The following is a 109,747-nucleotide window of genomic DNA, read 5'->3' as shown; positions in this document are numbered from 1 at the left end:
CACGAAGCCCGGCGTCCCCGACGGCACGATGATCGTGGAGATCTCCGGCCGGCCGTCCTCGCGGGTCCCGGTGCGAGCGGTGACGGTGACGACCGAGGTGATCTCGGAGCCGGAGTTGGTGATGAACTGCTTGCCGCCGTTGACGACCCACTCGCCGTTGTCGAGCTCGGCCTTGGTCTTGGTCGCCCCCGCGTCGGAGCCCGCGCCCGGCTCGGTCAGGCCGAAGCCCGCCAGCCGCTGGCCGGCGACCAGGTCCGGCAGCCACGTCTTCTTCTGCTCGTCGGTGCCGTAGGTCAGGATCGGGTTGATGCCGAGGCCGACGCCGGCCTCCAGGGTCACCCCGAGCGACTGGTCGACCCGGCCCAGCTCCTCGATCGCCAGGCACAGCGACGTGAACGGACCGTCCTCGGCGTCGAGCCCGGCGCCGCCGAACTCCTCGGGGGCGGTCAGCCCGAACAGGCCGAGCTCCCCCATCTTCTGGACGACGTCGGTCGGGAAGTGGTGCGCCTTGTCCCACTCCGCCACGTGGGGACGGATGGTGGCGTCGGCGAAGTCCCGGACGGTACGACGGAACTCCTCGTGCTCACGCGACAGCTCGAACTGGGTCATGGGTCCATCGTAGAGCAAGAGGTTAATGGTTGTTAACCACCGATCCTGGGGAAATCCGCGTCCCCAGGACCGGTGGCCCGGCCCGTCAGCGGATCAGCTCGTCAGCGGGTCAGCTGATCGCCTTCTGGCAGGTGACCTGCGCGTCGGTGAACAGCGTGGCGTCCGCCGGGTCGATCTTGGTGGCGTCGCCGTCGGCCAGCGCCTGGAGCGTGGTCGGCGAGGCGTCGTCGTAGACGGCGTCCACGAAGCAGCCGACGACCTTGTTCACGATGCCGTCGGGCATCGGGATGCCGGTGTCCTCGCCGTTCTTCTTCACGATCTTCGCGTAGCCGGCGACGACGTCGTCGCGCGCGGGCTTGCCGGCGGCGTCCTCGGCCTCGGGGACGGCGTCCGACTCGCCCCCGGCGTCGGTGGCCTCGGTCTCGTCGGTGGTCTCGGCCTGCGAGGCGTTCTCCTCGGACGACTTGTCGGCCTTGCCGCCGTCGTCGTCACCGCACGCGGTCAGCAGGCCGGACAGCCCGATGGTCGCGGCCAGGAGCAGCCCGGGAATTCGTACGCGCATGATGGGGATTCGCCCTTCGTCGGATGATGGTGGCCCTCGCCTCCCCGGCGCCGGGCACGGCAAACAAACGCCGCGGATTCCGCGGGTGGGGCCGGCCGGGTCCACGCAGCCCTCGTGCCCGGCCACCGGATGCCCCTGAGGAACGTCGTGGCCCACGCCCTAGACTGCGCGAGGTTTCACGAACGACGTGAGGAGAAATCGGTGCCCGACATCAAGCCGCTGCGCAAGGTGCTCATCGCCAACCGTGGAGAGATCGCGGTCCGCGTGATCCGTGCCGCGAAGGACGCCGGCATCGCCAGCGTCGCGATCTACGCCGAGCCCGACGCGGACGCGCTGTTCGTGCGGCTCGCCGACGAGGCGTACGCACTCGGGGGCGCCACGCCCGCCGACTCGTACCTCTCGATCGAGAAGATCCTCGACGTCGCCGCCAAGTCCGGCGCCGACAGCGTGCACCCCGGCTACGGCTTCCTGGCCGAGAACGCCCAGTTCGCCCAGGCCGTCCTCGACGCCGGGCTGATCTGGATCGGCCCCTCCCCCGAGGCCATCGACGGCCTCGGCGACAAGGCCAAGGCCAAGCAGATCGCCCTCGCCGCCGGCGCGCCCCTGGCCCCCGGCCTCAAGGACGCGGTCAAGGACGCCGACGAGATCATCGGCTTCGCCAAGGAGCACGGCCTCCCGGTCGCCATCAAGGCGGTCTTCGGCGGCGGCGGCCGCGGCCTCAAGGTCGCCCGCACCCTCGAGGAGATCCCCGAGCTCTACGAGTCCGCCGTGCGCGAGGCGATCTCCGCCTTCGGCCGCGGCGAGTGCCTGGTCGAGAAGTTCCTCGACCGCCCCCGCCACGTCGAGACCCAGTGCCTGGCCGACCAGCACGGCAATGTCGTCGTCGTCTCGACCCGCGACTGCTCGCTGCAGCGCCGCCACCAGAAGCTGGTCGAGGAGGCGCCCGCGCCGTTCCTCACCGACGAGCAGAACGCCCGCCTGTACGAGTCGTCCAAGGCGATCCTGCGCGAGGCCAACTACGTCGGCGCCGGCACCTGCGAGTTCCTCGTCGCCGCCGACGGCACGATCTCCTTCCTCGAGGTCAACACCCGCCTCCAGGTCGAGCACTGCGTGTCCGAGGAGGTCACCGGCATCGACCTGGTCCGCGAGATGTTCCGCATCGCCGCCGGCGAGGAGCTCGGCTACGGCGACCCGGAGATCCGCGGCCACTCGATCGAGTACCGGATCAACGCCGAGGACGGCGGCAACAACTTCATGCCCGCCCCCGGCACGCTCACCGCGTGGAACCCGCCGCAGGGTCCGGGCGTCCGCGTCGACGGCGGCTACGAGAAGGGCGAGACCGTCCCCGGCGCCTTCGACTCCCTCGTCGCCAAGCTGATCATCACCGGCCAGAACCGCACCCAGGCCATCGAGCGCTCGCGCCGCGCGCTGTCGGAGTTCGAGGTCGACGGCATGCCGACCGCGATCACCTTCCACGAGGTCATCACCCGCGACCCGGCCTGGGTCGCGTCGTCCAACCCCACGGGCGAGGGCTCCTTCGACGTCTACACGACGTGGATCGAGACCGACTTCGACAACCAGATCCAGCCCTACGGCGGCACGCCCGGCGAGGCCGACGAGCAGGGCGAGAAGCAGAAGGTCGTCGTCGAGGTCGGCGGCAAGCGCATCGAGGTCGTCCTCCCGGCCGGTCTCGGCGGCATCGCGACCGGCGGCGGCGCGGCGGCCAAGAAGCCCAAGCGCGCGGCCGGCAAGAAGGCCGGCGCCGCGGCGTCCGGCGACTCCGTCACCTCCCCGATGCAGGGCACGATCGTCAAGGTCGCGGTCGAGGAGGGCCAGCAGGTCGAGGAGGGTGACGTCGTCATCGTCCTCGAGGCGATGAAGATGGAGCAGCCGCTCAAGGCCCACAAGGCCGGCACCGTCACCGGCCTCACGGCCGAGGTCGGCGCCACCATCGGCAACGGCGAGGTCGTCTGCGAGCTCAAGGACTGACCCAGCTACCCGATCGCGCCCGTGGTGAGTACCCCTACTCACCACGGGCGCCGTCGTCTCCCGGCAGGATGCTCGGCATGCGCAACCGCCCCCCTGCCCTCGTCCGTCTCGCCGCCGGCCTCGCCGGCGCCACCGCCCTCGTCGCGGTGACCCCCGCCCTCGCCTCGGCCGCCGACTACCGCCACACCGACCGCGCCCGCGACGTCCGGTCGGCCGACATCCAGTCGACCAGCGACGTGATCCGTCGTCCCGCGCCCCGCGAGCGCGCCGTCGACATCCGCACGGTCCGGGTCAGCCACACGGCCGACCACGTCGTCGTGAAGATCCGCACCCGAGGCCCGATCCCCACGAAGAAGTTCTTCGTCGGCGCGGTGCTCCGCACCTCCGGCGGCAGCTTCGAGGCCGGGACCTACAAGTTCTTCGGGTACACCGGCAACGAGCTCACGTCCGGGTCCGACGCCGTCGAGTGCGCGGGCTACCGCACCGACATCGACCGCGCGCGCCGGCTCACCACCATCGTGGTGCCGACGACCTGCATCGGCTCGCCGGCCTGGGTGCGGGTCGGGGCCGGCGCCTCCCGCATCGTCGGCAAGCGGATCTACGCCGACGACGGCCTGCGCAGCGGTCCCCTCGGCGAGGACGCCGGCCTCAGCCCGCGCATCGCCCGCGGCTGACCCGACCCTCCGACGACAGCGACGACGGCGACCGTCCGGCCCCGTGCCGGGCGGTCGCCGTCGCACGTGACAGGATGCGCCCCATGCTCGTCACCGCTCGTGCCCGCTGGGCCGCCGTCCTGATGGCGGCCGGCGCCGCCGTCACCACCGTCGTCGCCACGCCGGCCCTGGCCTCGGCCGCCGACTACACCCACGTCGACGCCTCCCGCGACGCCCGCTCGGGCCGCCTCGACAGCGCGAGCGACTCCCCGGGACGGCTCGACCGCCGCGAGGCGTCGGTCGACATCCGCAAGATCCGGATCGCGCACACCGCCGACCACGTCGTCGTCAAGATCCGCACCCGGGCCGCCCTCCCCACGCGCGCCTTCTTCGTCGGCGTCAGCCTGCGCACCCCGGGCGGCGGCTCGTACGACGCCGGATACTTCAAGATGTTCGGCTCGACCCGCCACGAGCTCACCCAGGGCAACGACACCGTCGAGTGCGCGGGCCTGCGCACCGACATCGACCGCCAGCGCCGGCTCGCCACCATCGTCGTGCCGACGACCTGCATCGGCTCGCCCGCCTGGGTGCGCGCCGGCGTCGGCGCCGCGCGCTTCGATCGCAACCGGATGTGGTCCGACGACGGCCTCCGTGACCGCCAGGTGCGCGACGACCTCCGCTACTCGCCGCGCATCGCGCGCGGCTGACGCCGGGCCCTCAGGCCGAGCGACGCCCGTCGAGCCCGCCCGCCGACCCGTCGTCGTGCCGGACGGCGCGGGCCCGGCCGCCGTCCTTGGCCTCGTAGAGCGCCTGGTCGGCACGGGCCAGGGCGAGGGCCACGTCGTCGTGCGGGAGGACGGCGGCGATGCCGAAGCTGGCCGTCGGCGGATCGGTCTCGCCGGCACCGGCGCTGTAGCGGGCGGCGATCTCGGCGACGATCTCCTCGGCCGGACCGCCGAGGGTGAGCAGGCCGAACTCGTCGCCGCCGAGGCGGCTGACGATGCCCTGCTGACCGACGACGGAGCGGCAGGCGTCGGCGAAGGCGACCAGGGCACGGTCGCCTGCGGCGTGCCCTGAGCCGTCGTTGATGCTCTTGAAGCGGTCGAGGTCCGCGACGAGGATCGCGGCGTGCCGGGTCACCCGGGCCTGGTCGAGCTGGCGCTCGGCGACCTCGAGGAAGGCGCGGCGGTTGAGCAGGCCGGTGAGGCCGTCGCGGGTGGCCTGGCGGCGCAGCTCGGTGGTCTGCTGCTCGTGGCTCAGCGCGGACATGCTGAACGTGACGACGACGAGCAGCAGCATCGTCAGCAGCGTGGTCACCTGGCTGCCGAAGCCGATCCGGAAGACGGCGCTGTCGGGGCCGGCCGCGACGAAGACGACGTCGCGCGCGAGGTAGAAGCCGCCGATCACGCCCGACACGATCGCCATCGACGAGACCGCGAACCGGAACTGCTCGCGAGCCCCGCCGGCCGGGCGCTGGGTCCGGAGCAGGCGGACCAGCTCCCAGGCCGAGCCGCCGATCAGCGCGGCCATGGCGAAGAGGTAAGCCACGCCGCCCGCCCAGACGTCGTGGCCGGGGTCGTCGAGCAGCGAGACGACGAGCACGACGGCGGGCAGCAGCGCGAGCTGCCACCACCGGACCTCGCGCTCGCGCAGGCTGCGGGCGCCGGCCCACACGCAGGCGGCACCGAGGGTGCCCGCGGTGTTGCCGAGCGGGTTGGCGACCACCTGGAAGGCGGTGCCGTTGAGCAGGAAGAGCGAGGCGCTCACGACGAAGAACGCCAGCGAGCCGCACCACCAGCCGCTGTAGGCCGAGCGGGTCGAGCGGTAGGTGACGCCGTAGAACAGCACGAGGACGCCGACGGCGACGAGACCGAAGGCCACGCGGAGTGTCACGACGTCCAGCACACGCCCAGGCTAGGTGCGCACCGGGTACGACGGGCACCGCTCGCGCCCGATGTGGCCGACGGAACTCCGGCCGTGGTCAATTCGGGCCGTCCAGGACGGACGGCACCGGGACGATGGTCCCACTGCCGTCCCGGGACCACCCCGGCCCGTAGGCTCGCGAGCGTGACACAGCTGCGCGAACCCGCCCACCGGGTCAGCCCCCGCGCCCGCCTGATGTGGCACGTCGAGACGGCGATCTCGGCGACGGTCGTCGCGGTCGGCCTCGGTGTCGGCGCCTACTTCGCGACGCCCGACGGGCTGCGGTGGTGGCTGACCGGACTGGCCGTCGTCGTGTGCGCGGTGGTCGCGGTCGTCGTCCCCCAGTGGCGCTACCGGGTGCACCGCTGGGAGGTCTCCCCCACCGCCGTCTACACCCAGCGCGGCTGGTGGGCGCGCGAGCGCCGGATCGCCCCCATGTCGCGGGTGCAGACCGTCGACTTCGCCCAGGGACCCCTCGCCCGGCTCTTCGGGCTCGCCTCGGTGACGGTGACCACGGCGTCGGCCGCCGGTCCGCTGCAGATCGAGGGCCTCGACCGGGACGTCGCGCTCGCGCTCACCGACGAGCTGACCCGCAAGGCCGACCTCGTCGCGGGCGACGCGACGTGACCGTCGTCCCGCCGCCACCGCCGCCACCGCCGCCGCCACCTCCGCCTCCGCTCCCCGCGCCCGACTGGCAGCGGCTCGACCCGCGGATGCTCCTGGTGCACCCGATCCGCGAGGTCGGGAAGTTCTTCCCCGTCCTGATCGGCCTCGTGGTCGCCGGCGGCGCCTCGGGGATCGGCCCGTGGGCACTGCTGGGCGTCGGCGTCCCGGTGGCGCTCGGTGTCGTGCGCTACCTGACGACGACCTACCGGATCGCCGGCGGCCGGGTCGAGCTGCGCCGTGGGCTGCTCCAGCGGCACACGCTGGCGACGCCGGTCGACCGGGTCCGGGCGGTCGACCTGACCGCCTCGCCCATCCACCGGATCCTCGGCCTGGCCACCGTCGTGATCGGCACCGGCAGCGTGGCCAGCGGCGCCGACGAGCGGCTCGAGCTCGACGCGCTGCCGCGCGAGGAGGCCGCCCGGCTGCGCTCCGAGCTGCTCCACGCCCGTCCCGCGGCGACGCCCGACCAGGCCGCCGCCGGCGGCGCGGTGCCCGACGAGGAGCACGTGGTGGCGAGGTTCTCGCCGCGCTGGCTCTGGTACGCGCCGTTCAGCGGCACCGTCCTCGTCGCCTTCGGTGCGCTCGCGGGCGCCACCTTCCAGATCGCCGAGAGCGTGCACCTGCGGGTCTCCGAGGCGGACCTCGCGGGGATCGGCACGACCTTCGTGCTCAGCGCGGTCGTCGGCGTCCTCCTCGTGGCGGTGCTGGTCGTCGTGGGCGGCTACCTCGTCGTCAACGGCGGCTTCGTGCTCGCCCGCTACCGGACGGCGTGGCACGTCCGCCGCGGCCTGCTCACCCACCGCGAGATCTCCATCGACATGGCCCGGCTGGCCGGCGTCTCGCTCGGCGAGCCCGCGCTGCTCCGGCTCGCGCACGGCCGGCGGGTCAACGCGATCGTCACGGGCCTGAGCGGCGAGGGGCAGTCGACGTCGTCGATGCTGCTGCCGCCCGCCCCCGCCGCCACCGGGTACGACGTCGCGTCGGCCGTGCTGGGCGACCCGACCCCGGTGACGGCTCCCCTCCGGAGCCACGGGCGCGCCGCGGCCACCCGCCGGTTCAGCCGGGCGCTGCTCGGCTCGCTGCCGTTCGTCGCGCTCGTCGTGGCCGGCGTGGTGGCCGGCGGACCGGTCGCGCTCCTCGCCCTCGCGGTCGTCCCGGTCGTGCTCGCGCTGGCGCTCGCCGTCGACCGGGTCCGGACGCTCGGGCACGGCTTCGTCGCGGGCCACGTGGTGATGCGCTCCGGCTCGGTGCTGCGCAGCCGGGACGTGCTGGCTGCGGACCACGTGATCGGCTGGAACCTGCGCGCGACCTGGTTCCAGCGCCGGGCCGGCCTGGTCTCCCTGACCGCGACGACGGCCGGCGGCAAGGGTCGGGTGCACGTGCCCGACGTGAGCACGGACGACGCGATCGCGCTCGCCGAGGAGGCCACGCCGGACCTGCTCGGGCAGTTCCTGGTGCCCTAGACCGCGAGCGGCGTGAGCAGCCGGTGCGGCTGCTCGAGCGCGCGGGCGACCCGGTCGTCGCGGCGCAGCGGGTTGTCGCCCGCGCCCGGCCGCACGACGAGGTCCTCGGGCCCCGGCACCGTGCCGCAGCCCGGACAGCGGCCGAGCGCGTCGATGTCGGTGCCGCAGTCGGCATGGCTGAACACCCGGGCGGGATGACGCCCCACGACGTGCTGCTCGCCCCACTTCGAGAGCGAGAAGACCACCGGCCACAGGTCCCGGCCGGCCTCGGTGAGGACGTACTCCGGGTGACCGTCGACCAGCTCACGGGTCAGCACGCCGTCGGCGACCAGGCGGTCGAGGCGGGCGGTGAGCACGGCGCGGGAGATGTCGAGGTGGTCGCGCAGGTCGGTGAACCGGCGGACGCCGTAGAAGCAGTCGCGCAGGATCAGCAGGGTCCAGCGCTCCCCCACGACCTCGAGGGCGCGCGCGAGGTAGCACCCCTGCTGGTCGTATCCGGTGCCGAGCGCCACACCTCCAGCGTAGCGCAAAGTCTGTTCACCAGACCGACGATCTGCCACCATGGTCCGGTGAACAGACCGGGCACCGCCGCCCTCGCCCTGACCTCGATCAGCACCTTCGTGGCGATGGTCGCCTACGCCGGACCGCTCGGGAACGCGACCACCCTCAGCGCCGCGTTCGCGGCATCGCCCGCGGCGACGACGTGGCTGCTCAGCTCGATGAGCGTCGGCCTCGCGGTGGGCCTGCTCCCGGCAGGGGCGCTCGCCGACCTGACCGGGCGCCGGCGGGTGTTCACCGGAGGCGCGCTCGTCCTGGCGGCCGGCTCGGTGCTCTGCGCCGTGGCCGGCGACGCCCGCACGTTCGTGGTCGGCCGGGTGGTCGAGGGGCTCGGCGCCGCCGGCGTGATCGCGACCGGGCTCGGCCTGGTCGCCGCCGTCACGACCGACCCCGCCCACCGCGCCCGCGCCGCGGCCTGGTGGGGCAGCAGCATGGGCCTGGGCATCGCGGGCGGCCCGCTGCTCACCGGGCTCTTCGACCTCGGCGACCTGTGGCCGGCGAGCTACTGGCTGATCGCGGGAGCGAGCCTCGCCATCGCCGCCCTCGCACCGCGCTGCTTCACCGAGTCCGCCGTCGACCCCGGCCGGCGGATGGACCTCGCCGGGGCCGCCCTGATGGCCATCGGCCTGACCGCCCTGCTCATCACGCTCGTCGAGGCCCGCCGCGGCGACGCCGGGATCGCGCTCACCGGGGCCGTGGTCGCGGCAGTGGCGCTCGCCGGCTTCGCCGTCGCCCAGGTGCGGCGCCGGCACCCGATGCTCGAGCCGGCCCTGCTGCGCCACCGCGGGTTCACCGCGGCCGCGCTCGCCGCCGTCGGCACGGGCGCGGGCGTGATCGCCCTGATGTCGTTCTCGGGCACGTTCGCGACGGGCGCGATGGGGCTGAGCAGCCTCCAGGCCGGCGCGCTCCTGGCGCTCTGGTCGGCGACGAGCGCGGCGGCGGCGCTCCTGCTGCGCCCGCTGGCCCTGCGGATGACCGGCACCACCCAGCTCGCCGCGGGACTGATCGGCGCCGGCGTCGGGCTGCTCATGCTGTCCGGGCTCGGCGGTCCGCCGTCGGCCTGGCGCCTGGCGCCCGGCCTGATCGTGGCCGGCGTCGCCAGCGGCCTGCTCAACGGCGGCCTCGGCCGCCAGGCCATCGCGACCGTGCCCGCCGACCGCGCCGCGGTCGGCACCGGCGTCAACAACACCGCCCGGTACGTCGGCGCGGCCGTCGGCACCACGCTCGTCAGCGTCCTCGCCGCCACGCCGCACGCCTCGCCGGCCGCGCAGGTGGCAGGCTGGAACCACGTCACCCTGCTCGCCGGCGCCATCTCGCTCGTGACCGCCGTCGCTATCGTCGCGATCGACAGGGACCGGCACGCCGAGGAGGCCCGATGACCCACGCACCCGACCAGCCCGACGGCACCTACGCGCCCGTCGCCGACGGACGCCCCGACCCGGGCGAGGTCGTCTGGGCCTGGGTCCCCTACGAGGACGACCCGGCCCAGGGCAAGGACCGCCCCGTGCTCGTCATCGGGACGAGCACCGACGAGCGAGGCACTCACCTCGTGCACTGCCTGGTGATGACGAGCAAGGACCACGACCGCGACGCCGCCCAGGAGGCCGCCGCCGGCCGGCTCTGGATGGACGTCGGCAGCGGCGGCTGGGACCCGCGCGGACGCCCGAGCGAGGTCCGGCTCAACCGCCTCCTCGTCCTCGACGCCGCCGATGTGCGACGCGAGGGCGCGGCGCTCGACGCCGCGACCTATGCCGCGGTGGTCGCCGCGCGCGAGGCACTCAGCCGCTGACGGCGAGCCCGAGGGCGTCGCCCAGCAGCACCAGGTGGCGGGTGAAGAGCTCCGCGCCGTCGTCGCCGAGGCCCTCGGGCCCGTACTGGCCGAACACCTCGAAGCTGACGCACCCGAACAGCCCGGCCCAGACCAGCATCCCGGCGACCAGGACGTCGTCGGGCAGCGCGATCCCGAACTGCTCGCGCACGCCCTCGAAGACGGCCGCGAGCCCCGGCGGCGCCGGGGCCGATGGCGCGGGGACGCGCAGCGCGTCGTCGGCGAGCGCCGCGGCGGCGAGCTCGAGCAGCATCCGGACCACCCGGGTGCCCGGACCCGTCGTCTGCTCGGCGGGCGCGTGGTACCCGGGCACCGGCGCGCCGTAGAGCAGCGCGTAGGTCGCCGGCTCGGCGCGCGCCCAGTCCCGGATCGCGTGCCCGAAGACGAGGAAGCGCTCGCCGTGCGGAGCGCCGGGCGCGGCAGCGAGGGCGCGGGCGACGGCATCGCCGAGGTCGTCGTACCCGTCGACGAGGAGGAGGGTGAGCAGCTCGTCGCGGCTCTTGACGTAGCGGTAGACCGCGGACGAGACCACCCCGAGGTCGCGGGCGACCGCGCGCAGCGAGAGCGCCGCGGCGCCGTACTCGGCCAGGTGCTGGCGGCCGATCCGGGTGATGTCGGCCATCGTCTGCGCCCGGGCGCGCTCTCGCGGGGTCGTCGCCATGGCCTCATCCTGCCGAATGGCGAGCAGGTGACGCAAATGTGAGCAGTGCTCTTGCTTTTCAGGTCGAAGGGGTGCATGCTCGAACCACGAACCGAGAGCAGTGCTCTCGAAATCCGAAGCCTTCGAGAGGAACCCACCATGCGTCACCACGTCGTCACCGGAGCCGGCCCCGTCGGCAGCACCGTCGCCCTCCAGCTCGCCGACGCCGGCGAGCGCGTCACGCTCATCACCCGTTCCGGCAGCGGCCCCGAGCACCCGCTCGTCGAGCGCCGCCCGGCGGACGTGTCGCGACCCGAGCAGCTCGCCGCCGTCCTCGACGGCGCGGTCGCGGTGCACCACTGCATCCACGCCTCCCGGTACGACGCCGCGACCTGGCGAGCCGAGCTGATCCCGGCCGAGCAGGCGCTGCTCGCCGCGGCGGGCGCCGCCGGCGCGGTCGTCGTCTTCCCCGAGAGCCTCTACGCGTACGGCGCCGTGACCGGACCGATCACCGAGGACCTCCCCCGCACCGCGACCCGCGGCAAGCCCGGCGTCCGCACCGAGCTGCTGCGCGCCCGCGCCGCGTCGGCGACGCCGACCGTGAGCGTGGCGGCGTCCGACTTCCTCGGCCCGCGGGTGCGCACGTCGCACGCCGGCGAGCGGATGGCCGCGGCCGTCCTGGGCGGTCGCACCCTGCGCGTGGTCGGCAGCCTCGACCAGCCGCACTCGTGGACCTACGTGCCCGACCTCGCCGCGGCGATGATCCGGGCGGCGGCCGACGAGTCGCTGTGGAACAGCGTGCTGCACGCGCCGACCGGCCCGCCGGTGACCCAGCGCGAGCTCGCCACGGCGTTCGCGGCCGCGGCCGGCGTCCCGGTGCCGCGGCTGGGCGTCATCCCGACCGGGCTGCTGCGCGCGGTCGGGCTGGTGCACCGCGACACCCGCGAGCTGGCCGAGATGGCCTTCCAGTTCACGGCGCCGTTCGTCCTCGACTCGACCGCCAGCGAGGAGCGGCTCGGCCTGAAGCCGACGCCCTACGACGACGCGATCCGGGAGACCGCCGCCTGGTGGCGGCTCAGCGCATGAGGAAGGACGCGCGCCAGGTCTTGTGCTGGGCCCGGCCGACCATGCCGGCCTCGTCGAGCACCGGCATGACCTTCTCGCCCATCCAGGCGATGGTCTCGCGGTAGTGCTCGTTGCCGAGGGCCTGGCGGCGCGCCTCGGCGGGGTCGAGCCCGACGGCGGCGTAGACGTCGGGGTGCACCAGCGAGCGCATCGTCACGTAGCCCACCTGGGCGGTGAGCGCCTGGTGCCAGGCGCGCTGCGCGCGGGTCAGGCCGCGGACCGCCTGGGTCAGCTCGTCGCGGGCGAAGGTGACGTGCCGGGCCTCCTCGACCACGTGGATGCGGGCGACCATCCGGGTCAGCGGCTGGACCCGCTCGTCGCGCATCAGCTCGCGCTGCCAGCGGTCGACGGGCTCCTCGCCGATGAGGATCGAGGCGTACGCGCTCGGACCGTGCAGCGCGAGCTGGCCGACCCGGCCGATCCGCTTGATCCGCGGCCGCGGCCCGTACGCCGGGACGCCCATCGCCGCGATCGCACGGCCGAACATCACGGTGTGCCGGGTCTCGTCGCCGACCTCGGTGAGCGCGAACTGGGTGCGGGGGTCACGCGGGTCGGCGGTGTAGACGTCGCGCAGCAGGAGCTGCATCAGCACCACCTCGAACCAGATGCCGACGCTCGCGATGCTGGCGATCTCGTGCGCGGACAGCGTGATCCGCTGCTCCTCGCTCAGCCGCCGCCACAGCGGCGTGCCGTAGAGCGACATCCGCTCGGGCTGCATCCACCACAGGCCCGGCACCGGCGGCGCGGACCAGTCGAGGTCGACCTCGGGGTCGTACGACTGGCGCGCGGTCGAGCGGAGCAGGCGGTCGGCGACGGGCGCCGCACCGGGGACATCGACGAGCGTCATCGCGCTGCGACCTCCTGGTTCGAGAGGGACGAAATAGGTATTACCGGCGGTAACGCCTAACACTGTAGCCTGGTCCCCATGAGTGCAGGCAAGAACGATGGACGGACCACCCGCTGGGACCAGCACCGGGTCGCCCGGCGGGCCGAGTTCGTGCAGGCCGCCGTCCGCGCGATCGACACGCTCGGGCCCGACGCGTCGATCGCCGACATCGCGGCCGAGGCCGGAGTCAGCAAGCCGGTCCTCTACCGCTACTTCGCCGACAAGGGCGAGCTGCACGCCGCCGTCGGCTCCTGGGGCGCCGAGCTGATCCTCGAGCGCGTGGTGGTCGGCGTCCTGGCCCCCGCCACGGCCCGCGAGCGGGTCACCGCCGGCGTGGCGGCCTACCTCGACACGCTGGCCGAGCACCCCCAGGCCTTCCTCCTCCTCGCCCGCCACCACGCCGGCGGCGACGACCCGCTCGCGCACGGCAAGAACGTCATCGCCGCCCAGCTCGCCCGGATGCTCGGCGACGCGCTGCGCCGCCTCGGCGGCGACGCCGGCGCGGCCGAGCCCTGGGCCCACGCGGTGGTCGGGCTCGGCGCCTCGGTCGGCCAGTGGTGGCTCGAGCGGCGCACGATGTCGCGCGCCGCCATCGCCGACTACCTGGGCGACTTCATCTGGCACGCGCTCTCCGGCACGGCCGCCGAGCAGGGCATCGACCTCTCCTCGCTCGACCTGCCCGCCGACGTCACCCCGATCCGCTCCGGGCGGCAGGCATGAGCGCCACCTCCCACGAGCCCCGCGAGGCGTACGACGGCCCCGCCGTGGTCCAGGTCGACGACATCGCGCACGACGTGCAGGTGACCCTGCGCGGACACTTCCAGCCGCTCGACGGGCACTTCCACTGGTACGGCCGGATCGCCACCTCCCCCGCCCTCGACGCCGTCCGCAGCGGCGCCGCGGTCGAGCTCCGCACCCCCCACGGCACCGCAGCCGGCAAGGTCTCCGACCTCGACCCGTGGGGGCGGTTCCGGGTGGCGGGGACCGGCACCCCGCCGTTCTGAGGGCGCGGGAGTTTCGCCGGTCGACCGGCGAAACTCGCACTGGACCGATGAAGTTCCGTCGGTCAAGCGTGAGTTTCAGCGGTCAAGTTGCCCCGAGGACGGCGTGACGATGACGTTCACCGCCTCCAGCTCGCCGTCCGGCCCGGCCTCGTACGCGTGCGGGCGGTCTGCGGCGAACCGGACGTGGTCGCCGGGAGCCAGGGCGACCGTGCGGTCGTCGTACCGGACGAGTCCGTGGCCGGCGACGACGATCAGCTGCTCCTCGACGCCGGCCGCGTGCGCCGGCGACGTCCGCACCGCGCCGGGGGCGAGGCGCAGCAGGTAGACCTCGGTGGTCCGGTCCGTCTCGCGCAGGACCCGAACGCGGGTCGCGACCACGCCCCCGCCGCCGATCACGGCGCCGTCGTGGTCGTCGAGCAGGGCCGCCAGCGGGACGCCGAGCGGCGTCGCGACGGCGTACAGCGTGTCGAGGGTGGGGTTGCGCCGGCCGGTCTCGAGCTCGGAGAGCGAGCCCTTGCCGATGCCCGCCTCGGCCGCGAGCGCCGAGAGGCTGAGCCCGCGCGCCTCGCGCAGCGCCCGGATGCGCGCGCCGACCTCTCGCGTCATCGTCGCTCACCCCCTACAGTGTTCTGTAAACAGAACGCCGCACCGGTGTTCACGAGGAGGCGGCGTGTCCGAGGAGAGTACCCACGGCCCCGTGGTGGCGGGGATCGTCACCGCGGTCGTCGGCTTCAGCAGCTCGTTCGTCGTCTGCCTGGCCGGCCTGACCGCGGTCGGCGCGACCGGGCGGCAGGCGGCCTCCGGGCTGCTGACGCTGCTGGTCACCCAGGCGCTCGGCATGCTCTGGCTCGCCGTCCGCTACCGGATGCCGATCACCCTCGCCTGGTCGACGCCCGGCGCGGCCCTCCTCGCCACGACGACGGGCGTCACCGGCGGCTGGTCCGCCGCGGTCGGCGCGTTCGTCGCGACCGGCGTCCTCATCGTGCTCACCGCGCTCGTCCCGAAGGTCGGCGACGTCGTCGCCGCCATCCCCCACAGCCTGGCCCGGGCGATGCTGGCCGGCGTCCTGCTCCCCCTCTGTCTGGCGCCGGTGACCGCCCTGGTCGACGCGCCCGCGGCCGTCGCGCCCGTCGTCCTCACCTGGCTGGTGCTGCTCCGGCTCGCCCCGCGCTGGGCCGTCCCCGGCGCCCTCCTCGTCGCCCTGGGCGCCGTCGTCGCGACCGCCCGGATCGAGGCCTCCGCTCTCGTCCCCCACCTGGCCTGGACGACGCCCTCGTGGTCGCTGTCCGCGCTGGTCGGCATCGCGCTCCCCCTGTACGTCGTCACGATGGCCTCGCAGAACGTCCCCGGCGTCGCGGTGATGAGCGGCTTCGGCTACCGCGTCCCGTGGCGCGCCTCGCTCGCCGTCACCGGGATCGGCACCATCGCCGGCGCCCCCACCGGCGGCCACGCCATCAACCTCGCCGCCATCAGTGCCGCCCTCGCCGCCGGACCCGCCGCCGGCCCGGCCCGGAACCGCCGCTGGATCGCCTCCGTCTCGGCGTCGGTGACCTACCTCGTCCTCGCCGTGGGCAGCACCGCTCTCGCCGCGCTCGTCGTCGCCGCTGCCGACGGCGTCATGCAGGCCGCGGCCGGTCTCGCCCTCCTCGGCACCCTCGGCGCCGCCCTGGGCGAGGCCCTCGCGGACCCCCGCGAGCGCGAGGCCGCCGCGGCCACGCTGGTGGTGGCCGCCTCGGGCGTCACCGTGCTCGGGATCGGCGCGGCGTTCTGGGCGCTGCTGGTCGGCCTGCTGCTGCGGACGTTCCTGCGGGTGGGGCGACCCGCCCCTACGGACGCACCTCGAACAGAGTCGAGCGCAGACCCAGCCAGGACCTGAAGTTCTCGCCGCTGGCCGTGGCGACCCCCTTGGTTCCCGTCACCTTGACGAGCGTGGCCCGGCCGCCGAAGCTGCCCTTGCCGTCGCGCTGGGTGACCGCCACCGAAGTGATGTCACCGATGCCCGGGAACACCTTCTTCAGCGTCGCGGCGCTGATCGTCTGGCTCCACTGCGTCTTCGGGTCGTAGGGGTCGGCCTTCGCGACGAGGTACGGCTGGCTGCCGGCGACCGTGTACCCGCCGTTGCTCGACGAGAACTGCGTGAAGGCCGGCTTGCCGCCGTACGTCCGGATCTGGCCCGCCGTCGCCTTGATCGCCGCGTCGGAGAGCGGGTGCTCGCCGGCCACGCCGCGGTAGACCTGGGAGCGGGTGGTGTCCCAGACGTCGAAGTGACCGCGGTTGGTGGTGTCGCGGTCGAAGATCGCGTAGGTCCGGGCGGCCACGGCCTGTGCCTGGACGGCGGCCCGGGACCAGCTCGCCGGCATCTCGGCGGCGACGACGCCCCGCAGGTACTGCTCCACGCTGACGATGTTGACCGTGTCCCGCGCCGAGCCCGCGCCGGCCACCGCCGAGCGGAGCTTGCCGCGGTAGACCGCCGACCCGCCCGGGACGTAGAGCCGGATCGCGCCGCCCTTGAACTCCGCCTGCCCCGGGATGTCGCGGACGACGTGCCAGCCCTTGGTCTTGACCGAGAGCCGGGTCTTGGTGGTGCCGACCGGGGTCAGCCGCCAGCGCTTGGCGCCCTTCTTGCCCAGCTTCCAGACCTTGCCGGTCTGGGCACTGCGGACCTTGAGCCCGGACTTGTGCTGGACGACCACGTTGTTGGACGTCGCGGCCGTCAGCAGCACCGCGATCGAGCCGCCGGAGCGCCCCGCCGCGGTGCCCGGGTAGTAGAAGGAGAGGATCTGGGCGGCCGTGCTCCCGCGCTCGGCGGCGACCTTGGCGCCGTACTGCGACATGCCCTTGCCGTGCCCGTAGCCGCTGCCGACCAGGGTCACGGAGTCGAGGGCGCGAGCCGGGCTCGCGGCGGTCGCGGGGGTCACCGCGGCCCCTCCGACGAGGCCGGTGACGGCGACCAGGGCGAGCGCAGCGACAGATCCCGGGAACAGGCGCATCGTCCGAGACTAGCCCGCGGTTAAAGCCCGGACAGCGTGTCGCCCTAGGATTTGGTCCATGACCGAGCTCGACAGCAGCACCCAGGCACCGGACGCGACCGACCCGGAGGGCACGCCCGCGGTCGTCGTACCGGACAAGCCGGCGCTGGAGGGCCTGGAGCAGAAGTGGGCCGAGCGGTGGAAGGCCGACGACACCTACGGCTTCGACCGCACCCAGCCGCGCGAGAACGTCTACTCGATCGACACCCCGCCGCCCACCGTGAGCGGCAGCCTGCACGTCGGGCACGTCTTCTCCTACACGCACACCGACCTGGTCGCCCGCTTCCAGCGGATGCAGGGCAAGTCCGTCTTCTACCCGATGGGCTGGGACGACAACGGGCTCCCGACCGAGCGCCGGGTGCAGAACTACTACGGCGTGCGCTGCGACCCGTCGCTGCCCTACGACGCCGACTTCACCCCGCCCGAGAAGCCGGACCCGAAGCGGCAGGTCCCGATCAGCCGCCCCAACTTCATCGCCCTGTGCGAGCAGCTCGTCGAGCAGGACGAGAAGGTCTTCGAGGACCTCTGGCGCACGCTCGGCCTCAGCGTCGACTGGAACACGACGTACACGACGATCGGCAAGAACGCCCAGACCGTCAGCCAGCGCGCGTTCCTGCGCAACCTCAGCCGCGGTGAGGCCTACCTCCAGGAGGCGCCGACCCTCTGGGACGTCACCTTCCAGACGGCGGTCGCCCAGGCCGAGCTCGAGGCCCGTGACTACGCCGGCGCCTACCACCGCGTCGCCTTCCACAAGCCCGACGGCTCGCCGGTGCACATCGAGACGACGCGTCCCGAGCTGATCCCGTCGGTCGTCGCGCTCATCGCGCACCCCGACGACGAGCGCTACGCCGACCTCTTCGGCACGACGGTCACCTCGCCCGTCTTCGGTGTCGAGATCCCGGTCCTGGCCCACCCGGCCGCCGAGAAGGACAAGGGCGCCGGCATCGCGATGTGCTGCACCTTCGGCGACCTCACCGACGTCCAGTGGTGGCGTGAGCTCCAGCTGCCGGTGCGCACCGTGATCGGCCGCGACGGCCGGTTCACCCGCGAGACCCCCGAGTGGCTCGCGAGCGAGACCGCGTCGGCCGCGTACGAGGACCTCAAGGGCAAGACCGTCCACTCCGCGCGCGAGGCGGTCGTCGCCAAGCTCAAGGAGACCGGCGACCTCGACGGCGACCCGAAGCCGACCCAGCGGATGGCGAACTTCTACGAGAAGGGCGACAAGCCGCTCGAGATCGTCTCCACCCGCCAGTGGTACATCCGCAACGGCGGGCGCGACGCGGGCATCCGCGAGCAGATGCTGGCCCGCGGCGCCGAGATCGACTGGCTGCCGCCCCACATGAAGCACCGCTTCGACAACTGGGTCGGCGGCCTCAACGGCGACTGGCTCGTCTCGCGGCAGCGCTTCTTCGGCATCCCCTTCCCGGTCTGGTACCCCCTCGACGCCGAGGGCGAGCCCGACTACTCGCGGCTGCTGCTGCCCAGCGAGGCCGAGCTGCCCATCGACCCGTCGACGCAGGCCCCGGCCGGCTACACCGAGGAGCAGCGCGGCGCGCCGGGCGGCTTCATCGGCGACCCCGACGTCATGGACACCTGGGCGACGTCGTCCCTGACCCCGCACATCGCGGGCGGCTGGGAGTCCGACCCCGACCTGTGGTCGCGGGTGTTCCCGATGGACCTGGCGACCCACGCCCACGACATCATCCGCACCTGGCTGTTCAGCCGCGTGGTGCGTGCCCACTTCGAGAACGGCGCGACGCCGTGGTCGCACGCGATGATCTCCGGCTTCATCGTCGACCCCGACCGCAAGAAGATGTCCAAGTCCAAGGGCAATGTCGTGGTCCCCAACGAGATCCTCGACAAGTACGGCGCCGACGCCGTCCGCTGGCGCGCCGCGATCGCCCGCCCCGGCCTCGACTCCCCCTTCGACGAGACCCAGATGAAGGTCGGCCGCCGGCTGGCCATGAAGGTCCTCAACGCCTCGAAGTTCGTCCTCGGCAGCGTCGGCGCGACCACCTTCAGCGCCGCCGCCGTCAGCCAGCCGGTCGACACCGCGCTGCTCGGCCGCCTGGCCGGCGTCGTCAGCCGGGCCACCGAGGCGTTCGAGGCCTACGACTACACGACCGCGCTCGAGGTCACCGAGAAGTTCTTCTGGGAGTTCTGCGACGACTACCTCGAGCTCGTCAAGGAGCGCGCCTACGCCGACGACGGCGACGCCTCCGTCTCGGCCCGGGCCACCCTGGCGTTCGCGCTCCAGGTCCAGCTCCGCCTGCTCGCCCCCTTCCTCCCCTACGTGACCGAGGAGGTCTGGTCGTGGTGGCAGGAGGGCTCCGTGCACCGCGCCTCCTGGCCGGCCACCACCGAGCTCGGCTCGGCCGCCGCCTCCGACGGCGCCGTGATCGACTCCGTCGCGGCCGCCCTGGCCGGCATCCGCGGCGCCAAGTCGCAGGCCAAGGTCAACATGAAGACGCCGCTCGCGCGTGTCGAGATCACCGGCCCCGAGAAGGCGGTCAAGGCCACCGAGTCGGCGGCCGCCGACCTCGTGGCGGCGGGCAAGATCACCGGCGAGCTGGTCTTCACGGTCGACGCCGACGCGACCGAGCTCAAGGTCACCGCCGAGATCGCCGAGCAGCCCGAGAGCTGAGTCAGCCGAGCCCGCGCAGCCGGGAGCGGAGCCAGGCGCCGTCCTTCGCCAGGTCGGCGGTGTACGACGCCTGGTAGGCCTCGGCCGAGAACCCCACCTCGGGCAGCGCGACGTCCGAGGGGCACCACACGATGCTCAGCCGGTGCCCCTGGACGGCGGCCATGAGGTACTCGTTCTCGGCCGTGTAGGACTCCGGGACGAGCAGCACGACGTCCTTGGGCGCGTCGGTCCAGCACAGGTTGAACATCGCCGCGCCGGCGTACCCGGCGACCACGTCGGCGGCCCGGAACAGCGCCGCCTGCTCGGCGAGCGCGAGCTCCTCGGGGTGGACGACGGCGAAGCCCTCGTCGGCGAACAGCGCCTCGACCTCGGCCGCATTGCGGCAGGCCCGCTTGTCGCCGCGCCGCGCGCAGAAGATCCTCCGCGGCCACTCGCGCTCGGCCGCCCCGGCAGCGAGCGCGGCCCCGGTAGGGCGCCAGGCGTCGGCGATGCCGGGGTGGACCCAGCCCGGCTGGGCCAGCATCGGCGTCGCCGACAGCAGCCGCTCGACGCGGACCGGCCGGTCGATGATCACGACGTCGTCCTCGGCCACACCGAACGCGCCGAGGACGTCGCGCTCGAACGCGTGCAGCGCCGTGCGGGGCGTCCGGGTGCTCAGCAGCACCCGGGGCCGCGGCTCCTCCTCGAGGATCCGCGGCCAGGCCCACATCCGGGAGAGCTGCTCGGTGAGCAGGTGACCGAAGTGACCGGGGTACTCCGAGTCGAGGTGGACCCACGTGCCGGCGAGCGGCGCGGGGTCGTCGAGGGCGGCGCGCACCGAGGCGAAGTCCGGCGCGAGGTCGACCAGCGCCGTGCTGCGCAGCCGGTGGCGGTGCGAGCGGCGGAAGGTGTCGGGGAGCAGCACGTCGTCGTGGACGACGACCTGGCGCGGCGCGCACACGACGTCGTCGTAGGCACGCAGGGCCATCGCCGGCGCGGTGATCTCGCGGACCTCGGCGTGCCGCACCGCGGAGTCGGTCTGGGCCACCGAGCACCGGGCCGTGAACGTCGCGCCCGGCACGCTCGCCAGCACCTGCCCGCGCAGCCGGCCCGCTGCGAGGAGCCGGTCGGTCTGCTCCTCGCGGAGCTTGGCCAGCGCCCGGACCGTGCTCGTCACCACGAGGTGCGGCCCGGCCTCGCGCCAGCCGCCGATCGCCGCGGCCAGCGCCCGGACGTCGTCGCCCTTGCGGCGGGTCGCCCGGGGTGCGCGCTCCCCCGCGCGGATCGCGTCGAGGGTGCGCAGCCGCTGCACCAGCGGGTCGGCGGTGCGTCCCTCGCCACCCCGGAAGACGAGCGCGCCGCCCGGCCGCACGTGCCAGAGCAGCCGGGCCAGGAGCCCGGGCCACTCCCGTGCCGCGACGTCGACCACGAGGACGCCGCAGGGCGCCCCGGTGGCGAGGTCGAGGAAGAGCTCGTCGGCCGGCTGGGAGCCGTCGACGACGACCGAGCGGCCGCCGACGTCGGCGAGGTGGCGACGCACCTCGCGGTCGAGCAGCCGGCGCTCGCGCCGACGCCGTCCCAGCACGGCCGAAGGGCCTAGGCGGACTTCTTCTTCGGCTTCGACTCGCGCAGCACCAGCGTGGGCGCCACGTCGTCGAGCACGACCTCCTCGGTCACCACGACCTTCTCGACGTCACCACGGCTCGGCACGTCGTACATCACGTGGAGGAGGACCTCCTCGATGATCGCGCGCAGGCCCCGGGCGCCGGTGCCGCGCTCGAGCGCCTTGTCGGCGATCGCGGCGACGGCGCCGTCGGAGAACTCGAGCTCGACGCCGTCGAGGTCGAAGAGCTTCTTGTACTGCTTGACCAGGGCGTTGCGGGGCTCGGTGAGGATCTGGATGAGCGCGTCCTGGTCGAGCGGGCTGACGCTCGCGATCAGGGGGAGCCGGCCGATGAACTCGGGGATCAGGCCGAACTTGGTGAGGTCCTCGGGGCGCACCTGGGCGAGCAGGTCGTCGGCGGCCCGCTCGGCCTCGCCGCGCGGCTCGGCGGTGAAGCCCAGGGACTTCTTGCCGACGCGCTGCTCGATGATGTGCTCCAGGCCGGCGAAGGCACCGCCGACGACGAACAGGATGTTCGTCGTGTCGATCTGGATGAACTCCTGGTGCGGGTGCTTGCGGCCGCCCTGCGGCGGCACCGAGGCGGTGGTGCCCTCGATGATCTTCAGCAGCGCCTGCTGCACGCCCTCGCCGGAGACGTCGCGCGTGATCGACGGGTTCTCGGCCTTGCGGGCCACCTTGTCGATCTCGTCGATGTAGATGATGCCGGTCTCGGCCTTCTTGACGTCGTAGTCAGCGGCCTGGATCAGCTTGAGGAGGATGTTCTCGACGTCCTCGCCGACGTAGCCGGCCTCGGTCAGCGCCGTGGCGTCGGCGATCGCGAACGGGACGTTGAGCATCCGGGCCAGGGTCTGGGCGAGGTAGGTCTTGCCGCAGCCGGTGGGGCCGATGACGAGGATGTTGGACTTGGCGACCTCGACCACCTCGTCCTTGCTGTGCTTGCCCGAGATCGGCTGGACGCCGGCCTGCACCCGCTTGTAGTGGTTGTAGACCGCGACCGCGAGGGACTTCTTCGCCTGCTCCTGCCCGATGACGTAGGAGTTCAGGAACTCGAAGATCTCCTTGGGCTTGGGCAGGTCGGCGAGCTCGACCTCGGAGCCCTCGGCGAGCTCCTCCTCGATGATCTCGTTGCAGAGATCGATGCACTCGTCGCAGATGTAGACACCCGGACCAGCGATGAGCTTCTTGACCTGCTTCTGGCTCTTGCCGCAGAACGAGCACTTCAGCAGGTCGCCACCGTCACCGATGCGTGCCACGGGTCCTCCTCACATGTGAACTCCCCGACGGTACTCCCTGTGGCGCCCCGGAGGGGGCGGGACACGAGGAGCACGTCGAGGAGGTCATCGGGTTCGTTAGGTCGGGCCTGCGTCTCAGACGAGGGCGGGGGTCTTGAGGGACTCGAGCACGGAGTCGATCAGGCCGTAGTCGATCGCTCCCTGCGCGGTGAGGATCTTGTCGCGCTCGATGTCGCGGCTGACCTCGTCGATCGACTTGCCCGAGTGGTCGCTGATCATCTTCTCGAGCAGCTCGCGCATGCGCAGGATCTCGTTGGCCTGGATCTCGATGTCGGAGGTCTGGCCGAAGGTGCCCTCGGTGTAGGGCTGGTGGATCAGGATCCGGCTGTTGGGCAGCGCGAGCCGCTTGCCCTTGGCGCCGGCTGCGAGCAGGATCGCCGCCGCCGAGGCCGCCTGGCCGATGCACACGGTCTGCACGTCGGGCTTGATGAACTGGATCGTGTCGTAGATCGCGGTCAGCGCGGTGAACGAGCCACCGGGGCTGTTGATGTAGATGCTGATGTCCTGGTCGGGGTTCATCGACTGCAGGCACAGCAGCTGGGCGATGACGGCGTTGGCGACGTCGTCGGAGATCGGCGAGCCGAGGTAGATGATGCGGTCCTCGAACAGCTTGGCGTAGGGGTCGATCCGGCGGAAGCCGTATGACGTGCGCTCTTCCCACTGCGGGATGTAGTAGTTCATGCTCAGTCCTTCTTGTGGGCCGGACGACCCTCGTCGACGGCTTCCTTGGCACTCTTGACGACCTTGTCGACCAGGCCGTACTCGAGCGCCTCGTTGGCGGTGAACCAGCGGTCGCGGTCGGCGTCCTCGGTGACCTGCTCGACCGTCTGGCCGGTGTGCTCGGCGATCAGGTCCAGGAGGACCTTCTTGATGTGCAGCGACTGCTGCGCCTGGATCTTGATGTCGGAGGCCGAGCCGCCCATGCCGGACGACGGCTGGTGCATCATGATCCGCGCGTGCGGGAGCGCGTAGCGCTTGCCCTTGGCACCCGCGCAGAGCAGGAACTGCCCCATCGAGGCCGCCAGGCCCATGCCCACGGTCGCGACGTCGTTGGGGATGTAGTTCATGGTGTCGTAGATCGCCATGCCGGCGTCGACGGAGCCACCGGGGCTGTTGATGTGGAGGAAGATGTCCGCCTCGGGGTCCTCGGCCGACAGCAACAGCAGCTGGGCGCAGATCGCGTTGGCGTTCTGGTCGCGAACCTCGGAACCGAGGAAGACGATCCGCTCACGCAGCAGTCGGCTGTAGATGTTGTCGTCGAGCAGGTTGAGACCGGCTCCACCGTTCATCTGCGGCCCACCCTCGGGGCCGGCGGAAATCTGAGTCACGCGGGTGACACTAGCCGGACCGGGAGACAGAACCACGCGATAACCCGCCCTGTTCGCCGACAGCGGATTCCCGGGCACGGTCAGGGACGCGGCTCCCGTTCGAGGACGAGGATCGCCAGCTGGACCCGGTTGTCCAGGCCGAGCTTGGCGAACAGGCTGCCGAGGTGCGTCTTCACGGTGGCCAGGCTGAGGTGGAGACCGACGGAGATGTCGGCGTTCGAGCGGCCCTCGGCGACCAGCCGGGCGACGTCCCACTCGCGGTCGCTGACCCCGGCGGGCGGGCCGGCCGGGGCGGTGCGCGGCGCGGCCAGCCCCACGAGGCGGCGCAGCACGGGCGCCGAGACCGTCGCCGCGCCCTCGCCGGCCCCCAGCACGGCGCGCTCGATGAGCTCGGGGTCCTCGGCCTTGAGCAGGAAGCCGTCCGCGCCCGCGCGCAGCGCACCGAGGACGAACTCGTCGGTGTCGAAGGCGGTCAGCATCAGGATGCGGCAGCCGAGCCCGGCCGCGCGGATGCCGGTGACCGCCGCGATGCCGTCACCCCCGGGCATCCGGACGTCCATGAGGACGACGTCCGGGTCGAGCTCCCGCGCCGCGCGGACGGCGGCGACGCCGTCCCCGGCCTCGCCGACGATCTCGATCCCGCGGGCCGGGTCGAGGACCAGGCGCAGGCCGGCCCGGACCAGCGGCTCGTCGTCCACGACGAGGACCCTCACCACGGGACCGCCACCTCGACGACGAACTGCCCGTCGGCCGCACCGGCTCGCGCGGTGCCGCCGGCCAGGCGGACCCGCTCGGCGACGCCGGCGAGGCCCGTCCCGGTCGCGGCCGGGGCGCTCCCCCGGGCGGAGCCCGCCACGGGGTTGCGGCAGACGACGTCCACCCCGTTCCCGTCCCCGCGCCCCGCGACGACGAGGTCGACCGGCGCGCCCGGCGCGTGCCGTGCGGCGTTGGCGAGCAGCTCGCGCACGACCCGGTGCAGCAGCCGCGAGGTGCTCTCCCCCACCCGCTCGGGCACGGCGGGATCGAGGTCGGCGTGGACCACGGCCCCGGCCGACCGGTGCTGCTCGACGAGATGGGGCAGGCGCTCCGCTCCCGGCGGCGGCTCGGACGCCTGCGGCCCCTGGTGCAGGACCCCCAGGACGTCGCGCAGCTCGGCATGCGCGGTCCGGGACAGGTCCGCGACCAGCCGGCTGCTCGAGCGGACGGTCTCGGGTGGGAGGTCCGCGCGCCGGCCGAGCGCTCCGGCGTGCAGCGCGATGAGGCTGAGGTGGTGGCTGAGGCTGTCGTGCATCTCGCCGGCGATCCGGGCGCGCTCCTCGGTCCGCGCGCGCTCGACGACGACCGCCCGCTCCCGTCGTTCCTGCTCGCGCAGGGCGCGCCGGCCGCCCACCACCGTGCCGGCGAGGACCAGGACCACAGCGACGACGGCCAGGACCGCGAGCAGCCCGAGCGCCTGGTCCGGCTCCAGCACGACGACGGCGAGCGCGGTCGGCACGACGAACGCGGTGACCGCCCACGTCGTCGTCCGCCGCACGCGCAGGGAGACCAGCAGCACGAGCGCCACCACCGCCGCCGGGGTCGCGGCGCTCAGCGGCGCCAGGGCGGCGAGGACCAGTCCGGCCGGCACCGAGCCGCGGCCGAGGAGGCGCAGGAGCAGCGGCACCGAGATCACCACGGCTGCCGCCTCGGCCAGCAGCCACAGCGCGACCAGGTCGTCGCGCGGCGGGCTCGGGCGGCCCACCGCCTCGCCGATCGTGACCATCGCGGCCAGCGCCCCCAGCACGGTGCACGTCACGACGACGGCGACCCGGCTGCGGCGGCGGGCGACCAGCGCGAACATGGAGGGGAGCCTAGGCGAGCGCGCGAGCCCACGGATCAGCCGAAGGGATGAACCGGGACCCGACCTTCGACGGGGTCGTCCCGCACCTCCGTCCGATGTGCACGTGCGCCCCGGGACACCAGGGTGGTGCCATGACGTCCTGCGCGCCCCCCGACCCGCTTCCGTACCACCGGCTGGCGCTGCGCGCCGACCGGCCGCGGTGGTGGCGGCCGATCGTGGTGCTGGCCCTCGGCGTCGTCCTCTTCGTCGCCGGGGCGATCCTGCTGGCCGGGCCGCTGGTGCTCCTCGGCGAGGCGGTCCCGGACCTGCAGGGCCGCATCGACGACGTCCTCGGGGACGGCGACCCGTCCGACCCGCTCGCCGCCACCTACCTGCTGCTCGCGGTCGCGCTGATGCTGCCGGCCGCCCTGCTGGCGGTCCGCCTCGCCGGCCGCCGCTCGCCCGGCACGCTGTCGTCGGTCACCGGCCGGCTCCGCTGGCCGCTGCTGGCGCGCTGCCTGGGCGCGGCGCTGGTGCTCATGCTCTCCGCGATGCTCGTGATGCTCACGGTCGAGGACGGCTGGAGCGACGCCGCCGTCACCGACCGGACCCTGCCGTTCCTCGCACTGGCCGTGCTCGTCGTACCGCTCCAGGCAGCAGCCGAGGAGTACTTCTTCCGCGGCGTCCTCATGCAGACCGTCGGTGCCTGGCTGCGGCACCCGGCGTTCGCGATCGTGCTCCCCGTCGCGCTGTTCACCCTCGGTCACGACTACGACGTCCTCGGGCTGATCGACGTCACCGCCTTCGGCCTCGCCGCCGGCTGGCTGGTCTGGCGCACGGGCGGCCTGGAGGCCGCGATCGGGCTGCACGTCGCCACGAACGCCCTGATCTTCGCCTTCGGCGGGCTCGGCCTGGTCGACCTCGCCGCCACCGAGGGCACCCCCGGCGGCCTGGCCGCCTCGCTCACCGTGACGGGCCTCTTCACGTGGCTGGTCCGCGACTGGGCGGACGCGCCGTCGTACGTCAGCGCTCAGCGGCTGCCTTGAGCCCGGCGACCGTCGTCGCCATGCCCTCCTCGAGCTCGTCGGCGTGCGCCTCGTTGCCTCCGAGGAGCAGCGGCGCCACGATCCGGCTGCCCAGGCTCAGCGCGCCGGGCACCGGACGCCGGTGCACCACCTGCGTGCGCCCCGCGTCCCCGGCGTCGGGCGTCAGCTCCCACACCCACTGCGCCCCGCTGGACGGGGTGTCCCAGACCAGCCGGCGCTCCGGTACGACGTCCGCGACGACGGACCGGGTCGGCCAGACGACCGCCTTGCGCCGGTTGATCCCGAGGTACCACTGACCGACCCGCAGGCCGCCGCGCTTGAGCGGGATCATCCGGACCGTCTCGGGACTCCAGTCGGAGAGCTGGCCGAAGTCGGTCAGCAGCGCCCAGACGTGGGCGGCGGGCGCGTCGATCACGGTCTCGGCCCGCAGCTCGCGCGCGGCCTTCGTCGTCGTCATGGCGCCATGGTGGCAAGTTCCGGGCCTCAGAGCCAGGGCAACCACGCCGACAGCCACAGCACGACGGGACCGGCCGCGATGGTCACCCCGAGGATGGCCAGGGGCAGGCCGGCCACGCGCCGGGCGACCGCGAGCCCGATCACGCCGAGCACCAGCGCGCAACCGCCGGGGATGCCGACGAGCAGCGCCACGACGAAGCCCACTGCCGCGGTCGAGGACTCACCGGAGTAGTTCGCGGTCTCGACCCACGCCCACACGGCGAGGCCGGTCTCGGCGACGCCGAGGACGATGGCGATCCAGGCGGTGATCCGGGTGCCGAGGGGCGCGGGCGCCGCGGTCGAGGTGGGGGTCGTGGTCACCCGAGCAGTCTGGCGGCCGCCGTCCCCGGGCGCGTGAGTAGACGTGCTCAGCCGGCGTCGAGCCAGCAGGCGAGGGCGGTGTGCACGTCGGGGTGGTTGAGCAGGCCGAAGTGGTCGGTGCGCCCGACGTGGAGGACCTCGGCGCCAGGGAAGAGATCGGTGCCCCGGCGGTCGCGCCCCGCCGCCGAGTACGGCGTGACCAGCAGGTCGCCCAGGACGTGGGCGACCGGGTGCCGGGGCGAGGCCGACAGCGTCGCGGACACCAGACGGTAGCGCGCCCGCGGCAGGACCGGTACGTCGGCCGCGACGCCGAGCTCGAGGTCGCGGATGCCGAGCGAGCGGCGGTCGATGATCGTCCCGATCCCGGCCGACTCGGGCAGCCGGGCGAGCAGCCGGGTGCCGCGGTCGGCGGTGCGGGCCAGGGGCGCGCCGAGGTGAGGGGTGCCGAGGGTGACGATGTCGGTGACGAGGTCGGTCCAGGCGCCGTGCCCCGGTCCGGCCTGGGCCTGGACGGCGGTCGCGGTCCGGATCACGAGGCCGCCCATGGAGTGGCCCACGAGCGCGATCCGCTCGACGCGGCCGGGCCAGGCCTCGACCAGGCGCTGGAGGAGCGCGGCGAGCGCGACGCCGTTCTCGCGGACGCCGAGGCCGGTGTTGGCGCGGACGTACACGGGAGTCCAACCGCCCGCGACCAGGCTCTCGCCGTACGTCGTGCCGAGCCGGTCGCGGTGCCGGCGCCAGTAGTCCTCGTTCTCGCACAGCCCGTGCATGAAGATGACGAGCCGCCCGGTCGCCGCCGGGAAGGCCGCGGCGACGCCGTCGGGCGTGAGGGGGACGTCGCGGCCGCCGCTGCGCACGCCCATCTCGATCGCCAACCGGGGCCGCTCTCTGCGCAGCTCCTCGCCGATGAGGCCGTTGACGGCAGCACTGACGAAGCGGCCGCGGGGCCCGGCCTCGAGCCCGGGCCCGGCGCCCGTCTCAGCGAGCCGGGCCAGACCTGCGCCAGCACCACGCACCGACACCCCCACGGCGCCGTAGACGAGGGCGGCGATGCCGCGGTGGAGCGCCTCGGCCGGCACGCCGGCCGGACCCATCCCCCGCCGTACGACGCCATGGGCGCGGCGCGAGACGGCGGCATGGGTGTCACGGGCGGTCGTGACGATCAGCTCGTCGACGACGGCGGTGGCCAGCGCGAGCGCGTCGACGACGGTGGCGTCCTGCTTCATGGGCAGTGAGTGTACAGGTGTTCACTCACGGGCGGACCACTCGGCGGAGCCCGCTCGGCTCTTGTAACTAAGTGTTCAGACCACTACCCGGGTGTTCGGTGCACTACCCGGGCGGTCGACACCCCTGGTAGTGCACTGAACACGTAGTTACAAGAGCGCCGTGACGCCGACGCGCGGGTGCGGGGACGGCCGCGGCCCCCGACTCGACGAGTCGGGGGCCGCGGCGGGGTGCGGGGAGGATCAGGCCTCGGTGTCGGCCTCGGCCTCGGTGTCGCCCTCGGCCTCCGGCGCGCCGATGGTGCCGTCGGCCTGGAGGTTCTTGAGCTCGACCTCGTTGCCGGCGGCGTCCTTGACGGTGGCGCCCTCGACGAGGATCTGCAGCGCCTTGCCGCGGCGGATCTCCTGGACCAGGTCGGGCACGTGGTTGTGCTCGAACATGTGGTTCACGAACTCCTGCGGGTCCTGACCGGACTGCTGGGCGCGGCGGATCATGTGCTGGGTGAGCTCGCCCTGGTCGACGCCGATCTCTTCCTTGTCGGCGATCTCGTCGAGGATGAACTGCGCGGCGACGGCGTCGCGGACCCGGCGCTCGAGGTCGGCCTCGAACTCCTCCTGGGTCTGCTTCTCGTCCTCGAGGTACTTCTCGAGGGTCATGCCGGCGTACTGCAGCTGCTGCTCGAGGTTGGCGCGACGAGCGTTGAGCTCCTCGGTGACCATCGACTCGGGGAGCGGGATCTCGACCTTCTCGAGGAGGGCCTCGAGGACGGCGTCCCGGGCGGCCGCGGCCTGCTCGAGGCGCTTGCCGCGGGTGAGGCGCTCGCGGACGTCGTCACGCAGCTCGTCGAGGGAGTCGAACTCGGACGCCTCCTGGGCGAAGTCGTCGTCGAGCTCGGGGAGCTCCTGCTCCTGGACCTGGGTGACCTTGACGGCCACCTCGACGTCCTGGCCCACCAGGTCGCCGCTGACGAGCTGGGTGGTGAAGGTCTTCTCCTCGCCGGCGGCGACGCCGACCAGGGCCTCGTCGAGGCCGTCGATCATGCCGCCGTTGCCGACCTTGTAGGAGAAGCCGGAGATCTCGGCGCCCTCGACGGTCTCGCCGTCCTGGGTCGCGACGAGGTCGATGACGACGAAGTCGCCGTCCTGGGCCGGGCGCTCGACGTCGCTGAGGGTGCCGAAGCGCTCGCGGAGGGCGTCGACCTGCTCGGCCACGTCGTCGTCGCTGACCGCGAGGTCGTCGACGGAGGCCTCGAGGCCGTCGTAGGCGGGGAGGTCGATCTCGGGCTTGACGTCGACCTCGGCGGTGAACTCGAGCGCGTCGTTGTCCTCGAACTTGGTGACCTCGATCTCCGGCTGCGCCAGCGGGGTCAGGTTGTTCTCCTCCAGCGCCTCGACGTACGCCTTCGGGAGCACGTCGTTGACGGCCTCGTCGAGGACGACGCCGCGGCCGACCTGGCGGTCGATCACCTGCGGCGGGACCTTGCCGCGGCGGAAGCCGGGGACGTTGATCTGCTTCGCGATCTTCTGGTACGCCGCGTCGAGGCTCGGCTTGAGCTCCTCGAAGGGCACCTCGACGGTCAGCTTGGCCCGGGTCGGGCTCAAGGTCTCGACGGCGCTCTTCACAGGTGTTCTCCTACTGGTCTGGGTTTGGTGCACGGGCCAGGGGGGCCCGCCGATCGGGGCGATCTGTCGGGGCGACAGGACTCGAACCTGCGGTCTCCTGCTCCCAAAGCAGGCGCGCTAGCCACTACGCTACGCCCCGCGGAACGGCCCGGGTGGGCCGCACTTCGAGGGGATGACGGGAATCGAACCCGCGTAATCAGTTTGGAAGACTGAGGCTCTACCATTGAGCTACATCCCCGCGCGGCCCCGGGCCAGGCTCACGCCTGGCCGAGAGCCACGGGCAATCGTGCCACACGGCCGGCTGCCTCCCCCAACTCAGGGCCGCCGGTGGACGACGAGCAGGGCCCGGTCGTCGTCCGGCGAGCCCACGGCGGCGACGAGCCGGTCGGCGAGGCCGTCCCACGAGTGGCGCAGCAGCGACTCAGCCGCCCCCATCATGTGGTCGATGCCGAGGTCGATGTCGCGGCGCGGCTCCTCGACCATCCCGTCGGTGTAGAGCAGCAGGCTGTCGCCGGGGTCGAGGCGGCCGCGGTAGCAGGTGTACTCGACGTCCTCGACGATGCCGAGGACCGGTCCCTCGGCGGGGAGCAGCTGCCAGCGGCCGGAGCCGGCGTGCCGCTGGAGGGCGGGCGGGTGCCCGGCCGAGCGCAGCTCGTACACCCCGGTGACCAGGTCGACCGAGACGTGGACGGCGGTCGCGAAGCCCTCCTCCCAGGCGCGCTTGAGGAGGTAGTCGTTGGCCGCGGGCAGGAAGCGGTCCGGGGGCAGCGCGGTGACCAGGCCGCCCATCGCACCGGAGAGCTGGAGCGCGCGGGTGCCGGCGGCCTCGCCCTTGCCGGACACGTCGACGACGACGAGCTCGATGCGGTGGTTGCGCTCGCCGCTGGTGGCGACGACGAAGTCGCCGGCGAACGGGGAGCCGCCGGCCGACGACAGGGCGGACTCGACGAGCCAGGTCGGCGGCAGCGCGGGGATCTCGCCCTGGGCGAGGATCCGGTCGCGCAGGTCGACGAGCATCGACTGGCCCCGCAGGGGGCCGACGTTGCCGATCTGGCCCCGCCGCAGGGACATCAGGATGACGAGCACCGAGACCCCCGCCATCACGCCGAGGGCGGCCACGATGCGGGCGGTGAACTCCTCCTGGAGGAGGGCGGCGCAACCGAGCGCGATGAGCACGTAGCCGGCGAACCACGGCAGCACCCGGTTGCTGAGGAACAGGATGCCGAGCACGAGCGGCAGGAAGATCAGGTTGATCGGCACGTCCTCGGGGCGGTACGCGATGCCCGCGACCATGCCGGCGGCGACCAGGGCGAGCACCGAGGCCGTCCCGACGTCGGTCAGCGCCCAGCGCCGCGCGTTCATCATCGCGCCGCCCGGGACCGGAAGGTCGGCTGGCACCGGGGGCACCAGAACAGGTTGCGGCCGCCGAGCACCTCGGTGCGGACGGCGCCCCCGCACACGTGGCAGGGCTGCCCGGTGCGCCGGTAGACGTAGACCTCGCCGCCGTGGTCGTCGACCCGCGGCGCACGGCCCATCGCCTCGGGCGTGTGCTCGGGCCGGACGGTGTCGATCCGTCCGCTGCGCACCCCCTCGGCCATCAGCACGACCAGATCGTCCCAGATCGCGCGCCACTGCGAGACCCGAAGCGTGCGACCGGGTCGCAACGGGTGGATCCGGTGCCGGAACAGCACCTCGGCGCGGTAGACGTTGCCGACCCCCGCCAGCACCGTCTGGTCCATGAGCAGGGTGCCGATCGGCGCGCTGCTGCGGCTGATCCGGGCCCACGCCCGGTCGGGATCGGCGTCGGCCCGCAGCGGGTCGGGACCGGCCTTGGCGACCACCGCGGCGCGCTCGGCCGCGGTCACCAGGGCGCAGGTGGTCGCGCCGCGCAGGTCGCCGTACGCACCGGGGCGGGCCAGGCGCAGCCGCACCTGCCCGATCGGCAGCGGGATCTCGGGGACGTCGGCGCGGACCTCGAACGTGCCGTACAGCCCGAGGTGGACGTGCACGAACCGCTCCCCCTCGAAGCGGACGAAGAGCTGCTTGCCCCACGCCTCGGCGTCGAGCAGGCGGGTGCCGTCGAGGTGCGCGGCGGAGTCGGCGAAGCGTCCCTGCGGACTGCCGACCTGGACCTGGTGGCCGCCGAAGACCGTGGTGAGCTCGCCGGCGAGCCGGTGGAGGGTATGGCCCTCGGGCATCAGGCCTCGCCGTGCCCGAGCGCGGACTCGGGCAGGGGCGGGAGGTCGCCGGTGGTCTCGTAGGCGGAGAGCTGGGCGATGCGGCGCGCGTGGCGCTCCTCGCCGGTGTAGGGCGTGGTGAGGAAGACCTCGACCAGGCGGGTCATCTCGTCGAGCGAGTGCATTCGGCCACCGACCGCGACGACCCAGGCGTCGTTGTGCTCGCGGGCCAGGCTCGCGGTCTGCTCCGACCAGGCCAGCGCCGCGCGGACGCCCTGGACCTTGTTGGCCGCGATCTGCTCGCCGTTGCCCGAGCCGCCGATGACGACGCCGAGGCTGTCGAGACCCTGCTCCCGGTCGGCGCGGACACCCTCGGCCGCCCGCAGGCAGAACACCGGGTAGTCGTCGAGCGCGTCGTACACGAACGGGCCGTGGTCGACGGGCTCGTAGCCGTGCTCGGTGAGCCAGCCGATGAGGTGGGACTTGAGCTCGAGACCGGCGTGGTCGCAGCCGAGGTGGACGCGCATGGGGCAATCCTCGCAGGTGGCCCGGCGGCGTCCTACATCTGGTGCAGGCGCCGGGCGGCCTCGGCGACGGAGCCGCTGATCGACGGGTAGACCGTGAACGTCTGGGCGAGCTGGTCGGCGGTGAGTCGCTCGGTCACGGCGAGCGCGACCGGGTGGATCAGCTCGGACGCCCGCGGCCCCACGACGACGCCCCCGAGCAGGCTGCGCGAGCCCGGGGCGACGAAGAGCTTGACGAAGCCGTCGACGATGCCCTGCATCTTGGCGCGGGGGTTGGTCGCGAGCGGCTGCATGACGACCTCGGCGAGGACCTCGCCGGCGTCGACCTGCTGCTGGGTGACGCCGACGGTGGCGATCTCGGGCGAGGTGAAGACGTTGGAGGCGACCACGCCGAGGTCGAGCGGCTGGACGGCGTCGCCCAGCACGTGGGCCATCGCGATCCGGCCCTGCATGGCCGCGACGGAGGCGAGCATGAAGACGCCGGTGCAGTCGCCGGCCGCGTAGACGCCGGGGGCGGAGGTGCGCGAGACCCGGTCGACGGTGACGAAGCCGCCCTCGCCGAGCGCGACGCCGGCCGACTCGAGGCCGATCCCCGCGGTGTTGGGGACCGAGCCGAGCGCCAGGATGCAGTGCGAGCCGGTGACCTCGCGGCCGTCCTGGAGGGTCACGGTGACGACGTCGCCGTCGCGCGTGACGGACTGCATGCGCGAGCGGGACAGGACGGTCATGCCGCGGCGGGTGAGGACGTCCTCGAGCACCTGGGCGGCGTCCTGGTCCTCACCGGGCAGCACCCGGTCGCGCGAGGACACGAGGGTGACCGGGATGCCGAGCGACTGGTAGGCGCTCGCGAACTCCGCACCGGTGACGCCGGAGCCGACGACGATCACGTGCTCGGGCAGCTCGTCGAGGTCGTAGACCTGCTCCCAGGTGAGGATCCGCTCGCCGTCGGGCTGCGCGGTGTCGAGCACCCGGGGCGTCGCGCCCGTCGCGACGAGCACCGCGTCGGCGTCGTACGTCGTCTCGGTGCCGTCGTCGTGCGTGGCGACCACGCGGGAGGGACCGTCGAGCCGGCCGCGCCCGTGGACGACGGTGACACCCTCGCGGGCCAGCCGTCCCGCGATGTCGGCGGACTGGGCCAGCGCCAGCGCCTTGACCCGCTCGTTGATGCGCGCCAGGTCGACCCGCGGCTCGTCGACGACGATGCCGAGCTCACCGGCGGCGCCGAAGTCGGTCATCACCTCGGCCGTCGCGATCAGCGTCTTGCTCGGCACGCAGTCGGTGAGGACGGCGGACCCGCCGACGCCGTCGGAGTCGACGACCACGACCTCCGCCCCGAGCTGTGCCGCCACCAGGGCCGACTCGTAGCCGCCCGGTCCGCCTCCGACGATCACCACGCGTGCCATGGGCGCCATTCTTGCAGCGGAACCGGGCGCCGTACGATTCGCGCCATGCGTGTCAACCGCCTCCTCACCCCCCTCGCCGCCGCTCTCCTCGTGTCCGCCCTGGCCGCGTGCGCCCCGGCGGAGGACAAGGCCGAGCAGACCGGCAAGACGGCGGACGCCGACAAGTGCGCCGTCGCCGACCTGCCGCTGGTGACGAAGGGCGTGCTGTCGGTCGGCACCGACTCCCCGGCGTACGAGCCGTGGTTCGTCGACAACGACCCCAGCAACGGCAAGGGCTACGAGTCCGCGGTCGCCTACGCGATCGCCGAGCAGCTCGGCTTCACCGAGGACCAGGTGACCTGGGTGACGGTGCCGTTCAACAACTCCTACAAGCCGGGCCCGAAGAACTTCGACTTCGACATCAACCAGATCTCGATCGACCCCGAGCGCGAGAAGGCCGTCGACTTCTCGAACGGCTACTACTCCGCGGCCCAGGCGGTCATCGTCCTCAAGGACAGCCCCGCCGCGAAGATCACCGACATCGCCGACCTGGCCGACTTCAAGATCGGCGCCCAGACCGGGACGACGTCGCTGACCGCGATCCGCGACGTCATCAAGCCGGCGAAGGACCCGCTGGTGTTCCAGAACACCAACAACGCCAAGCAGGCGATGCTCAACGGCCAGGTCGACGCGATCATCGCCGACCTCCCGACCGCGTTCTACATCAGCTCGGTCGAGATCCCGGACAGCAAGCTGCTCGGCCAGTTCCAGTTCGACTCGGGCACGCCCGAGGAGTTCGGCCTGCTGTTCGAGCAGGGCAACGAGCTGCTCCCCTGCGTCAACGGCGCGCTCGACGCCCTCGAGAAGGACGGCACGCTCGCCGAACTCCAGAAGAAGTGGCTGTCCGACGTCGTGAGCGTGCCCGAGCTCAAGTGAGCACGCCGACCTCCGAACCCTCCGGCACCACGGACTGGGCGCCCAGCGAGCGCGAGCTCGCCCGGCGTCGTACCCGCGAGCGGCAGCGTAACCAGCGCGTCGTCATCGCGAGCCTCGCCACGATCGTCGTGCTCGGCGCTCTCGTCGCTGCCGTCGTCCTCTCGCCGGGGTGGCCGCGGGTGCGGGCGACCTTCCTCGACCCGCACCACGCCAAGGAGTCGCTGCCCGCGATCGCCAAGGGCTTCTGGATCAACGTCAAGATGTTCCTCATCGCGGAGCCGCTGATCCTGGTCCTCGGCCTCGCGCTGGCGCTGGTCCGCCAGGCCCGCTCGGCCTGGCTCGTGCCGCTGCGCGGGCTCGCTGTCGTCTACACCGACGTGGTGCGCGGCATCCCGACGCTGCTCCTCGTCTTCCTGTTCGTCTTCGGCATGCCCGCGCTGGGACTGGCCGGGCTGCCGACGAGCATCTTCTTCTGGGCGACCGTCGCCCTCGTCGTGTCCTACTCGGCCTACGTCGCCGAGGTGTTCCGCTCCGGAATCGAGGGCGTCCACCCCTCCCAGGTCGCCAGCGCCGAGGCGCTGGCCCTCTCCCGGGCCCAGACCATGCGCCACGTCGTCGTCCCGCAGGCCGTGCGCCGGGTCGTGCCGCCGCTGCTCAACGACTTCGTCTCGCTGCAGAAGGACACCGCGCTGGTCGCGTCGGTCTCGCTCTTCGACGCGCTCTTCGCCGCCACGGACTACGCGAGCTTCCACTTCAACTTCACCTCGATCGTCGTCGCCGCGGCCTTCTTCGTCGTCATGACCGTGCCGCTGGCACGGCTGTGCGACGCGCTGGCCCGCCGGGTCGCGCGGCGCGAGCGGGCAGGAGCGCTCTGATGGCTGCCGGCACTCCCCTGCTGGAGGTGCGCAACCTCCGCAAGACCTACGCCCGGCACGGCGAGGCCGGCCGGCGCGTCGTCCTGGACGACGTGTCGCTGACGATCTCGCCCGGTGACGTCGTGTGCCTGATCGGGTCGTCGGGCTCGGGGAAGTCGACGCTGCTGCGCTGCCTCGACCTGCTCGAGCCGATCGACGACGGCGTGATCGAGTTCCAGGGGCGCGAGATCTCCGACCCGCTCGTGCGTCCGCAGGAGGTGCGCCGCGACATCGGGATGGTGTTCCAGGCCTACAACCTGTTCCCCCACCTGAGCGTCCTCGACAACTGCACGCTCGCCCCGCGCAAGGTGCACGGCGTGCCGGCCGCGGCGGCCAAGGAGCGCGCGCACGAGCTGCTCGACCGGTTCGGGCTCGGCGAGCACGTCGCCAAGCACCCCGACCAGCTCTCCGGCGGCCAGCAGCAGCGGGTCGCTCTCGTCCGCGCGCTGTGCACCGACCCCGCGCTGCTCCTGCTCGACGAGATCACCGCGGCGCTCGACCCGGAGCTCGTCGGCGAGGTGCTCGACATCGTGCGCAGCCTCGCGGAGGCCGGGACGACGATGGTGCTGGCCACCCACGAGATGAGCTTCGCGCGCGAGGTCGCCTCGCACGTCTGCTTCCTCGACGCCGGCCGGATCGCCGAGGAGGGCCCACCCGCCCAGGTGCTCGGCGCACCGACCCAGGCCCGGACCCGGGAGTTCCTGCGCCGGGTGCTCCCCCAGTGAGCGCCGCCGCCACTGCCGCAGCCGCGCCCCCGAGCCGGTTCGTCCGGCTCGCCGCCATCCCGGCGATGCTCGGCGCGGGCGCCATGATCGCCGTCCAGGCGCAGATCAACGGCCGGCTCGCGACCGACCTCGGCGGTACGGCGTCCGCAGGGCTCACCGCCGCCGTCCTCGCGTTCGGCAGCGGACTCCTGCTCGTCGCCGTCATCACCCTCTCGACGCGGGCGCGGCGCGCCGGGATCGCCGGGCTCCGCACCGCCGTGCGCGCCGGCACGGTGCCGAAGGTCGCCCTCCTCGGCGGTCTCGCCGGCGCCTCCCTCGTCGCCGCCCAGGGCCTGACCGTCGCGACGATCGGCGTCGCCCTCTTCAGCGTCGCCGTCACCGCGGGCCAGTCGTCGAGCAGCCTCGCCGTCGACCACGCGGGGCTCGGTCCCGGCGGCCGGGTGCCCTGGAGCCCGCCGCGCGCCCTCGCCGCCGCCTGCGCCGTCGCCGCGGTCGGGCTGACCGCGGGCGAGCGGCTCGTCGAGTCCTTCTCGCTCACCACCGCCGGGCTCGCCCTGCTGCCCCTGATCGCCGGCGCCGGGATGGCCGTCCAGGCCGCCTTCAACGGTCGCGTCTCCGCGGTCGCCGGGCCCTGGGTGTCGAGCCTCAACAACTTCGTCGTCGGGTTCATCGGCCTGGTCGCCGTCTGGGCCGTCGCCTTCGTGATCGACCACGACCTCGACCCGCTGCCGCACCAGTGGTACCTCTACCTCGGCGGCGTCCTCGGCCTCGGCTTCATCTGGCTCTCCGCGGCGCTCGTGCGGGTGCACGGCGTCCTCGTTCTCGGGCTGTGCGTGATCGCCGGCCAGGTGCTCGGTGCCCTCGTCATCGAGCTGGTGATCAGCGACGACCCCCACGTCGGGCCGGTGGGCGTCGCGGCGGGCGGGCTGACCGTGGTCGGCGTCCTGGTGGCGCTGTGGCAGTCGAGCCACGCCTCACAGGACGCCGGCTAGCCACAGGACCAGCACCACGAGGCCGCCGATCACCAGGCCGCCGACGGCGAGACCCGCCATCGCCAGGGCGATCCTCTGCTCCAGCGGCATCGCCTGGCGCAGGCCGAGCTCGGCGGCGGCGTCCTCGATGAGACGCCGGCCGGTCTCGGAGCTGAAGCTGTGGTCGACGACCTTCTGCGGGCGCAGGTCGTCGCCGAGGGCGTAGGTCCTCTGGAACCCCACGCGCTTGATCCGGCCGCGCTCGACGGCGGCCGACGCGGCGATCCGCGGGCTCCCGGCGACCCACTCGACCGTCCGGGCGACGTCGGTGATGACGAAGCGGTCGCCGTGCACGCGCACCTCGTGGGTGAACGACGTGCGCAGCCCCGCCCGGTTGAAGGCGCCCCACCACTGCGCGTCGGCGAGGTCGAGCCGGAGGTCGAAGCCGTCGTCGGTCGGGACGACGGTGTAGGGCGTGCCCGCGCTCGACCGGCGCACGGCGTCCTCGAGGCGGGAGGTCATGGGGCCTTGCCTACCCCGCCGGCCGCGGCGCACACCACGCACGTCCGCGCCGCGGGCCGTACCTCCAGCCGCTCCCCCGCGATCGCCCGCCCGCACACCTCGCACAGGCCGTAGGTGCCGGCATCGAGTCGTCCCAGCGCCGCCTCGACGTCGGCCAGGTGCGCCCGGACCTGCCGGACCAGTGCGGCGAGCTGCGAGCGCTCGAACGCGATCGTCGCGCCCTCGGGATCGTGCTCGTCGTCGGCGTTGGTGTCCCGGGAGGCGGCGACGACCTCGTCGAAATCACCGGTCAGGCCGGCCAGGCGCCGCAGCGCCTCGTCGCGCTCGGCGACGAGGCGGTCGCGTGCGTCGGGGGGCTCGGCCATCCGTCGATGCTCGCAGGCTGCACCGACAGCCGGTGCCCGCCGGCCACGCAGACTGGGACCATGACGACGTCCGCAGCGGCTCCGCACCCCGCCCGCCCCTGGCTCGCGCTCCTGCCGTTCCTGGCAGCCGTGGCGGTGGTCGCCGTGGTGGGCGGGCTGGCGGCCGGGTCGTCGTCGGCGACCTACCGGGCGCTCGACCTGCCGCCGTTCGCGCCACCGTCGTGGGTGTTCGGGCCGGTGTGGACGGTGCTCTACGTGATGATCGCCGTCGCCGGCTGGCTCGCGTGGCGGGCCGGCACAGGGCCGGTCGGGGTCGGGGCGTGGGTCGTGCAGCTGGCGCTCAACCTGGCCTGGACGCCGCTGTTCTTCGCGGCGGACCGCTACGGGTGGGCGCTCGTGGACATCGTGGCGCTGCTGGCCGCGATCGTCGCGACGGTCGTGCTGTTCGCGCGGGTGTCGCGGGCGGCGGCGTGGCTGCTGGCGCCGTACCTGCTGTGGGTGGGCTTCGCGACCGCGCTCAACGCGGCGATCGTCGTCCTCAACTGAGACGACCGACCGGCCGGCCCCGAGGGGGCCGGCCGGTCGGTCGTCGCCGAGCGGGTGCGCTCAGAGGTTGATCATGTGCCCGGCGATCCCGTGGATCGCCTCCTTGACCGCCTCGGACAGGGTGGGGTGCGCGAAGACGTTGCGCCCGACCTCGTCGGCGGTGAGGTCCCACTTCTGCGCGAGGGTCAGCGCGGGGAGCAGCTCGGTCACGTCGGGGCCGATCATGTGGGCGCCGAGGATCTCGTTGTACTCCGCGTCGGCGACGATCTTGACGAAGCCCACGGCCTCGCCCAGGCCCATCGCCTTGCCGTTGGCGGTGAAGGGGAAGGACGCCGTCTTGACGTCGTAGCCCTTGTCCTTGGCCTGCTGCTCGGTGTAGCCGAAGGAGCCGATCTGGGGCTGGCAGTAGGTCGCGCGCGGGACGAAGTCGTACTCGACCGGCATCGTCTCGGCACCGGCGATGGTCTCGGCCGCGACGATGCCCATGGCCTCGGCGACGTGGGCGAGCATCATCTTGCCGGTGACGTCGCCGATGGCGTAGACGCCCTCGACGTTGGTGCGGCAGTACTCGTCGATCGCGATGGCGCCGCGGTCGGTGAGGGCGACGCCGGCGGCCTCGAGGCCGTAGCCCTCGACGCGGGGGGCGAAGCCGAAGGCGGCGAGGAACTTGTCGGCCTCGAGCACCTGCTCGTCACCGCCGGCGGCGGGCGCGATCCGGACCTTGACGCCCGAGCCGGTGTCCTCGACGCCCTTGACCGCGGTGGAGGTGAGCACCTTCACGCCGAGCTTCTTGTAGTGCTTGGCCAGCTCCTTGGACACGTCGGCGTCCTCGGTCGGGACCATCCGGTCGAGGAACTCGACGATGGTGACGTCGACGCCGAAGTTCTTCATGACGTAGGCGAACTCGACGCCGATCGCGCCCGAGCCGCCGATGATCATCGACGACGGGACGTTCTCGTCGAGGATCTGCTCCTCGTACGACACGATGTTCTTGCCGTTGACCTCGACGCCCGGCACGGTGCGGACGGTGGCGCCGCCGGCCAGGATCAGGCTGTCGCACGTGTAGTCGGCGGTGGAGCCGTCGTTGAGCGCGACGGAGACCGACTTGGGGCCGGTCAGCGTGCCCCACCCGTCGATCTCGGTGATCTTGTTCTTCTTCATCAGGAAGTGGACGCCCTTGACGATGCCCGCGGAGACCTGGCGCGAGCGCTGGTGCGTCGGGCCGTAGGACATCGTGGCGTCGCCCTCGATGCCGAACTTGGCCTTCTCGTGGGTCAGCGTGTGCGCGAGCTCGGCGTTCTTGAGCAGCGCCTTGGAGGGGATGCAGCCGACGTTGAGGCAGACGCCGCCCCAGTACTTCTTCTCGATCACGGCAACGGACTTGCCGAGCTGGGCGGCGCGGATCGCGGCGACGTACCCACCGGGGCCGGCACCGAGGACGAGGACATCGAAGTGGGTCACGGGTGCCAGCGTAGTGCGCCCCCTCTTGTGTCCTGCATCACGTTCAGGAGAGGGTGCTTCCTACTCCCCGGTACGGCGGCATGGGGCCACCGGCCACGATCAAGGAGCAGCTCCATGTCTCGGATCCTCGGACTCGTCCTCGCCTGCGCGCTCGGCCTCGCCGGCCTCGTCGCACTCCCCCAGCCGGCCGCGACCGCGCGGCCCGCCGGCGTCCTCGACGTCATCGTCACGCTCAAGCCCGGCGCCGACGCGGCGGCCACCGCGAGCTCCCTCGTCACCCGCAAGGGCGGCGCGGTCACCCACGTCTACGAGCACGCGCTCAACGGGTTCGCGGCGACCCTGACCGACGCGCTGCTCACCCTCCTGCGCGGCGACGCGCGGGTGCAGTCGATCGAGCTCGACCGCACGGTGCGCGCCTCCGACACCCAGCGCCCGACGGCGAGCTGGGGCCAGGACCGCGTCGACCAGCGCAACCTCCCGCTCGACAACGGCTACAGCTACACCTCGACCGGCTCCGGCGTCGACGTGTACGTCGTCGACACCGGCCTCCAGCTCGCCCACCCGGACTTCGGCGGGCGCGCGGTCTCCGGCACCGACACCGTCGACGGCGACACCGACGCCAGCGACTGCAACGGCCACGGCACGCACGTCGCCGGCACCATCGGCGGGACGAAGCACGGACTGGCCAAGCAGGCCCGGCTGATCGGCGTCCGGGTGCTCGACTGCAAGGGCTCCGGAGCGACGTCCGGCGTCATCGCGGGCCTCGACTGGGTCGCCGCGAACCACCAGGCCGGGCGGCCCGCGGTGGCCAACATGAGCCTCGGCGGGGGCGCCTCCAGCACGCTCGACGCCGCCGTCCAGCGGGTCATCGCCGACGGCGTCACCATGGCCGTCGCCGCCGGCAACGAGGGCGCCGACGCCTGCGGCTCCTCGCCGGCCCGGGTCCCCGACGCTCTCACCGTCGCGGCCAGCGACCGCAACGACGCCCGGGCGAGCTTCTCCAACCGCGGCACCTGCGTCGACCTGTTCGCGCCCGGCGTCGACATCACCTCGGACTGGCTCGACGGTGGCACCAACACCATCAGCGGCACCTCGATGGCGAGCCCGCACGTCGCCGGTGCCGCGGCGCTCTACCTCTCCGCCCACCCGACGGCGACGCCGAGCGCGGTCAGCTCCGCGATCCTCGCGAGCACCACGAAGAACAAGATCAGCGGGACCGCCCGCAGCTGCGTCCTGCTGATCATCTGCTCGCCGGCCACGCCCGCCAACCACCTGCTCTACACGGGGTCCTGAGCAGGGGGCGCCCGGTGGGAGGATGACCGCCGTGAGCGTCACGACCCGCACCGCGACCGAGGCGGACCTGGACTTCCTCGGCGGAGCCGACCGGCACGTGTCGCCGGAGGTCCGGGCCGAGCTCGTGTCCCTCGGGCGCGTGCTGGTGGCCGAGACCGACGGTGGCCCGGCCGGTTTCCTGCGGTGGGGCCTGTTCTGGGACGAGATCCCCTTCATGAACCTGCTCTGGGTCGCCCCGGAGCAGCGCGGTCGCGGCGTCGGCACCACGCTGGTCGCCGCCTGGGAGCAGGCCCAGGCGGCGGCCGGCCACCACCAGGTGCTGACGTCGACGCTCGCGTCCGAGCGGGCGCAGCACCTCTACCGGCGCCTCGGGTACGTCGACAGCGGCGCCTTGCTCCTGCCCGGCGAGGCCACCGAGATCATCCTCCGCAAGCCCCTCGGCCGGAGCGTCCCCGCGGCGCCGGGCGCGACGCACTAGCCTGGCCTGCGTGACGTCGTACGCCGCCTACGGGACCAACCTCGACCCGGCCCGCATGGGCGAGCGGTGCCCGCACTCCCCCATGCGGACGACCGGCTGGCTGACCGGGTGGCGGCTGACGTTCGGAGGCGAGGAGCACGGCTGGGACGGCGCGCTCGCCACGATCGTCCAGGACCCCATCGAGCAGGTCTTCGTCGCCGTCTACGACATGAGCCCCCTCGACGGCGCGCAGCTGGACAAGTGGGAGTCGGCCGACTCGGGCCTCTACCGCCGCACCAAGGTGCGCGTCTCGACGATGGTCGGCGAGATCGTGGCCTGGACCTACGTGCTCGACGCGTACGAGGGCGGGCTGCCGTCGGCGTCGTACCTGGGAGTGATCGCGGCGGCCGCCGAGGCCGCCGACGCGCCGGCCGACTACGTGACGCGACTGCGCGGGCGCGCCTGCCGCTCGACCGGGCTCTAGGGGCGTGACGGAGCCCCTCGGCCGGCTCAGCCGAGGATGCGGGTCAGCAGGAGGTTGAGCACCAGGCCGGCGGCGAGGTCCGTCGTGCTGTAGTCGGACGACGTCGCCTTGAGCTCGTCGCCCATCCGGTCGGCCGCCGGTGCGAGGTGGCGCAGGTCGGAGCGGACCGTGGCGAGCGCCGAGTCGACGGCCGTGCTCAGCTCGTCGGCACCGGCCACCTCCCCCAGCAGCGTCGTGGGGAGGTGCAGCCCGGTGAGCCGGGTCCGGACGCCGTCGAGCCCGTCGGCGGCGCCGTACGCCTGGAGGGCGCCCTGCTCCAGGGTCACCGGCTCGACATGGAAACCGTCGCCGTCGAGGGCGCCGAGCGGCAGGTCGAACAGGTGGGTGCGGGCCCAGAAGTCCGCCAGGTCGGTGCCCTCGGAGCCGCCGGTGTCGCCGATGCCGTCGTCCTCGCCGCCGTGGTCGCCGTCCCGGTCCCGGCCGTCGGTGTCCCACGGGGCGTAGTCGGAGGCGCCGGACTCGTTGATCCCGACCAACCGGCCGTCGGGGGTGACGATCAGCTCCTCGGGGAGGTTCGCGACCGGGATCGAGCCGGTGCCGTGCAGCTCGCCGTCGCGCACCTCGTAGGACTCGAGCTCGCCGGCCTCGCCCCGCCCGTGGTTGACCGAGAACACCAGCCGGTCGCCGGGCAGCACCGCGACGCCGTTGGAGCCCGCCGGCGCGTCGTACCGGCTGCCCGTGCTCAGGTCGGGCCGGCCGTCGGAGCCGATGTCGTAGACCCAGATCTCGTCGTCCTTGCCCTCCTTGTCCCACTTGCCGAGGTAGACCTTGCCCCCTGCCACCGTCACGTACGACGTCGCGGGCGGCTCGATCACCGCAGACGGGTGCACGGTCGCGCCGGGCGCCGCGGACCGGATCTCGCCGAGGTCGTAGTCGTAGAGCTTGCCGCCACCGACGACGTAGACGTGGTCGCCGTTGACGGCGACGCCGCCTGCGTGGCTGGGCCCGAGGCTGACGTTGCCGGGGCCGCCCAGGCGCACCTGGTTGACGACGTCGCCGGTGCCCGGGTCGACGACGGTGAGCTGGCTGTCGTCGTAGTCGTCGCCCTTGTCGTCGGGATCGCCGACGTTGGTGCGGTAGGACGTCGTGACGTACTGCCCGGTCGCGGGGTCGTAGCCGAGGCCCTGCGGCGTCCAGCCGCCGTCGTCGCCGTTGGCCGCGACGTCGGGGACCCGGGGACCCCGGCCGCCGCCGTAGGCGAGCGCCCAGCGGTAGTCGTCGGAGGCGCCGTCCTTCAGCCAGTCGGCCAGCTCGTCGTCGCTGCTCGTGATGTCGCTGCGCGCCTGGCCGAGGAGCGCACCGTAGACGAGGATCCCCTGCACGAGCACGAAGCTCACGCCCTGGCGCAGGCTGTCGACCTGCGCGGGGTCGAGCGCAGGATCGCGCTGGCGCCAGACACCGATGGTGGTGCGCGCCCACTCCTCGATGGCGTCGACCTGGTCGGCGAGCCGGTCGAGCACCCGGCCGGTCCGGTAGAGCCGCCACGACGTCAGGCAGCTGGCCACGAAGACCCGCTGTCCCGCGCCCAGGCAGGCGAGGACGGCGAGCCCGCCGTTCCACCGCACCCCGGCGAGCCCGGCCGTGAGCTGGTCGACGGCCTCGGTGACCCGGGTGTCCTCGAGCACGAGCTCGGCGCCGATCTCGCGGATCCGGGCCGGGCGGCCGGCCACGAGGCGCGCGAACAGCGTCTCGGGGTCGGTCACGGCCTCGTCGTTCCCCTTCCGGGCGCGCCCGAAACGGGACGACACATGGATCCGGGCCGGATGGGGTAGGCAGGGGCCATGTCCTGCCGCCGGCCCCTGCCGCTCCTCGCGCTCGCACTCGCGCTGGCGCTGGCCGTCCTCGCCGGCTGCCGCTCCGAGGACGACGGGCCGGAGCGCCCCGACGGTGGGGGTGGTGTACTCGCCGGGCTGGCCGGTGTCCGCGACACCCGCTCGGGCCTGGAGGAGATCGAGGACGGCGTCCGCGGTCTCGTCATCGTGGCCGACCTCGACGAGGACATCACCGTGGCGCAGCTGACCACCGTGCTCGAGACGCTGGCTGCCGAGCGGCCCGACTTCGCGACGCTCTCACTGGGCTGGGGCAAGCTGCCCGACGACACCAGCTCCCTCGGCGGCAAGGACCTCGTCGACCTCGCCTACGCCACCCTGCCGGCGACGGCGACCGAGCGCGCCGAGCAGTTCCTGACGGCGGCCCGCACCTTCGACGGCTCCGTCACGCTCGGGCCGCGCGGCACGGAGGTGGTGCTGGCCGACGAGTCGCCCGACGCGGTCACGGCCGCGATCCGGACCACGCTCGCCGACCCGGTGCTGCGGCAGGTCCCGGACCTCTCGATCCGCACCGGGCAGCGCCAGCCCCGTGACTCGTCGGGGCTGGCCGCGCACGCGCCGGTGACGGCCGCCACTCTCGCCCGGTGGCAGGCGCTGCGCGGCACCCTCGACCGGGCCCCGGCCGGCGCCACCGCGCAGACCTGGATCGGCGAGGCCGGGGCCGTCGGCGACCCGGCCGCACCCACGCGGGTCCGCCTCGACCTCGTGCTGCCCGGCGTCGACCGGAAGGGCGTCGTCACGCCGACGGCCTGGGGTGACCGGCTCTGGCCCCTGCTGCGCGCCCAGCTGGACGTCGTCGCGACGCTGCCGCGCGGGACGACGTACGACGTGCGCGTCGACGTCTCCGGGGGCGGGCTGCCCGCCACCGACGACCTGGTCGCGCTCACCCTCGGCGCCGGCCCCACCCCGGGCAGGCCGCCGACCGCGTGGGACCGGCGGGCGGCGTCCTACCTGGAGAGCGTGACGTCCGGCTAACCTGAACCGTTGTCAGGTTATGCGGACTCCCTCCCCCCTCCGTCGCCTGTCCCTCGCGGCCACGGCGACCAGCGTCGCCGCGCTCGCGCTGCTGCTCCCGGACCCGGCCCCGGCCACGGTCGCCGAGGACGCCCAGGTCGCCGCGCGTCCGAGCACGGCCGCGCCGACGTCCCTCCCCGAGCGCGCGCCGGGGCTGCGCGACGTCATGTGGGTCGGCAACAACTGGGCGGGGACGGCGAGCGTGGTCGACGCGCACACCTTCGAGGTGCTCAAGCGCGGGGTGGACCTGATCCCGGACAAGGCCCAGGAGCTCGCCGAGATCCGCCGCAACCCGGTCTCGCTCGCCTACTTCCTGCTCATCCGCTACGGCCCGGGCGAGGGCCACGACCAGTTCGTCGACGACATGTTCACCACGCTCGACGGGCGCTACCTCGCCGTCTCGCGGCCGAGCTTCGCCGACGTCGTGTGGATCGACATCGAGAAGGCCGCCGCGGGCCGGACCGACTCGATCGTGCGCGAGCAGGCGATGGACGGCCACCGCAGCGACCACATGGCGCTCTCCCGCGACGGGCGGCGGCTGCTCGTGTCGGACTCGACCGAGCGCCAGGTCATCGAGTACTCGATGGTCGACGAGACGCTGACCGACGGTACCGTGATCAAGCTGGGCGACCGGCTGCGGACGTTCGCGTCGGGCGAGACTCCCCACGAGAGCAACTACACGCGCGACGGCGAGCAGATCTTCCACGCGTCGATCGGCCTCGTCTACACGCCCGGCGACTCGCCGCTGCTCGACGGGCTCAAGGGCGACCGCTGGTTCCAGGTCGTGCGCAACGCCGACTTCGGCATCGAGCGGCGCTGGGGCATCGGCCGCGAGCTCGCCGAGGCGGGCTACCCCCAGATGAGCAGCGCCGTGCGGCCGATGGCGGTCTCTCCCGACGAGCGCTTCGTCTACTTCCAGGTCTCCTTCTTCCACGGGTACGTCGAGTTCGACACCCAGGCGCCCGACCTCAACGGCAAGGTCGACTACACGCTCGGCGGCATCCCCGAGCCGCGCGTCGGCGCGGTCACCCGCCTGGTCCCGCTGCCCAACCGGGTGCCGAACATGCTGCGCGAGAAGTACGTCAACGACTCGGCCCACCACGGCCTCTCCATCGACGAGGACGGCGACACGCTCTGCGTGGCCGGCACCATGGACGACTACGCGGCGCTCGTGGACCGCGAGTCCGGCCGCTACCGGATCTTCGACGAGAAGACCACCGGCCACACGTACCTCAAGCCCTACTGGACCACCGAGGGGCTCGGCGGCACCTGCTGGATCTCGCTGTCGGGCAGCGACGCGGTCGCCGTCCTCGACAGCGAGACCGGCGAGGAGCTCGCCTACCGCGCGGTCGGCGACCACCCCCAGCGGGTCCGGCACGGGTATGTCCCCGAGGCCGTCCTCGCCGCGTGGTGATCCTCTAGAGTCGCTCCGTGACCGAGTCCCCCACGCCGTACGCCCTGGCCGAAGAGGCCGCCGTCCGTCTCACCGAGCTCACCGGTGTCGCCCGCCACGACGTGGCGCTCGTCCTCGGCTCGGGCTGGCTGCCGGCCGCCGACGCGCTCGACGGCGCCGGGGGCGCGAACACCACCGAGATCGACGTGACCTCGCTGCCGGGCTTCGCGGCGTCGGCGGTCCAGGGGCACTCCGGCAAGATCCGCTCGATCCGGCTGCCCGGCGAGAACGGCGCGGCCGACCGGCACCTGCTGCTCTTCCTCAGCCGCACCCACTACTACGAGGGCCGCGGCGTCGCGGCCGTCGTCCACGGGGTGCGCACGGCGGCCGCAGCGGGCTGCCGCGCCATCGTGCTGACCAACGGCTGCGGTGGTCTCAAGCCGACCTGGACCCCCGGCACCCCGGTGCTCATCAGCGACCACATCAACCTGACCGGCCAGTCGCCCATCGTCGGCGCCAACTTCGTCGACCTCACCGACCTCTACTCCGCGCGGCTGCGCGAGCTGTGCCGCGAGGTCGAGCCGAGCCTCGACGAGGGCGTCTACGTGCAGTTCACCGGGCCGCACTACGAGACCCCGGCCGAGGTACGGATGGCCAGCATCCTCGGCGGTCACCTCGTCGGCATGAGCACGACGCTCGAGGCGATCGCGGCCCGCGAGGCCGGCATGGAGATCCTCGGCATCAGCCTCGTCACCAACCTCGCCGCGGGCCTGAGCGGCGAGCCGCTCAACCACGCCGAGGTGCTCGAGGCCGGCCGCCAGGCCGCCACCCGGATGGGCGCCCTGCTCGGCGAGATCGTCCCCCGCATCTGACAGGCTCAGGGCATGGAGCCCTACGCCGAGGTCGAGGAGTCCTACCGCCGCTTCGCCGCCGAGGCGGCCGACTCCCCCACGTTCACGGCCTGGGCGCTCGGGGTCGCCGGCGACCCCGAGGTCCAGGCGTGGATCCGCACGCTGCCCGACCTCAAGCAGCAGCCCAACCTGGTCTTCGCGGCGGCCCGGCACCACGGCGTACCGGCACCGGGACCGTACGACGGCCTGCGCGCCGCCCTCCTCGCCGACGGCCCCGGCGGCCCGATCCGGGCCACCGTCCTGGCCCGGGCCACGCAGACCAACGAGGTCGGCCGGCTCGCCACCCTGGTCCCCGCGTTCGCCGGCTTCGACGGACCGCTCGCGCTGCTCGAGGTCGGCGCGTCCGCGGGGCTCTGCCTCTACCCCGACCGCTGGGGCTACGCCTGGTCGACGGCGTCCGGTGACGTCCTTCTCGGCGACGAGCCCCGCCTCCCCTGCCGGGTCAGCGGCCCGGCCCCGCTGCCCACCCACCTGCCCGAGGTGGCCTGGCGCGGCGGCATCGACCTCAACCCGCTCGACGTCACCGACCCCGACGCGACCGGCTGGCTCGAGACCCTGGTCTGGCCCGAGCAGGACGAGCGCCGGGCCCGGCTCCGCCAGGCCGTCGCCGTCGCTCGGGCAGACCCGCCGTCGATCGTGCGGGGCGACCTGCTCACCGAGCTGCCGGGGCTGGTGGCGCGCGCGTCGTCGTACGGGACGGTGGTGGTGTTCCACAGCGCGGTCATCGCCTACCTGCCGCCGGACCTGCGGCTCGACTTCGACCGGATGGTCCGCGGCCTCGTCGCCGACGGCGCCTGTCACTGGGTGAGCAACGAGGGCCCGCAGGTGCTGCCGTCGGTCACCCGCACCGGCCCGCCGATCCCGGAAGGTCATCCGACCTTCGTGCTCGGGATCGACGGGCAGATGGTCGCGCAGACGCACGGGCACGGGCGGGCGTTGCGCTGGGTGGGCTGACGCCCACAGGCCTGTGGATGACGCCGGCGGCGACGCGCGGAGTCGTGCACGCTGGTCGCCATGGACCGCAGGAGGCACCATGGGAGTCATGACAGTCGTCCGTCCGCCCACGTTGACGATCGAGCCGGGCGACGTGCTCGTGCGGCCCGGGCCGTACACGCTCGAGGACCTCGACGCGCTGCCCGAGAACGGCTGTCGCCATGAGCTGCTCAACGGGGTGCTGCTGATCATGGGCGCGCCGGCCACCCGGCACCAGCTGATCGTCGGCTCGCTGTACGCCCTGCTGCGAGCAGCTCGCACGGACGACCTGCAGGTCGTGCTCTCGCCCTTCGACGTCCGGATCGGCGTCGACACCTGCCTGCAGCCCGACCTGGTCGTGACCCGGCGCTCCGACCCGGCGGAGGACGCGCTCTACATCGCGCCCCTGCTCGCCGTCGAGGTCCACTCCCCCTCGACCCGGGCGTTCGACCTCGGGCCCAAGATGGAGATCCTCGCGGCGGCGGGGTGCCCGTCGTACTGGACGATCGACCCACGAGAGCCCACGCTGACCGTGTGGTCCCTGCACGAGGGCCGCTATGTGGAGACGGTCCGCGTGGCCGCCCAGGAGACCTGGACGGCCACGGAGCCGTTCGCGGTGGCGATCACACCGGTCGAGCTGCTCGACCTCTAGCTCGCGCGGTTCATCCGCCGCACGCCGACCCACAGCCCGAGCACCCCGACGACGAGCGACGCGATCGCCCCGTAGAGCACCGTCTCGCCCGGGAACGAGCCGGCGAACAGCGCTCGCTCGGCCTCGACGATGTGCGTGAGCGGGTTGACGTCCGAGGCGGTGCGGAGCCAGCCGGGCGCGCCGTCGAGGGGCAGCAGGACGCCGGCCAGGAGCAGGAGCGGGAAGATCACCGTCTGCTGCACGGTCCAGAACACCCAGGCCTGCTCCTTCGCCGCGACGGCGAGGGCGAGGCTGAGGGCACCGAGGCCGACGCTGAACGGCACCAGCAGGGCCATGCCGACCAGGATGCCGCCGACGTGCAGGTCGAAGCCGAACGGCGTCGCGACCGCGACGATGATGATCGTCTGCAGCACGAGCGGCACCATCTCGCGCAGCGCCTTGCCGATCATCAGCGACGAGCGGCGCACCGGCGAGACGAGGAGGCGCTCGAAGGACCCGCTGACGATCTCCTCCGAGAGGTTGGCGCCGGTGAACGAGGCGCTCATCAGGGCGGTCATCGCGACGATGCCGGGCACGAACCACTGGAGCGCCGAGCCGTCGCCGGTGTCGGGCAGGAGCGGCGCGAAGAGGCCGAGGAAGACGAGCGGCTGGACCATCGCGAAGAGGACGGACGCCGGCTGGCGCAGCACCGGCTGCAGCTCGCGGACGAGGACGTTGCCGATGTCGGCGAGGACGCCGACCGGCCGCGCCACGACAGGGGTACGACGGGCCGCGGCCGCCGGGGCCGCCGGGGTGGTCAGGGAGATGCTCATGCTGCTGCTCCTTCGGTGGTCGTGCTCTGGTTCTCGCGCAGGCTGCGTCCGGTCAGGTTGAGGAAGACGTCGTCGAGGGTCGGGCCGACGACCTCGATCCGGGTCACCGGCGTACCGGCGGCGGCGAGGTCGGTGACCAGGCCGGGTGCGGTGTCGCGGCCGTGGGCGGCGCGCAGCTCGACCCGGGCGCCGTCCACCACCACCTGGGCGCCGGGCACCCGGTCGGCGCGGGCGGCTGCGGCGACGGCGGCGTCCGGCGAGGCGAACGACAGGGCGACCAGGTCGCCGAGGGCCGACTTGAGGGCGGCGGCCGAGTCGTCGGCGATGACCTCGCCGTGGTCGATCACGATCACCCGGCCGGCCAGGGCGTCGGCCTCCTCGAGGTAGTGCGTGGTGAGCACGATGGTGGTGCCGAGGTCGGCGTTGAGCCGGCGGACCTGCTCCTGCAGGTTGACCCGGTTCTGCGGGTCGAGGCCGGTCGAGGGCTCGTCGAGGAAGAGGATCGGCGGCTCCTGGACCAGACCGATCGCGACGTCGAGACGGCGCCGCTGCCCGCCGGAGAGCTGGGCGACGGGGCGGTCGGCGTGCTCGGCGAGGTCGAAGGCCTCGAGCAGCTCGTCGGTGCGACGACGCGCGTCGCTCCGCGAGAGCCCGTGCGCGCGGGCCTGGCACATGATCTCGTCGCGCCCGCGGAACTGGTGCCCCGCGGCGTTGCCCTGCCCGACGTACCCGATCGACCGGCGGACCGCCGCCCGCTCCCGGACGACGTCGTGACCGGCGACGGTGGCGCTGCCGGAGGTGGGGGCGATGAGGGTGGTCAGCATCCGCAAGGTGGTCGACTTGCCGGCGCCGTTGGGACCGAGGAAGGCGACCAGCTCGCCGGCCGCCACCTCCAGGTCGAGGCCGCGCACGGCCTCGATCGTCTGCTTGCCGCGCGTGAAGTGCCGGGTGAGTCCGACGGTGCGGATCACCGGGCCGTGGGTCGTGTTGTTCTCCATGACCACCACGCTAGGAACGAATCCGGTCAGGTTCTGTCCTGATTCTGATCTAATCTCGGGAACATGAGCACGAGCGCCCGGATGCTGCGACTTCTCTCCCTCCTCCAGACCCACCGGTTCTGGACCGGCGGCGAGCTCGCCGACCGGCTCGAGGTCAGCGACCGCACGCTGCGCCGCGACGTCGACCGCCTCCGCGACCTCGGGTACGACGTCGACGCCGTCCGCGGTGCTGCCGGCGGCTACCAGCTCCGCGCGGGCGGCGCGCTGCCCCCGCTGCTGCTCGAGGACGAGGAGGCGGTGGCGATCGCCGTCGGCCTGCGCGCCGCGGCCAACGGCGGCGTGCCCGGCTTCGAGGAGACCACCCTGCAGGCGCTCACCAAGGTGATCGCCCTGATGCCACCGCGGCTGCGCCGCCGGATGGGCGCGCTGCAGACCCAGACCGAGAGCCTGCCCGGCCGCGGCGGCCCGGGCCTCGACCCGACCGTGCTCACCACGCTCGCCCAGGCCTGCCGCGACGACGAGCTGCTCACCTTCGACTACACCGCCGCCGACGGTACGACGACCGCCCGGCGGGTCGAGCCGCACCGGCTCGTCAACCTCGGCCGCCGCTGGTACCTCGCGGCCTACGACCGCGACCGCCAGGACTGGCGCTCCTTCCGGGTCGACCGGGTGGCCGGCGAGCCGGCCACGACCGGCCAGCGGTTCCGGCCGCGCGAGATCCCGGGCGGGGACGCGGTGACCTACGTGCGCCAGGGGATGCGCACGATCCCCCGCCAGCACGAGGTGGTCGTCACCGTCGACCGGCCGGCGGCCGAGGTCGAGACGGTCGTCGGCCGCTGGGCCGACGTCGAGCCGCTCGGCGACCAGCGCTGCCGGATGGTGATGAAGACCGACACCCTCGACTGGCCGGTGCTCGTGCTCGCCAACCTCGACTGCGACTTCGCGGTCGAGCAGCCGGCCGAGCTGGAGAGCCTGCTCGGCCGGCTGGCCGCACGCGTCAGCCGGTAGCCCGCAGGAACCGCCCCGTCCGCCGCACCCCGACGACGTCCGCGGCCGGCGTCCCGTGCTCGACGACGACCTCGCCCCCGACCAGCACCGCGACGACGGTGGCGTCGTTGCGGTTGACCATCCGGGACAGGTTGCCGTAGGCGCGCACCGGGGACTCGGCGTACGCGTCGAGGGAGGCGTCCAACCGCGCCGGGTCGATGACGACGACGTCGGCCCGGTCGCCGACGCGCAGGTGACCGGTGTCGAGGCCGTACCAGTCGGCGAGCTCGCCGGTGATCCGGTGCACCGCGTGCTCAACGGTCATGAAGGGGGCACCGGCGGCCTCGGCGTCGCGGACCCGGCGCAGCAGCCGGAGCCCGAAGTTGTAGAAGGCCATGTTGCGCAGGTGCGCGCCCGCGTCGGAGAAGCCGAGCTGGACGCCGGGGTCGGCGGTGAGCTTGTCGAGCACCTTCGGGCGGTGGTTGGAGATCGTCGTGCGCCAGCGCACCTTGTCGCCGTGCTCGACCACGAGGTCGAGGAAGGCGTCGACCGGGTGCACGCCGCCACGGTCGACGCCGACCTGGCCGAAGGTCCTGCCCACGACGGAGGCGTCGGGGCACTCGGTGATCTCGGCGTCGAAGAAGTCGCGGTGCCACACGCGCGGGCCGTACTTCTTGTCGTAGTCCTTGCGGAACCAGCGGCGGTAGTCCTCGTCGGCGAGCAGGGCGCGCTGCTCCTCGATCTGGTTCGCGAGGTGCAGGGCGGCGGCGCCCGAGCCGAACTCCTCGAACACCGGCAGCGCGATGCCGTCGGAGTAGACCTCGAAGGGCACCGGCAGGTGCTGGAAGCGGAGGTCGCCGCCGAACCTGTTCACCGTCCGCGCCAGGAGGGGGAACAGGTGGGCCACCATGGGGATCGCCTTGATGTCGGCGGCCGAGAGCAGGCTGACCTTGAGGGCGGGCCGGCGGCCCCAGCCGCAGCTGCTGAACGCCATCCGGACCAGGCTCTGCGGCCTCGCGACGTCCGGGCCGCCCTGGAGGGCCCGGCCGCGGGCGCGCAGCAGCCGGTTGAGGCGGCGCCGCTCCCTGCCCTTGGCGTACGTCGACGGCAGGGTCCGCGAGCGGCAGGTCTCGCCGTCGAGCTTGTCGAACATCAGCTCCTGCGACGACATCCCGACGAAGCCCTCGTCGAGGGCGTCGACCAGGTCGGCCGCCATGGTCGCGAGCTCGGCCGCGCTGGGACGCACGTCCGGGTCGGTGGCGCGAGCGAGGCCCATCCGCGCGGCACGGATGTCGGAGTGGCCGATGAACGCGGCGACGTTGGGCCCGAGCGGGAGCCGCTCCAGGGCGGCGACGTACTCCCCCGCGGCGGTCCAGGTCTTCTGCTCCTCGAGCGCGCCGACGACATAGGGGCGCGGGATGGCCTCGACCCGGCCGAACAGGTCGCCCGCGTCGCCGGGTGCGGCGTGCACGGTCGAGAGCGAGCAGGAGCCGAGGAGGATCGTGGTGATGCCGTGGCGCAGGGACTCCAGCAGCGCCGGCTGCACGAGCACCTCGACGTCGTAGTGGGTGTGGATGTCGACCATGCCGGGGATCACCCAGTGCCCGGTCGCGTCGATCACGCGCGAGCAGCCGGTCTCGTCGAGCGGCTCCACGCTGACGGCGGCGACCCGGCCGTCCCGGATGCCCAGGTGGCGCACGGCGGAGGGAGCGCCGGTGCCGTCGAACCACCGGCCGTCGCGGACGATCAGGTCGTAGGTCATGCGCGCTCCCGGACGGTCTCGGCGTAGACGTGGTCGCGCTCGCCGCGTGACCACAGCAGGTCGCTGGTGGCGAGGCCCTCGGCGCGCAGCTCGCGCTTGAGGACCTTGTTGGTGGCGGTGCTGGGCAGCGCGTCGGCGATCCGGACGTGCCGGGGCCACGCCTTCGGTGAGAGATCGGGCTGCTCGGCGAGGAAGCCCGCGAGATCGGCAGGCGTCAGGACCGCACCGGAGCGCAGCACGAGCGCGCACATCACCTGGTCGCCCACGCGCTCGTCCGTGACCGCGTAGACCGCCGCCTGCGAGATCGCGTCGTGGCGCAGCAGCAGCTGCTCGAGTGGCGCGGCGGCGAGGTTCTCACCGTCCACGCGCAGCCAGTCGTCGGTGCGGCCGGCGAGGTAGACGAAGCCGTCGGCATCGCGGTAGGCGAGGTCGCCGGACCAGTACATGCCGCCGTCGAGCCGCTCGGCCGTGGCGCGCTCGTCGTTGTAGTAGCCGGCGAAGAAGCCGGCGCCCTGCGTGTTCACCAGCTCGCCGACGGCCTCGTCGAGGTTGACCACCCGGCCGGACTCGTCGCGCACGGCCCGGGGGCACTCGGTGCGCGCCACCCGGTCGTAGACGGCGACACCGTCGAACGGGACGCCGATCGAGCCGAGCGGCGTGTCCTCGGTCCGGGTGATGATGACGGCCGACTCGGTCGAGCCGAACCCGTCCCAGACCGAGCAGCCGAACCGCTGCGCGAACTCGCGGATGTCGCGGTCGGAGGCCTCGTTGCCGAACGCGAACCGGAGCGGGTTGTCGGCGTCGTCGGGCCGTGCCGGGGTGGCGAGGACATAGGCGAGCGGCTTGCCCACGTAGTTGAGGTACGTCGCCCCGTAGCGCCGGACGTCGTCGAGGAAGCTGCTGGCCGAGAACTCCGCGAGCGCCAGCGCCGCACCGGAGGCGGCGCTGACCGCGTAGCCGGCCATCACGGCGTTGCTGTGGAACAGCGGCATCGAGCAGTAGGCGACGTCGCCGGGCCCGAGCCCGTACTTGTCGACGAGCACCGTTCCGGCCATCACCACCATGAAGTGGGCGACCTGGACGGCCTTCGGCTCGCCGCTCGTGCCCGAGGTGAAGATGAGCATGAACGTGTCCATGGTCTGCGCGACCGGGAAGCCGTCGGTGGTCGTGGGTGCCGCCGCGACTGCATCCCCCCAGGACGCGGCATCGGTGTCGACGACGACAGCCCCGCCGAGGTCGAGGCCGTCGAGCAGCGGCAGGTGCGCCGCGTCGGTGAGCAGGACCTGGCAGTCGGCCCGCCGTACGTCGGCCGCGAGCGCCGCACCGCGCCGCGTCGCGTTGATGCCGACCGTGATGTGCCCGCCGATCGCGCCGGCGGTGATCGCCAGTGCCATCTCGGGGCTGTTGGGCAGCAGCACCCCCACGTGGAGCGGCTTCCCGGGCCGGGCGAGGTCGCGCACGACGTGCGCCCGGGCGGCGCCACCGGCCACGACCTCGCGCCAGGTCCAGGTGTCGTCGCCGTGCTTGAGGCCGACCGTGTCGCGCTCGGCGTGGGCCAGCAGCAGGCCCTGGACGGTGTCAGCCACGGACCACCTCCGGCACGGGCGTCGCGGCACCGACGTGGCGCCGCAGGAAGTGAACGGCGTGCTCGACGGCCGGCTCGTGGAACGGCTTGCCGGCGAACAGGTCGAAGTGGTCGCCCGGGTAGTGCCGGACCTCGGCCCGGCCGGCGAACGCGGCCTTCATGGTCGCGTGCGGCGGCGCGCTGCGGTCGAAGTCGGCGACCTGCACGAGCCACGGGACCTCCAGGGCCGACGCGGCCTTGGCCGGTGCCCGGGTGCCGAGCTCGAGGACGACGTCCGCGGCGATCTCGTTGCGCCAGGTGGGTCCGGCGATCGCGTGGTAGTCCTCGTAGGCGCCGGCCAGGGTGAGCGCGCCGGGCTCCCCCGGGTGCGCCACGACGGGGATCATCGACGGACCGCGGCCCGCCTTGCGTCGTACGGCGCTCGCGAGGCCGCGTCCGGTCGACGCGAGCAGCTGGCCGGCGCTGTGGTGCCGGGTCGCGAGCCGGGCGGCGGCGAGCCCGTCGACCATCGGCACCACCGAGACGACGGCCGCGACGTCGGAGCGCTCGACCGCGACCGAGACGACGTGCCCGCCGCCGAGCGAGACACCCCACAGGACCACGCGGTCGGCGTCGACGCCCGGGAGCCGCTTCGCCGCGTCGGCGGCGGCGTGCAGGTCGGCGACCTGGCCGGCCAGCGAGACGACCTGGCGCGGGGTGCCGTCGCTGGCGCCGAAGCCGCGGTAGTCGAAGGTGACCGCGTGCAGCCCGGCCGCGGCGAACGCCTCGGCGAACGGGAACATGCCCGCGTCCTGGGTGCCGGCCAGGCCGTGCGCGAGGATGACGACAGGCGCCCCGTCGGCGCCCGCGAAGTGCGTCGCCGCGCAGCGCACGCCGTCGGAGGGGAACGAGAAGGTGGTGCTCATGCCGGGCTCCCGTAGATGCTCTGGATCCAGATGTGGGTGATCGCGTCGATGTGCGCCTCCCGCTCGGGCGCGACCCCGAGGACATGGCGCTCGACGGCGTGGTCGTTGAGGTCGAGCAGGACGGCGGCGAGCACGTGCGCGTCGACGCCCGCCGGTGCGCGACCCGACGTCCGCTCCCGCTCGATCATCTCGGCGGTCATCTCGGCGAACTCGGCGCGGCCCGCGTCCCACAGCTCGCGGACGGCGGCGCTGGCGGCGCGCGCCTCGAGCAGCGCGCGGTAGGTGTGCGGCGTCCGGTCGACGGAGTCGAACAGCGTCGCCACCACCTGGTGGATCCGGTCGCGCGGCTCTCCCTCGGCCTTGACCAGCAGGTCGGTCGCGTCGGACGCGTCGTCGTACAGCTCGGCCATCAGCGCCAGGACGGCGGTCGCCTTGCTCTCGAAGTAGAAGTAGAAGGCCGAGCGGGTGACCCCCGCGCGGCGCGAGATCTCGGCGACGTTGATCTCCTCGAGCGTCTGCTCGCGGAGCAGCTCGTCGAGCGCGTCGAGCAGGGCGGCCCGGCGCTGGTCGCCGCGGTTGACGCTGCGGCGGTCGACCATCCGCGCCCAGAGCCGCTCCTCGTCGCTCATCGCGCCGCTCCCGTCGCGGCCCGGGCCGCGCCGGCCGGGATCTCCTTGACCCGCAGGTCGTGCTCGTACAGGAAGTAGTCGAGCTGCTGGGTGTGCCGCGGCCGCTGCACCATGTGGGCGGTGTACTTCTGCTGGTCCTCGTCGATCACGCGCTCCATCTCCGCCTCGCTCGGCGGGGCGTAGCGGCCCACCAGCCAGGCGGCGACGAGCCGGGTCTGGCACTCGACGAACGGGAAGAGCGTCGGCGTGGACTGGGCGAAGCCGATGAAGGCGAGGTCGTCCGTGCCGGGCTTGAAGATCCGCTTGTAGAGCCGGATGTGGTTCTCCGGGGCGCTGACGAGGTCCTCGTCGAAGAACGGGAACGTGATGTTGTACCCCGTCGCGTGGATGACGACGTCGAAGTCCTCGGCCGTGCCGTCGGCGAAGTGGACGGTGCTGCCGTCCCAGCGCTCGATGTCGCCCTTGGCCCGCAGGTCGCCGGACCCCAGCCGCAGCGGTAGCTCGACGGACTGGGTCGGGTGCGCCTCGAAGAACTTGTGGTTGGGCGTGGGCAGGCCGTAGTCCTCGGGGCGCCCTGCCGTCATCGGCTGCATCACCTGGACGAACTTGCGCTGCCAGGCGAACGGGATGTGCGGCGAGGTCTTGTAGTACTTGTCGGCCGGCTTGCCCGCGAAGTACTTCGGCACGATCCACGCGCTCGACCGGGTCGAGATGACGACCTCGTTGTCGAGGGTCTTGCTCGACAGCTCGACCGCGATGTCGGCGGCACTGTTGCCGAGCCCGATGATGAGGATCCGCTTGCCCGTCAGGTCGTGCGGCGTGCGCGGGTCGATGTAGGCGTGCGAGTGCATCGTCGTCCCGGTGAACTCGCCGGGCTTGTCGGCGAACCGCGGGTCCCAGTGGTGGCCGTTGGCGACGAGCAGGACGTCGAAGCGGCGGGTGCCGGTGCGCTGGGTCTCCAGCTCCCACCCGCCCTCGGGGTGCCGCCGCGCGTGCACGACGCCGTTCTCGAACTCGATGTGCCGGCGCAGGTCGAAGGCGTCGGTGTAGCTGTCGAGGTAGTCCTTGACCTGCGTGTGGTGCGGGAAGTCCGGGTACTCGGCCGGCATCGGGAAGTCCTTGAAGGACAGCTGGTGCTTCGAGGTGTCGATGTGCAGCGAGCGGTAGGCGCTGCTGTGGCCGTTGGGGTTGCCGAACGCCCAGTTGCCGCCGACCCGGTCCGACGACTCGAAGGTCGCGAACTCCAGGCCGTAGTCGGCGAGCATCTTGCTCATCGTGAGGCCGCTGATGCCGGCTCCGATGACGGCGACGGTGGGTCGGCGCATCCGACTTCCTCCTTGACAGAACGGGGTGACGGGCGTCACGTTAGGCGCACGATTTGACACGTGTCAACCAAAACAGACGAACGTCAGGAGACAGCCCATGAAGGTCACCGTCGTCATCGGAGGCGCCTCCGGCATCGGTGCCGCCACGGCCCGGCTGCTGGCCGCCTCCGGGCACCAGGTGGTGGTCGCCGACCTGCCCGGGACGAGCGCCGACGCGCACGTCGACGTCACCGACGAGGTGTCCGTCGCGGCCCTGCTCGACGGGGTCGTCGCCGAGCACGGCGCGCTGCACGGCGTGGTCAACTGCGCCGGCGTCAGCACGCTGGCCCGAGTGGTCGACCACGACGCGGCCGAGTGGCGCCGGGTCGTCGACGTCTGCCTGACCGGCGCCTTCCTCGTGCTCAAGCACGCCGGGCAGCGGGTCGCCGACGGCGGCGCGCTCGTCTCGCTGTCGTCGCTCAACGCCCGGCAGCCCGGCACCGGACTGGCGGCGTACTGCGCGGCCAAGGCGGGGCTCGTCGCCCTCACCGAGGTCACCGCGCTCGAGCTCGGGGCCCGGGGCGTGCGGGTCAACGCGGTCGCACCCGGTCTGGTCGTCACGCCGCTCACCGCGCCGGCGATGGACATCCCCGGCGTCCGCGACGACTACGTCGACAACACCGCGCTCGGCCGCTCCGGCGAGCCCGACGAGATCGCGGCAGCGATCCGCTTCCTGCTCTCCGACGACGCCGCCTGGATCACCGGCGAGACGCTCGACATCAACGGCGGCGCGCACCTGCGGCGCTATCCCGACCTCGTCGGCCTGGTCGAGAAGGCGTTCGGATGAGCGCGCGGACCGCGATCGTCACCGGCGGCGGGTCGGGCATCGGCGCGGCCCTGGTCCGGGCGCTCGTCGCGGAGGGGGCGCACGTCGTCGTCGCGGACGTCGACCTGCCTGCCGCCGAGGCGCTCGTCGCCGGGCTCACCGGCCCCGGCACGGCGGTCGCGCGCGCCGTCGACGTCACGTCCGCCGCGGCCGTGCAGGACGCGGTGGACGCCGTCGTCGCCGCGCACGGCCGGCTCGACCTCATGTTCAACAACGCCGGGATCACCTTCCTCGGCAACACCGAGGACCTCACCCTCGACCAGTGGAACGCGATCATCGACGTCAACGTCCGCGGCGTGGTGCACGGCGTCCACGCGGCGTACCCGCAGATGATCCGGCAGCGCGCCGGGCACATCGTCAACACCGCGTCGATGGGCGGGCTGATGGCGGCGGGCCTGATGACGTCGTACGTCACGACGAAGCACGCGGTCGTCGGGATGTCGCTCGCGCTGCGCACCGAGGCCGCCGCGCACGGCGTCGGCGTCACCGCGGTCTGCCCGGCAGCCGTCGACACCCCGATCCTCGACAAGGGCGAGATCGGGCGGTTCAAGGGCCGCGACTTCTACCTGGAGGGGCAGGGCATCAAGGAGCCGGTCGACCCGGACCTGCTCGCCCGCCGGGTGCTCGCCGCGGTCGCGGCGAACCGGCCGATCGTGATCGAGCCGCGCCAGGCGCGGATCGCGTGGCGGATCGGCCGGCTCGCCCCGGGGCTCGTCAACCGCATGGCGACCCGGTTCGTGGCCCAGCAGCGGGCGGGGGTGCTCGACCCGCCTACCGCCTGACCCGCACCGCGCGGAGCGGGGTGGCGACCCGCTTCGTGCCGGGCGAGGCGGTGGCGACCACGGACCAGTAGTGACGCCCGGCCCGCAGGCTGCGCACGACCGAGCGGGGCACGGTGACGACGACGGTGCCGCGCAGGCTCCGGACGCTGCGCACGGCGAGCACCCGGCCGCCGTCGCGGACGACGAGCTGGCCGGTGTAGCCGACGCGGCCGTCCCCGGGCAGCGACACGCTCACCCGGAGCTTGACGGCCTTGGCGCGCTTGCCCGCCGGCACCTTCGCGGGCAGTCTCGCGCCCACCGCAGGAGCGGCCTTGGCGACGGTCAGCGCCGCCCGCGCGGTCGCGCCGGCGTAGGTCGCGACGACCGGGTGGCGTCCGGCGCCGAGGTCGGCGGGCAGCACGACCTGCGCGGCGCCGGAGGCCAGCGTCCCGCGCAGCGTCCGGCCGGCGACGCGCACCTCGACCGGGCCGGAGGGCGCCGGCGCACCCGGTGCGCCGACGGCGACGGTCGCGACCGGACGGGTGCCGTGGACGACGCGGTCGTCGTCGAGCGTGAGCCGCACCGTCGGGGCGGCCGGCTCGCGGTCGGCCTCCTCGGCGTCGGTGAGGTCGACGGTGACGGGCGCGGGCGCCTTGTGCCCGTCGGCAGCCCCACCCGAGGAGTACCAGTACGACGCCAGCCCGGTCGCCAGGTGGAAGTCCACGAACGCCTGCGGCCAGGAACCCCAGCCCGCTCCGGCGCGGTGCTGCGGGGTCGCGCTCGCCGGCAGGTCGACCTCGACGCCCCCGTACGCGGGCGTGACGACGACCGCGCCCGCCGGGTCGAGCTCGACGCCCTCGAAGCTCGCGACCCGGACGCCGGCGACCTCGTCGAGCGGCGTCCGCTGGTTCGGGTCGGCCTGGCTCGAGCCGTAGCCGTCGAGGTCGGCGCGCAGCGTGCCGGTCCCGTCGGCGTCGACCTCCAGCACGGGGTCGGTGAACCAGAAGGGCACCAGACCGCCGTAGAAGTTGACCGAGAACGTGCCGTCCCAGCGGACCGTCGCCGAGCCGTCGGCGGCGAGCTCGGCCCGGCCCTCCGAGAGCCGCACGAGCTGGTCGACCCCGCCGCCCACCATGGCCGCGCGGGTCGCCCAGGTGGCGGGCACCTCGGTGCCGTCGGCCGCGCGGTGCACGACCGCGACATCGCCGTCGGTGGCCCGGTAGGTCGCCTCGTCGCCGTCGGAGACTCCCGCCGACAGGTAGCTCGAGCCACCGAACGGCGGCGCGACCTGCAGCTCGTCGCTGCCCGACCACTCCAGCACGACGCCGTCGAGCGTGAGGCCCTCGGCCGGGACCGCCCGCCGCGGCGTGACCGTCAGCCGCGCGGCGGCCGAGTACGTCGTACCGGCAGCGTTGACGGCCTTGGCCCGGAACAGCGAGCCGGACTGGTCGAGGTTGGTGCCGACGACGGTGAGCGACGAGACGCCGCCGGCGCTGTCGACGACCACGTTGTCGTCGTCGGCGGGGATCGGCTGCCAGTAGCCGCCGACCCGGCGCTGCCAGACCAGCGAGGTGAGGGCCGGGCCGGCCTGGACGTCGACGACGAAGGTCGCGTCCGCGCCCTCGGTCACCGTCCGGTGCCGCGCGTCGAGCGTGAAGCGCGGCGCGTAGGCGACCGCGAGGACCGCCTCGTCGGAGACCACCGTGCCCGCGTCGTTGGCGACCTTGAGCCGGTAGGTCGTGCCGCCGGCGGCCGGCGTCGCGTCGACCCGCAGCGTGGCGGCGTCGGCGCCGGGCACGTCCTGGAACCGGGTCTCCCCCGGCCGGCGGGCCTGCCACTGCAGGCGGCCACCGAGGGCGGCGTCGATCGCGGCGGTGAACGTTGCGGGACGGCCGGCCTCGCCGGCCGCGAGCTCGACCGTCACGTCGTCGGGCTGGGTGGTGACGCGCGGCGCGATGCCGTCGAGGACCATCCGGCGGTAGCCGAGCTCGCGCGGAGCGGTCGCCGACTGCACCGGCACGTAGACCGAGCCGTCGACACCGGTCTTCAGCACCATCTGGGTGCCGCCGTTCTGGGCGTACTCCGCGACCCGGTAGCCGGCCAGGGTGCCGGCGTCGTCGACCAGCTTGAGCGTGCGGCCCTGCGCGTCGGAGTCGTCGGTGGCCCAGAGCAGGCCCCGCTCGGCGTCGTACGCCATCTGCCAGGCGGCGCGGGAGGTGTCGAAGCCGAGCTCGTGGTACTGCGCGATCGGCTCACCCTCGACCGCAGGCCGGGCCACGGCCCGGTCGCCGTCGAGGTCGACGCGCTGGTAGTCGGCGAGCCGCTGGTTGTTGCCGTGCAGGTAGACCGAGCCGTCCGGCCCGGCGACCGCCGCGGTCCAGCCGTAGAAGACGCCGCTGCCCTCGTAGAAGAGCCGGGCCTCGGTGCCCGGGATGCCGGTGGCCGTCACGGTGGCGTCACCGGTCGGCGCCAGCCGGTAGGCCGGCGCGTAGTGGTCGGTGCCGTTCGCGACGACCCGGGCGGCGCCCAGCGCCAGCACGTAGGAGCCGTCGCCGAGGGCGGCCAGGCTCGGGTCCGCGGCATTGCCGGGCGGAGCCGGCGTGCCACCGGTCAGCGCCCAGCCACCCGGGAAGTCACCGCTGGGGGCCCACGCGACGGGAGCCCGGCGCACCGTCCACCCGCCCTCGCCGTCGGGGCTCACCCGCACCAAGCGGTAGGGGTTCTGCTCGCTCGCGACCGACCCGTCGAGGACGACCACGCCGAGCTCGCCCGCCACCCGGTTCCAGGTCAGGGCGCTCACCCCGGGCGCCGACGAGGTGAGCAGCACGCCGGCCACCCCGGCCGTGAACGTGCCGCCGGAGCGGTCGAAGCGCAGCGTGCGCAGGGTGACCTCGTTCTGCGCGGCACCGTCCTTTGCGGTGACGAGGAAGAGGGTGTCGGTGACCGGGTCGAGCGCGGTGCGCAGGAAGCGCCCGCTGCCGCCGGTGGCCACCATCGTGTGCGTGTACGGCGTCCCGACCGGCGTCAGGTCCTGCGCGTCGAGCGCGGTGACGATGAGCTTCTGGGCGCCGTGCGCGGCGTCGAACTGGGTCGCGTAGACGACGTCGCCCCGGGCCGAGACCTCCAGCGAGCGCTGCGCGTTGGCGCCACCGGAGACGGTGCTGCCGCTGAGCCACCGCGCTCCCTCGCTGAGCACCGGGGCGCCCGGCTGGTCGAAGCGCTCGGCCAGGTCGGGGATGCCGCCCGGACCGTCGTAGGCGATGGTGACGGGGTCGAACGCCGTCCCCGGTGCGTAGAGGCGCTGCCCCTCGCCACCCTGGCTGGGGATCGCGTCCCAGCGGGTGTGGCCGTCGGCGAAGGCCGTGCCCTCGGCGCCGGCCACGTCGAGCGTCGCGAGCACCACGTCGACGTCCTCGTGCAGCGCGCCGCCCGGGTCGTCGCGGCTGTAGCCGACGTAGGTGCCGCGGATCTCCTGGGCGTCCGGCCCGATCCGCACCTCGAGGTCCTTGAACGTCGAGTCGAGCGCGTAGCGGCCCGAGTCCTCGGGGTACACCTGAAAGCGGACCCACCCACCGAGCCGCAGCGTGGTGGTGCGGGTCGCGTCGTCATAGGCGCCCGAGGTGACCGGGAAGTCGAAGCCGTCGGCCACGCCGTTGGGCGCGCGCCGGACGACGGCGCCGTCGCCGCCCGTCGTCCCGGCGGCGCCGATGTAGCTGCGCCAGGAGGCCTTGATCCCCCAGCTCACCGTGCCGGAGGAGAGGTCGGTCGTCGCGGCGTGCGCGACGGGCGCAGGCGCGACGAGGCCGAGGCCGGCGAGCGGCAGGACGAGGGCGAGCAGGGCGAGGGCGAGGCGTTTCATGCGGGCGACCTTCGGGAGTCGGGAGCGGCGACGAACACCGGACGGCGCGCGGGCCCGAGTCCGCGCACCGTCCGGTCAGGCGTCAGGAGACGTTGAACTCGGCGCTGTCGCCGGCGTAGGTGCCGCTGCCGCCGCCGCCGTGGGTCGGGGTGATGACGACCTCGCACAGCTTGGTGCTGCAGTTGATGTTGCCCGGCTGGCCGAGCAGGTTGGCGTGGGCGTTGGTGTCGTTCGCGAGGAGCTGGAAGCCGGTCACGGTGACGACGCCCGACGCGCTGGAGGTGGTGTCGACCTGGTTGCTCTCGCCGCAGGCCGGGATCTTGACCAGCGGCAGGAAGGTGTAGGTCGCGTACTCGCAGACGCTCACCGTGTAGTCGGTGCTCGCGCTCAGCCCGGTCTTCGTGACGGTGACCGTCGCGAGGTCGGCGTAGCTGCTCGACGCCGGCGAGAGCGTGACGTTGTCGGCGTCGCTGGTGTCGGAGGCGTGGGCCGCCGGCGCCGACACGCTCAGCGCCGTCGCCGCGGCACCCGCGGCGAGGAGGGAGAGGGCGCGCGCCGTCGTACGGCGGTTCGGGGTGGACCTCATGGGTTCTTCTCCATCTCTAGGATCGGAACCAGCCCTGGGGCCGATTCCTCGTCAGGCCGCGCACTGCGCGCGGCCGTGGGAGGCCGCAGGGTCGGCCGGGGCGCTGTTCCCTGCGAAAGTTCGGCGCCCCGGTCATCCCTCGCGACACACGTGCCGCGCGGCCTCGTCCTCGCCGGCCCGGTGCCGCGAGTGGCTTCACCAGAACCTGCGAGGTAAGGTAAGCCTTACCGAATTGCTCACGGCCGTCAAGCAAGTCCCTGACGTTCCGTCAGATCCGTTCGGGCGTCCGTCGTGCCGCACACCTGCAGCACGACCTGCGCGTTCTCGGGCTGTAATTAGGTGAGCCTAAGCTTGTGTTAGGGTCACCTTTGCCCGAGATGTTGACACTCTGACAGCAAAGAGCAGCGCATGGTTCCCCCGACGACCCGCCCCTTCCGCACGCTGGCCGCCGTCGCTGCCGCCGCCCTCGCGCTCAGCGCCTGCGGTCCCGTGCTCGACGGGAAGCAGAGCGGGTCCGGGAAGGAGTCACCGGGCACCGAGGTCCCCTCGATCGCCGACGTGACCGCGCTGGCGGACCCGAAGGCCTACCAGGGCCCGGTCGACATCAACCTGCCCGACCCGGAGATCCGCCCGGTCGAGGACGACCCGACGCCGCAGCTGCCGGTCACCGTGACCGACGCGCAGGGCACCAAGGTCACCGTCGAGGACACCAGCCGGATCCTCGCCCTCGACGTCTACGGCACGCTCTCGCAGACCGTCTTCGAGCTGGGCCTCGGCGACCGGATCGTGGGCCGCGACGTCTCGTCGGCGTACTCCGAGATCGAGGACCGGCCGCTGGTCACCCAGAACGGCCACGAGCTCAACGCCGAGGCGATCCTCGGCCTCGACCCGACCGTGCTCATCACCGACACCTCGCTCGGCCCGTGGGACGTCGTCCTCCAGGTCCGCGACGCGGGCATCCCCGTGGTCGTGGTCGATGCCGAGCGGAGCCTCGCCAACCTCGCCGAGCTGACCGAGCAGGTGGCCGGCGCGCTCGGCGTCCCCGAGCAGGGCAAGCAGCTCGGCCAGCGGATCGTCCAGGAGGCCGACGCCGTCGAGGCGCAGATCGCCAAGGTCGCGCCGCAGGACGTCACCGGCCAGATGCGGATGATCTTCCTCTACGTCCGGGGTCAGGCGAACGTCTACTACATGTTCGGCCGGGGCTCCGGTGCGGACGCGCTGATCACCGCCGTCGGCGGCTACGACGTCAGCAGCGAGATCGGCTGGAACGGCATGAAGCCGGTCAACGACGAGGGCCTGATCAAGGCCCAGCCCGACGTCGTGGTGATGATGAGCAAGGGCCTCGACTCCGTCGGCGGCGTCGAGGGCCTGCTCGACCAGTTCCCCGCCCTCGCCCAGACGCCGGCCGGCGAGAACCGCCGCGTGATCGCGATGGACGACGCGCAGATCCTCAGCTACGGACCGCGCACCGCCGACGTCCTCAACGCGCTGGCCGTAGCCCTCTACGCGCCCGAGAGCCTGCCCGCCGAGGACCGTTCGTGACCGCGACCGTGCCCGGCCCGGCGCTGCGCGCCGAGGCCGGCGCCGGCCGCGTCGCCGACGGCACCGCCGCGCTCGACCGGCACCGCCGGCGCCGGATCGCCACGCTGTACGCCGGCCTGGTCGGCGCGCTCGTCGTCGCGGTCCTGGTGGCGGGCGGCTCCGGCCAGCTCACCATCCCCCTCAGCGAGATCCTCGGCTCCATCGCGCACCGTCTCGGGATCGACGCCGGGCCGATGCCCAGCCACCCCAACGGCGAGTACACGCTGTGGAACGTCCGCTTCTCGCGCATCGCCATGGCCGTGATCGTCGGCGGCTCGCTCGCCGTCGCGGGCGCCGCGATGCAGGGCGTCTTCGGCAACCCGCTCGCCGAGCCGAGCGTCGTCGGCGTCTCGTCGGGCGCCGCCGTCGCCGCCGGCTTCGCGATCGTCTTCGGCCTGCGCTTCGCCGGCGACTGGTCGATCCCGGTGTGCGCCTTCGTCGGTGGGCTCGTCACGACGCTCCTGGTCTACGCGCTCTCCCGCTCCGACGGGCGGACCGAGGTCGTCACGCTCGTGCTCACCGGCATCGCGGTCAACGCCGTGGCGGGTGCGCTCCTCGCGCTGCTGATGTTCCTCGGCGACACCCAGGCCCGCGAGTCCATCGTCTTCTGGCAGCTCGGCAGCCTCAACGGCAGCCGCTGGACCTATGTCGTCGTGGTCGCGCCGCTCGCCGTCGCCGGCGTCGTCATCGCCCTGGCCTGCGCGCGCAGCCTCGACCTGCTCGCGCTCGGCGAGCGCTCGGCCCGCCACCTCGGCGTCAACGTCGAGGCGCTGCGGATCGTGCTCATCGTCGTCGTCGCGCTGCTCACCGCCGCGGCGGTCAGCTTCTGCGGCATCGTCGCCTTCGTCGGCCTCATCGTCCCGCACCTCGTGCGGATGGTGACCGGCCCCGGCCACCGCACGCTGCTCGTCGCCTCGTTCCTGGCCGGCGCGCTCGTGCTCATCTGCGCCGACACCGTCGCGCGCACCGCCGTCGCCTACACCGACCTGCCGCTCGGCATGCTCACCTCGCTCGTCGGCGGGCCGTTCTTCTTCTGGCTGCTGCGCCGGACCCGTCGCACCTCCGGAGGCTGGGCATGAGCCGCCCCGACACCGCCGTCCTGTCCGCGCACGGGGTCTCCCTCAGCTACGGGCGCCGGCCGATCCTCGAGTCGGTCGACCTCGCCGTACGACGACGCGAGGTGCTCGCCCTGGTCGGCCCCAACGGCGCCGGCAAGTCCACCCTGCTCTCGGTGCTCGCCGGCGACCTGGCGCCCGACGAGGGCGAGGTCCGCCTCGACGGCACGCCGCTGGCGCAGTGGAAGCTGCGCGACCTGGCGCGCACCCGCGCGGTGCTCACCCAGGAGCACAAGATCTCCTTCCCGTTCCCGGCGATCGACGTCGTCCGGATGGGCCGCTCCCCCTGGCGCGGCCGTCCCGAGGAGGACCACGACGAGCGCGTGGTCGCCGAGGCGTTGGCGACCGCCGACGTCGAGCGGCTCGCCGCGCAGCCCTTCGGCCTGCTCTCCGGCGGCGAGAAGGGGCGCACGTCGTTCGCCCGGATCCTCGCCCAGCGCACCGGCGTCCTGCTCCTCGACGAGCCGACCGCCGCGCTCGACATCGGGCACCAGGAGGCCGTCCTCGCCGAGGCCCGCACCCAGGCCGCGGCGGGCGCAGCCGTGGTCGTCGTCCTGCACGACCTGACGCTCGCCGCGGCGTGGTCCGACCGGGTCGCCCTGCTGCACCGCGGCCGGGTGGCCGCCGAGGGCCCGCCCGCCGACGTCTTCACCGCACCGCTGCTGAGCCTCGTCTACGACCATCCCATCGACGTCCTGCCGCACCCGGCGACCGGCGAGCTCCTCGTGCTCCCCGACCGGCGTGCCCTCATCGCGCGGGAGGAGACCGCATGACCCGCCTCTCGGCGGCCGCCGCCCGGCTGCTCACCCTCACCCTGCTCGCCGCCGGCCTCGCCGTCGGCGTGACCGGCACCACCGCCGCCCCCGCCGCGGCCGCCGGCCGGACCACCGTCACCAACGACCGTGGCAGCGCCGCCGCCGACTCCCGCTACCGCACGCCGCTGACCATCCGCGGCAGCGGCTTCCAGGTCGTCAAGGGCGGCTTCGGCGGCGTCTACGTGATGTTCGGCTGGGTCGACGACGCGCGCGGCGGCTCCTGGAAGCCCTCGCGCGGCGGCGTCGTCGGCAAGGACTACCGCTACATCCCCGATGCCGAGAACGCCGCCGCCAACCAGGGCTACCTGCGCTTCATCGCCTTCCCCGGCAGCTCCACCGCCGGTGAGGCCAACGGCACGCTCGCCGCCAACGGCAGCTTCCGGACCACGATCACCGTGCCCGGCCCGACCTTCCAGAGCGTCGACCGCAACGGCAAGGTCGCCACCGTCGACTGCCTCAAGGTCACCTGCGGCGTCATCACCATCGGCGCGCACGGCGTCAAGAACCGCGCCAACGAGAGCTTCACGCCGGTCCGGTTCACCGACGTCTACGACAGCGCGCCGCCTTCGTCCTCGGGCTCGGAGCCGGACGCGCAGACGGGCGCGCAGCCGGGTTCGCCGTCGGGCTCGGCGCCCGAGGACGGCGCAGCGAACCCCGCGACGACCCCCACCGCCGGCGCCGCCACCGGCAAGGTCGCCCCCAAGCTCACCACCGACCGGCTCACCGCCAAGGTCGGCAACACCCTCGCCTTCACCGCGACCGGCTTCCGCCCGGGCGAGCAGGTCCTCGGCGTCCTCGACGACGGCGTCGCCGGGATCGGCCCGATGGTCGCCGGCCCCTCCGGCGAGGTGGCCGGCATCCTGCCCCTGCCCCGGACCCTCACCGCCGGCACCCACGAGCTCCGGCTCACCGGCGCCGCCTCCGGCGGGAGCACGACCGAGCGGTTCGCCGTACGGCCGGCCGACGACGCGCCCGCCCCCGCCGCGGCCGGCACCGCCGACGACGCGGACGACGACCAGGCCCTCGGCGCCGGCCGGATCTTCCTGCTCGTGGCCGCCGCCGTCTTCGTCCTCGCCCTGCTCGGCCTGGCGCTGCGCCTGCTCCTGCGCCGCCGCGCAGGTCAGCACCGCCCGGAGGTGACCGCATGATCCGCCGCCTGCTCCTCGGCCTGGTCGCCGCGCTCCTGCTCCTCGTCGCCGGGCTCGGCCTGCCCGCCGTCGCCGACGACGAGCCCACTGAGCAGCCCACTGAGCAGCCCACCGAGGAACCCACCGAGCAGCCCACCGAGCAGCCCACGGACGACACCGCGTTCGCCGTCTCCGACGCGGTCTTCCGCTGGGGCGTCAACGACGAGAGCAACAACCGCGCCCACGCACCGGGCACCTTCAACTTCCTGTCCGCCGGCAAGGCCCCCGACCCGGGCCGCGGCGGCCAGACCCTCGACGCCGCCGGCCGCTGGCCGACCACCAAGGCGACCGCCTGGCTGGCCCGCTCGGGCAACGTCCGGATCGAGAAGAACACCAGCCGCGGCACCCGCCTGGCCGACTACGCCGGCCTCAAGACCGGCTCCGACGACACCACGCCCCTGGGCAGCCCGACCGCCGGCACCTTCAGCAACCACCAGGTCGTGATCTCCGGCGGCAAGGGCCAGGTCGACCCCGCCGCCGGCACCGCCCGGATCGCCTGGACCGGCTCCTTCACGCTCTTCTACTACTCCGGGATGACCTTCTTCACGGTCAGCGACCCGGTCCTCACCGTCGACCTGGCCAAGGGCACCGCGGCGATCACCGCGACGGCGTCCGGCTTCGCCAGCTCGATGGAGGACATGACCAAGTGGTCGCCGGTCCCCAGCACGCCGATCACCCTGGTCGAGCTCGACGGCGTCGGCGCCTCCCAGCTGGCCGCCGAGAAGGGCTTCACCGGCGTCGCCAAGTACCTCAAGGTGCCCCACAAGCCGGCCGACGGCTCACAGCAGTCGACCAGCGGCGACAGCTGGGGCGCCTTCCCCGCCAGCTTCCTGCGCTTCCTCGAGAAGACCGGCTCCGCGGCGTACTGGTACTCCTCCGGCGGCGCCACCGACGCCTTCAAGGTCGCCAAGCCGGTCCTCGTCAGCTGGGACGCGAAGACCGCCATCACGCCCGAGAAGCCGCCGGTCACCCCCCAGAAGCCCGGCAAGCAGCCCACCAACGAGCCCGGCCAGGTCCCCCCGACGGTCCAGCCCCCGGGCCCGTCCCTGCCGACGACCACCCAGCCCAGCCCGCCGGCCCTGCCGGGCAACGCGTTCGGCACCGGCGCCACCACCCCCGACGCGGGCACGAGCGTCCCGGCTGCCTACGAGCCGCCGGTCGCCTACGCCCTCACCTCCGCCCCCACCTCGACCGACGACCGGCCCGCACGGACCGGCGCGGCCTGGGAGTGGGCTCTCGGAATCCTCCTGCTCGCCGGAGCAGCGGGGATCACCCTGTCCACCCCCCTCATGCACCGCCTGAAAGGAACCCGATGAAGACCGTCCGTAGAGGCATCGCCGGGATCGCCGCCGCTGCCCTCACCGCCGCCGGGCTCAGTGTCCTCGGCGTCGCCACCGCGCCGTCCGCCCATGCGGCGGGCAGCGAGCTCGTCGAGAACGCCACCCTCCGCTGGGGAGTGTCCAACGAGTCCAACAACGCCGGCTTCGCGCCGGGCACCTGGAACCTCTTCTCGGCCGGCAAGCTGGGCGACCCCACCGCCGGTGGCGCGACGCTCAAGACCGCCGACGAGGGCGCGACCTGGAGCAACGGCAAGGCCGCCGGCTGGACCAACCACGCCGGCAACGTCACCGTCGAGGACCTCCAGGCCGGCGGCGGCTACGCCCCGACCACCTTCGACGGCACCCGCCAGAACTCCGCGGGCGCCTCGACCTCGCCGGCGGGCAGCAACGTCTTCGCCGAGACCCAGCTGGTCTTCCGCAACGGCACCGGCCGTGTCGACGCCGCCGCCAACACCGCCAACGTCCAGTGGGACGGCGACGCCACGGTCATCTACTACTCGGGCATGACGTTCTTCTACGTCTCCGACCCCGAGCTCACGGTCAACGCCGACGGCTCGGGCGAGGTCACCGCGACGCTCGACGGCTACGGCACCGACATGGACGACCAGAGCCAGTGGATCGACCTCCCGGCGCAGGAGGTCACCCTCGCCACGCTGACCGGTGTCGACGTCGAGGACCTCGGCCTCACCACCACGCCCGCCTACCGTGGCGTCGAGTACGACGCCCCGGCCGGCGGCACCGCGCAGGTCCGCACCGGCGCCGACTGGGGCTCCTTCCCGCAGTCGTTCGTCGACTTCGTGCAGACCACCGGTGGCGGGCCCTACTGGTACTCGACCGGCGGCTCGGCCGACGGCAAGAAGCCGACCCTCCCGCTCGAGATCAGCTGGACGAAGGTCGGCCCGCCGGCCGTCCAGGTCTCCAAGACCGCGCTGCTCCCCTCGGGCGCCTACCAGGTGACGGTCACCGGCACCGGCTTCGACCCGGCCCTGTCGACCGCCACCCGTCCGCCGCTGGCCGGCAAGCCCGGCGGCACGTACGTCGTGTTCGGCAAGTTCGCGCCGACCTGGCGCCCGTCGCAGGGCGCGCCCTCCAGCGCGCGCAAGGTCGGCAACCAGAAGTGGGCCGTGCTCGCCGCCGACATGGCGACCATCGGCGGTCCGGCCGCCGGCGCCGTCGAGCTGACGCCGCAGGGCACCTTCACCGCGACGCTGACGATCGACAAGGCCGCCATGGACGCCGCGGCGACCGACCCGTCGCTGGTCAACTACGGCGTCTACACCTACCCGGGCGGCGGCGGCAACGCGCCGACGCACGAGACCTACACGCCGATCACCTTCGCGGCCGCACCGGGCACCGCCACCGCGACCGTCACCACCGCACCCACCCGCACCACCGACGGCACCGCCGAGGTCACCGTCGCCGACGCCGAGGGTGGCGCGGGCACGGGCAGCATCGACGTCAAGGTCGAGGACGGCAGCGGCGCCGAGATCGTGTCCGCACCCGCCGCGCTGACGGACGGCAAGGCCACGGTCACCCTCCCCAAGGGCACGCCGGGCGACTACACGCTGAAGGTCCTCTACACGGGCAACGCCAACATCACCGACGCGACCGCCAGCGCCACCTACGCGATCGGCAAGGCGACCGGCTCGGTCAGCACCACGGTGACCAAGAAGCCGACCCCGGCCGCGACCGGCACCGCGACCCTCGAGGTCACCTCCGACGAGACCGCCACCGGCGACGTCCAGCTCCAGGTCAAGCGCGCCAACGGCAGTGTCGTCGCGACCACCTCGGCCCAGCTCCAGAACGGCGCCGCCGCCGTGACGCTGCCCCGGCTGGCCCCCGGCCGGTACTCGCTGGTCGCGAGCTACGCCGGTGACGGCGTCGTCGCCGGCGCGACCTCGACCACGACGCTCGACGTCGCCAAGGTCGCGGCGCGGGTCACCGCCGCGTGGGCCAAGAAGCCGACGGCGCGCAAGGCCGGCAAGCTCAAGGTCACCGTCTCCGCGACCGGCGTCACGGCGACGGGCAAGGTCACCGTGGTGATCAAGAACGCCAAGGGCAAGAAGGTCAAGACCGTGGCCGGCACCCTGAGCAAGGGAGTCGTCACGATCAAGGTGCCGAAGCTCAAGGCCGGCAAGTACAAGCTGAGCGTCGCCTACGCGGGCGACAGCCAGCTGAACGGCGCGAGCAGCTCCGCGAAGGTCACCGCCAAGCGCCGCTGAACGCCCGCTGACGACCTGGCCGGCGGTCCCGACCGGACCGCCGGCCAGGTCGTGTCCCCGCACCGTCCCTGCTCCTGGAAGCCTAGAATCTGACCGTGCCGAAGATCGCCGCCGAGACCCTCCCCGCCCACCGCGACCTGGTGCGCCGCCGGATCTTCGACGCCTTCGGGGCCCTGATGGACGAGCGCAGCTTCGACGCGATCACGATGGCCCAGATCGCCGCCCGGGCGGGGATCGGGCGCACGGCGATCTACCACCACTTCCGCGACAAGGAGGCGGTCGTGGTCGCGTTCGCGACCGAGGAGACCGTCCACTACCTCGCCGACCTGCGCCGGGACCTCGACCTGGTCCCCGACCCGGTGGCCAAGATCCGGGTCTACCTGCGCCACCAGCTCCAGGCCGGGCAGCAGTTCCACACCGGGATGGGCGGGATCCTCTACCACCTCCTCTCCGAGGAGGCGATGGAGCAGATCCACGACCACGTCGCCGCGGTCGAGGAGGTGCTCGAGGAGATCCTCGACGACGGCATCGCCCAGGGCGCCTTCCAGGTGAGCGACCGCAAGGCCGCGATGTCGCTGCTCCACGCGGCGCTGGCGACCCGCCAGCTGCCGCTCGCCGCGGTCGAGGAGTTCGTGCTCCGCGGCCTCGGTCACCGCGACTGACCTCCGGCCCACGCACACTCAGTTAGGGTTACCTAAGAAAAAGTGCGTCCGAGGTATTGACAAGATGTCGACATGTTTCTGACACTTGGTCAAGAAGCATTTCTCTCACCCCGATCTCCGAGGAGCCCGTGCCATGTCCGTGGCCACCACCGTCCGCGACGAGGACCTCACCCTCTCGACCGCCATGCGCGAGGGCTCGCGGTCCGAGCACGAGGCGGCCGAGGGCTCGACCTACATGGCCGAGCTGCTCGAGGGCCGCCTGACCACCGAGGCCTACGCCGCCCTCCTGCTGCGCCTGCGCCGCGTCTACGCCGCGATGGAGGACGCCGTCCGCGAGCGCGCCGACGCTCCCGCCGTCGCCGCCGTCCACGACGCCGCGCTCGAGCGCCTGGCCGCCATCGACGCCGACCTCGCCCACTGGGCGCCCGGCACCGACCCCGCGAGCGTCGTCTCCCCCGCCACCGACGCGTACGTCGCCCGGCTGCGCGCCGCGGCCGCTCGCGACGACCTCGGCGGTGCGCTGCTGGCCCACCACTACACCCGCTACCTGGGCGACCTCTCCGGCGGCCAGGCCATCGGCCGGATCCTCAGCCGCACCTACGGCCTGCCCGAGGGCGTCGGCGTCGCGTTCTACGACTTCGCCGAGATCCCGAAGCCCAAGCCCTACAAGGACGCCTACCGCGCCCGCCTCGACGCCCTGGGCCTCTCCCCGGAGCAAGTCGCCGCGGTCGTCGACGAGGTCAAGGCCGCGTTCGCGCTCAACCAGGCCGTCTTCGACGAGCTCGGTCGCGACATCGAGCACTACCGCGCGGCGTAGTCGGCGCTGAGCCGGGCGGTCAGCCCCGCCCGGCACCCGGCCATCATCCGCCGGTGGTTCCACACCAGCACCGCCCGCCCGACGTACGACGCCGCGGCGAGCGCGCCACGGACGCGCACCTCCTGCCGGAAGTCGAGCCGGGTCCCGCCCGCCACGGGCACCAGCGTGAACCGCGCGAAGCCGTCGAGGTCGCCGCTGACGGCGACCTCGACCACCGGCGGCGTCCGGCTCACCGCGTCGAGCACGAGGTCGAGCGTGTAGGGCAGCGTCGAGCGGCAGCACACCCACGCGGTGTCGGGGCCGAGCCGGGCGACCGCCCGGACCTGCGGCCACCAGCGCGGGTAGTGCTCCAGGTCGGTGAGCACCTCGGCGACGGCGGCCGCCGGCGCGGGCACCACCCACGTCTCGGTGAACTCGAACGAGCGGAGCATCCTTCCATCATGACGTCCCACGAGCAGGTCGTGCGCACGGCCGCCGGCGTCGTCCGGGTGCGGTGCGAGCCGCGGGGCGCCGAGCTCCGCGACCTGACCGCCCACGGGAGCGTGCGGTGGGTCCAGTGGTTCAGCGCCGTCCCCGGCGTCCTCAGCCTGGTCGGCCTGGTCCTCCACCACACCCGCTACCGCCGCGGCTGGCGCGTCGTCGGCCAGGAGGACGGACCCGGCGGCCACCGGCTCGTCCTGGACCGGCCCAGCGAGCAGACCGCCGCCGCCGACGCCGCGCGGCTCGTCACCTGGCTCGCCGACGGCCGCCGGCTGCGCGACTTCCCCCTCACGGCTCACCAGCGCCCCTAGCGCTCACGAGCGCTCAGGGCCGGCGCGCCACACTGGGGGCATGCCGAGCACCGGACTCCCCATCGCCGAGGCCGCCACGACCCTGGGGCTCACCACCGACACGCTGCGCTACTACGAGAAGGACGGGCTGCTCCTGCGCCCGGTCCCCCGCGCCTCCGGCGGCCACCGCCGCTACGAGAACGCCGACCTGCGCTGGATCGAGCTCGTCACCCGGCTGCGCTCGACCGGGATGCCGATCCGCGACGTCCGCCGCTACGCCGACCTGGTGCGTTCCGGCGAGGGCAACGAGGAGGACCGGCTGGCGCTGCTCCAGGCGCACCGCGAGCAGGTGCTGCGCCAGCTCGCCGAGGTGACCCAGCACCTGGCCGCCATCGAGCACAAGATCGGCCTCTACACCGACTGCGTCCTGGAGCGCAGCGCCGACCTGGAGCGCAGCGCTTGACCTGGAGCGCGCTCCAAGGAGTTGGCTGGTGGTCATGACGAACTCGACCCGCACCCTCGGTACGACGTCCTCCCTCACGGTCTCCGCCCTCGGCCTCGGCTGCATGGGCATGTCCGACTTCTACGGCACCCCCGACGAGGCCGGCGGCATCGCGACCATCCACCGCGCGCTCGACCTCGGGATCACCTTCCTCGACACGGCCGACATGTACGGCCCCTTCACCAACGAGCAGCTCGTCGGCAAGGCGATCGCCGGACGCCGCGACGAGGTCCAGCTCGCCACCAAGTTCGGCGTCGAGCGCGCCCCCGACGGCGAGCGGCGCGGCATCAACGGCAGCCCGGAGTACGTCCGCGCCGCCTGCGACGCCTCGCTGCAGCGGCTCGGCGTCGACCACATCGACCTCTACTACCAGCACCGCGTCGACCAGAACGTCCCGATCGAGGAGACCGTCGGCGCGATGAAGGAGCTCGTCGAGGCCGGCAAGGTCCGCCACCTCGGGCTGTCCGAGGCGTCGGCCGACACCATCCGCCGTGCCCACGCCGTGCACCCCATCACCGCGCTCCAGACCGAGTACTCGCTCTTCACCCGCGACCTCGAGGACGAGATCCTCCCGACGGTCCGCGAGCTCGGCATCGGCCTGGTCCCCTACTCCCCGCTCGGCCGCGGCATCCTCACCGGCGCCGTCGGCGCCGAGGGCTTCGGAGCCGGCGACAGCCGCTCGTCGGCGTACTTCCCGCGGTTCCAGGGCGACAACCTCGCCACCAACCTCGGCCTCGTCGACCAGGTCCGCCGCCTCGCCACCGAGCACGGCTGCACGCCGGGCCAGCTCGCGCTCGCCTGGGTGCTCGCCCAGGGCGACGACGTCGCGCCGATCCCCGGCACCAAGCGGGTCGCCTACCTCGAGGAGAACGCCGGCGCCCGCGACGTCGTGCTCACGGCCGACGACCTCGCGGCGCTCGACGCGGCGGTCCCGCGCGACGCCGTCGCGGGCGAGCGCTACGGCGACATGAGCACCATCGACGCCTGAGCGACCGCACATGCCCTAGCGTGCGGGTCATGACCACGCCCGACGTCGACGTCCTCATCACCCGCGCCCGCGGCTGGCTCGCCGAGGACCCTGACGAGCAGACCCGCAGCGAGCTCACCGGCATCATCGAGGCCGCCGAGGCTGGCGACGCGGACGCTGGGGCCGACCTCGCCGACCGCTTCCGCGGCACCCTGGAGTTCGGCACGGCAGGCCTGCGCGGCGCGCTGGGGGCCGGGCCCAACCGGATGAACCGGGTCGTGGTGATCCGGGCGGCGGCCGGCCTGGCGTCGTACCTCCTCGCGGAGGGGACGGCGCCGGGCTCGCCCGTCGTCATCGGGTACGACGCCCGGCACAACTCCGACGTCTTCGCGCGCGACACCGCCGAGGTGATGGCCGGCGCGGGGCTGGTGCCGCTGCTCCTCCCCCGGCCGCTGCCGACGCCGCTGCTGGCGTTCGCGATCCGCGAGCTCGGCTGTGCCGCCGGGGTGATGGTGACCGCGAGCCACAACCCGCCGCAGGACAACGGCTACAAGGTCTACCTCGGCGACGGCAGCCAGATCGTGCCGCCTGCCGACACCGGCATCGCCGCCGCGATCGCGGCCGTCGGCCCGCTCGCGTCAGTGCCCCGGCCCGCGCTGTCGACGACCTCCGGGCGGGTGCTCGACGACAGCATCGTCGACGCCTACCTCGACACCGTCGCGAGCGTCGCCGCCGACGGTCCGCGCGACCTCGCCGTCGTCTACACGCCGCTGCACGGCGTCGGCGGCAGCGTGCTGCCCCTCGTCCTCGAGACGGCCGGCTTCGCCGCGCCCGCCGTGGTCACCGAGCAGGAGCAGCCCGACCCCGACTTCCCGACGGTCGCCTTCCCCAACCCCGAGGAGCCGGGCGCGATCGACCGCGCCGTCGCGCTGGCCGAGAAGGTCGGCGCCGACCTGGTCGTCGCCAACGACCCCGACGCCGACCGCTGCGCGGCGGCCGTCCCGGGGGCCGACGGCTGGCGGATGCTGCGCGGCGACGAGGTCGGTGCCCTGCTCGCCGACCACCTGCTGCGCACCGGCCGCACCGGCGTCTACGCCACGTCGATCGTGTCGTCGTCCCTGCTCGGCACGATGGCCGCCGCGCACGGTCAGCCCTACGCCGAGACGCTCACCGGCTTCAAGTGGATCGGCCGCCTGCCCGACCTGGCGTTCGGGTACGAGGAGGCGCTCGGCTACTGCGTCGACCCCGAGCACGTCGCCGACAAGGACGGCGTCTCCGCGGCGCTCCTGCTCTGCGAGGTGGCTGCGCAGGCGAAGGCCGACGGGCGCTCGCTGCTCGACCTGCTCGACGACATCGCGATCGCCTACGGCCTCCACGCCACCGACCAGCTCTCGGTCCGGGTCACCGACCTCGCCGAGATCGGTGCCGCCATGGGCCGGCTGCGCGACGCTCCGCCCACCACGCTCGGCGGCTCCGCGGTCACCGGCGCCGACGACCTCACCGCCGGCTCGGCCGAGCTGCCCCCCACCGACGGGCTGCGCTACCGCACGGCCGACGGCAGCCGGGTCGTCGTCCGGCCGAGCGGCACCGAGCCCAAGCTCAAGTGCTACCTCGAGGTCGTCGTCCCCGTGGTCGACGGCGACGTCGCCACCGCCCGCGCCGAGGCCGCGACCCGGCTCACCGCGCTGCGCACCGACATCGCGGCCGCCGCGGGGATCTAGCTGATCGAGACCGCGTCGACGACGAAGACCAGCGTCTCGTTGGGCGCGACGCCGTTGCCGCCCTGGCCGTAGCCCAGGTCCGGCGGGACGACGAGCAGCCGGCGGGTGCCCTTCTGGACGCCGATCAGGCCCTGGTTCCAGCCGTCGATGACCGGCGCACTGCCCAGGTTCTCGAGCGGGAAGGTCTGGCCGCGGTCGAAGGAGCTGTCGAGCACCTGCTTGTTCGACCAGGTCACCAGGTGGTAGTTCGTCTCGACCGTGTCGCCCGCCTTCGCCTCCGGACCGGTGCCGGTGACCAGGTCCTTGCTCAGCAGCGTGGTCGGCGCGGTGCAGTCGTCGGGCACGGTGATCGTCGGCTTCGCGCCGAACTCGCCCTCGACCTCGATGTCGTCGACCGTGCACTCCTCGCCCGCGGCGGCGGGGGCGTCGTCGGACGGGCTGGCGGACGACGTGTCGGACGCCTTGTCGTCACCTGAGTCCCCACAGGCACTCGTGGCGAGCACGGACAGGGACACGAGGGCGGCGGCGACGAGCCGGGCACGGGTCTGCATGGGGTGCAGCCTACGAACAGCGCGCAACGCTCAGCCGACGAAGGCCAGCACGATCGTCGCGAGGGCGAGCACGGCGAGCGCCACGATCTCGGGCCAGGCCCAGGCCTGGCGCACCGGTGCCTGCTCGGCGCCGCGCTCCTTCGACTCCGCCGCGCGGCGGCGCAGCTTGTCCTCGATGAGCCAGCCCATGGAGTGACGCTCGTGGGCGGCGCCGTCGGGGAGGCGCTGGTCGCGGGCCTGGATGCGCCGCGAGCGACCGAAGCCGCTGCCGACGTACTTGGCCTCGTCGGTCTGGACCACCGTCACCTGGGCGACCTGGACCGACGTGATCCGGCCGTAGGGGACCCAGTGCGTCCGGAGGATGTTGCGCAGCTCGACGACGTCCCCGTGCAGGCGCACGGCCGGTCGGATCATCACCGCCCAGATCAGGACGGCGACGAGCCCGAGGAGCGCGAACCCCCACGGGGCGAAGCCCGACTCGCGATCGACGGCGCCGTAGACGATCGCCCCCACCGTCAGGACCAGGCCGACCACACCGATGGCCAGCCCACCCGAGCTGTAGCGCTCGACCTTCTCGACACCTTCGTTCCGCACAGCTACCAACCCTATGCTGGGCAGATGCCGACCACCGCCCCCACCGGTCCCGCACCGGGACTCGCGGCGTACGCCGACGTCACCACGAGCGACGCGACGCTGCGCCGGTTCCTCCACGGCCTGCCCGGCGTCGACCAGGTCGGCGCCGAGGCGCGGGCCGCCGCGCTCGGGACCCGCTCGATCAAGACCACGGCGAAGGCGTGGGCGCTCGACCTCGCGATCCGGATGGTCGACCTCACCACGCTCGAGGGCCAGGACACCCCCGGCAAGGTCCGCGCGCTCGCCAGCAAGGCGCTGCGCCCCGACCCGGCCGACCCGTCGTGCCCCTCGGTGGCGGCGGTCTGCGTCTACGGCGACCTGGTCGGCGACGTCAAGGCGATCGTCGGCGACGCCGTCAACGTGGCCGCCGTCGCGACGGCCTTCCCCAGCGGGCGGGCCTCGATGGAGGTCAAGCTCGCCGACACCCGCGACGCAGTGGCCAACGGTGCCGACGAGATCGACATGGTGATCGACCGCGGCGCCTTCCTGGCCGGTCGCTACCTGCAGGTCTTCGACGAGATCGTCGCGACGCGTGAGGCCTGCGCCCGCGCCGACGGCTCGCACGCCCACCTCAAGGTGATCTTCGAGACCGGCGAGCTGCAGACCTACGACAACGTACGACGCGCCTCCTGGCTGGCGATGCTGGCCGGCGCCGACTTCATCAAGACCTCCACCGGCAAGGTGCAGCCGGCCGCGACGCTGCCGGTGACCCTGGTGATGCTCGAGGCCGTGCGCGACTTCCGCGAGGCGACCGGCGTCCAGATCGGCGTCAAGCCCGCAGGCGGCATCCGCACCACCAAGGACGCGATCAAGTACCTCGTCATGGTCAACGAGATCGCCGGCGACGACTGGCTCGACCCGGACTGGTTCCGGTTCGGCGCGTCCACGCTGCTCAACGACCTGCTCATGCAGCGCACGAAGATGACCACCGGCCGCTACAGCGGTCCCGACTACTTCACCCTGGACTGAGGGCTCAGACAATGGCGTTCGAGTACGCACCGGCTCCGGAGTCGCGGAGCATCGTCGACATCAAGCCGTCCTACGGCCTCTTCATCGACGGCGAGTTCGTCGACGGCCGCGGCACGTCCTTCAAGACGATCAACCCCGCCACCGAGGAGACCCTCGCCGAGGTCGCCGAGGCCTCCGAGGCCGACGTCGACCTGGCCGTCAAGGCCGCCCGCCGCGCGTTCCGCGGCTGGTCGCGGATGTCGGGCAAGGAGCGGGCCAAGTACCTCTTCCGGATCGCCCGGATCCTCCAGGAGCGCGGCCGCGAGCTCGCCGTCCTCGAGTCGATCGACAACGGCAAGCCGATCAAGGAGAGCCGCGACGTCGACGTCCCGATCGTCGCCGCGCACTTCTTCTACTACGCCGGCTGGGCCGACAAGCTCGACTACGCCGGACTCGGCCCCAACCCGCAGCCTCTCGGCGTCGCGGGTCAGGTGATCCCGTGGAACTTCCCGCTGCTCATGCTGGCCTGGAAGATCGCGCCGGCGCTGGCGTGCGGCAACACCGTCGTCCTCAAGCCGGCCGAGACCACCCCGCTGACCGCCCTGCTGTTCGCGGAGATCTGCCAGCAGGCCGACCTGCCGCCGGGCGTCGTCAACATCGTGACCGGCGCGGGCAGCACCGGCCAGGCGGTCGTGGGCCACCCCGACGTCGACAAGGTCGCGTTCACCGGCTCGACCGACGTCGGCAAGGCGATCGCCCGCGCGGTCGCCGGCACCGACAAGAAGGTCACCCTCGAGCTGGGCGGCAAGGCCGCCAACATCGTGTTCGACGACGCCCCCATCGACCAGGCGGTCGAGGGCATCGTGGGCGGCATCTTCTTCAACCAGGGGCACGTCTGCTGCGCCGGCTCGCGCCTGCTCGTGCAGGAGTCCGTCGCCGACGAGGTGCTGTCCCGCCTCAAGCGGCGGATGGGCACCCTGCGCGTGGGCGACCCGCTCGACAAGAACACCGACATCGGCGCGATCAACTCGGCCGAGCAGCTGGCCCGCATCCGCGAGCTGTCCGACATCGGCGAGTCCGAGGGCGCCGAGCGCTGGGCGCCGCCGTGCGACCTGCCGTCGTCCGGCTTCTGGTTCCCGCCGACGATCTTCACCGGCGTCACCCAGGCCCACCGGATCGCCCGCGAGGAGGTCTTCGGACCGGTCCTCTCGGTGCTGACCTTCCGCACCCCGGCCGAGGCCGTCGAGAAGGCCAACAACACGCCGTACGGCCTGTCGGCGGGCGTGTGGACCGAGAAGGGCTCGCGGATCCTGCACATGGCCTCGCAGCTGCGCGCCGGCGTGGTGTGGGCCAACACGTTCAACAAGTTCGACCCGGCCAGCCCGTTCGGTGGCTACAAGGAGTCCGGCTACGGCCGCGAGGGCGGACGCCAGGGTCTCGCCGCGTACCTCAAGGGAGCTGACCTCTGATGGCCCGCATCGACGTGCGCAAGACCTACAAGCTCTACATCGGCGGGGCCTTCCCCCGCTCCGAGTCGGGCCACTCCTACGAGGTCACCGACAGCAAGGGGAAGTTCGTGGCCAACGCCGCCCTCGCCTCCCGCAAGGACGTCCGCGACGCCGTCGTCGCCGCCCGCAAGGCGGCCGCGGGCTGGGCCGGCCGCACGGCGTACAACCGCGGGCAGATCCTCTACCGGATCGCCGAGGTCATGGAGGACCGCCGTCCCCAGTTCGAGGAGGCGGTGCGCCAGTCCGAGGGCGTCACCGCGGCCGTCGCGCGCGGCCAGGTCGACGCCGCCGTCGACCGCCTCGTCTGGTACGCCGGCTGGGCCGACAAGCTCGCCCAGGTGATCGGCAACGCCAACCCGGTCGCGGGCCCGTTCTTCAACCACACCGCCCCCGAGCCGACCGGCGTGGTCGGCGTCCTGGCCCCCCAGGAGTCGTCGCTGCTCGGCCTCGTCTCGGTCGTCGCGCCGGTCGTCGTGACCGGCAACGTCGCGGTGGTCGTGTCGTCGTACGAGCGGCCGCTGCCGGCGGTCACCTTCTCCGAGGTGCTCGCGACCTCCGACGTCCCCGGTGGCGTGGTCAACATCCTCACCGGCGACGCCGCCACCCTCGGCCCGTGGCTCGCCGCCCACATGGACGTCAACGCCATCGACCTCGGCGGCGTGGCCGGCGACACCGAGCTCGCCACCTCCCTCGAGGTCGCGGCGGCCGACAACCTCAAGCGGGTCCGCCGGGCCCCGGCTGCCGAGCCCGACTGGGCCGCCGAGCCGGACCTGTCCGCGATGACCGCGTTCGTCGAGGCGAAGACGGTGTGGCACCCGATCGGGATCTGAGCCAGGCCCGGCGCCGGCGCGTCTACTTCTGGATGATGGGGACCTGCGCGGTCCTCATCGTCCTGGCCTGGAACGTCGTCCGGCTCTTCTCGACGCCGCTCGCGGTGGCGATGAGCGTGGTCGCCGCCGTGATCCCGCCGGTCGCGGTGATCCTGGCGAACCGGGGCGCACTCGGCGGCGACGGGGACGACGGGGACGGCAGGGACGATGACGAGCGGCGGTGACCTCGAGCTGACGCTCGACGAGCTCCGCGCCGTGGCCCGCTACGCCGCGGACGCGGCGGCCGAGGTGCTGCCGGTCTTCGAGGCCGCGTGCCCCGACGACCCGCGTCCGCGCGCCGCCCTCGACGCCGCCCGGGTCTTCGTCGGCGGCGCGCCCCGCACCCGGCTCCAGCGGGTCACCTCGATGGACGCCCACCGGGCCGCCGCCGACGCCCCCACCGAGACCGCCCGGCTCGCCGCCCAGGCCGCGGGCGACGCCGCCTCGGCGGCGTACCTGCACCCGATCGCGAAGGCGCACCAGGTCGCGCACCTGCTCCGCGCCTCGGCCAACGCCGCCCGGATCGCCGAGCTCGCCGCCGGCGACGACCCGGCCGCCGGTCTCGCCGCCGTCGAGCGGGCGCGCGCGCTCGCGACGCCCACGGTGGTCGAGGTGCTGCGCCGCTATCCCCCGGCGCCCGCGGGCCGGAGCCGCCCGGCGGTGCTGATGGCCGCGCTCGACGCCGCGCTGCGCCGCTGAGGGCCCGGCCGCGTCCCGCTACTCCGGCAGCGTCGCCTGCAGCACCCGCAGCGTGTTGCCGCCCATGATCGCGGCGACCTGGTCGTCGTCGTACCCGCGGTCGACGAGCTCCTGGGTGATCGCGGCGAGGTGCGAGGTGTCCCAGCCGACGGTGGTCGCGCCGTCGTAGTCGCTGCCGAGCGCGGCGGTCTCGATGCCGCCGACCTCGACGACGTGGTCGATGGCGTCGACGACGGCCTTCGTCGTCAGGTCGCAGACGGCGGCGTCCCAGTAGCCGACGCCGACGACGCCGCCGGTGGCCGCGACGCCGCGGATCTCGTCGTCGGTGAGGTTGCGGTTGACCTTGCAGGTGGCCTGCACGCCGCCGTGGCTGAGGACGACGGGCTTGGTGGCGAGCTCGAGCATCTCGGCGACGGCGTCGTGGCTGGCGTGGGCGATGTCGACGATGATGCCGCGACGCTCCATCTCGGTGAGCACGCGGCGGCCGAGGTCGGTCAGCCCGCCCTTCTCGACGCCGTGCATGGAGCCGGCGACCTCGTTGTCGAAGAAGTGGGTGAAGCCGGCCATCCGCATGCCGGCGTCGTAGAGCTTGTCGAGGTTGTCGAAGTCGCCCTCGAGGTTCTGCAGGCCCTCGACCGAGAAGAGCGCGCCGGTGACCTTCGTGCCGGCCTCGCGGTCACTGATGAGCTTCGCGACGTCGCCACGGGTGCGGATGAGGCGCAGCGTGCCGTCGGAGTCCTTGGCCGCGTCGCGCAGCTTGGACGCGTGGTAGAGCGAGCGCTCCAGGAGCGAGCGCCAGGTGCGCGGCGGCTGCAGCTGGGCGATGGTGAGCAGCGTGATGTTGTCGGTCTCGTCGGTGTTGCTGTCGTAGTTCTGCCCCTTGGGCGACTTCGACACCGACGAGAACACCTGCAGCGCGACGTTGCCGTCCTCGAGCCGGGGCAGGTCCATGTGCCCGCGGTCGGAGCGGTCGAGGATGTCGCGGTCCCACATCAGGGTGTCGGAGTGCATGTCGACGATCTCGAGCGAGTCGTGGAGCTCCTGGGTCGACGCGCTCACCTCGGGCAGCTTCGCCGGCTCGATCCGGTTCTGGCCGTTCTCGACGATGCGCGGCGCGAACGTGAAGAAGCCGGTCGCGCCGACCACCACCAGTCCGAGCAGCGACAGCAACATGATCTTGATCCAGCGGCGCTTCGGCCGCGCTCCCTCACCCATGCGGGGCAGGGTACGGCAGACTCGACCCCCATGACCGCTCGCGTGATCGTTCTCGCCGGCCCGTCCGGGTCGGGCAAGTCCCGGCTCGCCGGACGCCTGGCGAAGGCGTTCGGGTGGCCGACGCTGCGGCTCGACGACTTCTACCGCGACGGCGACGCGCCCGGCCTGCCCCTCATCGAGGACGGCGCCAACGCCGGCCTCGTCGACTGGGACCACCCCGGCACGTGGAGCCACGAGGACGCCCTCGCCGCGCTCCGCTCCCTGTGCGCGACCGGCACGGCCGACGTCCCGGTCTACTCGATCTCCGAGAGCCGGCGCACCGGCAGCCAGCGGCTCGACCTCGGCGGCGCGCGGCGGTTCTGCGCGGAGGGGATCTTCGCTGCCGAGATCGTCGAGGAGTGCCGCCAGGCGGGGATCCTCGCGGCGGCGTACTGCGTCACCCAGCACCCCGTCGTCACCTTCTGGCGCCGGCTGACCCGCGACCTGCGCGAGCACCGCAAGCCGCCGCTGGTCCTGGTCCGCCGCGGCCTCGCACTGGCCCGCGTCCAGCGCCAGATCGTGCGGCGGGCGGCCGCCGTCGGCTGCCGGGTGACGACAGGTGACCGCGCGTTCGCCGAGCTCAGCGACGGCGCCGCGGAGGGCGACCATGCGCTGGCCGGCTGACCTCGACCCGGGCGCGCTGCGCCAGCCCGACCGGCGCAGCTGCGGCGCGGCCAGCGTCCTCGCCGCACGCGCCCTGCTGACCGACTGGCGGCCCCGCGACGGCAAGGCCGAGATCACCGAGGAGCACCGCCTCCTCACGTCGTCGCGCAGCCCCCGCGACCGGCTGCAGATGCCGTGGCCGCGCGCGTTCGGCACACCGCCGTGGGCGGTCGCCAACGCGCTGCGCACGCTGACCGGCGACCACCTGGCCACCGTCATGGTCCGGCCCCGCCCGGCCGTCGGGTGCGACGTCCTGCGCGAGCAGCTGCGCAGCCGCCCGGTCGCCGTCTACGTCGGCAGCCGGCTGCTCCCCCGGCACGTCGTGCTCGCGGTCGGCGAGACCGGCGACGGCATCGAGGTCTTCGACCCGTCCCGGGGGCGGACGGACCGCGTCCCGCACGAGAACTGGGCGGGCCACCGGATCGGCGTGGCCGGCTGGAACTACTTCTGGTTCGTCATCTGACCTGAGCCGCGTACCAGGGCTTGATGGTCTCGGTGATGAGCCGGTAGCGCTCGTCGTAGGGGATGAACGCGGACTTCATGGCGTTGACGGTCAGCCACTCCATCTCGGCCCAGCCGTAGCCGAACGCCTCGGTGAGCAGGCCGAACTCCTGGCTCAGCGAGGTCCGGCTCATCAGCCGGTTGTCGGTGTTGACGGTCACCCGGAAGCGCAGCGACGCGAGCAGCTTGAGCGGGTGCTCGGCGATCGACGGCGCGGCCCCCGTCTGGACGTTGGACGACGGGCACATCTCGAGCGGGATGCGCTTGTCGCGCACGTACGACGCGAGGCGGCCCAGCTGGGCGACCCCGGCGTCGTCGACCTTGATGTCGTCGACGATCCGGACGCCGTGCCCGAGCCGGTCGGCGCCGCACCACTGCACGGCCTCCCAGATCGACGGCAGGCCGAAGCCCTCGCCGGCGTGGATGGTGAAGTGCGAGTTCTCGCGCTGGAGGTACTCGAAGGCGTCGATGAACCGGGTGGGCGGGTAGCCCGCCTCGGGGCCGGCGATGTCGAAGCCGGCGACTCCGCGGTCGCGCCAGGCGATCGCGAGCTCGGCGATCTCCATGGCGCGCGCGGCCTGGCGCATCGCGGTGAGCAGGTGGCGCACGATGATCCGGTCGCCGGCGGCCGCCATGCCCTCGGCGAAGCCCTGCTGGACCGCGGCCACGACCTCCTCGAGCTCGAGACCGGACTCGACGTGCAGCTCGGGGGCGTAGCGGATCTCGGCGTAGACGACGCCGTCGGCGGCGAGGTCCTCGACGCACTCGCGGGCCACCCGGGTCAGCGCCGAGGCGGTCTGCATGACGCCGACCGTGTGCGCGAACGTCTCGAGGTAGCGCTCCAGCGAGCCCGAGTCGGCCGCCTCGGCGAACCAGGTCGCGAGCGCGTCGGCGTCGGTCTCGGGGAGCTCATGCCCGATCTCGGCCGCGAGGTCGACGATCGTCGCCGGCCGCAGCCCGCCGTCGAGGTGGTCGTGCAGCAGGACCTTGGGGGCCGCCCGCAGCAGGTCGTCCGGCAGGCCGCGTGTAGGTTCCATGACCGCCAACTTAGCCGGGCCTCACGACATCAGGAGCAGAACATGCGGGTGTTCACCACCTTCGACGAGCTGATCGCCGCCACCGGGGAGACCCTGGGCACGAGCGACTGGGTCGAGATCACCCAGGAGCGGGTGAACCAGTTCGCCGAGGCGACCGGTGACCACCAGTGGATCCACGTCGACGTCGAGCGCGCCAAGGAGGGTCCGTTCGGCGGCACCATCGCCCACGGCTACCTCACCCTGTCCCTGGTCCCGTGGCTCGGCGAGTCGATCTTCAGCCTCGAGACGCCCGGCGCGAAGCTCAACTACGGCGTCAACAAGGTCCGGTTCCCGAACCCGGTCCTGGTCGGCAAGCGGATCCGCCTCACCGTCGCCGTCGGCGAGGTCACCGAGCTCGCCAGCGGCTACCAGGTCACGCTGCGGCACACGATCGAGATCGAGGACGAGGCCAAGCCGGCCGCGGTCGCCGAGACCGTCGTCCTGCTGCTTCCCTGAGGCAGACGAGGGTCCCGTCGGGGCCGGGCGCCTTTGGCAAGTACTGCCATGACCCGGCCCTCCGACGGGCATCTAGTGTGGCCGCATGTCTGCCCCGCTCTCCGATGTCCTCGTCCTCGACCTGACGCGCGCACTCGCCGGCCCCCATGCGGCGATGATGCTCGGCGACCTCGGGGCGCGGGTGATCAAGGTCGAGAGCCCCACCGGCGACGACACCCGCAGCTGGGGCCCGCCGTTCGTCGACCCCACCGAGGGTGACCGGGAGTCGACGTACTTCCTCTCGGCCAACCGCAACAAGGAGTCGATCACCCTCAACCTCAAGGACGCCGCCGACCAGGAGGTGCTCGCGCGCCTGGTCCAGCAGGCCGACGTCCTGATGGAGAACTTCCGGGTCGGCGTCCTCGACCGGCTCGGCTTCCCGGTCGAGCGGCTCCACGAGCTCAACCCGCGCCTGATCGTCCTGCAGATCACCGGCTTCGGCCACGACGGCCCCGAGGCCCAGCGCTCCGGCTTCGACCAGATCGCCCAGGGCGAGGGCGGCCTGATGTCGCTGACCGGCCTCACCGAGCCGACCAAGGTCGGCGTCCCGATCGCCGACCTGCTCGCCGGCATGAACGGCGCGTACGGCGTCGTCTCGGCCCTCTACGAGCGCGAGCGGACCGGCCGCGGCCGCGTCGTCCACACCTCGCTGCTGGCCGGCATGGTCGGCGTCCACGCCTTCCAGGGCACCAAGTGGACGGTCGCCAAGGAGGTCCCCGGCCTGGCCGGCGGCCACCACCCCTCGATCGCGCCCTACGGCATGTTCGCGACGAAGTCCGCCCCCGTGCAGATCGCCTGCGGCTCCGAGAAGCTCTGGCAGACCTTCGCCACCGCCTTCGGCATCGACCCGGCCCTCGACGGCTTCGCCACCAACCCCGAGCGAGTCACCCGCCGCGACGAGACCATCGCCCTGGTCGAGGACGTGCTCGCCGACCTCACCGCCGAGGAGGCCCTCGCCAAGCTCGACGCCGCCGGCGTCCCGGCCGGCAAGGTGCGCACCCTCGACGACGTCTACAGCTGGGACCAGACCCTCTCCCAGGGCCTGCTCATCGACGTCGAGCACGCCACCCTCGGCACCGTCCAGCTGCCCGGCCCGGCCCTGCGCTTCGACGACAACGCCTACGCCGGCGGCCGCGCGGAGCACATCGCTCCCCCGACCCTCGGCCAGCACAACGACTCCGTGCGGGAGTGGCTGGACGAGCTCGACAGCCGCGGCTGACCTCGTCGGGGCCGGGGCCGGGGCCGGGGCGGCGGTCGCGGTCGCGGAGGTTGGGCGCGGGGGTTGTGTCGGACCCTCCTGATCTAATACGGGTATGACTTCGACCGCCCTTCTCGCCGGCCTCCGCGCGGGGGTGCGCGGGCGCGAGGAGTCGGTGGTGCGCGAGTGGGCGGGCATCGTGGAGTGGGCCGCGGGTAACGTGGTTCTGGGCTCAGAGGGCGCCGCGACGATCCGGGACGGCTTCGTCGACACCGGGCTCCCGATCGCCGGCGAGGGTGCCCCGTTGGTCTCGGAGTTCGCGCTCATGGAGCTGGTGGCCGTCCTAGGCCGCTCACCGGATGGCGGCCGGGTCTATGTCGGCCGGGTACTCGAATGTGCGTGGCGGCTCCCGCAGGTCTACGCGTCGGTCGTGGCGGGACGGTTGGCTCCGTGGCGAGCCGAGCGGATCGCCGAAGCCACCCGCCCCCTGTGCCCCGATGCCGCCGCCTTCGTCGACCGGCAGCTGTTCAACGCCACCGGCGTGGGTTGGGCCCAGCTCGAGCGGCTGATCGCGGAGGCGGTCATCCGGTTCGACCCCGAGCAGTACGAGGCCGAGCGGGCGGCGGCGAGCGACCACCGCTATGTCGAGGTCGGGGCACCGGACGCCAACGGGCTGGTGAGCATCGACGGACTCCTCGACGCGGCCGACGGCCGTGACCTCGACCAGGCGATCAGCCGCCGAGCCACGCTGCTCGGCCGGCTCGGCAACGAGGCGAGCCTGGACGTGCGCCGCTCCCAAGCGCTGGGCGATCTCGCCCGGAACGACCTGACGCTCGATCTTGAGGGTGCGCCCGGCCGCAAGGCCGTGCTCAACGTCCACATCACTGATGCGACGCTGGTTGGTGCCAACCCAGTGGGCCGATGGGACCAGCAGCCGGTCAGCGCCGAGCAGATCCGTGAGTGGCTCTCGCAGCCCGGGATGTCGGTGACGGTCCGGCCGGTGATCGACCTGGCTGACCATGTGCCGGTCACGGCCTACGAGATCCCGGACCGCCACCGCCAGCAGATCGAGCTCCGCGACCACACCTGCCGCTTCCCCTACTGCACCCGAGCAGCCATGCGCTGCGACCTCGACCACGCCACGCCCCACGGCCAAGGCGGACCGACCTGCCCCTGCAACCTCGTCCCACTGTGCCGACGCCACCACCGGGCCAAGACCCACAGCCAGTGGCGCTATCAGGTCACCAAGATCGGCACCTACGTCTGGCGAAGCCCGGCGGGCTTCCGGTTCGAGGTGAGCCACCGCGGCACACATCCCCAAGAGCACGCAGACTCCGACGACGACCCCGAGCCAGGGGTGTACCGGCAACCACCCGACACCCACTGACGAACCGCAACCAGGTACCTCAACCACTGCGGCGCGCCACCACGCCATCAGTAAATAAGACCCCGGCCCACGAAGCGCCGAAGCCGACCCCCACCGACCCCACCTCCCCGGCCGCCCACGTCAACACCAGGTTGACAACCCACCCGCGTCAACAGATGATTGACACATGCACTCCCCCGTCAACGTCGCCACCCTCGGCCCCGTCATCGCCGGCCTCGCGCTGGTCACCATCAGCCGCAGCCTCGACGGCTTTGCCCAAGGGCTGTGCGTCGGCGCCGGGATCGCGCTGATCCTGGCCGGCGTGGCGCTGCTGTCCGCGCACCAGCGCCGTCGCCGGCCGGACGCCGCCAACCAGGACGGCGACAGGAGCGGGCGCGGGGACGGCATGTGGCTCCCCAGCCGCGACGAGGACGAGCGGCCGTGAGCGACCTCGGCGACACCCTGGGCCGGGCGATCCTCGACGGCGCCGATCCCGCCGACCACCTCGACCTCGTACGGCGGACCGCCGAGGCCGACCGGGCCACCGGCGAGCTCCTCCAGCAGGCGGTCCACGCCGCCCGGGCCGGTGGGCACAGCTGGTCGGCGATCGGTGCCACGCTCGGGCTGACCCGGCAGGCCGCCCAGCAGCGCTTCGGCCGGGACGCGGAGACGCCAGAACAGCCCGAGGACCCCGAGGACCCCGAGGAGCGCTGGCTCGGCCCGGTCACCGCCTTCGACGAGATGCACGAGCTCGAGCTGGCCGGCCGGCTCGGCTGGCACACGATCGGCGCCGGCCTGCTGCGCCACCGCGTGGTCCGCACCGCCACCCAGTGGGAGCACCGGCGGATCGTGTGGACCGGCGGCCTCGCCCGCCTCGAGCGCGACGGCTGGCAGGTGGGCTGCCGGTCGTTCCCGTGGGTCTACCTGGTCCGCGACACCGGCGAGCCCGCGCAACCCGCACCCACCGCCTGACAACCATCCGCGCCCGCCGCCCCGTCCTGCTCATCGGAGGTGGACGAATGCGCGAGGCTGTCCCGGTGCTCACCGGCGATCCGACCCGAGGTGGTGGGGCGCCGGCCTTCGAGGAGTACGTCGCGGCCCGCGGCGCCGCGCTCTGGCGCAGCGCCTGGCTGCTGACCGGCGACCGGCACAAGGCCGAGGACCTGGTCCAGACCGCGCTGATGAAGTGCTGGCGGCGCTGGTCGCGGATCGAGGACGCGGCCGCCGTCGAGGCGTACGTGCGCCGGACCATGGTGACGACGTACACCGACTGGTGGCGACGGCGCTGGAACGGCGAGCTGCCCACGACCGAGCTGCCCGACGAGCCGGACCGGGCCACGCCCGACCCGGGCATCCGGCAGGACGTCCTGGTCGCGCTCGCCCGGCTGCCGCGCGGTCAGCGCGCGGTCGTGGTGCTGCGGTACTTCGACGACCTGACCGAGGCGCAGACCGCCACCGCGCTCGGGATCAGCGTCGGCACCGTGAAGAGCCAGACCTCGCGCGCGCTGCGGACCCTCCGCGAGTCCGGACTGCTGGAGGAGAGCGATGACTGAGCACCCGCACGACCCGCACGACCTGCACGACCTGCTGACCCGCGCCGTCCCCGACGACGCGCCCACCTTCGCGCCGCAGGCGCTCGTCGCGGCCGCCCGCCGGCGTCGGGCCCGGGGCCGGGCTGCCGGCGCCGGTCTCGCCGCGGCGGTCCTCGCGGTGGGCGCGGTCGTCGCGATCACCGCCCCCGGCGGGGACGACGGCACGCCGGTGGCCCGCGACGCCGCCCCCGACCCGTACGCCGTACCCGCCTGCCCCGCCACGCTGCCCGAGCTGGGCACCGAGGCGGCTGTCGGCACCTACGACGGGCTGGTGGGCGTCCGGCTGTGTCCCGATCCCGCGGCGCCCGAGGCCGACGGGCTGGTCGAGCTGACCGACCTGCCGAACCGGGTCACCGCGCTCGACGCGTTCGACCCGGCCCGGTGCGCGGCGATCGACGTCATGGTGACGCGCCAGTCCCTGCTCTTCGCCTACGACGACGGCACGTCGGTCGTGCTCCCGGCGTCCCCCTGCACCCGGGCGAGCATCGCGGGGCGGCAGGTCGACGGCGGCGAGCTGGTGGCCGCCTACCTCGCCGCCCTGGCCGACCAGCGCGACGACCTGAGCGCCGCCCGCCCCTACGCCGGCGCCTTCGACTGTGCTGCCGTGCCGGCGCCCACGCCGGCCCGCCCGGGCCACGAGAAGATCACGTCCGGCGCGGTGTGCCGGGGCTACGGCGAGAGCCCGGCCGAGCCGCTGTCCGAGGAGCAGGTGCGTCAGGTCGCGGCCGCCTGGGAGCGCCCGGGGCCGCTGGTGCTGGCCAAGTGCACGCCGGCCGAGCCGCTGTCGCTGCTGCTGGGCACCGACCACGGCGACGTGGTCCAGGTCCAGGACGGCTGCCTGGCGCTGACCTGGAACGGCCGGACCGAGGCCGAGAGCGCGTCCCTGCCGGTGTCGATGAGCGACCTCGGGCTCACGCCCTGAGCTCGCCGACGTCCTCCTGGTCGCCCTGGAAGTAGGTGTCCAGCAGCCACTGCGCCCGCCGGCCGCCCCACGCGGCCAGCCGGTCGCGGCCGCCGGGCAGGTGGCGCAGCACGCGGTAGCGCACGGTGTTGAGCCCCACCAGGTAGGCGTGGGCCCACGGCGGACGCATCGGGAGGCCGAACTCGCGCATGCTCTCGGCGCCGAGGAAGACGGTGAGCATCGAGAGCAGCCGCTCCCGCTCGTAGCGGGCGCGCAGGGCCTGCAGCGGTCCGGGCCAGCCGGGGTAGCGGCGCAGCGCCTGCGCGTCGACGACGGCGCGCGCCAGCTGCGGGCCGGCGTCGGTCATCGGGCCCTGGGCGAGCAGCACGTGGTAGTCGATCCGGTGCCGCTCCCACTCGTCGTCGACGAGGAAGTCGGCGTGGACGCCCATCAGCCAGCCGACGTACTTCCACAGGTGCATGAGGGCCTTCGACTCCGCCGACGACACCGGTACGCCGAGCGCCCGCGACCCGATGATGAGGACGCCGTCGAAGAGCCCGAGCGTCGAGGCCTGGTCGGCCTGGTTGATGGGCAGCCCCCACTGCGCGGTGTCCCAGGTGTCCTCGAAGGCGTGGTTGACCAGCGCGTGCATCAGCCGGACGTGCACGGTCAGCCGCCAGCCCTCGCCGGGGGCCTGGCCGTCGCGCGGCGGCAGGAGCGAACCGGGGTCGGTCAGGCTGGCGCCCCACTTCTGGGTCTCGGCGAGCCGGCGCAGGGTCTGGCCACCGGTCAGGCCGCCGGTGGCGACGAGCAGGTCGGTCGGCCCGCCGAAGCGGTAGCCGCCGACGAGCGAGAGCTGCAGGAGCACGTCCTGGGCGTTCTGGCCGAGCCGGCGGAACACCCGGGCGCCCTCCTCGACCAGGTCGCGGTCGAGCCAGTCCGGGTCGGTCTCGAGCTCGGCGAAGAACGCCCGCAGCGCCGGCGGAGCATCCGGGACGGCGGCCAGCCCGCCCTCGAGCGCCTGGCGGAACTGGTCCATCCGGACCCGCCCGTCGTCCCCGGCTCGCAACCGGATCGCGTCCGCGAGCCGGCCACCGAGCTCGTCGCGCTCGAACATCGCCCGGCCGATCCGGTCGAGCAGGGCCTCGTCGACGTCCTTGACCCGGCCGACCAGCTTCAGCGGCCGCCCGAGGCGGCGGTTGCGGTCCCCGCCCGCGCGGAAGCGGGTGGGGTACGGACGCTCGGTCGGGTCGCCGGCCACCGGGGCCACGTCGGTGCTCATGACTCCATGGTGACGCGAGTTATTGCTCGCATTCAACTCGCGAATGCAAAGATGGGCTCGTGCTGACCGACGCCGCAGGACTGGAGCGCCTGCTTCTCGCCGTCCAAGAGCTCTCCCTGGCCCCGGACCTCCCCGCCGTCCAGCAGGTCGTGCGCACGGCCGCGCGCGAGCTCGCCGCGTGCGACGGCACGACCTTCGTGCTGCGCGACGGCGACCAGTGCTACTACGCCGACGAGGACGCCATCGAGCCGCTCTGGAAGGGCCACCGGTTCCCCCTCACCGCCTGCATCAGCGGCTGGGCGATGCTCCACCGCACCCCGGTCGTCGTCCCGGACATCTACGCCGACGACCGCATCCCCCACGACGCCTACCGCCCCACGTTCGTCCAGAGCCTGCTGATGATGCCGGTGCGCACGCTCGACCCCATCGCCGCCATCGGTGCCTACTGGGCCGAGCAGCACACCGCGACCGACCAGGAGGTCGCCCTCCTCCAGGGGCTGGCCAATGCCACGTCCGTGGCGCTCGACAAGCTCCGCGTCCACGACCAGCTCGCGTCCGCCGTCGCCCTGCGCGAGGCGACCCACCAGCTCGCCACCACCGACGACCTCACCGGCCTGTGGAACCGCCGCGGCTTCTTCGAGCAGGCCCGTCGCCGCTGGCCCGCCGACGACGTCGCCGCGGTCGGCTTCATCGACCTCGACGGCCTCAAGGTCGTCAACGACACCGACGGCCACAGCGCCGGCGACGCGCTCATCCGGCGGCTCGCGACCGCGCTCAGCACCAGCCTGCGCGAGACCGACGTCGTGGCCCGGCTCGGCGGCGACGAGTTCGCCGTCTTCAGCCCCGGCTTCGCCCCCGACGAGCTCCACGCCCGCCTGGCCGGCGCGGTCGGCCGCCGGGCCAGCGTCGGCACCGCGTCCGTGGCCGGGGTCGGCCTGATCGCCGAGGCGCTGCTCGAGGCCGACGCCCGCATGTACGACGCCAAGCGGCGCCTGCTCACCTCGCGCACGGCCTGAGCGGCAGCCATCCCCTAGAGTCCGTCCCGTGCGCAAGGCTCCCCAGCAGGCCCGGTCCCGGGAGATGGTGGAGCGGATCGTCGCCGCCGGCCGCGGCGTCCTCGTCGAGCACGGGTACGACGCGTTCAGCACCAACCGGGTCGCCACCGCCGCCGGGATCAGCCCCGGCTCGCTCTACCAGTACTTCCCCGACAAGGCGGCCATCCTCGACGTCGTCATCGACCGGTACTGGGAGGAGGTCGCCGAGCGCGTCGCGGCCGCCCTCTCCGAGCGGATCGCCGACTTCGGGCCGGGGATGGTCCGGGACACCGCCGACGCGCTCCTCAGCGCGCTCGAGGCCGACCGCGAGCTGCTCCGGGTGGTCGCCGAGGAGCTGCCGATCCACCGCAGCCGGGAGCGCCGGGCCGCCCTGGAGCGCCGGGTCCGCGAGCTCGCGGCCACCTACCTCGCCGCGCGGCGCGAGAGCACCCGCCGTCCCGACCCGGCGACGGCCGCGTGGGTCGTCGTCCTCGCGGTCGAGAACCTGGCGATGCGCTGGGTGCTCGACCAGCCGGCCGCGGTCACCCGCGACGCGCTGCTCGACGAGATGGTCGCCCTCGTCGGCGGCTACCTGCTGGCCTGAGCCCGGAGGTCAGTCCGGACGGCCGGTGAGCGCCATGCCCACGCCGAGCCCGACCATCGACGTGCCGCCGATCGCACCGAGCACGCTGCCGCGCCGCTCGGAGGCGACGAACCAGTCGCGCGCCCGGCCCGCGGCCAGCGCCCATGCCGAGTCGCAGACCAGCCCGAGGACGACCGCGACGCAGCCGAGCGTGAACATCTGCACCGGCACCGAGGCCGCTCCCGAGCGGTCGACGAACGGCGGCAGCAGCGCGGCGAACATCATGAAGCCCTTGGGGTTGCTCACGCCGACCACGAAGCCCTGGCGCAGGGCCTTCCACCCGGTCAGCGGCGCGCGCCCCTCACCCGCACCGAACCGCATCTCGCGGCGGTGCCGGAAGGCCTGGACGCCGAGCCAGACCAGGTACGCCGCGCCGGCCAGCTTGATCACGGTGAACACCAGGATCGACTCGGCCACGATCGTGCCCAGGCCCAGGCAGACCAGCGCCATCACGACGAAGAGCCCGAGGGTGTTGCCCCAGACGCTGGTCAGCGCGACCCGCTGGCCGTACGAGACGGCCCGGCCGATCACGAAGACCACGCTCGGCCCCGGGATCACGATGATGACGAGGGCGGCGAGGCCGAAGCCCAGCAGCTGGTCGAGCCCGACCATGGCTCCTCCTCCGAGGAGCCCGCTCGCAGTGCCTACTTGGCGTCGTCGGCGCCCGGCTCCTGCGTGGTGTCGACAGGCTCGTCACCATACATCCCGGCGTCCTTGGCGCGCCCTGCATTTCGCAGGCTCCGGGTGAGCGCCCAGCCGATCACCGCGACCGCGAGGATGAGCACCACGAAGACCACGAAGCCGGTCCAGCCGGCGACCACGTCGTTGTCCTCGGGCTTCTTGTCCTCGGCAGCGAGGAGCGCGTGGACGGCGGTGACGGCGACGGCGTGCATGCCTGCAGTCTGTCAGGCGTCCGGGGTGACGCCCGCAAAGAGGTCGTCCTCGGGCACCGTCGACGGGACGTGGCTCACGACGAGCTCGTAGTCCTCGGTCGGCCAGACCTCCTGCTGCAGCTCGCGCGGGATCGCGAACCAGAACCCGTCGGGGTCGATCTGCGTGGCGTGGGCCAGCAGCGCCTGGTCACGGACCCCGAAGAAGTCGCCGCACGGCACCCGCGTGGTGATCCGGGCGTCCCACTCGGGCTCGGGCTTCCACTCGGCGAGACGCTCGGCCCACGGCGACTCGAGGCCGTGCGCGAGCATCGCCTCGTGCAGCGCCTCCATGCGCGGCCGGTTGAACGAGTGGTGGTAGTAGAGCTTGAGCGGCTGCCACGGCTCCCCCGCGTCGGGGAAGCGCTCCGGGTCGCCGGCCGCCTCGAACGCGGCCACGCTCACCTCGTGGCAGCGGATGTGGTCGGGGTGCGGATAGCCGCCGCGCTCGTCGTACGTCGTCATGACGTGGGGGCGGAACTCGCGCACCTGGCGCACGAGCCGCTCGGTCGCCTCGTCGAGCGGGACCAGGCCGAAGCAGCCCTCGGGCAGCGGCGGCTTGGGGTCGCCGTCGGGCCAGCCGGAGTCGATGAAGCCCAGCCAGGACTGGCTGATCCCGAGGATGTCGCGGGCCCGCTCCATCTCCTGGCGGCGCACCTCGGTGATGTTGGCGAGGATGTCGGGCCGGTCCATCTTGGGGTTGAGGATCGAGCCCCGCTCCCCACCGGTGCACGTCACGACGCGGACGTCGGCGCCCGCGGCGACGTACATCGCCGTCGAGGCGGCGCCCTTGCTCGACTCGTCGTCGGGGTGGGCGTGGACGTGCATCAGGCGCAGCCCCGAGCGGTCGGGGACGGGCGCGTGCGTGGTGGGCATGCGGACCATCGTAGGAACAGGTCGCGTGGGACGATGAACCGGTGAGCTCCACCCCCGACTCCCTGGCCCAGCGGTACGGCACCTCGTCGCGCACCCGGCGGACCGCCGTGGTCGCCGGTTCCGTCGTCGTCGCGGTCTCCTTCCTCGGCTGGCTGCTGTGGGCGATGCTGTTCCACGCCAACCCGGCGGTGTCCTCCGAGGAGATCGGGCACGAGGTCGTCGACGACCACACCGCCACCATCCGGGTCCGGATCTCCTACGGCGACGGCCCGGTCGACGCGACCTGCCAGGCCCGCGCGATCTCCCACGACAAGGCCGTGGTGGGCGAGCAGACGTTCACGCCGACGGTGGCCGACGGGGGCATCGAGGAGGTCACGGTCCGCACCGAGCGGAGGGCCACGACGGTCGAGTGGATCGGCTGCAAAGCACCCGATCAGCCCCGCTATCGGTAAGGTTGAGGTTTCTGTACCGACAGCGGTACGCGACGAGACGAGCAGTTTTCAGGAGCAACCCATGACGCAGACGGACCAGAGCGGCGGCCAGGACATCATCTGGCTGACCCAGGACGCCTACGACAAGCTGAAGTCCGAGCTGGAGCACCTCGAGGGGCCCCGCCGCGCCGAGATCGTGGCCGAGATCAGCGCCGCGCGCGACGAGGGCGACCTGAAGGAGAACGGCGGCTACCACGCCGCCCGCGAGGAGCAGGGCAAGAACGAGGCCCGCATCATCCAGCTCAAGGACATGCTCCGCCGGGCCGAGGTCGGCGAGACGCCCCCCGACGACGGCGTCGTCGAGCCGGGCATGGTCGTCACCTACAAGTTCGAGGGCGATGACGACGACGAGGCCGAGTCGTTCCTCCTCGGCGCGCGCGAGATCGACCCCGAGGGCCTGACCGTCTACTCGCCGCAGTCGCCGCTCGGCCAGGCCATCAACGGCCGGAGCAAGGGCGAGACCGTGACCTACGAGGTCAACGGCAAGCAGCAGACCGTGATCATCTTGGACGCCAAGCCCTACGTGGCCTGAGCCTCCACCTCCGGGCCGCCGGTCTCCCCCGTAGGGGCCGGCGGCTCGGCCATTTCGGCCAGGTGCAGCACCACGGCATTGGCCGCCGCCGCCAGCGGGACGGCGACGAGCGCGCCCGCCACGCCCGCGACCAGCACGCCGCAGGCGATCGCGAAGATCACGCCCAGCGGGTGCAGCGAGACCCAGCGCCCGAGCAGGAACGGCTGCAGGACGTGGCCCTCGAGCTGCTGCACGCCGATCACCACGGCCAGCATGAGCAGCGCGGTGACCGGGCCCTGGTCGACGAGCGCGACCAGGATCGCCACGCTGCCCGCGACGGTCGCACCGATCATCGGCACGAAGGCGCCGAGGAACACCAGGACGCCGATCGCGAGCACGAACGGCACCTTGAGGATCGCCGCGCCCACGGCGATGCCGACGGCGTCGACCAGCGCGACGAGCACCGTGGCCCGGACGAACTGCACGAGCGAGACCCACGCGACCCGGCCCGAGCTGTCGACCTGGCGGCGGGCGCCGCGCGGCGCGAGCCGGACCAGCCAGGACCAGATCCGCTCGCCGTCGGCGAGGAAGAAGTACGTCGAGAACACCGCGATGAAGAAGCCCGCGACGACGTGGCCCAGCGCCGCGCCGACCTCGGTGACCTGGGTGAGCACCTCGCCGTCCTGCGAGCGCTTCCGGATGATCTCCTGGACGCTGGAGATGTAGTCGTTGATCTGTGAGTCGCTGGCGTGCAGCGGGCCGTCGCGCAGCCAGTCCCGGATCTCCTGGAGGCCCTGGACCGTCGAGTCGGCCAGGTCGGTGGCTCCCGCCGCGACCTGCTGCCCGGCGAACGTGAGCAGCGCGCCCACCACGGCGAACCCGGTGATGACGACGATCAGCGCCGAGAGCCCGCGCGGGACGCCGATCCGGGTCACCGCGTGCACGAACGGCGCCGCCAGCGCGCTGATCAGCAGCGCCACGGCGACCGGGATGGTGACGACGGCGAAGTACCCGACCAGCCAGATGAGCAGGTAGCCCGCCGCCGCGATGAGCAGCAGCCGCCACGCCCACCCGGCGGCCAGGTCGAGCCCGAAGGGCACCTCGGCCCGGCGCAGGTTCGACGGTCCGGTGGTGAAGCCGGGCGGCTCGCTGCGGCGTCCCTCGCGCTCCTCGCGGAGCAGCGCCCACTGGTGGGCGAAGCGCCGGAAGAGCCGCTCGTCGCGCGCGTCGCGCTCGTCGGTCTCGGGACCGAGCGGCGGGTCGTCGGTGACCGGCTCGGCCGGCGTCGCGGGCTCCGCGACGGGCTCGGGGTCGGGCTGCACGTCGTCCGGCTCGCTCGTCACCAGGTCAGGCTAGACGGTCGCGGCGAGTGCCCGGTCGAGGTCGGCGAGCTGGTCGTCGGAGGTCTCGATGCCGACGCTGAGCCGGACCAGGTCGGCGGGTACCTCGAGGTCGGTCCCCGCGACGCTCGCGTGGGTCATCCGGCCGGGGTGCTCGATGAGCGACTCGACCCCACCGAGCGACTCGCCCAGCGTGAAGACCTTGGTGGCCGCGCAGATGGCCAGCGCCTGCTCCTCGCCGCCCTTGACCCGGAAGGAGACCATGCCGCCGTACCTCTTCATCTGGCGCGAGGCCACCGCGTGCCCGGGGTGGTCGGGCAGCCCCGGGTAGATCACCTGGCTCACCGCCGGGTGCGCGCCGAGGAACTCGGCGACCTTCTCGGCGTTGTCGCTGTGCCGCTCCATGCGCAGCGCGAGCGTCTTGAGGCCGCGCAGCACCAGCCACGAGTCGAACGGCCCGGCCACGCCGCCGATGGAGTTCTGGTGGAAGGCGATCGTCTCGGCGAGCGCGGCGTCGTCCACGACGAGGGCGCCGCCGACGACGTCGGAGTGGCCGCCGGCGTACTTGGTCGTCGAGTGGACGATGACGTCGGCGCCGAGCGCCAGCGGCTGCTGGAGGTAGGACGACGCGAACGTGTTGTCGACGACCAGCAGGGCCCCGGCGTCGTGGGCGACCGCGGCCAGCGCCTCGATGTCGCCGATCGACAGCAGCGGGTTGGTGGGCGTCTCGAGCCAGACCAGCTTGGTCTGCCCCGGCCGGATCGCCGCGCGCACCGCGTCGACGTCGGTCACCGGCGCCGGGCTGTGCTCGACACCCCAGCTGGTCGCGACCTTGTCGAAGAGGCGGAAGGTGCCGCCGTAGGCGTCGTTGGGCAGCACCACGTGGTCGCCGGGGCGGCACAGCGCCCGGATCAGGGTGTCCTCGGCGGCCAGGCCGGACGCGAACGCGAACCCGTGGGTGGCGCCCTCCAGCGCCGCCAGCGTCGACTCGAGCGCCGTCCGGGTGGGATTGGCCGAGCGGCTGTACTCGTAGCCGTTGCGCAGCCCGCCGACGCCGTCCTGGGCGTAGGTGGAGGTCGCGTAGATGGGCGGGATCACCGCGCCGGTGGTCGGGTCCGGCGCATAGCCCGCGTGGATGGCCCGGGTCTCGAAGCCTGCGTCGTCGAGGTCGCTGAGGTGACTGTGGTCGCTCACCGTTCGAGCGTACTCAGGAAGGCGTGCCGCGTGACAAAGCGAGCGGGCGCTCGTTTCTCGGACGTGACGCCCCTCACTCGCGCGCTCGCCGTCCTGCTCGCCCCGCTGCTGGCGCTCGGCCTCGCCGTCTCCCCCGCACAGGCCGCCGAGCCCACGCCCGCTCCCGCGCCGGACCCGCTCGGCCGGCTGCTGCTGGGGCCGCTCGACGCCGTCATCGGCCTGCTCGCGCCGCTGCCGATCCCCGCGACGCCGTACACCGGGGACGTCTGCGTGAGCGGCGCCGACGCCTGCATCGACGACGTCATCGCCCGGATGGAGAGCCGCCTGGCGCGCGTCGCGGGCAGCTGCGCGCACAGCTCGATCTTCTCGCTGGCCTACCTGCGGGTGACCGAGAACGTCCGGGACGCCGTCCGCTCCGGCTACTTCGCCGACCGCGCCTGGCTGAACCGGGTCGACGCCGTCTTCGCCGAGCTCTACTTCGACACCACCACGCGCTGGGAGGCCGGCGACCGCACGAACATCCCCGCCGCCTGGCGGATCGCCCTGCAGGCCGAGGACGACCGCGCGATGAGCGGTCTCGGCAACTTCCTGCTCGCGATGAACGCCCACATCAACCGCGACTTCCCCCACGTCCTCGCCACCGTCGGGCTGACCGGCCCCGAGGGCAGCCACAAGTCCGACCACAACCGCTACAACAACCGCCTCGACAGCCTCTACGCGCCGGTCTTCACCGAGGAGGCCGCCCGCTTCGACCCCACCTTCGACGACATCGATGCCGGCACCGCCGACGAGACCGTCGCCGGCGTCATCATGCGCGGCTGGCGCGAGCTCGTCTGGCGCCACGCCGAGGCCCTCGTCCTCGCCCGGACCCCCGCCGCCCGCCGCCTCGTCGAGCAGCAGATCGAGCAGTACGCCGCCCTCCAGGCCCGCCTGATCCGGACCGTCTTCGTCGCCAAGCCCGCCGTCCGCGACGCCTGGTGCGCCGGCCACGGCCGAACCACCGGCTGAGGCTTGCCTGCGCGGAGACAATGGAGCCATGTTCTCCCGTCGCAAGTCCGAGATGGTCGACCCCGCCGAGGCGCTGCCCGGCCGCACCACGCCCGCGTTCGCCCTGCCGACGCTGCACGAGGTCCTGCACACCCCGCTCGTCACCGACGAGGTGCCCGACGGCCTCGAGGTCGCCATCTTCGGCCTCGGCTGCTTCTGGGGCGCCGAGGAGATCTACTGGCAGGTGCCCGGCGTCTGGTCGACGTCCGTCGGCTACGCCGGCGGCACCTCCCCCCACCCCACCTACGAAGAGGTCTGCAGCGGCCGCACCGGCCACACCGAGGCCGTCCGCATCGTCTTCGACCCCGCCCAGGTCTCCTACGCCGACCTCGTCAAGCAGTTCTTCGAGGTGCACGACCCCACCCAGGGCATGCGCCAGGGCAACGACATCGGCACCCAGTACCGCTCGGCGATCTACTTCACCACCCCCGAGCAGGAGCAGACCGCCCGCGAGCTGACCAAGGTCTACGGCGACGAGATCGCCCGCCGCGGCTACGGCGAGATCACCACCGAGATCGAGCCGGCCGGCGCGTACTACTACGCCGAGCCGCACCACCAGCAGTACCTCCACAAGGTGCCGCACGGCTACCGCTGCCACGCCAACACGGGCATCCCGTTCCCGCAGACCGCCTGACCGCCCGGTGCAGCCCCGGCACGTCTGGACGGCGGGCGGCCTGACCCTGACCGCCCTGGTCACGCTGCTCGTCACCCGGCGGCAGAGCCTCGCCCTCGAGATCATCGGCGACCTGTGGCCGTGGCTGACCCTGGGCGCGTGGATCGTCCTGACGCTCACGGGCATGTGGCTCGCCGGCTGGGCCTGGCGCTCGTGGCGCCGGTTCGTCGCCGCGCTGGTCGCGGCGGTGCTCCTCGGCGGACTGGGCGCCTGGGCACTGCAGCCCTCCGCGCCCCGGCTCGGCGTCCTCCGCGACCGCGAGGCCTGGTTCGAGGCACACCGCGCGGACTTCACCGCCGCGGTCGCCCGAGGCACGCGCTCCGACGCCTACTACGGCAGCCGCCTCCCCGACGACCTGCGCTACCTCACGATCGACGGTCGGTTCAGCGTCGGAGACGGCGGCGCGCTCTTCTTCCCCCAGTGGATAGCCATCCCCGACGACGCCGGCGGCTACTGGTACTCCCCCGACGTCCGGCCCGCGGGCTACGACATGTACGGCATGTGGTGCGAAGACCCCGTCGACCTCGGCGACGGCTGGTGGTCCTGCGGCATGTAGCGACGCCGCCTGACCCGAACGGGCTATGGCCCGCGCGGCGTCGCGGTGCCATCGTCGCAGGATGGCCGACGACCCGGTGGCGTCCAACCCGGAGCACTACCGGGTGGTGTTCGAGAACGACCGCGTGCGGGTCCTCGAGTACCACGACGTCCCCGGCGACCGCACGACGCCGCACGCCCACCCCGACAGCGTCATGTACACGCTGTCCTCGTTCCGCCGCCGCCTCGTCAACGGCGACCAGGAGCGCGAGGTCGAGATGGCCGCCGGGACGACGGGCTGGCTGCCCGCCCAGGAGCACCACGGCGAGAACATCGGCGACACCCCCACCCACGTGCTGTTCGTCGAGCTGAAGGACGACGCCGCCGCGAGCGGGGCCGGGCCCGTGCTCGGCCCTGTTGAGTAGCGCGACTCAGGCAGCGCCCGCGTCCGCCGACCAGGCTGACGCCCATGACCAAGACCACTTATGCGTTCTTCCTCCAGTCGGCCATCTCGTTCGGCGCGGCCTTCATCTTCGTCGTCGGCGGGATCTACTTCCTCCCCGTGGACGGGTGGATCCGGGCCTTCCTGTGCCTGGGCGCCCTCTACCTGGTGACGTCCTCGTTCTCGCTGGCCAAGTGCGTGCGCGACCAGCAGGACGTCCGCGCGCAGGAGATCCGGGTCGAGGCGTACCGGTGACCTGGGGGCTTCCTGCCCGCCCGGTTGCCCCCATCCCGGACAATGGGGTCATGGCTGACCTCCCCCGGAAGGCCGCGGCCCGTACCGCACGGCTCGCTGCGCTCCCCCTCGGCTACGCGGGCCGTACCGCCCTCGGGCTCGGCAAGCGGCTCGGAGGCGCGCCCGCGGAGGCGGTGATGTCCGACATCCAGCAGCGGACGGCGGAGCAGCTGTTCCGCACGCTGGGTGAGCTCAAGGGCGGGGCGATGAAGTTCGGCCAGGCGTTGAGCGTGCTCGAGTCGGCGCTGCCCGAGGAGATGGCGGCGCCCTACCGCGAGCAGCTCACCCGGCTCCAGGACTCGGCGCCGCCGATGCCGACCCAGACCGTGCGCGACCTCCTCGCCGAGGACCTCGGCGCCGACTGGAAGGAGCGGCTGGTCTGGCTCGACGGCGCACCGACGGCGGCGGCCAGCATCGGGCAGGTCCACGAGGGCCGCTGGCACGACGGGCGCCGGGTCGCCGTCAAGGTGCAGTACCCCAACGCCGGCGAGGCGCTCATGTCCGACCTCCGCACGCTGGCCCGCGCCGCGCGCGCGATCGGGCCGCTCATCCCGGGCGTCGACATGAAGCCGCTCGTCGAGGAGGTCCAGGCCCGCGCTCGCGAGGAGCTCGACTACGACCTCGAGGCCGAGGCCCAGCGCGAGTTCGCGCAGGCGTTCCGCGACGACCCCGACATCGTCGTCCCCGACGTGGTGGCGGTCGGCCCGCGGGTGCTCGTCACCGAGTGGCTCGACTCGGCCGGCTCGCTGGCGTCGATCATCGCGGGCGGCACCCGCGAGGAGCGCGACCACTACGGCGAGATCTTCAGCCGGTTCCTGTTCTCCGGGCCCGCACGCACCGGCCTGCTCCACGCCGACCCGCACCCCGGCAACTTCCGGGTCATCCCCGACGCCGACGGCGCACCGGGCCGGATCGGGGTGCTCGACTACGGCGCGGTCGCCCGCCTCCCCCAGCGCGGGCTGCCCGAGCCGATGGGCCGGCTGATCACGCTCTGCGGAGCCGGTGACGGCGACGCGCTCATCGCCGGGCTGCGTGAGGAGGGCTTCCTCAAGGACCGGATCCAGCTCGACCCGCAGCTCCTCATGGACTACCTCTCGCCGTTCGTCGACCCGACGCTCGTCGAGCGGTTCCGGTTCAGCCGCGAGTGGATGCGCGAGCAGTTCCAGCGGATCAACAACCCCAAGGACCCGGCCTACACGGTGAGCATCAAGCTCAACCTGCCGCCGTCGTACGTGCTCATCCACCGCACCTGGCTCGGCGGTGTCGGCGTGCTCAGCCAGCTCGAGGCGGAGGCGCCGTTCCGGGCGATCATGCAGGAGTTCCTGCCGGGCTTCACCCCGCCGGACTGAGGTCCCCCGCCGCGGCCGCTACAGCCCCGTCGTGCCGTCGACCGCCTCGCGGAGGAGGTCGGCGTGCCCGAGGTGGCGCGCGTACTCCTCGACCATGTGCAGCAGGATCCAGCGCACGCTGATCCCCGCGCCGGTCCGGCGCTGCCGGCGGGCGGCGAGCGCGTCGAGGTCGGTCACGCCGTCGAGGATCGCGTCCGAGCGCCTGATCGCCGCGCGCAGCAGCTCCCGGAGCTCGTCCGGCTCGTCGTCGGCGGCGCTCGTCCAGTCCCAGTCGCGGTTGCGGCGCCAGTCGACCTTCTCGAACGGCGGGGTCGGCGGCGCCCCGGCCAGGGTGACGCCGAACCACCAGTCCTCGACGTAGGCCAGGTGCTTCAGCATCCCGCCCAGGGTCATCGAGGTCGGCGGCAGCGCCTGGCCGAGCTGGACGGCGTCCAGGCCGTCGGTCTGCCGGACCAGCGTCGCGCGCTGGGAGTCGAGGAAGGCGCGCAGCATGGTCCGCTCGTCGGCGACGTGGGGCGGTTCAGTCACGTGGGATCTCCGTCGGTCAGGCAGTAGACGCGCCCGACCGGGTCGCGCAGCACGGTCCAGTGCGGGTGGACGGCGAGCACGTGGGCGCCCAGCCCGAGGTGCCGCTCGGTCTCGGCGGCCCGGTCGGTGGTGCCCCAGTCGAGGTGGGCGCGGACCTCGCCGGTGTCGTCGGGGCCGAGGCGCTGGAGCAGCAGGCCCAGCGGCTGTCGCTCCGCCTCGGGCGGGACCAGGAAGCGGAAGTCGTCGGTCACCGTCGAGGCGCGCTGCGTCCATCCGGTGATCGCGGTCCAGAACGCCAGCTCGGTCCGGTACGCCGGCGCGGGCACGTCGATCGCGACCTGGCGGACCCGGGAGCGCGAGCTGCCGCCGTGCGGAGTGGCGCCGGGGCGCCGGTCGGCCGGCGCGTCGACGAAGCAGAACACGAAGCCGCCGGGCGAGGCCATCACGACGTACCCGCGGTCGACGACGAACGTCCCGCCCGCCGCCACCGCCGCGCGGGCCGCGGCCTGCGGGTCGGCCACGTGGAGGTCGAGGTGGATCCGGTCGCCACCCTGGTGCCGGCGCTGGACCCGCAGGTAGGCATCGCCGTCGGGCGGCAGCAGCGTGGCGAACTCGCCGTCGTCACCGCGCGGCGCCGACAGCGCGTACCCCGTCACGTCCTGCCAGAAGCCCACGCTCTCGTGGTGGTGGGCCGCCGCGTTGTCGAGGAAGGCGGTCACCCAGAACGGACTCATCCCGGGACGGGGGCGCAGTCGTGCCCGCACCCGTCGGGCGGGAGCGGGCCGTCGGCGTGAGCCGCCGGCCGGTGCAGGACGGCGGCGGTCGCCGTGACCACCACGTCGGACTCGCCCGACGCAGCGGCCGTGCCGTCGACGAGCAGCGTGTAGCCGTGCCGCTCCCGGGGCGGGAACACCAGCGTCACGGCCGGGTTCTCGGCGACATTGCGCAGCGTCCCGCGACCGGGACCGGAGATCCGCAGCGTGCCGTCGGCGTCCGCGACCGGGTCGACGGTGACGACCTTGACCTGCGGCGACGAGGTCGACAGGAGGTAGCCACTGTCGAAGTCGGCGAGGGCCTGACGCAGGTCGGCGGGGGCGACCGGGATGCTCATGGGACGAGGGTACGACTCACCACAGCCCGAGCACACCGCCGCCGATCCGGACGACGAAGGCGCTCACCACCACGATGAAGAAGATCCGCACGAACCGGGCGCCGCGGGCCACGGCGGTGCGCGCGCCGACGTACCCGCCGACCAGGTTGCACGCCCCCATCACCAGGCCGACGTCCCAGCGCACCGCGCCGGCCGGGATGAACAGCAGCAGGGCGCCGAGATTGGTCGCGAAGTTGGCCAGCTTCGCCTTCGCCGACGCCTGGAGGAAGTCGTAGCCCAGCAGCCCGACCAGCGCGAACACGAAGAAGCTGCCCGTCCCCGGACCGAGGATGCCGTCGTAGAACCCGATCACGAAGCCGACACCCATCGCCGCGGCGGTGTGCCGGTGCCCGCTGAAGCGCAGCGCGGTCTCGTCGCCCAGCTGCGGGCGGAGCAGGACGTAGCCGCCGACGAGGACGAGCGCCACCAGGACGATCGGCTCGAACGCCTCGCGCGGGATGTGCGAGGCCAGCAGCGCGCCCGAGAAGGCGCCGCCGAGGGCGAGGAGCATGAGCGGGACGAACGTCCGCGGGTCCGGCCCGATCCGGCGGTAGTACGTGACCGAGCTGGCCGCGGTGCCGCACACGGACGCGATCTTGTTGGTGGCCAGCACCTGCACCGGGCTCGCCCCCGGCAGCCCGATGAGAAGTGCCGGGAGCTGGATCAGGCCGCCCCCGCCGACGACCGCGTCGACGAAGCCCGCCGTGAGTGCGGCCAGCCCGAGCAGCGCGAGGACGGTGAGACTGAGGTCGGACATCGCCTCCGCACTCTACGAGGACCAGGTGAGGTCGGCGGTGGGCCTGTCGGCGTACTCCTCGGCGATGTCATCGGACGTCTCGATGCACGGCGCCGTGACCCCCACCTGCACCAGGGTCGGGTGGATCTCGACGCGCAGCGTGAGCGGGCCCTTGGTGCCCACGACCGACACCCGGTTGGCGGGGTCGTCGACCGTCCAGCCGTCGTCGCGGAGGAGGCCGACGGTCGCGACGAAGGCGTTCTCCTGGGTCAGCTCGCCGGACGCCGTGAACCGCAGGAAGTTCTGCATCACCACGCCGCGCGGGGCGTAGCTCTCGCCGCAGATCGTGAACGAGCGGCTGCCCTGCGCGCCCGCGAGGTGGAGGGCCGCCGCCACCTGGTGCACCACGCCGTCGATGGTCTCGTCGGCCTGCCGGACGGCGTCCTCGACCGCCTGGCGGCTGTCGTCGTCGTTGCCACCGCACCCACCGAGGCCGAGCGCGAGCAGCAGCGTGAGGGGCACGGTCCCGAGCGCGCGCATCATGGCACCATGATCCCACCCGGGCGCAGGTGCTCGAGGAGCCACGTGCCGCCCGCCAGCAGGCCGTCGCCCACCGTCGCGGTCGTCGAGACGGCCAGCAGCTCGCTCAGCGTGAGGTAGTCGCCACCCGGGGCCCCGCGCCCCGGCTGGTAGCTCACCTCGCCCTCGTTGCCGGCGACGACGTGCGCCATGTTGTCGAGCGAGGTCCCCGAGAAGTACGACGAGTGGTTGTCGAGGAGCTTCTCGACCCGCAGCGCCCCGTCGCCCGTCTCGAAGCGGTGGCCGCCGAAGTCGACGTCGGCCGGGTCGTGCCCGAGCGCGCCGATGCCGCCCCGGTCGCCGGTGCCGAGCAGCGAGACCGGGTCGTGGTCCATGCTGCCCACCCAGACGTCGGCGCCGGTGAGCTCGGCGGCGGTGCCGGTGGGCTGCCCGGGGCTGCCGATGATGATCGCGTCGTCGACCGGGAGTCCGTCGTGGAGGGCGTAGCCGACCGCGGTGGAGCCGTAGCTGTGCCCGATGGCGGTCAGGTGCGCCCGGTCGCCCTCGTCGGAGGCACGCAGGCCGTCGATGAAGTCGCCGAACCGCTCGCCGCCGGCCTCGGCCTTGTCGGTGAGCGCGACCCCGCCGAAGTCGAGCTGGCCGAGCGGGTCGAACGGGTTGATCGGGTTGCCGCTCGGCGCGTCGTAGTCGAGCCAGTAGACCGACGCCACGGTGCCCTTGCCCTCGTCGAGCGCCGCCTGGTGGAGCGCGAGCGTCTTGGCCAGGTTGCCCGAGGTGCTCGACGTCTCGGAGGTCAGCCCGGGGACGTTGACCGAGACGTGGTCGGCGGTGTCGGGATTGCCGAAGCTGATCGCGATGCCGCCGTCGCCGGAGTGCAGCCCCGGCTGGTAGACCACCACGTTGGCCAGCGCCGCGCCGGTCTCGGGGTCGATCTGGTCGGCGTACTCGCCGAGCGCGTCGCGGACGTAGGTCGCGTTCTCGAGGACCCGCTTCTCGGCCGCGCTCAGCTGGCCGTCGTCGCGGCGCTGGGTGAGGTAGTCGAGGTCGCGGCCCAGTGCGGCCCGGTTGGCCTCGTCGCGGTCGGTGATCGGCAGCCCGTCGGCGTTGCCGACGAGCTCGGGGTGCTCGGTGGTGAGTGCCTCCTGCTCGGCCCGGCTGAGCGTCGCCCACCAGGCGGCGAGTCCGGTGGGGTCGCCGCGCAGCCCGCGCA

117 protein-coding genes and 2 tRNA genes (2 of these 119 only partly in view) are annotated in these 109,747 nt (G+C 73.3%); 65 read left to right on the top strand and 54 right to left on the bottom strand.

The window, feature by feature from the left end; genetic code table 11:
* Positions 1–609, bottom strand: partial view of an acyl-CoA dehydrogenase family protein gene (locus BM223_RS06235; RefSeq protein WP_038680769.1) — the 5' portion only. The gene continues 591 nt to the left of window position 1, outside the view; 609 of the gene's 1,200 nt are visible here — the first part of the coding sequence; the start codon lies at positions 607–609; its stop codon lies off the left edge, out of view.
* Positions 610–718: 109 nt separating this feature from the next.
* Positions 719–1,171, bottom strand: coding sequence for a hypothetical protein (locus BM223_RS06230; protein WP_038680771.1), 453 nt, complete (start codon positions 1,169–1,171; stop codon positions 719–721).
* 201 nt (positions 1,172–1,372) lie between these two features.
* Here BM223_RS06230 and BM223_RS06225 point away from each other — a divergent pair, with 201 nt between their 5' ends.
* The 3 genes from BM223_RS06225 (at position 1,373) to BM223_RS06215 (ending at position 4,520) form a co-directional block, all read left to right on the top strand.
* Entirely contained in the window at positions 1,373–3,160 is a 1,788-nt protein-coding gene (locus tag BM223_RS06225; RefSeq protein ID WP_038680773.1) for an acetyl/propionyl/methylcrotonyl-CoA carboxylase subunit alpha, read from the top strand.
* 77 nt (positions 3,161–3,237) lie between these two features.
* Entirely contained in the window at positions 3,238–3,834 is a 597-nt protein-coding gene (locus tag BM223_RS06220) for a hypothetical protein (RefSeq protein ID WP_038680776.1), read from the top strand.
* An 83-nt stretch (positions 3,835–3,917) separates the two neighbouring features.
* Positions 3,918–4,520 (top strand): hypothetical protein, encoded by a 603-nt coding sequence (locus BM223_RS06215; protein ID WP_038680778.1) that lies wholly within the window; start codon positions 3,918–3,920, stop codon positions 4,518–4,520.
* A gap of 10 nt (positions 4,521–4,530) precedes the next feature.
* Here BM223_RS06215 and BM223_RS06210 read toward each other — a convergent pair whose 3' ends face one another.
* Positions 4,531–5,718 (bottom strand): GGDEF domain-containing protein, encoded by a 1,188-nt coding sequence (locus BM223_RS06210; protein ID WP_052138912.1) that lies wholly within the window; start codon positions 5,716–5,718, stop codon positions 4,531–4,533.
* Between the two features lie 162 nt (positions 5,719–5,880).
* Here BM223_RS06210 and BM223_RS06205 point away from each other — a divergent pair, with 162 nt between their 5' ends.
* Together BM223_RS06205 and BM223_RS06200 are read left to right on the top strand one after the other, a co-directional pair.
* On the top strand, positions 5,881–6,363 hold the full coding sequence (locus tag BM223_RS06205; RefSeq protein WP_038680780.1) for a PH domain-containing protein: 483 nt from the start codon (positions 5,881–5,883) through the stop codon (positions 6,361–6,363).
* Entirely contained in the window at positions 6,360–7,865 is a 1,506-nt protein-coding gene (locus BM223_RS06200) for a PH domain-containing protein (RefSeq protein WP_141267327.1), read from the top strand. The genes BM223_RS06205 and BM223_RS06200 overlap by 4 nt, the downstream gene beginning before the upstream one ends.
* On the opposite strand, the gene BM223_RS06195 is transcribed toward BM223_RS06200, so the two are convergent.
* The gene (locus tag BM223_RS06195) at positions 7,862–8,377 is read right to left on the bottom strand and encodes a winged helix-turn-helix transcriptional regulator (RefSeq protein ID WP_038685058.1); all 516 of its coding nucleotides are present in this window, start codon (positions 8,375–8,377) and stop codon (positions 7,862–7,864) included. The two genes, BM223_RS06200 and BM223_RS06195, sit on opposite strands and share 4 nt — an antisense overlap.
* Before the next feature lie 57 nt (positions 8,378–8,434).
* Here BM223_RS06195 and BM223_RS06190 point away from each other — a divergent pair, with 57 nt between their 5' ends.
* Together BM223_RS06190 and BM223_RS06185 are read left to right on the top strand one after the other, a co-directional pair.
* Positions 8,435–9,802, top strand: a complete 1,368-nt coding sequence (locus BM223_RS06190) for an MFS transporter (RefSeq protein WP_200887000.1) — start codon at positions 8,435–8,437, stop codon at positions 9,800–9,802.
* Entirely contained in the window at positions 9,799–10,212 is a 414-nt protein-coding gene (locus BM223_RS06185) for a type II toxin-antitoxin system PemK/MazF family toxin (protein WP_038680784.1), read from the top strand. The genes BM223_RS06190 and BM223_RS06185 overlap by 4 nt, the downstream gene beginning before the upstream one ends.
* Here BM223_RS06185 and BM223_RS06180 read toward each other — a convergent pair.
* Positions 10,202–10,912: a TetR/AcrR family transcriptional regulator gene (locus BM223_RS06180; RefSeq protein ID WP_038680786.1), complete on the bottom strand. Its 711-nt coding sequence runs from the start codon at positions 10,910–10,912 to the stop codon at positions 10,202–10,204. The two genes, BM223_RS06185 and BM223_RS06180, sit on opposite strands and share 11 nt — an antisense overlap.
* Positions 10,913–11,050: 138 nt before the next feature.
* On the opposite strand from BM223_RS06180, the gene BM223_RS06175 reads away from it, so the two are divergent.
* Positions 11,051–11,977, top strand: a complete 927-nt coding sequence (locus tag BM223_RS06175; protein ID WP_038680788.1) for an NAD-dependent epimerase/dehydratase family protein — start codon at positions 11,051–11,053, stop codon at positions 11,975–11,977.
* Here BM223_RS06175 and BM223_RS06170 read toward each other — a convergent pair.
* Positions 11,967–12,863 carry an AurF N-oxygenase family protein gene (locus BM223_RS06170; RefSeq protein ID WP_038680790.1) on the bottom strand — a complete coding sequence of 299 codons (897 nt, stop codon included), beginning with the start codon at positions 12,861–12,863 and terminating at the stop codon, positions 11,967–11,969. The two genes, BM223_RS06175 and BM223_RS06170, sit on opposite strands and share 11 nt — an antisense overlap.
* Positions 12,864–12,941: 78 nt before the next feature.
* Here BM223_RS06170 and BM223_RS06165 point away from each other — a divergent pair, with 78 nt between their 5' ends.
* Complete coding sequence (locus tag BM223_RS06165; protein ID WP_052138913.1) at positions 12,942–13,622, top strand: TetR/AcrR family transcriptional regulator; 681 nt, start codon at positions 12,942–12,944, stop codon at positions 13,620–13,622.
* Positions 13,619–13,906, top strand: coding sequence for a DUF4873 domain-containing protein (locus BM223_RS06160; protein WP_038680792.1), 288 nt, complete (start codon positions 13,619–13,621; stop codon positions 13,904–13,906). The genes BM223_RS06165 and BM223_RS06160 overlap by 4 nt, the downstream gene beginning before the upstream one ends.
* A 75-nt stretch (positions 13,907–13,981) precedes the next feature.
* Here the strand turns inward: BM223_RS06160 and BM223_RS06155 are convergent, their stop codons facing one another.
* Positions 13,982–14,512, bottom strand: coding sequence for a helix-turn-helix domain-containing protein (locus tag BM223_RS06155; protein ID WP_038680795.1), 531 nt, complete (start codon positions 14,510–14,512; stop codon positions 13,982–13,984).
* A gap of 64 nt (positions 14,513–14,576) precedes the next feature.
* Between BM223_RS06155 and BM223_RS06150 the strand changes: the two genes are divergently transcribed.
* Entirely contained in the window at positions 14,577–15,782 is a 1,206-nt protein-coding gene (locus tag BM223_RS06150) for a benzoate/H(+) symporter BenE family transporter (protein WP_038680798.1), read from the top strand.
* Here the strand turns inward: BM223_RS06150 and BM223_RS06145 are convergent.
* A complete protein-coding gene (locus BM223_RS06145; protein ID WP_052138914.1) occupies positions 15,733–16,896 on the bottom strand; it encodes a SpoIID/LytB domain-containing protein in 1,164 nt (387 codons plus the stop codon). The genes BM223_RS06150 and BM223_RS06145 overlap by 50 nt on opposite strands.
* 58 nt (positions 16,897–16,954) lie before the next feature.
* Here BM223_RS06145 and valS point away from each other — a divergent pair, with 58 nt between their 5' ends.
* The gene (gene valS / locus BM223_RS06140; RefSeq protein WP_038680800.1) at positions 16,955–19,579 is read left to right on the top strand and encodes a valine--tRNA ligase; all 2,625 of its coding nucleotides are present in this window, start codon (positions 16,955–16,957) and stop codon (positions 19,577–19,579) included.
* Position 19,580: 1 nt separating this feature from the next.
* On the opposite strand, the gene BM223_RS06135 is transcribed toward valS, so the two are convergent.
* From BM223_RS06135 to BM223_RS06110, 6 genes are all read right to left on the bottom strand, one after another.
* The gene (locus BM223_RS06135) at positions 19,581–21,143 is read right to left on the bottom strand and encodes a glycosyltransferase family 61 protein (protein ID WP_038680802.1); all 1,563 of its coding nucleotides are present in this window, start codon (positions 21,141–21,143) and stop codon (positions 19,581–19,583) included.
* Positions 21,144–21,154: 11 nt separating this feature from the next.
* Positions 21,155–22,435: an ATP-dependent Clp protease ATP-binding subunit ClpX gene (clpX, locus tag BM223_RS06130; RefSeq protein WP_038680804.1), complete on the bottom strand. Its 1,281-nt coding sequence runs from the start codon at positions 22,433–22,435 to the stop codon at positions 21,155–21,157.
* A gap of 114 nt (positions 22,436–22,549) precedes the next feature.
* Positions 22,550–23,155: an ATP-dependent Clp protease proteolytic subunit gene (locus BM223_RS06125; RefSeq protein ID WP_038680806.1), complete on the bottom strand. Its 606-nt coding sequence runs from the start codon at positions 23,153–23,155 to the stop codon at positions 22,550–22,552.
* A 2-nt stretch (positions 23,156–23,157) separates the two neighbouring features.
* Complete coding sequence (locus BM223_RS06120; RefSeq protein ID WP_038680808.1) at positions 23,158–23,763, bottom strand: ATP-dependent Clp protease proteolytic subunit; 606 nt, start codon at positions 23,761–23,763, stop codon at positions 23,158–23,160.
* A 119-nt stretch (positions 23,764–23,882) separates the two neighbouring features.
* Positions 23,883–24,500, bottom strand: coding sequence for a response regulator (locus BM223_RS06115; RefSeq protein ID WP_235318977.1), 618 nt, complete (start codon positions 24,498–24,500; stop codon positions 23,883–23,885).
* 11 nt (positions 24,501–24,511) lie between these two features.
* The gene (locus tag BM223_RS06110) at positions 24,512–25,642 is read right to left on the bottom strand and encodes a sensor histidine kinase (protein ID WP_052138915.1); all 1,131 of its coding nucleotides are present in this window, start codon (positions 25,640–25,642) and stop codon (positions 24,512–24,514) included.
* Positions 25,643–25,773: 131 nt separating this feature from the next.
* On the opposite strand from BM223_RS06110, the gene BM223_RS06105 reads away from it, so the two are divergent.
* On the top strand, positions 25,774–26,667 hold the full coding sequence (locus BM223_RS06105) for a CPBP family intramembrane glutamic endopeptidase (protein ID WP_141267328.1): 894 nt from the start codon (positions 25,774–25,776) through the stop codon (positions 26,665–26,667).
* Here the strand turns inward: BM223_RS06105 and BM223_RS06100 are convergent.
* The 10 genes from BM223_RS06100 to BM223_RS06055 form a co-directional block, all read right to left on the bottom strand.
* Complete coding sequence (locus tag BM223_RS06100) at positions 26,645–27,124, bottom strand: SRPBCC family protein (protein WP_038680811.1); 480 nt, start codon at positions 27,122–27,124, stop codon at positions 26,645–26,647. The two genes, BM223_RS06105 and BM223_RS06100, sit on opposite strands and share 23 nt — an antisense overlap.
* A gap of 26 nt (positions 27,125–27,150) precedes the next feature.
* Positions 27,151–27,483, bottom strand: a complete 333-nt coding sequence (locus BM223_RS06095; RefSeq protein ID WP_038680814.1) for a hypothetical protein — start codon at positions 27,481–27,483, stop codon at positions 27,151–27,153.
* 47 nt (positions 27,484–27,530) lie between these two features.
* Positions 27,531–28,709, bottom strand: a complete 1,179-nt coding sequence (locus tag BM223_RS06090) for a lipase family alpha/beta hydrolase (protein WP_052138917.1) — start codon at positions 28,707–28,709, stop codon at positions 27,531–27,533.
* Between the two features lie 240 nt (positions 28,710–28,949).
* The gene (tig, locus tag BM223_RS06085; RefSeq protein WP_038680816.1) at positions 28,950–30,329 is read right to left on the bottom strand and encodes a trigger factor; all 1,380 of its coding nucleotides are present in this window, start codon (positions 30,327–30,329) and stop codon (positions 28,950–28,952) included.
* A 66-nt stretch (positions 30,330–30,395) separates the two neighbouring features.
* Positions 30,396–30,468: transfer RNA gene (locus BM223_RS06080), tRNA-Pro, on the bottom strand.
* Positions 30,469–30,496: 28 nt separating this feature from the next.
* Positions 30,497–30,567 (bottom strand) — tRNA-Gly (locus BM223_RS06075).
* A gap of 77 nt (positions 30,568–30,644) precedes the next feature.
* Entirely contained in the window at positions 30,645–31,727 is a 1,083-nt protein-coding gene (locus tag BM223_RS06070) for a PP2C family protein-serine/threonine phosphatase (protein WP_235318978.1), read from the bottom strand.
* Positions 31,691–32,527, bottom strand: coding sequence for an Fpg/Nei family DNA glycosylase (locus tag BM223_RS06065; protein ID WP_038680817.1), 837 nt, complete (start codon positions 32,525–32,527; stop codon positions 31,691–31,693). Before BM223_RS06065 ends, BM223_RS06070 begins: the two co-directional genes overlap by 37 nt.
* Positions 32,527–33,033, bottom strand: a complete 507-nt coding sequence (locus BM223_RS06060; RefSeq protein WP_038680820.1) for a ribose-5-phosphate isomerase — start codon at positions 33,031–33,033, stop codon at positions 32,527–32,529. The genes BM223_RS06065 and BM223_RS06060 overlap by 1 nt, the downstream gene beginning before the upstream one ends.
* A gap of 32 nt (positions 33,034–33,065) precedes the next feature.
* On the bottom strand, positions 33,066–34,433 hold the full coding sequence (locus BM223_RS06055) for an NAD(P)H-quinone dehydrogenase (protein WP_038680821.1): 1,368 nt from the start codon (positions 34,431–34,433) through the stop codon (positions 33,066–33,068).
* A 45-nt stretch (positions 34,434–34,478) separates the two neighbouring features.
* Between BM223_RS06055 and BM223_RS06050 the strand changes: the two genes are divergently transcribed.
* The 4 genes from BM223_RS06050 to BM223_RS06035 are packed head-to-tail and all read left to right on the top strand — an operon-like array spanning position 34,479 to position 37,979.
* The gene (locus BM223_RS06050; RefSeq protein ID WP_038680823.1) at positions 34,479–35,348 is read left to right on the top strand and encodes an ABC transporter substrate-binding protein; all 870 of its coding nucleotides are present in this window, start codon (positions 34,479–34,481) and stop codon (positions 35,346–35,348) included.
* Positions 35,345–36,223 (top strand): amino acid ABC transporter permease, encoded by an 879-nt coding sequence (locus BM223_RS06045; RefSeq protein ID WP_038680825.1) that lies wholly within the window; start codon positions 35,345–35,347, stop codon positions 36,221–36,223. The genes BM223_RS06050 and BM223_RS06045 overlap by 4 nt, the downstream gene beginning before the upstream one ends.
* Complete coding sequence (locus tag BM223_RS06040) at positions 36,223–36,987, top strand: amino acid ABC transporter ATP-binding protein (protein WP_038680827.1); 765 nt, start codon at positions 36,223–36,225, stop codon at positions 36,985–36,987. Before BM223_RS06045 ends, BM223_RS06040 begins: the two co-directional genes overlap by 1 nt.
* The gene (locus BM223_RS06035; protein ID WP_038680829.1) at positions 36,984–37,979 is read left to right on the top strand and encodes a DMT family transporter; all 996 of its coding nucleotides are present in this window, start codon (positions 36,984–36,986) and stop codon (positions 37,977–37,979) included. Before BM223_RS06040 ends, BM223_RS06035 begins: the two co-directional genes overlap by 4 nt.
* On the opposite strand, the gene BM223_RS06030 is transcribed toward BM223_RS06035, so the two are convergent.
* Both BM223_RS06030 and BM223_RS06025 read right to left on the bottom strand, forming a co-directional pair.
* The gene (locus BM223_RS06030; protein ID WP_038680831.1) at positions 37,962–38,480 is read right to left on the bottom strand and encodes a hypothetical protein; all 519 of its coding nucleotides are present in this window, start codon (positions 38,478–38,480) and stop codon (positions 37,962–37,964) included. The two genes, BM223_RS06035 and BM223_RS06030, sit on opposite strands and share 18 nt — an antisense overlap.
* Positions 38,477–38,845, bottom strand: coding sequence for a TraR/DksA family transcriptional regulator (locus tag BM223_RS06025; protein ID WP_038680833.1), 369 nt, complete (start codon positions 38,843–38,845; stop codon positions 38,477–38,479). Before BM223_RS06025 ends, BM223_RS06030 begins: the two co-directional genes overlap by 4 nt.
* 60 nt (positions 38,846–38,905) lie before the next feature.
* Between BM223_RS06025 and BM223_RS06020 the strand changes: the two genes are divergently transcribed.
* The gene (locus BM223_RS06020) at positions 38,906–39,391 is read left to right on the top strand and encodes a TspO/MBR family protein (RefSeq protein WP_038680835.1); all 486 of its coding nucleotides are present in this window, start codon (positions 38,906–38,908) and stop codon (positions 39,389–39,391) included.
* A gap of 60 nt (positions 39,392–39,451) precedes the next feature.
* On the opposite strand, the gene lpdA is transcribed toward BM223_RS06020, so the two are convergent.
* Positions 39,452–40,852 (bottom strand): dihydrolipoyl dehydrogenase, encoded by a 1,401-nt coding sequence (gene lpdA / locus BM223_RS06015; protein ID WP_038680837.1) that lies wholly within the window; start codon positions 40,850–40,852, stop codon positions 39,452–39,454.
* Between the two features lie 114 nt (positions 40,853–40,966).
* On the opposite strand from lpdA, the gene BM223_RS06010 reads away from it, so the two are divergent.
* The 3 genes from BM223_RS06010 to BM223_RS06000 are packed head-to-tail and all read left to right on the top strand — an operon-like array spanning position 40,967 to position 43,086.
* The gene (locus BM223_RS06010) at positions 40,967–42,145 is read left to right on the top strand and encodes a S8 family peptidase (RefSeq protein WP_075018477.1); all 1,179 of its coding nucleotides are present in this window, start codon (positions 40,967–40,969) and stop codon (positions 42,143–42,145) included.
* A gap of 31 nt (positions 42,146–42,176) precedes the next feature.
* Entirely contained in the window at positions 42,177–42,623 is a 447-nt protein-coding gene (locus BM223_RS06005; protein WP_200887001.1) for a GNAT family N-acetyltransferase, read from the top strand.
* Between the two features lie 10 nt (positions 42,624–42,633).
* Positions 42,634–43,086, top strand: a complete 453-nt coding sequence (locus BM223_RS06000; protein WP_038680841.1) for a gamma-glutamylcyclotransferase — start codon at positions 42,634–42,636, stop codon at positions 43,084–43,086.
* Between the two features lie 26 nt (positions 43,087–43,112).
* Here the strand turns inward: BM223_RS06000 and BM223_RS05995 are convergent, their stop codons facing one another.
* On the bottom strand, positions 43,113–44,849 hold the full coding sequence (locus BM223_RS05995) for an outer membrane protein assembly factor BamB family protein (RefSeq protein WP_038680843.1): 1,737 nt from the start codon (positions 44,847–44,849) through the stop codon (positions 43,113–43,115).
* A 78-nt stretch (positions 44,850–44,927) separates the two neighbouring features.
* Here BM223_RS05995 and BM223_RS05990 point away from each other — a divergent pair, with 78 nt between their 5' ends.
* From BM223_RS05990 to BM223_RS05970, 5 genes are all read left to right on the top strand, one after another.
* A complete protein-coding gene (locus BM223_RS05990) occupies positions 44,928–45,950 on the top strand; it encodes a hypothetical protein (RefSeq protein ID WP_038680845.1) in 1,023 nt (340 codons plus the stop codon).
* 19 nt (positions 45,951–45,969) lie between these two features.
* Positions 45,970–47,403, top strand: a complete 1,434-nt coding sequence (locus BM223_RS05985; RefSeq protein WP_052138919.1) for a YncE family protein — start codon at positions 45,970–45,972, stop codon at positions 47,401–47,403.
* Between the two features lie 17 nt (positions 47,404–47,420).
* Entirely contained in the window at positions 47,421–48,254 is an 834-nt protein-coding gene (locus BM223_RS05980; protein WP_038680847.1) for a purine-nucleoside phosphorylase, read from the top strand.
* A gap of 12 nt (positions 48,255–48,266) precedes the next feature.
* Positions 48,267–49,247, top strand: coding sequence for a DUF2332 domain-containing protein (locus tag BM223_RS05975; RefSeq protein ID WP_038680849.1), 981 nt, complete (start codon positions 48,267–48,269; stop codon positions 49,245–49,247).
* A gap of 88 nt (positions 49,248–49,335) precedes the next feature.
* Positions 49,336–49,917, top strand: coding sequence for a Uma2 family endonuclease (locus tag BM223_RS05970; RefSeq protein WP_052138920.1), 582 nt, complete (start codon positions 49,336–49,338; stop codon positions 49,915–49,917).
* Here the strand turns inward: BM223_RS05970 and BM223_RS05965 are convergent.
* Both BM223_RS05965 and BM223_RS05960 read right to left on the bottom strand, forming a co-directional pair.
* Complete coding sequence (locus tag BM223_RS05965; RefSeq protein ID WP_082003754.1) at positions 49,914–50,729, bottom strand: ABC transporter permease; 816 nt, start codon at positions 50,727–50,729, stop codon at positions 49,914–49,916. The two genes, BM223_RS05970 and BM223_RS05965, sit on opposite strands and share 4 nt — an antisense overlap.
* Positions 50,726–51,727: an ABC transporter ATP-binding protein gene (locus BM223_RS05960; protein WP_052139386.1), complete on the bottom strand. Its 1,002-nt coding sequence runs from the start codon at positions 51,725–51,727 to the stop codon at positions 50,726–50,728. The genes BM223_RS05965 and BM223_RS05960 overlap by 4 nt, the downstream gene beginning before the upstream one ends.
* Positions 51,728–51,790: 63 nt before the next feature.
* Here BM223_RS05960 and BM223_RS05955 point away from each other — a divergent pair, with 63 nt between their 5' ends.
* Entirely contained in the window at positions 51,791–52,735 is a 945-nt protein-coding gene (locus BM223_RS05955; RefSeq protein ID WP_200887002.1) for a helix-turn-helix transcriptional regulator, read from the top strand.
* Here BM223_RS05955 and BM223_RS05950 read toward each other — a convergent pair.
* Genes BM223_RS05950 through BM223_RS05930 form a run of 5 tightly spaced genes read right to left on the bottom strand, consistent with a single transcriptional unit; the run spans position 52,725 to position 58,920 of the window.
* Positions 52,725–54,476, bottom strand: coding sequence for an N-acyl-D-amino-acid deacylase family protein (locus BM223_RS05950; RefSeq protein ID WP_038680853.1), 1,752 nt, complete (start codon positions 54,474–54,476; stop codon positions 52,725–52,727). The two genes, BM223_RS05955 and BM223_RS05950, sit on opposite strands and share 11 nt — an antisense overlap.
* The gene (locus BM223_RS05945; protein WP_038680854.1) at positions 54,473–56,062 is read right to left on the bottom strand and encodes an AMP-binding protein; all 1,590 of its coding nucleotides are present in this window, start codon (positions 56,060–56,062) and stop codon (positions 54,473–54,475) included. The genes BM223_RS05950 and BM223_RS05945 overlap by 4 nt, the downstream gene beginning before the upstream one ends.
* Complete coding sequence (locus tag BM223_RS05940; RefSeq protein ID WP_038680856.1) at positions 56,055–56,966, bottom strand: alpha/beta fold hydrolase; 912 nt, start codon at positions 56,964–56,966, stop codon at positions 56,055–56,057. The genes BM223_RS05945 and BM223_RS05940 overlap by 8 nt, the downstream gene beginning before the upstream one ends.
* Entirely contained in the window at positions 56,963–57,595 is a 633-nt protein-coding gene (locus tag BM223_RS05935; protein WP_052138921.1) for a TetR/AcrR family transcriptional regulator, read from the bottom strand. Before BM223_RS05935 ends, BM223_RS05940 begins: the two co-directional genes overlap by 4 nt.
* The gene (locus tag BM223_RS05930; RefSeq protein WP_052138922.1) at positions 57,592–58,920 is read right to left on the bottom strand and encodes a flavin-containing monooxygenase; all 1,329 of its coding nucleotides are present in this window, start codon (positions 58,918–58,920) and stop codon (positions 57,592–57,594) included. Before BM223_RS05930 ends, BM223_RS05935 begins: the two co-directional genes overlap by 4 nt.
* Before the next feature lie 97 nt (positions 58,921–59,017).
* Between BM223_RS05930 and BM223_RS05925 the strand changes: the two genes are divergently transcribed.
* Complete coding sequence (locus tag BM223_RS05925) at positions 59,018–59,746, top strand: SDR family NAD(P)-dependent oxidoreductase (RefSeq protein ID WP_038680858.1); 729 nt, start codon at positions 59,018–59,020, stop codon at positions 59,744–59,746.
* Entirely contained in the window at positions 59,743–60,567 is an 825-nt protein-coding gene (locus tag BM223_RS05920; protein WP_038680860.1) for an SDR family NAD(P)-dependent oxidoreductase, read from the top strand. The genes BM223_RS05925 and BM223_RS05920 overlap by 4 nt, the downstream gene beginning before the upstream one ends.
* On the opposite strand, the gene BM223_RS05915 is transcribed toward BM223_RS05920, so the two are convergent.
* On the bottom strand, positions 60,557–64,405 hold the full coding sequence (locus BM223_RS05915) for an HtaA domain-containing protein (RefSeq protein ID WP_052138923.1): 3,849 nt from the start codon (positions 64,403–64,405) through the stop codon (positions 60,557–60,559). The genes BM223_RS05920 and BM223_RS05915 overlap by 11 nt on opposite strands.
* Positions 64,406–64,487: 82 nt before the next feature.
* Entirely contained in the window at positions 64,488–64,991 is a 504-nt protein-coding gene (locus BM223_RS05910; protein WP_038680862.1) for a hypothetical protein, read from the bottom strand.
* A 408-nt stretch (positions 64,992–65,399) separates the two neighbouring features.
* On the opposite strand from BM223_RS05910, the gene BM223_RS05905 reads away from it, so the two are divergent.
* The 8 genes from BM223_RS05905 to BM223_RS05870 all read left to right on the top strand — a co-directional run bounded on the left by BM223_RS05905 (position 65,400) and on the right by BM223_RS05870 (position 74,730).
* Complete coding sequence (locus BM223_RS05905; protein WP_038680864.1) at positions 65,400–66,533, top strand: heme/hemin ABC transporter substrate-binding protein; 1,134 nt, start codon at positions 65,400–65,402, stop codon at positions 66,531–66,533.
* A complete protein-coding gene (locus BM223_RS05900) occupies positions 66,530–67,651 on the top strand; it encodes a FecCD family ABC transporter permease (RefSeq protein WP_235318979.1) in 1,122 nt (373 codons plus the stop codon). Before BM223_RS05905 ends, BM223_RS05900 begins: the two co-directional genes overlap by 4 nt.
* Entirely contained in the window at positions 67,648–68,460 is an 813-nt protein-coding gene (locus tag BM223_RS05895; protein ID WP_052138924.1) for a heme ABC transporter ATP-binding protein, read from the top strand. The genes BM223_RS05900 and BM223_RS05895 overlap by 4 nt, the downstream gene beginning before the upstream one ends.
* Positions 68,457–69,650 (top strand): hypothetical protein, encoded by a 1,194-nt coding sequence (locus BM223_RS05890; protein ID WP_052138925.1) that lies wholly within the window; start codon positions 68,457–68,459, stop codon positions 69,648–69,650. The genes BM223_RS05895 and BM223_RS05890 overlap by 4 nt, the downstream gene beginning before the upstream one ends.
* Entirely contained in the window at positions 69,647–71,005 is a 1,359-nt protein-coding gene (locus BM223_RS30025; protein ID WP_052138926.1) for a PT domain-containing protein, read from the top strand. The genes BM223_RS05890 and BM223_RS30025 overlap by 4 nt, the downstream gene beginning before the upstream one ends.
* Positions 71,002–73,251 carry an Ig-like domain-containing protein gene (locus tag BM223_RS05880; RefSeq protein WP_052138927.1) on the top strand — a complete coding sequence of 750 codons (2,250 nt, stop codon included), beginning with the start codon at positions 71,002–71,004 and terminating at the stop codon, positions 73,249–73,251. The genes BM223_RS30025 and BM223_RS05880 overlap by 4 nt, the downstream gene beginning before the upstream one ends.
* Before the next feature lie 95 nt (positions 73,252–73,346).
* Positions 73,347–73,913 (top strand): TetR/AcrR family transcriptional regulator, encoded by a 567-nt coding sequence (locus BM223_RS05875; protein WP_038680866.1) that lies wholly within the window; start codon positions 73,347–73,349, stop codon positions 73,911–73,913.
* A gap of 133 nt (positions 73,914–74,046) precedes the next feature.
* Complete coding sequence (locus BM223_RS05870; protein ID WP_038680867.1) at positions 74,047–74,730, top strand: biliverdin-producing heme oxygenase; 684 nt, start codon at positions 74,047–74,049, stop codon at positions 74,728–74,730.
* Here the strand turns inward: BM223_RS05870 and BM223_RS05865 are convergent.
* Positions 74,715–75,161: an SRPBCC family protein gene (locus tag BM223_RS05865; RefSeq protein WP_038680869.1), complete on the bottom strand. Its 447-nt coding sequence runs from the start codon at positions 75,159–75,161 to the stop codon at positions 74,715–74,717. The two genes, BM223_RS05870 and BM223_RS05865, sit on opposite strands and share 16 nt — an antisense overlap.
* 9 nt (positions 75,162–75,170) lie before the next feature.
* Between BM223_RS05865 and BM223_RS05860 the strand changes: the two genes are divergently transcribed.
* From BM223_RS05860 to BM223_RS05845, 4 genes are read left to right on the top strand one after another with little or no spacing between them, the layout of a single operon-like run.
* Positions 75,171–75,521, top strand: coding sequence for a hypothetical protein (locus tag BM223_RS05860; RefSeq protein ID WP_038680871.1), 351 nt, complete (start codon positions 75,171–75,173; stop codon positions 75,519–75,521).
* 40 nt (positions 75,522–75,561) lie between these two features.
* A complete protein-coding gene (locus BM223_RS05855; protein WP_038680873.1) occupies positions 75,562–75,963 on the top strand; it encodes a MerR family transcriptional regulator in 402 nt (133 codons plus the stop codon).
* Between the two features lie 34 nt (positions 75,964–75,997).
* Entirely contained in the window at positions 75,998–76,990 is a 993-nt protein-coding gene (locus BM223_RS05850; RefSeq protein WP_038685103.1) for an aldo/keto reductase, read from the top strand.
* Positions 76,991–77,019: 29 nt separating this feature from the next.
* The gene (locus BM223_RS05845) at positions 77,020–78,690 is read left to right on the top strand and encodes a phospho-sugar mutase (protein WP_038680875.1); all 1,671 of its coding nucleotides are present in this window, start codon (positions 77,020–77,022) and stop codon (positions 78,688–78,690) included.
* Here the strand turns inward: BM223_RS05845 and BM223_RS05840 are convergent.
* Positions 78,687–79,241: an FKBP-type peptidyl-prolyl cis-trans isomerase gene (locus BM223_RS05840; RefSeq protein ID WP_038680877.1), complete on the bottom strand. Its 555-nt coding sequence runs from the start codon at positions 79,239–79,241 to the stop codon at positions 78,687–78,689. The genes BM223_RS05845 and BM223_RS05840 overlap by 4 nt on opposite strands.
* A 30-nt stretch (positions 79,242–79,271) precedes the next feature.
* Positions 79,272–79,835: a hypothetical protein gene (locus BM223_RS05835; protein ID WP_038680878.1), complete on the bottom strand. Its 564-nt coding sequence runs from the start codon at positions 79,833–79,835 to the stop codon at positions 79,272–79,274.
* Between the two features lie 24 nt (positions 79,836–79,859).
* On the opposite strand from BM223_RS05835, the gene deoC reads away from it, so the two are divergent.
* Genes deoC through BM223_RS05810 form a run of 5 tightly spaced genes read left to right on the top strand, consistent with a single transcriptional unit; the run spans position 79,860 to position 83,898 of the window.
* Positions 79,860–80,843: a deoxyribose-phosphate aldolase gene (gene deoC / locus BM223_RS05830; RefSeq protein ID WP_038680880.1), complete on the top strand. Its 984-nt coding sequence runs from the start codon at positions 79,860–79,862 to the stop codon at positions 80,841–80,843.
* A gap of 11 nt (positions 80,844–80,854) precedes the next feature.
* Complete coding sequence (locus BM223_RS05825; protein WP_038680882.1) at positions 80,855–82,291, top strand: aldehyde dehydrogenase family protein; 1,437 nt, start codon at positions 80,855–80,857, stop codon at positions 82,289–82,291.
* Positions 82,291–83,160 carry an aldehyde dehydrogenase family protein gene (locus BM223_RS05820; protein WP_038680884.1) on the top strand — a complete coding sequence of 290 codons (870 nt, stop codon included), beginning with the start codon at positions 82,291–82,293 and terminating at the stop codon, positions 83,158–83,160. Before BM223_RS05825 ends, BM223_RS05820 begins: the two co-directional genes overlap by 1 nt.
* A complete protein-coding gene (locus tag BM223_RS05815) occupies positions 83,139–83,384 on the top strand; it encodes a DUF3099 domain-containing protein (RefSeq protein ID WP_038680886.1) in 246 nt (81 codons plus the stop codon). Before BM223_RS05820 ends, BM223_RS05815 begins: the two co-directional genes overlap by 22 nt.
* Positions 83,368–83,898 (top strand): putative immunity protein, encoded by a 531-nt coding sequence (locus tag BM223_RS05810; RefSeq protein ID WP_038680888.1) that lies wholly within the window; start codon positions 83,368–83,370, stop codon positions 83,896–83,898. The genes BM223_RS05815 and BM223_RS05810 overlap by 17 nt, the downstream gene beginning before the upstream one ends.
* Positions 83,899–83,916: 18 nt before the next feature.
* On the opposite strand, the gene BM223_RS05805 is transcribed toward BM223_RS05810, so the two are convergent.
* On the bottom strand, positions 83,917–85,113 hold the full coding sequence (locus tag BM223_RS05805) for a dipeptidase (RefSeq protein WP_052138928.1): 1,197 nt from the start codon (positions 85,111–85,113) through the stop codon (positions 83,917–83,919).
* 30 nt (positions 85,114–85,143) lie between these two features.
* On the opposite strand from BM223_RS05805, the gene BM223_RS05800 reads away from it, so the two are divergent.
* Complete coding sequence (locus BM223_RS05800) at positions 85,144–85,776, top strand: nucleoside/nucleotide kinase family protein (protein ID WP_038680890.1); 633 nt, start codon at positions 85,144–85,146, stop codon at positions 85,774–85,776.
* The gene (locus BM223_RS05795; protein ID WP_052138929.1) at positions 85,760–86,278 is read left to right on the top strand and encodes a hypothetical protein; all 519 of its coding nucleotides are present in this window, start codon (positions 85,760–85,762) and stop codon (positions 86,276–86,278) included. Before BM223_RS05800 ends, BM223_RS05795 begins: the two co-directional genes overlap by 17 nt.
* Here the strand turns inward: BM223_RS05795 and BM223_RS05790 are convergent.
* Positions 86,271–87,353: an adenosine deaminase gene (locus tag BM223_RS05790; protein WP_038680892.1), complete on the bottom strand. Its 1,083-nt coding sequence runs from the start codon at positions 87,351–87,353 to the stop codon at positions 86,271–86,273. The two genes, BM223_RS05795 and BM223_RS05790, sit on opposite strands and share 8 nt — an antisense overlap.
* 42 nt (positions 87,354–87,395) lie before the next feature.
* On the opposite strand from BM223_RS05790, the gene BM223_RS05785 reads away from it, so the two are divergent.
* From BM223_RS05785 to BM223_RS05755, 7 genes are all read left to right on the top strand, one after another.
* Positions 87,396–87,848, top strand: a complete 453-nt coding sequence (locus BM223_RS05785; protein ID WP_038680894.1) for a MaoC family dehydratase — start codon at positions 87,396–87,398, stop codon at positions 87,846–87,848.
* 85 nt (positions 87,849–87,933) lie between these two features.
* Entirely contained in the window at positions 87,934–89,106 is a 1,173-nt protein-coding gene (locus BM223_RS05780; RefSeq protein ID WP_038680896.1) for a CaiB/BaiF CoA transferase family protein, read from the top strand.
* A 94-nt stretch (positions 89,107–89,200) separates the two neighbouring features.
* On the top strand, positions 89,201–90,472 hold the full coding sequence (locus tag BM223_RS05775) for an HNH endonuclease signature motif containing protein (protein ID WP_038680899.1): 1,272 nt from the start codon (positions 89,201–89,203) through the stop codon (positions 90,470–90,472).
* 166 nt (positions 90,473–90,638) lie between these two features.
* A complete protein-coding gene (locus BM223_RS05770; RefSeq protein ID WP_038680900.1) occupies positions 90,639–90,896 on the top strand; it encodes a hypothetical protein in 258 nt (85 codons plus the stop codon).
* Entirely contained in the window at positions 90,893–91,423 is a 531-nt protein-coding gene (locus tag BM223_RS05765; RefSeq protein ID WP_038680902.1) for a hypothetical protein, read from the top strand. The genes BM223_RS05770 and BM223_RS05765 overlap by 4 nt, the downstream gene beginning before the upstream one ends.
* Positions 91,424–91,470: 47 nt before the next feature.
* The gene (locus BM223_RS05760) at positions 91,471–92,004 is read left to right on the top strand and encodes a SigE family RNA polymerase sigma factor (protein WP_052138930.1); all 534 of its coding nucleotides are present in this window, start codon (positions 91,471–91,473) and stop codon (positions 92,002–92,004) included.
* Entirely contained in the window at positions 91,997–92,965 is a 969-nt protein-coding gene (locus BM223_RS05755) for a hypothetical protein (protein ID WP_038680903.1), read from the top strand. The genes BM223_RS05760 and BM223_RS05755 overlap by 8 nt, the downstream gene beginning before the upstream one ends.
* Here BM223_RS05755 and BM223_RS05750 read toward each other — a convergent pair.
* Positions 92,955–94,226: an oxygenase MpaB family protein gene (locus BM223_RS05750; protein WP_038680905.1), complete on the bottom strand. Its 1,272-nt coding sequence runs from the start codon at positions 94,224–94,226 to the stop codon at positions 92,955–92,957. The genes BM223_RS05755 and BM223_RS05750 overlap by 11 nt on opposite strands.
* Before the next feature lie 59 nt (positions 94,227–94,285).
* Between BM223_RS05750 and BM223_RS05745 the strand changes: the two genes are divergently transcribed.
* On the top strand, positions 94,286–95,242 hold the full coding sequence (locus BM223_RS05745) for a GGDEF domain-containing protein (RefSeq protein ID WP_038680907.1): 957 nt from the start codon (positions 94,286–94,288) through the stop codon (positions 95,240–95,242).
* A 28-nt stretch (positions 95,243–95,270) separates the two neighbouring features.
* Positions 95,271–95,864, top strand: a complete 594-nt coding sequence (locus BM223_RS05740) for a TetR/AcrR family transcriptional regulator (protein ID WP_200887003.1) — start codon at positions 95,271–95,273, stop codon at positions 95,862–95,864.
* 9 nt (positions 95,865–95,873) lie between these two features.
* Here the strand turns inward: BM223_RS05740 and BM223_RS05735 are convergent, their stop codons facing one another.
* From BM223_RS05735 to mca, 3 genes are read right to left on the bottom strand one after another with little or no spacing between them, the layout of a single operon-like run.
* Positions 95,874–96,515: a LysE family translocator gene (locus BM223_RS05735; protein WP_038680911.1), complete on the bottom strand. Its 642-nt coding sequence runs from the start codon at positions 96,513–96,515 to the stop codon at positions 95,874–95,876.
* 32 nt (positions 96,516–96,547) lie between these two features.
* The gene (locus BM223_RS05730; protein ID WP_038680914.1) at positions 96,548–96,796 is read right to left on the bottom strand and encodes a hypothetical protein; all 249 of its coding nucleotides are present in this window, start codon (positions 96,794–96,796) and stop codon (positions 96,548–96,550) included.
* A 12-nt stretch (positions 96,797–96,808) separates the two neighbouring features.
* On the bottom strand, positions 96,809–97,708 hold the full coding sequence (gene mca / locus BM223_RS05725; RefSeq protein WP_038680915.1) for a mycothiol conjugate amidase Mca: 900 nt from the start codon (positions 97,706–97,708) through the stop codon (positions 96,809–96,811).
* A 41-nt stretch (positions 97,709–97,749) separates the two neighbouring features.
* Between mca and BM223_RS05720 the strand changes: the two genes are divergently transcribed.
* Together BM223_RS05720 and greA are read left to right on the top strand one after the other, a co-directional pair.
* A complete protein-coding gene (locus BM223_RS05720; protein ID WP_038680917.1) occupies positions 97,750–98,160 on the top strand; it encodes a DUF4307 domain-containing protein in 411 nt (136 codons plus the stop codon).
* A 61-nt stretch (positions 98,161–98,221) separates the two neighbouring features.
* On the top strand, positions 98,222–98,731 hold the full coding sequence (greA, locus tag BM223_RS05715; RefSeq protein ID WP_038680919.1) for a transcription elongation factor GreA: 510 nt from the start codon (positions 98,222–98,224) through the stop codon (positions 98,729–98,731).
* Here greA and BM223_RS05710 read toward each other — a convergent pair.
* Together BM223_RS05710 and BM223_RS05705 are read right to left on the bottom strand one after the other, a co-directional pair.
* Entirely contained in the window at positions 98,719–100,053 is a 1,335-nt protein-coding gene (locus BM223_RS05710; protein WP_235318981.1) for an AI-2E family transporter, read from the bottom strand. The genes greA and BM223_RS05710 overlap by 13 nt on opposite strands.
* Before the next feature lie 9 nt (positions 100,054–100,062).
* Positions 100,063–101,244 carry a cystathionine gamma-synthase gene (locus BM223_RS05705; protein ID WP_038680922.1) on the bottom strand — a complete coding sequence of 394 codons (1,182 nt, stop codon included), beginning with the start codon at positions 101,242–101,244 and terminating at the stop codon, positions 100,063–100,065.
* Between the two features lie 63 nt (positions 101,245–101,307).
* Here BM223_RS05705 and BM223_RS05700 point away from each other — a divergent pair, with 63 nt between their 5' ends.
* The 6 genes from BM223_RS05700 to BM223_RS05675 all read left to right on the top strand — a co-directional run bounded on the left by BM223_RS05700 (position 101,308) and on the right by BM223_RS05675 (position 105,583).
* Entirely contained in the window at positions 101,308–102,252 is a 945-nt protein-coding gene (locus BM223_RS05700) for a DUF5995 family protein (RefSeq protein ID WP_052138932.1), read from the top strand.
* Positions 102,253–102,280: 28 nt separating this feature from the next.
* A complete protein-coding gene (msrA, locus tag BM223_RS05695) occupies positions 102,281–102,925 on the top strand; it encodes a peptide-methionine (S)-S-oxide reductase MsrA (RefSeq protein WP_038680924.1) in 645 nt (214 codons plus the stop codon).
* 7 nt (positions 102,926–102,932) lie between these two features.
* Positions 102,933–103,520: a hypothetical protein gene (locus tag BM223_RS05690; RefSeq protein WP_038680926.1), complete on the top strand. Its 588-nt coding sequence runs from the start codon at positions 102,933–102,935 to the stop codon at positions 103,518–103,520.
* Positions 103,521–103,581: 61 nt separating this feature from the next.
* Positions 103,582–103,923 (top strand): cupin domain-containing protein, encoded by a 342-nt coding sequence (locus tag BM223_RS05685; protein WP_038680928.1) that lies wholly within the window; start codon positions 103,582–103,584, stop codon positions 103,921–103,923.
* 44 nt (positions 103,924–103,967) lie between these two features.
* Positions 103,968–104,195 carry a YiaA/YiaB family inner membrane protein gene (locus BM223_RS05680; protein ID WP_052138933.1) on the top strand — a complete coding sequence of 76 codons (228 nt, stop codon included), beginning with the start codon at positions 103,968–103,970 and terminating at the stop codon, positions 104,193–104,195.
* Between the two features lie 50 nt (positions 104,196–104,245).
* Positions 104,246–105,583: an ABC1 kinase family protein gene (locus BM223_RS05675; protein ID WP_038680930.1), complete on the top strand. Its 1,338-nt coding sequence runs from the start codon at positions 104,246–104,248 to the stop codon at positions 105,581–105,583.
* A gap of 18 nt (positions 105,584–105,601) precedes the next feature.
* On the opposite strand, the gene BM223_RS05670 is transcribed toward BM223_RS05675, so the two are convergent.
* The 6 genes in view from BM223_RS05670 to BM223_RS05645 are tightly spaced (at most 16 nt apart) and all read right to left on the bottom strand, a layout consistent with a single transcriptional unit that may run on beyond the window.
* Positions 105,602–106,111: a DinB family protein gene (locus BM223_RS05670; RefSeq protein WP_235318982.1), complete on the bottom strand. Its 510-nt coding sequence runs from the start codon at positions 106,109–106,111 to the stop codon at positions 105,602–105,604.
* Positions 106,108–106,845: a VOC family protein gene (locus tag BM223_RS05665; protein ID WP_038680932.1), complete on the bottom strand. Its 738-nt coding sequence runs from the start codon at positions 106,843–106,845 to the stop codon at positions 106,108–106,110. The genes BM223_RS05670 and BM223_RS05665 overlap by 4 nt, the downstream gene beginning before the upstream one ends.
* Entirely contained in the window at positions 106,842–107,222 is a 381-nt protein-coding gene (locus tag BM223_RS05660) for a pyridoxamine 5'-phosphate oxidase family protein (RefSeq protein WP_038680934.1), read from the bottom strand. The genes BM223_RS05665 and BM223_RS05660 overlap by 4 nt, the downstream gene beginning before the upstream one ends.
* Positions 107,223–107,238: 16 nt before the next feature.
* Positions 107,239–108,018 (bottom strand): TSUP family transporter, encoded by a 780-nt coding sequence (locus tag BM223_RS05655; protein WP_038680936.1) that lies wholly within the window; start codon positions 108,016–108,018, stop codon positions 107,239–107,241.
* A 12-nt stretch (positions 108,019–108,030) separates the two neighbouring features.
* Positions 108,031–108,540 carry a hypothetical protein gene (locus BM223_RS05650; RefSeq protein WP_141267329.1) on the bottom strand — a complete coding sequence of 170 codons (510 nt, stop codon included), beginning with the start codon at positions 108,538–108,540 and terminating at the stop codon, positions 108,031–108,033.
* A protein-coding gene (locus BM223_RS05645) for an alpha/beta hydrolase (RefSeq protein WP_038680940.1) crosses the window boundary here: on the bottom strand, positions 108,537–109,747 show its 3' portion. Its footprint extends 586 nt past the window's final position; only the last 1,211 of its 1,797 coding nucleotides appear in the window; the start codon falls outside the window, past its right edge; the stop codon is at positions 108,537–108,539. Before BM223_RS05645 ends, BM223_RS05650 begins: the two co-directional genes overlap by 4 nt.

This window comes from Pimelobacter simplex (assembly GCF_900114845.1).
In the GTDB taxonomy this organism is placed as follows: Bacteria; Actinomycetota; Actinomycetes; order Propionibacteriales; family Nocardioidaceae; genus Nocardioides; species Nocardioides simplex.
Note: the sequence above shows the minus strand (reverse complement) of the source record. Positions and strands in the feature narration are given on the sequence as shown.

Coding starts and splice junctions, on each gene's coding strand:
- BM223_RS05755 (WP_038680903.1), top strand. CDS start 91,997: ATGACTGAGCACCCGCACGACCCGCACGACCTGCACGACCTGCTGACC.
- BM223_RS06040 (WP_038680827.1), top strand. CDS start 36,223: ATGGCTGCCGGCACTCCCCTGCTGGAGGTGCGCAACCTCCGCAAGACC.
- BM223_RS06065 (WP_038680817.1), bottom strand. CDS start 32,527: ATGCCCGAGGGCCATACCCTCCACCGGCTCGCCGGCGAGCTCACCACG.
- BM223_RS05955 (WP_200887002.1), top strand. CDS start 51,791: ATGAGCACGAGCGCCCGGATGCTGCGACTTCTCTCCCTCCTCCAGACC.
- BM223_RS06160 (WP_038680792.1), top strand. CDS start 13,619: ATGAGCGCCACCTCCCACGAGCCCCGCGAGGCGTACGACGGCCCCGCC.
- BM223_RS06030 (WP_038680831.1), bottom strand. CDS start 38,480: ATGACCTCCCGCCTCGAGGACGCCGTGCGCCGGTCGAGCGCGGGCACG.
- BM223_RS05845 (WP_038680875.1), top strand. CDS start 77,020: ATGACCACGCCCGACGTCGACGTCCTCATCACCCGCGCCCGCGGCTGG.
- BM223_RS05825 (WP_038680882.1), top strand. CDS start 80,855: ATGGCGTTCGAGTACGCACCGGCTCCGGAGTCGCGGAGCATCGTCGAC.
- BM223_RS05905 (WP_038680864.1), top strand. CDS start 65,400: ATGGTTCCCCCGACGACCCGCCCCTTCCGCACGCTGGCCGCCGTCGCT.
- BM223_RS30025 (WP_052138926.1), top strand. CDS start 69,647: ATGATCCGCCGCCTGCTCCTCGGCCTGGTCGCCGCGCTCCTGCTCCTC.
- BM223_RS05940 (WP_038680856.1), bottom strand. CDS start 56,966: ATGAGCACCACCTTCTCGTTCCCCTCCGACGGCGTGCGCTGCGCGGCG.
- BM223_RS05965 (WP_082003754.1), bottom strand. CDS start 50,729: ATGAGCATCTCCCTGACCACCCCGGCGGCCCCGGCGGCCGCGGCCCGT.
- BM223_RS05760 (WP_052138930.1), top strand. CDS start 91,471: ATGCGCGAGGCTGTCCCGGTGCTCACCGGCGATCCGACCCGAGGTGGT.
- BM223_RS06105 (WP_141267328.1), top strand. CDS start 25,774: ATGACGTCCTGCGCGCCCCCCGACCCGCTTCCGTACCACCGGCTGGCG.
- BM223_RS05660 (WP_038680934.1), bottom strand. CDS start 107,222: ATGAGCATCCCGGTCGCCCCCGCCGACCTGCGTCAGGCCCTCGCCGAC.
- BM223_RS05890 (WP_052138925.1), top strand. CDS start 68,457: ATGACCCGCCTCTCGGCGGCCGCCGCCCGGCTGCTCACCCTCACCCTG.
- BM223_RS05680 (WP_052138933.1), top strand. CDS start 103,968: ATGACCAAGACCACTTATGCGTTCTTCCTCCAGTCGGCCATCTCGTTC.
- BM223_RS05960 (WP_052139386.1), bottom strand. CDS start 51,727: ATGGAGAACAACACGACCCACGGCCCGGTGATCCGCACCGTCGGACTC.
- mca (WP_038680915.1), bottom strand. CDS start 97,708: ATGCCCACCACGCACGCGCCCGTCCCCGACCGCTCGGGGCTGCGCCTG.
- BM223_RS05915 (WP_052138923.1), bottom strand. CDS start 64,405: ATGAAACGCCTCGCCCTCGCCCTGCTCGCCCTCGTCCTGCCGCTCGCC.
- BM223_RS05840 (WP_038680877.1), bottom strand. CDS start 79,241: ATGCAGACCCGTGCCCGGCTCGTCGCCGCCGCCCTCGTGTCCCTGTCC.
- BM223_RS05930 (WP_052138922.1), bottom strand. CDS start 58,920: ATGCGCCGACCCACCGTCGCCGTCATCGGAGCCGGCATCAGCGGCCTC.
- BM223_RS05675 (WP_038680930.1), top strand. CDS start 104,246: ATGGCTGACCTCCCCCGGAAGGCCGCGGCCCGTACCGCACGGCTCGCT.
- BM223_RS06185 (WP_038680784.1), top strand. CDS start 9,799: ATGACCCACGCACCCGACCAGCCCGACGGCACCTACGCGCCCGTCGCC.
- BM223_RS06165 (WP_052138913.1), top strand. CDS start 12,942: ATGAGTGCAGGCAAGAACGATGGACGGACCACCCGCTGGGACCAGCAC.
- BM223_RS06090 (WP_052138917.1), bottom strand. CDS start 28,709: ATGAAGCAGGACGCCACCGTCGTCGACGCGCTCGCGCTGGCCACCGCC.
- BM223_RS06180 (WP_038680786.1), bottom strand. CDS start 10,912: ATGGCGACGACCCCGCGAGAGCGCGCCCGGGCGCAGACGATGGCCGAC.
- BM223_RS05800 (WP_038680890.1), top strand. CDS start 85,144: ATGACCGCTCGCGTGATCGTTCTCGCCGGCCCGTCCGGGTCGGGCAAG.
- BM223_RS05870 (WP_038680867.1), top strand. CDS start 74,047: ATGTCCGTGGCCACCACCGTCCGCGACGAGGACCTCACCCTCTCGACC.
- BM223_RS05860 (WP_038680871.1), top strand. CDS start 75,171: ATGACGTCCCACGAGCAGGTCGTGCGCACGGCCGCCGGCGTCGTCCGG.
- BM223_RS06120 (WP_038680808.1), bottom strand. CDS start 23,763: ATGAACGGTGGAGCCGGTCTCAACCTGCTCGACGACAACATCTACAGC.
- BM223_RS06220 (WP_038680776.1), top strand. CDS start 3,238: ATGCGCAACCGCCCCCCTGCCCTCGTCCGTCTCGCCGCCGGCCTCGCC.
- BM223_RS06050 (WP_038680823.1), top strand. CDS start 34,479: ATGCGTGTCAACCGCCTCCTCACCCCCCTCGCCGCCGCTCTCCTCGTG.
- BM223_RS05985 (WP_052138919.1), top strand. CDS start 45,970: ATGCGGACTCCCTCCCCCCTCCGTCGCCTGTCCCTCGCGGCCACGGCG.
- BM223_RS05850 (WP_038685103.1), top strand. CDS start 75,998: ATGACGAACTCGACCCGCACCCTCGGTACGACGTCCTCCCTCACGGTC.
- BM223_RS05735 (WP_038680911.1), bottom strand. CDS start 96,515: ATGGTCGGGCTCGACCAGCTGCTGGGCTTCGGCCTCGCCGCCCTCGTC.
- BM223_RS05805 (WP_052138928.1), bottom strand. CDS start 85,113: ATGGGTGAGGGAGCGCGGCCGAAGCGCCGCTGGATCAAGATCATGTTG.
- BM223_RS05920 (WP_038680860.1), top strand. CDS start 59,743: ATGAGCGCGCGGACCGCGATCGTCACCGGCGGCGGGTCGGGCATCGGC.
- BM223_RS05935 (WP_052138921.1), bottom strand. CDS start 57,595: ATGAGCGACGAGGAGCGGCTCTGGGCGCGGATGGTCGACCGCCGCAGC.
- BM223_RS05780 (WP_038680896.1), top strand. CDS start 87,934: ATGTCTGCCCCGCTCTCCGATGTCCTCGTCCTCGACCTGACGCGCGCA.
- BM223_RS06110 (WP_052138915.1), bottom strand. CDS start 25,642: ATGTTCGCGCTGGTCGCCCGCCGCCGCAGCCGGGTCGCCGTCGTCGTG.
- BM223_RS05990 (WP_038680845.1), top strand. CDS start 44,928: ATGTCCTGCCGCCGGCCCCTGCCGCTCCTCGCGCTCGCACTCGCGCTG.
- BM223_RS06100 (WP_038680811.1), bottom strand. CDS start 27,124: ATGACGACGACGAAGGCCGCGCGCGAGCTGCGGGCCGAGACCGTGATC.
- greA (WP_038680919.1), top strand. CDS start 98,222: ATGACGCAGACGGACCAGAGCGGCGGCCAGGACATCATCTGGCTGACC.
- BM223_RS06215 (WP_038680778.1), top strand. CDS start 3,918: ATGCTCGTCACCGCTCGTGCCCGCTGGGCCGCCGTCCTGATGGCGGCC.
- BM223_RS05865 (WP_038680869.1), bottom strand. CDS start 75,161: ATGCTCCGCTCGTTCGAGTTCACCGAGACGTGGGTGGTGCCCGCGCCG.
- BM223_RS06025 (WP_038680833.1), bottom strand. CDS start 38,845: ATGGCCGAGCCCCCCGACGCACGCGACCGCCTCGTCGCCGAGCGCGAC.
- BM223_RS06145 (WP_052138914.1), bottom strand. CDS start 16,896: ATGCGCCTGTTCCCGGGATCTGTCGCTGCGCTCGCCCTGGTCGCCGTC.
- BM223_RS05925 (WP_038680858.1), top strand. CDS start 59,018: ATGAAGGTCACCGTCGTCATCGGAGGCGCCTCCGGCATCGGTGCCGCC.
- BM223_RS06155 (WP_038680795.1), bottom strand. CDS start 14,512: ATGACGCGAGAGGTCGGCGCGCGCATCCGGGCGCTGCGCGAGGCGCGC.
- BM223_RS06230 (WP_038680771.1), bottom strand. CDS start 1,171: ATGCGCGTACGAATTCCCGGGCTGCTCCTGGCCGCGACCATCGGGCTG.
- BM223_RS05795 (WP_052138929.1), top strand. CDS start 85,760: ATGCGCTGGCCGGCTGACCTCGACCCGGGCGCGCTGCGCCAGCCCGAC.
- BM223_RS05770 (WP_038680900.1), top strand. CDS start 90,639: ATGCACTCCCCCGTCAACGTCGCCACCCTCGGCCCCGTCATCGCCGGC.
- BM223_RS06125 (WP_038680806.1), bottom strand. CDS start 23,155: ATGAACTACTACATCCCGCAGTGGGAAGAGCGCACGTCATACGGCTTC.
- BM223_RS06020 (WP_038680835.1), top strand. CDS start 38,906: ATGACGACGTCCGCAGCGGCTCCGCACCCCGCCCGCCCCTGGCTCGCG.
- BM223_RS05790 (WP_038680892.1), bottom strand. CDS start 87,353: ATGGAACCTACACGCGGCCTGCCGGACGACCTGCTGCGGGCGGCCCCC.
- BM223_RS05950 (WP_038680853.1), bottom strand. CDS start 54,476: ATGACCTACGACCTGATCGTCCGCGACGGCCGGTGGTTCGACGGCACC.
- BM223_RS05810 (WP_038680888.1), top strand. CDS start 83,368: ATGACGAGCGGCGGTGACCTCGAGCTGACGCTCGACGAGCTCCGCGCC.
- BM223_RS05775 (WP_038680899.1), top strand. CDS start 89,201: ATGACTTCGACCGCCCTTCTCGCCGGCCTCCGCGCGGGGGTGCGCGGG.
- BM223_RS05685 (WP_038680928.1), top strand. CDS start 103,582: ATGGCCGACGACCCGGTGGCGTCCAACCCGGAGCACTACCGGGTGGTG.
- BM223_RS05750 (WP_038680905.1), bottom strand. CDS start 94,226: ATGAGCACCGACGTGGCCCCGGTGGCCGGCGACCCGACCGAGCGTCCG.
- BM223_RS05665 (WP_038680932.1), bottom strand. CDS start 106,845: ATGAGTCCGTTCTGGGTGACCGCCTTCCTCGACAACGCGGCGGCCCAC.
- BM223_RS06060 (WP_038680820.1), bottom strand. CDS start 33,033: ATGCGCGTCCACCTCGGCTGCGACCACGCCGGTCTCGAGCTCAAGTCC.
- BM223_RS05895 (WP_052138924.1), top strand. CDS start 67,648: ATGAGCCGCCCCGACACCGCCGTCCTGTCCGCGCACGGGGTCTCCCTC.
- BM223_RS05820 (WP_038680884.1), top strand. CDS start 82,291: ATGGCCCGCATCGACGTGCGCAAGACCTACAAGCTCTACATCGGCGGG.
- BM223_RS05880 (WP_052138927.1), top strand. CDS start 71,002: ATGAAGACCGTCCGTAGAGGCATCGCCGGGATCGCCGCCGCTGCCCTC.
- BM223_RS06170 (WP_038680790.1), bottom strand. CDS start 12,863: ATGACGCTCGTCGATGTCCCCGGTGCGGCGCCCGTCGCCGACCGCCTG.
- deoC (WP_038680880.1), top strand. CDS start 79,860: ATGCCGACCACCGCCCCCACCGGTCCCGCACCGGGACTCGCGGCGTAC.
- valS (WP_038680800.1), top strand. CDS start 16,955: ATGACCGAGCTCGACAGCAGCACCCAGGCACCGGACGCGACCGACCCG.
- BM223_RS05650 (WP_141267329.1), bottom strand. CDS start 108,540: ATGATGCGCGCGCTCGGGACCGTGCCCCTCACGCTGCTGCTCGCGCTC.
- BM223_RS05730 (WP_038680914.1), bottom strand. CDS start 96,796: ATGCACGCCGTCGCCGTCACCGCCGTCCACGCGCTCCTCGCTGCCGAG.
- BM223_RS06010 (WP_075018477.1), top strand. CDS start 40,967: ATGTCTCGGATCCTCGGACTCGTCCTCGCCTGCGCGCTCGGCCTCGCC.
- msrA (WP_038680924.1), top strand. CDS start 102,281: ATGTTCTCCCGTCGCAAGTCCGAGATGGTCGACCCCGCCGAGGCGCTG.
- BM223_RS05910 (WP_038680862.1), bottom strand. CDS start 64,991: ATGAGGTCCACCCCGAACCGCCGTACGACGGCGCGCGCCCTCTCCCTC.
- BM223_RS05785 (WP_038680894.1), top strand. CDS start 87,396: ATGCGGGTGTTCACCACCTTCGACGAGCTGATCGCCGCCACCGGGGAG.
- BM223_RS05975 (WP_038680849.1), top strand. CDS start 48,267: ATGGAGCCCTACGCCGAGGTCGAGGAGTCCTACCGCCGCTTCGCCGCC.
- BM223_RS06055 (WP_038680821.1), bottom strand. CDS start 34,433: ATGGCACGCGTGGTGATCGTCGGAGGCGGACCGGGCGGCTACGAGTCG.
- BM223_RS06175 (WP_038680788.1), top strand. CDS start 11,051: ATGCGTCACCACGTCGTCACCGGAGCCGGCCCCGTCGGCAGCACCGTC.
- BM223_RS05970 (WP_052138920.1), top strand. CDS start 49,336: ATGACAGTCGTCCGTCCGCCCACGTTGACGATCGAGCCGGGCGACGTG.
- BM223_RS05655 (WP_038680936.1), bottom strand. CDS start 108,018: ATGTCCGACCTCAGTCTCACCGTCCTCGCGCTGCTCGGGCTGGCCGCA.
- BM223_RS05855 (WP_038680873.1), top strand. CDS start 75,562: ATGCCGAGCACCGGACTCCCCATCGCCGAGGCCGCCACGACCCTGGGG.